Raw genomic sequence first — 102,787 nt, 5'->3', positions numbered from 1 at the left:
CGCCCCCCGCGCCGCCCCCCCCGCCACCCCCCCACATCGACGCCGCAGACCCGCGGGGCCCCCCCCCCCCCCCCCCCCACCCCCCCCCCCCCCCGGGGGGGGGCGGGGGGGGGCGCCCCCCCCCCTCTGTCGTTCTTCTTCGGCGTCTCTCTCGCGCTTTTCAGAGGTACGGGGTTGGCGAAGAGCCCCCGCCGTAGGGACGGCCTCGGTCTGTCCTGACGCCCTCTGCCCCAGTTCCGGCCGGTGCGTTCCCTCACGCAGACCCGCCCCGCGTCCCGAAGTCGCTCCCCTTCGGCCCCGCACACTGAGATAAAACCCCGCCACCCTGAGCCGCCCCCGTGCAGACACTGTGCCCCCGCAGTGAACTCCCGCACCCGCCGCGCCGCCGCGCCTCGCCCCCGCGCCGTCCCGCGCCGTCCCGCCTCGCCCCCGCGCCGCCGCGCCGCGCCCCCGCGCCGCCTCGCCGCCGCGCCGCGCCCCCGCGCCGCCTCGCCGCCGCGCCGCGCCCCCGCGCCTCGCCCCCGCGCCGCCTCGCCCCGCGCCGTCCCGCCGCGCCGCCGCGCCCCCGCGCCGTCCGGTTAACGCCGTCCAGTTAACGGCCGCCCGGCTAAGCGCCCCCACCCGCGCCGCCCTGCCTTACTTCTTCTCGCCGCCCGGCTCGGCGCCCCCACCCGCACTGCCCTCGCCTGACCTCCTCATGCCGCCCGGCCGCCGCCCGGCCCAGCAGCGCCCCGACTCACTCGTACTGCCCGCGCCGTCCGGCTTCGCCCCGCGCTGCGCCGCCCCGCCTCGCGCCGCCCGGTTGGTACCGCCCAACTCACCCGCCTTGCCCCCGTGCTCGCCCGCCGGCCGCCGTCCCGTCTCGCGCGCAGCCCGGTCCCGACACCCGCCCCAACTCGCCCGCCTGCCTGCCGGGTGTCCGCCGCGCCATCCGTCTCGCCCCGCCGCCGCGCCGCCCTCCACCCGCGCCGCCGCTCTCTGTGCCGTCGCGCTGTGCGCCGCGGTCGCCCCACTCCTTCTTCTTGCACCCTCGCTGCGGCGGTGGCCGGCGGCAGTTTCGTGGCCGGCCTCTTCGGGCGGCTCGGTCATGTATGGGCATGCGGGCGGATGAATGAATGAGAGTCGGGGTTGACAGCGGGTCATCTTCGCGGTCCTCCACTTTCCTCCCCGGGAGGGGTTGACAACGTGTTCGACTGGGAGGTTTGGGCGTGTTTGTCATGGTTCTTGACGGGGGTGCGGTGAGGATGTCGGAAACCGGACGGGGTTGATCATGCGGTGGCCCTCCACTCTGCGTGCACGCCTTTGAGCTGGGGTTTCTTGTGCGAACAAGCTTCGCGAGCGCGCTCATTCGGCTTGCGGGTGGAGGGAAGTGGAGTAGAGTGGAGCGCAGTGGCAAGGCCAAAAGGGAGCTGATTCCGGAGGGCCTGCCGGCCCGAGTTGACAGGCGGACCGCGAACCGCCAGGGGCAGGGGGTTGGAGCCGATGTTTCTCGGCACTCACACCCCGCGCCTCGACGACAAGGGGCGGCTGATCCTCCCGGCGAAGTTCCGCGACGAGCTGGCGGGAGGTGTCGTGATCACCAAGGGGCAGGAACGCTGTCTTTACGTGTTCCCGATGCCGGAGTTCCAGCGCATCGCGGGTCAGCTCCGCGAGGCCCCGGTCACGAACAAAGCCGCTCGGGCCTACAGCCGGGTGTTTTTCGCCAGCGCGCACGACGAGGTTCCCGACAAGCAGGGGCGGGTCACGATCCCGGCCCACTTGAGGGAGTACGCGGCACTCGACCGCGAGCTCGTGGTGATCGGGGCGAGCACCCGGGTGGAGATCTGGGACAAGCAGTCGTGGGACGACTACCTCGCGGCGAGCGAAGACGAGTTCGCCGACATCGAGGAGGGGGTGCTGCCCGTCGGACTGTGAGGCGTGGCTTTCGGCTGGGTCGGCGAGACAGAGGCCCGGGCGTCGCTGCCGCCGTACTGCGAGATCTCCAGCCGCTCCCGCACCTGGCGCCTCTTCCCCGGCGCCAGGCGCGTGTCCGGGCTTGGGCGCGCCCGATGGCAACGGGCACGAGCGGATGGGGATCTGGCGGTACGGACAGACGTTCGGGCACCTGCCGCGACACGGCGACATCGCTACGGCGTCGTCTGTGGGTTGGCAAGAGGTCCGGTGAGGATCCGGTGGGGCGTGGGCCAGGGGGGTCACGCGCGGGACCGGAGCCGGCGGCGGGCGGCAAGGCAAATTGCGGGGGTACGCCTCCGCGGGCGACGTAGCGGTGGTCAGTCGGGGTTGCGATGGGGGTCGACATGGGGGAGCTTCGCGGCACGCATGTGCCGGTGCTGCTCGAGCGGTGTCTCGAGCTGCTCGCCCCGGCCCTTCAGGTGCCCGGCGCGGTGCACGTCGACTTCACGCTCGGCCTGGGCGGTCACGCCGAGGCGGTGCTCGAGCGCTACCCGGATGTCGTCCTCGTCGGACTCGACCGGGACACCGAGGCGCTGGCTCACTCGCGGCAGCGGCTGGCCCGCTTCGGCGGCGAGCGGGTGCATCTGGTCCACGCGGTCTACGACGAGTTGCCCCGGGTGCTCGACGAGCTGGACATTCCGCGGATCCACAGCGGACTGTTCGACCTGGGCGTCTCCTCGTTGCAGCTCGACGAGGCCGACCGGGGTTTCGCGTACGCACAGGACGCGCCGCTCGACATGCGCATGGACCAGACCACGGGCATCACGGCCGAACAGGTCGTGAACGAGTACGAGCCCGGCGAGCTGGTGCGGATCCTGCGGACGTACGGCGAGGAGAAGTTCGCCACACGGGTCGTCTCGTCGATCGTCCGCGAACGGCAGAAGGCACGGATCACCTCGACGGCGAAGCTGTCGGAGCTGGTCAAAGAGTCCATCCCCGCCGCAGCCCGGCGAACCGGTGGAAATCCTTCGAAAAGAACGTTTCAAGCGCTACGCATCGAGGTAAATGGCGAACTCGCCACGCTCGAGTCCGCGGTCCCGGCCGCTTTGGACGCGTTGGCCCCGAAAGGGCGCCTTGTGGTGATGAGCTACCAATCTTTGGAGGACCGGATCGTCAAGCGTGCCCTCACCGCGAGGACGCGCAGCACCGGGCCGATCGACCTGCCGGTCGAGCTGCCCGGAACCGGTCCGACACTGCGGCTGCTGACAAAGGGGTCAGAGCCGCCCACCGACGAGGAGGTGGAGGCGAACCCGCGGGCAGCTTCGGTGAAGCTGCGCGCTGTGGAGCGCCTCGACCAGCACGACCAGGCTCCCGGGGCCGCCCGCGAACGGCCTCGACTGTCTACAACGCACGGGGGACGAGGGCGGTTACGCCCGGGGGAACGCGAAGAGGGGGAGGGGAAAGCATGAGCGAGCGCACCCACGCGCCGCGGTCGGGGGGCCGGGCCGCGGATCAGCAGCGCCAGGCCGGTGGCCGGCGTGACCAGGGCACGGGCCGCGATGCGGACACCCGGAGCAGTGCCGGCCGGGGGGCACGGCACTTCACGGACGAGGTCCGTACCAACACCGAGGGCGCCGACACGCGCCGGTCAGGGATCGCCCGCGACGCCCGCGCCGCGAGCACCCGCCGCCGCGACAACGAGGAGGTGCGCGGTGGGGGCCGCGACACCGCCACGCCCCGCGGCCGCGCTCGCGACAGCGAGGAGATCCGCACCCGCCGCGACACCGAGGGCACCCGCACCCGCCGCGACACCGAGGGCATCCGCACCCGCCGCGACAGCGAGGAGATCCGCGCTCGCCGTGACACGGGAGAGCTTCGGGCTCGCCGTGACTCGGAGGGAGCGGCCAAGCGCCGTGACACCGAGGGTGTGCGGGCTCGCCGGGGTGCCGAACCTGAGGGCGTCCGGACCCGCCGGGGTGCCGAGGCCGAAAGCGTTCGGGGTCGCCGGGGTGGCGAGGCCGAAAGCGTTCGGGGTCGCCGGGGTGGCGAGGTCGAGGACGTTCGGGGTCGGCGGGATGTCGAGAGTGAGCGGGTTCGGCGGATCACCGAGGACGTTCGGGCTCGGCGGGACGCGGACCTGGACGACAAGGTCAAGCCGATCGCGGCCAAGCTGGAGAAGGGTTCGGCCAAGCGTGGTGGCAAGGGCGGCGACCGGGGGCTGAACGGGCTGCCGGGTGTCGAGGCTCCTGTCGCCGGTACGGCCGCGCTGCAGCTCGAGGTCGCGCCGGACGGCAGTGGGCGGGCCGAGGCCGGGGCCGGGCCGCGGCTTTCGGTGGCGCCGGCGCCTGTTCGGCGGGGGCCCCGGGCGCCGTTCGCGGCCGGGGTTGTCGGGCTGGTCATTGTCGGGGTGCTCGGGATTCTGCTGATCAACACCAAGACGAACGAGAACTCCTTCAAGATCGCTGATCTGGAGAAGCAGAACACGGCGCTCGACAACCAGCGGCAGGATCTCGACAACCAGCTGATCCAGGTGTCCAGCGTGGGCAACCTGGACGCGGCGGCGCGGCGGCTCGGCCTGGTCAAGGCGGACAACATCGCGGTGCTGCGGCTCCCGGACGGCAAGCAGATCGGTGTTCCGATGCCGGCCGAGGGCAAGAAGTCGGTGACCGAGCAGCCCGCCAAGACCGACACCACCACCGGCGGCAACGCGAACGGCCAGGCCACGAACGGCGGTCAGGCCACGAACGGCGGTCAGGCCACGAACGGCGGTCAGGCCACGAACGGCGGTCAGGCCACGAACGGCGGTCAGGCCACGAACGGCGGCCAGGCTACGAACGGCGGCCAGAACGGGCAGGCCGGCAACGGCCAGGCCTCGGGCAACGGGCAGTAGGCCGTATGTCGCCGCGGGCTGACGACACTCCACCGCGCCGGGGCGCTCAGCCCCGGCGCGGCACGTCTCGTGACCTTCCCGACGAAGGGGAGGACAAGGGCCGCGGCTTCGGCGGCATCGGGGACGCGCGGGCCTACACGCCGCGCGGCCGGACCATGGCCGAGCGGGACCAGCGCACGCGGTCGCCGCGGGCCGGGCGCAACTCGGATCCCTTCCGGCCCGCGCTCCAGGTGCTCGACGGCGGCCGGCCCCGGCGCGGCGGCCGTCCCGAGCCGGACGAGGCGGCGGAGACGGCGGACGCGGACGGCCGTGACATTCCAGAGCAGCCCGCCGGCCGAGGCCGCAAGGGCGCCGCGGACAGCCGCAAAGGCACAGGCAGCCTCAAAGGCACAGGCAACTCCAAAGGCAGCGGTAAAGGCACCGACAGCCCCCAAAGCGCCGATGGCCGGAAGGGTGCTGAAGGCCGCAAGGGCACCACGCGGACCCGCGACGGCCGGGCCGGTGGCAAGGCGGGGCTCCGCGGGCGTACAGCGGCGTTCGACGACGACGAGTTCGCCGAGGACGAGCTGGACAACCGGCGTACCCGGGCCGGCGTCAAGCCGCGCCGCACGGTCGCCGGGGGCGCGCGAACCTCGCGAGGAGCCCGGCCGGGGTCACCCCTGCGGTCGGAGCGGTCGTCATCGCGTACGGGAAAAGAACGCATCGTCAGTGGACCTCGGGTCGACCGCGCCGTCCGCGCGGTCGCGCCCGAGCCGCCCAAGCTGGCCAACAGCACGCGGCGGCTGCGGATCGGCGCCGTCGTGGCGCTCTCGCTCTTCGTGATGATCGGCGTGCGGCTGGTCATCCTCCAGGTCGCCTCGTCACCCTCCGACGCCAAGCGGCTCATCGCACTGCGTGAGGACCGGCTGGCCGAGGTACGCCTCCCGGCGCCCCGGGGCAGCATCATCGACCGGGACGGCACCGTGCTCGCGCACAGCGTCGAGGCCCGGTACATCGGCGCCGACCCGGAGCTCGTCGAAAATCCCGAGAAGACCGCCGCCACCCTGTCCCCACTGATCAGCGTGCCCGTCTCGAAGCTCGTGCCGCTGATGAAGCCGCACACGCGGCCCGGTGGCGGTCAGTCCCGGTTCGAATATCTGGCGCAGGGTGTCGACATCTCCATCGGCGACAAGATCGCCGGCCTGGAGCTGCCGGGCATCGTGGTCAAGGAGGACGAGCGGCGCGACGTGCCGAACGCCGACCTCGCGGCCAACCTGATCGGCTTCACCGGCGCCGACAACTCCGGCCTGGAAGGCCTCGAGGCCCGCTACGACTCGCTGCTGCGCGGCACCGACGGCGAGCGCGTCTTCGAGATCGGCAAGGGCGACCTGAACAAGCCCATCCCGAGCGGCTACGAGAAGTACACGGAGCCGCAGCCGGGCACCTCGCTGCAACTGACGATCGACGACGAGCTTCAGTACGAGGTGCAGCGGATCCTCTGCGAACAGGCCACCAAGTCCAAGGCGTACATGGCCGGGGCCGTGGTCATGGACGTCAAGACGGGCGAGGTGCTGGCCCAGGCCAGCTGCCCCACCTACAACGCGGCCAAGCCGGGCGACTATTCGCCGACCGAGCGCGAGGACGTGCCGAGCAGCATCGTGGCCGACCCGGGATCGGTGCACAAGGCGTTCATCTTCGGCGCGGCGCTGCAGGAGGGTCTGATCACGCCGGACTCGGTGCTGGCGATCGGGCCGGGCCTGGAGCGCGGCGGCTTTCCCTTCAACGACACGCACCGGCAGAAGAAGGGCACCAAGATGACGATGGCGGGGCTGCTCGCCTATTCGTCGAACGTGGGCACGATCCTCATCGCCGACCGGCTCGGCAAGCAGAAGGTCTACGAGTACCAGCAGAAGTTCGGGCTGGGCAAGTCGACCGAGGAGGGCATGCCGGGTGAGGCCGAGGGCAAGCTGCTGACGCCGGACGAGTGGAGCGGCTCGGCCTCGGGCTCGGTGCCGATCGGCATGAGCGTCGACGCCACGCTGGTGCAGATGGCGGCCGGTTACAACGCCATCGCCAACGACGGGACGTACATCCAGCCGCATCTCATCAAATCGATGATCTCGGGCAAGGACGGCAAGGTCACCTCGGCCGCGAAGCCGCAGACGCACAAGGTCCTCGACCCGGAGGTCGCCTCCGAGCTGCGCACCATGATGGAGGCCGTGGTCGACAACGACGGCGCCACCGGCAAGAAGGCGGCGGTCGCCGGATATCGGGTGTCGGGCAAGACCGGCACCGGCAAGCGGCTGATCGACGGTCAGTACACGAGCGCCAACTACGGGTCGTTCATCGGCATGGCCCCGGCCGAGGACCCGAAGTACGTCATCGCGGTCTCGGCCGACGTGCCGGTGGGCACCGGCGGTGACGTGGCGGCGCCGGCTTTCTCGAAGATGATGTCGTTCGCCCTCATGCACAACAAGGTGCCGCCGTCGACCGAGCCGGCGCCGAAACTCAAGATCAAGCCATGAGGCCCTTGTACGGCGGTATGGCGTTTTTCGCCGAGCGGTGGGCACGGGGTAGGGTCTGACGCCGTGCCCGGCATTCCCCGTCCCCTTTCCGTGGCGCCGCACCGGTTGTCGAGCCTGGCCCCGTTGATCGCGGCCACGCTGACCGGCGACGACGCCGAGGTCACCGGGATCACCCACGACAGCCGCGAGGTTCGTCCCGGCGATCTCTACGCGGCCCTGCCCGGCGCGAACCGGCACGGCGCGGAGTTCTCCGCCGCCGTGGCCGCCGCCGGCGCCACCGCCATCCTCACCGATCCCGCCGGCGCCGCCCAGGCCTCGGCCACGGGTCTTCCGCTGCTGGTTCTCGACGATCCGCGGGCGGTGCTCGGCGCGGCCGCCTCGGCGATCTACGGCGACCCCTCGGCCCACCTGACCGTGATCGGGATCACCGGCACCGCCGGCAAGACCTCCACGGCCTATCTGGTCGAGTCCGGCCTGCGGGCCGCCGGCCTGGTCACCGGCATGATCGGCACGGTCGAGACGCGGCTCGGCGACCTGGTCGTGCAGAGCGTGCGGACCACGCCCGAGGCGACCGACGTGCACGCGATCCTCGCCGCCGGCCGGGAGCGCGACGTCACCGCCGTGGTGATGGAGGTGTCCAGCCACGCGCTGGCCGTCGGCCGGGTCAACGGCGTCCGCTACACCGTCGGCGGCTACACCAACTTCGGCCTCGACCACCTCGACTTCCACCGCGACGCCGAGGACTACTTCGCGGCCAAGGCGAAGCTGTTCGACGGCCGCTGCCGCTTCGAGGTCCTCAACTCCGACGACGCGGCGCTGGCGCCTCTGTTCAAGCCGGAGACGATCAGTTATTCGGCCGACGGCGACACCGCCGCCTCGTGGTGGGCCACCGACATCCGGCCCTCGGCGTTCGGCCAGCGCTTCGTGGCCCACGGGCCCGGTGGCGTACGGGTGGAGGCCGGCGTGGCCCTGCCCGGCCGGCACAACGTGGCCAACGCGCTGCTGGCCCTGGCCGCCCTCGTGGCGGCCGGCATCGACCCGGCCGTGGCCGCGCGCGGCATCGCCGCCTGTGCGGGCGTTCCGGGCCGTCTGGAGCAGGTGGACGCCCCGGGCGAGATCCTCGGCGTGGTCGACTACGCGCACAAGCCGGACGCGATCGTGGCCGCCCTGGCCGCGCTGCGGGAGCTGGCCGCCGGGCGCGGCGGCCGGGTGATCTGCCTGATCGGCGCCGGCGGCGACCGCGACCGTGGCAAGCGCCCGCTGATGGGCGCGGCGGCGGCCCGCGGCGGCGACCTGGTGATCATCACCGACGACAACCCCCGGACCGAGGACCCGGCCGCGGTGCGCGCCGCGGTGCGGGCCGGAGCCGAGCAGGCGGGAAGCCCTGCGAAGATCATCGAAGTGGCCGGGCGGCGCGACGCGATCGACGAGGCGGTGCGCCTGGCCGCGCCGGGCGACGTGATCGCGCTGCTGGGCAAGGGACACGAGCGGGGCCAGGAGGTGAACGGCGAGATGCTGCCGTTCGACGACCGGATCGAGCTGGCCGCGGCGCTGACCGCCGCCGCGGGGAGCGGCTCGTGATCCGGATGACGCTGGCGGAGATCGCCGAGCGCACCGGTGGACGCGTGGTCAACGCGCCGCCGGAGCTCGAGGTCACCGGGGGAGTGGAGTACGACTCCCGCAAGGTCGGGCCGGGCGGCCTGTTCGTCGCCTTCGAGGGCGAGAAGGTCGACGGGCACGAGTACGCCGCGGCGACCATCGAGGCCGGGGCGGCGGCCGTGCTCAGCACGCGCGACACGGGCCAGCCGGGCGTGGTGGTGGCCGAGCCGCTGGCCGCGCTGGCCGCTCTCGCCGCGGCCGTCGTGGGCCGGCTCGACAAGCTGACGATCGTCGGGCTCACCGGGTCGTCCGGCAAGACGACGACCAAGGACTACATCGGGCAGCTGCTGTCGCGGCTCGGGCCGACGATCGCGCCGGCCGGGTCGCTCAACAACGAGCTGGGTTTCCCGTACACGGTGCTGCAGGCGACCACCGAGACCCGCTTCCTGGTGCTGGAGATGGGGGCGCGGGGCATCGGGCACATCCGCTATCTGACGGAGATCGCCCGGCCCGCGGTCGGCGTGGTGCTCAACATCGGCGCGGCTCACCTCGGTGAGTTCGGGTCGGTCGAGGGGACCGCCCGGGCGAAGGGTGAGCTGGTCGAGGCGCTTCCGGCCGAGGGTGTGGCGGTTCTGAACGCCGACGATCCGCTGGTGGCCGGCATGGCGCCGCGGACTGCCGCCCCCGTGCTGCTGACCGGCGAGTCGCCGGCTGCGGCGGTCCGGGCCACCGACGTGAGCGTCGATTCGTACGGCCGAGCCTCTTATGTCCTGCATTACGGTGATAAATCGGGCAGGGTGGAGCTCGCCGTTGCTGGGCGGCACCAGGTGGCGAACACGCTGTCGGCGGCGGCCGTGGCGCTCTCGCTCGGCATGGCGCTCGAGGACGTGGCCGAGGCGCTCGGCGAGGTCGGCATCGTCAGCGGCCGCCGGATGGACGTCTTCACGCGCGCCGACGGTGTCACGGTGATCGACGACTCGTACAACGCCAATCCGTCCTCGACCACGGCCGCGCTCCAGGCGCTGGCCGCGATGGGCCAGGGCAGGCGGACCACCGCCGTGCTGGGCTACATGGCCGAGCTCGGCCCGCACAAGCGTTCGGGGCACGAAGAGGTCGGCCGGGTCGCGGCCGAGCTCGGCGTGGACCGGCTGATCGCGGTCGCCGCCGAGGCGGGCCCGATCGTGGACGGCGCGCACGCGGTCGCCGGCTGGACGGGCGAGGCCACCCTCGCCGCCGACCAGGCCGCGGCCATCGAGATCCTGAAGGGAGACCTGCGCGAGGGCGACGTCGTCCTCGTGAAGGGATCCCGGTACCGCACGTGGGACGTGGTGGACTCGCTGCGTCCCGAGGAGGAGACCCGGTGAGGGCAGTAATCGTCGCGGCCGCGGTCGCCTTCATCATCTCGCTGTTCGGCACACCGATCGCCATCCGCGTCTTCACGGCGCTCAAGGCCGGCCAGCCGATCCGCGGCGGCCTCGGGCTCGCCAGCAACGCGGGCAAGAAGGGCACGCCGACCATGGGCGGCGTGGCCTTCATCGTCGCCACGGTCCTGGCCTACGCGGCCGGGCACGTCGCCCTGACCACCCTCCCGGAGCGGCAGATCGCCCAGGAGAGCCCGACCATGACCGCCCTGGTCCTGCTCGGCCTGTTCGTGTTCTGCGGCGTGGTGGGCTTCCTGGACGACTTCCTGAAGGTGCGCCGGCGCAACTCCGACGGCCTGAGCGCCAAGGGCAAGCTGCTCGGCCAGCTGATCGTCGGCACCGCGTTCGCGGTCGTGGCGCTCTACGTGCCCAGCACCAACGGCGAGACGGTGGCCAGCGAGCACATCTCGTTCATCCGGGACATCAGCTGGCTCGACGTGGGCAAGGTCGGCTCCGTGCTGGTCTTCGTCTTCGTCATCATGGCGATGTCCAACGGCGTGAACCTGACCGACGGCCTCGACGGCCTGGCCACCGGCGCGTCGATCCTGGTGCTGGGGGCGTACGCCCTGATCGGCTTCTGGCAGTACCGGCACTGGTGCGGCGACTCGGACTACGCGCGGGTCAACGACTACTGCTACAACGTGCGTGATCCGCTGGAGATCGCGATGATCGCGGCCGCGGCGGCCGCCGCCTGCGTGGGCTTCCTGTGGTGGAACACGTCCCCGGCGCGGATCTTCATGGGCGACGCCGGCGCGCTCGGCCTGGGCGGCCTGATCGGCGGCCTGGCCGTGGCCACCCGGACCACGCTGCTCTCGGTCATCATCGGCGGCCTGTTCGTGATCATCACGATGTCGCTGATCATCCAGATCATCTCGTTCAAGACAACCGGCAAGCGCGTGTTCCGCATGTCCCCGCTGCATCACCACTTCGAGCTGGCGGGCTGGAGCGAGGTCAACATCGTCGTCCGGTTCTGGATCATCGCGGGCATCTGCGTCGCGATCGGCCTGGGCCTGTTCTATTCGGACTTCCTCGCCGTCATGGGCTGAGCCTTCTTCAAATCCAAATCTCTCACGCGACACGCGGGAGCACGTGACGGGCTCTCGCGTGTCGCCACGACGATGATGAGGGAATGGCGGACGACCGTACCCAACAGGCGCCTCGCCCGTCATTGAGCCGGCAGCTGCTGCCCGCCGTGCACGGGCTGCTGGCGCGTCCCCTCTCCTCGTACTACCTGCTGTTGTCGAGCTCGGGCCTGTTGTTGCTGATCGGCCTGACCATGGTCTTCTCGGCCACCAGCGTCGAGGCGTACGCCAAGAACGGCAATGCCTTCAGCGCCATCGCCAACCAGGCGATCTTCGCTCTGCTCGGCCTGTTCGCGTTCTGGGTGTGCCAGCGGCTGCCCGCCGGCACCCTGCGCGACCTCGGCAAGTACGTCCTCGCCGTGGCCATCGCGCTGCTGGCCCTGCTCGACCTGATCAACGCGCTGAAGTCGCTGCACGTCATCGGCCCGAAGCAGGGCATCGGCCCGGTCCGCGCCGATCTGCTCTGGCTCTACTTCGGCCCGATCGGCCTCCAGCCGGCCGAGTTCGCCAAGCTCGGCATGGTGCTGTGGGGCGCCGACGTGATCGCCCGCAAGGGGCCGGCCCTCGGGCACTGGCGCGAGCTGTCCCGCCCGCTGTTCCCGGTCATCGGCCTGCTCTTCGTGCTGGTCGGCTACAACGACCTGGGCACCATGCTGGTGCTGCTGGCGCTGACCGTCGGCCTGCTCTGGGCGGCCGGCGTCCGGCTGCGGATCTTCGCCGCTCTCGGCGTGCTCGGCCTGGCCGGCATCAGCCTGCTCATCGCGGCCGCGTCCGGTGGTGCCGGCTCCGGCGAGAAGGGCGCCGAGAACTACCGGCTGGCCCGGCTCACCAACTTCCTCCAGCCGCTCGACCAGTGCGACCTCGACGGCCCCTGTTACCAGCTCATCCAGGCCCGCTCGGCGATCTTCGAGGGCGGCTGGTTCGGCGTCGGGCTGGGCAAGGGCGCGCTGAAGTGGAACTGGCTGCCCGAGGCGGAGAACGACTTCATCTTCGCCGTCGTGGCCGAGGAGCTCGGTGTGGTCGGCTGCGCGATCATCCTGGCCCTGTTCTCGGTGCTGGCCTACACCGGCTTCCGCATCGCCCGGCGCTCGCAGGACCCGTTCCGCCGGCTGGCTGCCACCGCGATCACCACCTGGCTGGTGGCCCAGGCCGTGATCAACATCGGCGGCGTGACCGGCATGCTGCCCATCACCGGCCTCCCGCTGCCGTTCATCTCCGCTGGTGGCAGCGCCCTGGTCGTGACCATGGCGGCGGTCGGCATCCTCGCCTCGTTCGCCCGCGCCGAGCCGGACGCGTCACGTGCCCTGAACGCCCGTCCGCCCGCTCGGTGGGTACGGCTACTCTGGGCCCCGCTGCCGCCGGTCCCCCCGCAACGGCGGCCCGCTCCGGTCAAGCCGGCCGAGGGTGCGGGGGCTGGAAGGAGACGGTAATGGCCACGCTGCGGTCGGTAGTGCTCGCCGGAGGAGGCACCGGCGGTCACATCTACCCGCTGCTCGCCTTCGCCGACGCCCTGCGACGGCACTTCCCCGACGTGCGGATCACCACGCTGGGCAGCCCCAAGGGCATGGAGAACGACCTGATCCCGCCGGCCGGGTACGACCTGCGGGTCATCCCGGCGTTCCAGCTGCCGCGTTCGGTCAACATGAACCTGCTGCGCACCCCGGACCGCATGTACAAGTCCTCCCAGGCGGCCGGCAAGATCCTCGAAGAGGTGCAGGCCGACGTCGTGGTGGGCTTCGGCGGGTACGTGTCGGTCCCGGCCTACCTGGCGGCCTGGCGCCGTGACGTGCCGATCGTGATCCACGAGGTGAACGTGCCGCCGGGCGTGGCCAACCGGATGGGCATGAAGTTCACCAAGAACATCGCCGTCGGTTTCCCGCAGCAGCCGCAGCTGGCCGAGTCGCTGCGCGACGCGCGCGTGGTCGGCGTCCCGCTGCGCACCGCGATCTCCCACCTCGACCGCGCCGCGCTGCGCCCGCAGGCCCTCTACCAGTTCGGGCTGCGCCCCGACCTGCCCGTGCTGTTCGTCTCGGGCGGCTCGTCGGGCGCCCGCACGATCAACCTGGCCGTGGCCGAGGCGGCCAAGCGGCTCGCCCACGCCGGCATCCAGGTGCTGCACGTGCAGGGCGGCCGCAACGACCCGTTCGACGTGCCGGCCGACCTCCCGGTGCCGTACCGCGTGCTGCCCTACCTGTCGGACATGCAGCTGGGATACGCGGCGGCCGACCTCATGCTCTGCCGCGGCGGCGCGATCACGGTGGCCGAGACCACCGCGCTCGGCGTGCCCGCGGTCTACGTGCCGTACCCGCACAGCAACCAGGAGCAGAAGCGCAACGCGCTGCCCGTCGTCGAGGCCGGCGGCGGCGTCCTGGTGGACAACTCGGAGCTCACTCCCGAGTGGATCGAGCAGAACATCATCCCGCTGGCGCGGGACAGGCAGCGCCTCGCTGCGATGAGCATGGCCGCTTCCCGGTACGGTCGCCGCGACGGTGACGAAGCGCTGCTCGAGTTCGTTCTGGAAGCGGTGGCCAAGGCCCGATGACCTACGTGACAAAGGGAGCAGGACTGTGAACACGGCGGAGCTGAGGCCGGCCGGCGAGTTGACCGCCGAGGACCTCGGCAGTGTGCACCTCATCGGGATCGGCGGGGTCGGCATGGCGGGCCTGGCCCGGTTGCTGCTCACCCGGGGCGTCCCGGTCTCGGGCAGCGAACTGCGCGAGTGGCCGGCGCTGGCCGGGCTGCGGGCGCTGGGCGGCACGGTGCACATGGCGCACGTCGAGTCGAACCTCGACGGTGTCGACACGGTCGTCTACTCCACGGCCATCCCGGCCGACCACCTCGAGCTGGTCGAGGCGCGCCGCCGGGGGCTGCGCGTGCTGCACCGCTCCGAGGCGCTGGCGGCCGCGATGACGAACCGGCAGACGATCGCCGTGGCCGGCACGCACGGCAAGACGACCACCACCTCGATCATGACGGTGATCCTCCAGCACGCCGGGCAGGACCCGTCGTTCGTGATCGGCGGGGAGATCTCCGAGGCCGGCTCGAACGGCCACCACGGCACCGGCCCGCACTTCGTGGCCGAGGCCGACGAGAGCGACAAGTCGTTCCTGATCTACCGCCCGCACGTCGCGATCATCACCAACATCGAGGGCGACCACCTCAACAACTGGGGCGACCTCGAGGGCCTCAAGGCCGGCTTCCTCCAGTTCGCCGAGCTCGCCGACCCCGAGGGCTTCGTGGTCACGTGCGCCGACGACGAGGGCACGCGCGAGCTGATCGCGGCGCTCAAGGCCAAGGGCAAGACCGTTTACACGTACGGCGAGAGCCCGTCGGCCGATCTCCGCATCTCCGACGTCGTCTCCACCGTCAGCGGCGTCCGCTATCAGGCCGAGCTGGACGGCAAGCCGCTCGGCGAGATCAGGCTGGCGCTGCCCGGCAAGCACATGGGCCTCAACAGCGCGGCCGCCGTGCTGACCGCGCTGCGCCTGGGCCTGCCCCTCGACAAGACGGTCGAGGCGCTGGCCTCCTTCCCCGGCGTGCGCCGGCGCTTCGAGCGCAAGGGGATCGCCGCCGGTGTGCGTGTCTACGACGAGTACGCGTACCACCCGACCTCGGTCAAGGCCGCGCTGCGGACGCTGCGCGAGGTGGCCGGCGACGGGCGCCTCCTGGTGGTCTTCCAGCCGTACCGCGTCTATCGCACCCGCGACCTCGAGGCCGAGCTGGCCGAGGGCCTGAGCCTGGCCGACCAGGCGATCGTCATGGAGGTCTTCGGGCCGGGCGAGGTGCGTGGCCCGGGCGAGGGCGGCGTGTCGCTGACCGCCGCCGTCGACCTGCCGGCCGAGGCCAAGGTGTTCGTGCCCGACTGGGAGGACGTGCCGGCCGAGGTGGTCCGGCGCAGCCGCCCGGGCGACGTGGTGGTGACCATGGGCGCGCCGCCGATCTCGCTGATGGGCGACGAGCTGCTGTCGGCGCTGGCCGAGGCCGACCTCCAGCCGGCGCCGTCGCAGTCCACGGGCAACGCGCTGGAAGAGCGGTAGCCCGGCGGTGAGCGGGGGCGGGCGCAGCTGGCGGCTCGTGCGGGCGGACACCGACGCGGTGCCCGCCTCGGCGCGCCGTTTCATGGCCCGCGCCCGCAAGCGCAAGCTGCGCGCCGTCCTGCCGTGGGCGATCGCCGCGGGCGTGCTCGCCCTGGCCGGCATCGTGTCCTGGATCGTCTACGGCACGTCGGTGCTCGGCGTGCGTGACGTGAAGGTGGTCGGCACCCAGTTCCTGACGCCGTTGCAGATCGAGCAGGCGGCCGCGGTGCCGCCGAGCGAGCCGCTGGCCCGGGTCGACCTCGACGCGGTGCGGGCCAAGGTGCGCACACTGCCGGCGGTCGACCGGGTCGTGGTGCGGCGCAGCTGGCCGTCCACGCTGGTGGTCGAGGTGGTGGAGCGTACGCCGGTGGCCGCCGTGCCCGCGTCCGGCCAGTTCTCGCTGATCGACCGCGAGGGCGTGCCCTATCGCACGGTGCAGCAGGCGCCGGCCGGGCTGCCGCTGGTGCGCACGTCGTCGCCGGGCCCGCAGGACGTGAACACGAAGTCGGCGCTGACCGTGCTCGGCGCGCTCAGCGAGGAGCTGCGCGAGCAGCTGGTCGCGGTGGCGGTGCCGAAGCCGGCGCAGATCAAGCTGGAGCTGAAGAAGGACCGCACGGTGGTCTGGGGAGACGACACCCAGAGCGACACCAAGAGCCAGGTCGCCACCGCGCTCCTGAAGCGCAAGGGCAGCGAAATCGACGTCAGCGCTCCGTCAGTCGTGACGATCCGCTAATATCTGTCATAAGCGGACAAAAGACGCGTTTGGGTCGAGGTTACGGGTCCGTCGGATGTTCGCCACGTAAGCGGACGCCGACACGCCGCGCCGGGTCTTTGGTTGACATCGCAATGCCGCATACGTTGCCACCAGAGGCTGAGTGGTTGACATAACCCTAAGCCTCTAGTAGAGGGTGAGGGTTTCCTCGCCCTCCCTTGTACGGCAGCGGATGCCGACGCGTGGTCTGGCCGGACCGCGCCGGGGCCTAACGGCATCCACTAACCCTGGAAGGGAAGGCTGAGAGCCCATGACACCTCCCCACAACTACCTGGCGGTCATCAAGGTCGTCGGTATCGGTGGCGGCGGCGTGAACGCCGTGAACCGCATGATCGAGGTCGGGCTCAAGGGCGTCGAGTTCATCGCGATCAACACCGATGCGCAGGCGCTGCTGATGAGCGACGCCGACGTCAAGCTCGACGTCGGCCGGGAACTCACCCGCGGCCTGGGCGCCGGAGCGCAGCCCGAGGTCGGCAAGAACGCCGCCGAGGACCACCGCGACGAGATCGAAGAGGTGCTCAAGGGCGCCGACATGGTCTTCGTGACGTGTGGCGAGGGCGGCGGCACCGGCACCGGCGGCGCGCCCGTCGTCGCCAACATCGCCCGCAAGCTCGGCGCGCTCACCATCGGCGTGGTCACCCGGCCGTTCTCGTTCGAGGGCAAGCGCCGCCAGGTGCAGGCCGAGGCCGGCATCGACGAGCTGCGCAACCAGTGCGACACGCTCATCGTGATCCCGAACGACCGGCTGCTCGCCCTCGGCGACCGCGGCATCAGCATGATGGACGCGTTCCGCCAGGCCGACCAGGTGCTGCTCTCCGGTGTGCAGGGCATCACCGACCTGATCACCACGCCCGGTCTGATCAACCTGGACTTCGCCGACGTCAAGAGCGTCATGAGCAACGCCGGCAGCGCCCTCATGGGCATCGGCAGCGCCCGCGGCGACAACCGCGCGGTCGAGGCGGCCGAGCGGGCCATCTCCAGCCCGCTGCTGGAGCAGAGCATGGACGGCGCCCGCGGGGTGCTGCTCTCCATCGCCGGCGGTTCCGACCTGGGCCTGTTCGAGATCAACGACGCCGCCCAGCTGGTCACCGACGCGGCCCACCCGGACGCGAACATCATCTTCGGCGCGGTCATCGACGACGCGCTCGGCGACGAGGTGCGGGTCACGGTCATCGCGGCCGGCTTCGACGGGGGCACGCCCTCGTACAAGCCGTCCGAGCCGGCCCGCAAGGTGATCCAGCAGCCGGCCGCCCCGCCGGCCCAGACCCAGGCCCCGGCCGCGCCCGCGGTCACCACGCCGCCGCCGGCCACGACGACCCCGACCCCGCGCCGGGTGCTCTTCGACGACGTCGACGTGCCGGACTTCCTGAAGAACGGCTCCTGACGGCGGTGACGGACCGTCGGGCCGAGCTGTCGGCGGCCCTGGACGAGGTGCGCGGGCGGATCGCCCGCGCCTGCGTGGCGGCCGGTCGGCCGGAGGATGCCGCGCACCTGATCGCGGTGACCAAGACGTACCCGGCGAGCGACGTGGTGTTGCTCGCCGGGCTCGGCGTCACCGACGTGGGGGAGAACCGCGATCAGGAGGCTGCGGCCAAGGCTGTCTCCGTCGCCGAGGCTGGTGCTACGCCGCGGTGGCACTTCATCGGGCAGCTCCAGCGCAACAAGGCGCGCTCCGTGGCGTCCTATGCCGACGTGGTGCAGTCGGTCGACTCCGTACGGCTGGCCTCGGCCCTTGATCGTGCCGCTCTTGACCGGGACGCTCCGCTCGAGGCGCTGGTCCAGGTCAGCATCGACGGTGACCCGTCGCGTGGGGGCGCGGCCGGCGACGACATCTGGCGGGTTTCCGACTCCATCGCCTCGTCCACATCGCTGCGTCTCGGCGGCGTGATGGCGGTGGCGCCGATGGACTGGGATCCCGATCGCGCGTTCGAGCAGCTCAAGTCGATCTCGGACCGTCTGATCGCGTCACACCCCGATTCAAAGATGATCTCCGCGGGTATGAGCGGCGACCTGGAAGCAGCCGTTCGGCACGGCGCGACACACGTCCGGATCGGCACTTCTTTGCTCGGAATGCGAAACCCGCTGCGGTAGCCTTGCGGCGGGCAGCAAACTACATAGGTGTTGTTTAACGCGGCGCCACTCGCGAAGGTGGCCGGCGCGTCCGACGACGCGGCGTCGCCGCAGCGTGCGGTCCCTTTCGGACCCGGGCTGAGGTGCGAGGGGGGACAGCGAAAGCGCAGGGGGTGCGTTTCGCGCAGCGGACGAAGGTGGGGGCACATGGCTGGTCGGGTCGGCGCCGAGCGGGGTCACGCTCGGATGCGGGATGGGGTGAGGGCATGAGCGCCATTCGTAAGGCGGGCGTCTGGCTGGGCCTCGTCGAGGAGGACGAAGACCGCGACTACGGGTACCGCGAGGACTCGTACCACCAGCGCGACCGCCGCTACTCCGGCAGCCGCTACGAGAACGACATCGACGAGGACGACGAGGAGTTCGAGGAGGAGCGCGCGGTGCCGCGGGCTCGCACCGAGCGCCCGGCCCGTCGCCTCTCGCACGCCGACGTCGAGGACGAGCCGGAGGAGCGCAGCGAGCGCGCCAGCGTCCGCTCCATCACCCGATCGGGTTCGCATGCCGGCGACTCGGCGCTGAGCTACTCGACGCGGGAGAACCTCGCGCTCGCCCCGCAGACCGTGCACGCGCCGCAGCCGGCGCCCCGGCCGGCCGAGGAGGAGCAGCGCTACCAGATCACGACCCTGCACCCGACTACGTACCGTGAGGCCCGCACCATCGGAGAGCACTTCCGGGACGGTGTTCCGGTCATCATCAATCTCACTGAGATGGATGAAGGTGACGCCCGCCGGCTGGTCGACTTCGCGGCCGGTCTGGCCTTCGGTCTTCGCGGTACGATCGAGCGCGTGACGAACCGGGTGTTCCTGCTCTCACCGGCGAATGTCCAGGTCACCGCGGAGGACAAGGCCAAGATCGCTGAAGGCGGGTTCTTCAGCCAGGGCTAGAACCCTCGGCGCCCGGCTTAACCCGAATGGGGGAGGACTCGAGCACCGTGCTCTCGGTCGTGTTCCAAATCTTGTATTTGCTCGTATATATCTTCTTTCTCGTCCTGCTTGCCAGGTTCGTGCTGGGTGCGGTACTTCAGTACGGGCGCCGCTGGCAACCCAGTCGTGGGGCGTCGGCGGCACTGGAAACGGTGTGGAGCGTCACTGATCCGCCCCTCAAGGCGTTGAGGCGTGTGATCCCACCGCTGCGCATTGGTAACGTGAGCTTGGACCTGGCTTCCATCGTGCTGCTGGTTATCCTGTTCGTGCTCATGAGGTTCGTGTTGCAGAGACTGATACTGAACTTCAGCTAGACAGCAGCCCCACCGCGGCCGCAACTGACCCGAGGAGTTTCGATGCCGCTGACCCCGGCCGACGTGCACAACGTCGCCTTCAAGAAGCCCCCGATCGGCAAGCGGGGGTACGACGAGGAGGAGGTCGACGCCTTCCTTGACGAGGTCGAGCGCGAGCTCGCCCGTCTGATCGAGGAGAACAACGAGCTGCGCGCCCAGGTGGAGCGCGGCGGTCGGGGTGGCGCGCCAGCCGGTCCTTCCGCCGACCCGCGCCTCGCCGCGGAGCTCAACGACGTCAAGGCTCAGCTCGACCGGGTGCAGCGCGACAAGGCCCAGGCCGAGCAGGCCGCCCGGCAGATGCAGGCCGAGCTCGAGCAGGTCCGCGCCGCGGGCCCGGTCGGCGGTGGCGCCGCGAGCGGCGGCGCCGACGGCGAGCAGCAGGCCCTGCGGGTGCTCATGATGGCCCAGCGCACCGCCGACGACCACGTCGCCGACGCGCGCCGCGAGGCCGACAAGCTCCTCTCCGACGCCCGTTCCAAGGCGGAAGAGGTCACCCGTGAGGCCCGCGCCAAGGCCGACGCCCTCGAGCGTGACGCGCGTCAGCGTCACCAGGAGGCCATGGGCGGTCTCGACGCGAAGCGCACGGCGCTGCAGAAGCACATCGAGGAGCTGAAGCAGTTCGAGCGCGAATACCGCACTCGCCTGAAGGCCTACCTCGAGAGCCAGCTGCGCGACCTCGACGGCCGGGGCCAGGGCCTCGAAGCCGAGATGTCGCGGGCCGACTCCGGGCGCGCCGTCGGTGGCAGCGGCGGTCTCGCCGCGGCCGGCCTCGCCGGTTCGTACGGTGGTGGCCGCGCCAACTCCATCGAGTCCGGGCGCTGAGCCTCCGCCATCCCTCCCCCGCCGGTTTTCTCACGACGAGGATGAGCCATGATCGTTGCTAGTCTTCTGCTCATCCTCGTCGCGGTGGCCCTGCTGGTCATGGGCCTTACCGGCGGCTCGAGCAACCTGCTCATCAGCTCCATCGTGGCCAGCCTGCTGGCCGCGGTCTTCCTCGTGGTCGGCGCCCGTCAGGCGGCTTCGGCCCGGCGAGCGGCCGCACGCACCACGCCGGCCGACGAGGCCCGCCCCACCGACGACTACCAGGTCGACGACTACGCCGTCGGGGACTACCCCGACGAGGCCTTCGTGGCGGAGCCCGAGTTCGCCGCGCAGGCGGCCGGCGACCCGGCCCGGCGCCGTCGCGCCTCCGACGATCCTCCTCCGCCGGCCGACTTCCCCGCAGCCGAATCCGGCGCCAGGGACACAGTCCAGTTCGACGCCGTAGGCGACACCGACCCCCACCTCACCAAGCACCCCTCCGGCGAGGTGCCGCCGGGCGATTTGTCCGCCGATGAGGCTCATGCGGCGGGTTGGCGCGACGCCAGGGAGGCGATGGCCGCCGACCTGAACCGCGACCAGTCCTCCCCGCGCGACTTCACTGATCAGCCCGGCCAGCGCAATGTCACCGACCAGCGCAACGCCGCCGACGAGCGCGACTTCGCCGATCAGCGCGACGTCACCGGCCAGCGCGACTTCGCCGATCAGCCTGGCCAGCGCGATTTTGCCGATCAGTCTGCCTACCGTGAGTCCGCCGATCGCGATGCCTTCCGGGAGTCCGCCGACCGTGATTCCGCCGACCGCGAGTCGGGCGCTCAGTTCGGCGAGCGGGAGTCCGGAGCGCCGTTCCTTCAGCGTGAGTCCGAGGAGCCGTCCGCCCAGCGTGGGTCGTCCGCGCAGAGCGATCCGGCCGCCCGGCGCGATTCCAGCGATCAGGACACCCGCGAGACCGGCCCCGACTACGACCGCGCCTCATCCGCGATCAACGCGGCCCGCAGCGAGAACCCGGGCGCGGACGCCTGGCGCCGAGATCCAGGCGCGGAGCCGGAGGCCAGTGCGGACGACGAGTTCGCCGAGCCCGACGTGGACGACCCGGACGACGAGCCGCTACCCCAGTCGGTCCGCCCCACCGACGCGGTGCGGGTGGCCCGCCTCGACGCCGAGGTGCTGGTGGTCGACGGCCGCCCCCGCTACCACCTGCCCGACTGCCCCCACCTGGTAGGCCGCCTGACCGAGCCCATCCCGGTCGGCGAGGCCGTGGAGCTGGGCTTCAGCCCGTGCGGCCTATGCCGCCCAGTCGACCGCTTGGTGGCGAGCGCCGTCCAGCGCTGAGGGCCGCGCGTCCGCGCCCGCCTCCCCGACGGCTCCGTGCCGTTGCCGCCCGCCTCGCCGACGGCTCCGTGCCGTTGTCGCCTGCCTCGCCGACGGCTCCGTGCCGTTGTCGCCTGCGCTCGTGCACGTCCGCGCCCTTAACGCCGCCTGCCGGTCCACCTAAGGCCGTGATCAAGCGGCGGATGCGCCGACGAGCACAACCCGGCTGCGTCCGGCTTCGCTGCTTACCCGTGCTCGCTGTCTATCCGCGTCAGCCGACTATCTGGGCTCGCCGCCTGCCCCCGCTAGGTCCCGCCTGCCTGCGGCCCGCCGCGCGCCTACCGCCCGCCGCGCGCCTACCGCCTGCCCGCGCCTACCGCCTGCCCGCGCCTACCGCCTGCCCGCGCCTACCGCCTGCCCGCGCCCACCGCCCGCCCGCGCTCGTCGCCTGGTCGCGCTGACCCCGCCTGCCCCCGGCCCGCGCTTGGTCCAGCCTTCCCGCCTGCCCGCGCTGGCCGTCTGCCCGCGCTCGTCACCTGGCCGCGCTTGACCCCGAGTGCCCGCGACCCGCGCTTGGTCCCCGCCGGCCCGCCTGCCCCCGATCGCCGTCTGCCCGCGGTTGGTCCCCGCCTGCCCGCGCGTGCCGCCCGCCGCGCGCTTGGTCCCCGCCGTCCGCGCTGGCCCCGCCCGTGCTTGGGCGCGCCTGGCTCGCTTGGTCCGCTGCCTATCGGTGCCCGCTGTCTGTCCGAGTCCGCCCTTGTCTGCGCCATCCCGCTGCCTGTCCGCCCGTCTCGTTGTCGCCCCGTGTCTGGCCTGGCGGGGTGGCTGGGTGCGGACCGGGCCTGTGTTCCGGGCTGCTTGGTGTAGCCGCATCCGGCTGGCGCGGCTTGCCTACAGGCGGCGACTTGTCTTTTTTGTCGCGTCGCCTCCTCATGGGGTCGCGCCTGAGAACGAACCGCGCCCGCACTCCCGCCGCGGTCGGGGGCCTGTGCGGCCTGGGCCGTCGTCAGTTCGTGAATCTTGGGCGGCGGAAGGCCCGATGTGTGCTGGATGGGTTGTATTGAGGCGCTTTATGGGGGCTTACGATGCCGCTGGTTACGGGGCGGGATGGGGGCTTGGTGGCTCTCGTCGTGCGGGTGGGTGATCGGCACAATGGGGCATGGTCAAGCGCAGCGTGCCTCCTGAAGAGCCGGCCGTGGTTTCTGTGGCGGTTCGGGTCAAGCCGGGGGCGGGGCGGACCAAAGTCGGCGGGTCCTATGACGGGCCGCACGGGGCTGCTCTGATCGTTGCCGTGGGGGCGCCCGCCGTGGATGGCAAGGCGACCGAGGCTGTTCGGCGGGCTCTGGCGGGGGCGCTCGGGGTTCGGGCTTCGGCCGTCGCTCTCAAGGTGGGGCCTACCAGCCGGGACAAGGTCTTTGCCGTTGCCTCGGGTGGCTCGGGGGTTGCTGAGCGTGTCGCCGCGCTGCGTGACGGCCCGCCGGCATGACGGGGAATCTTGATACCTCTCTGCTCATCGGGGCGGCGGTTCTGCTTGTCGCCGTGGGCGCGGTTCGGCTCTCCACCCGGCTCGGGCTGCCCAGTCTTCTCGTCTATCTGGCCCTTGGCATGGTCATCGGGGAGGCGGGGCTCGGCATCCGGTTCGATGACGCCGAGCTGACGCGGACGCTCGGGTTCTGCGCTCTCATCGTGATCATTGCCGAGGGTGGGCTCACCGCCCGGTGGACCACCTTGCGGCCCGTGCTCGGGCTTTCCGCCTCGCTGGCCACGGTCGGGGTGGCCGTGAGCATCGCGGTGGTCGGGCTCGCCGTTCATCTGATCCTTGATCTGCCCTGGCAACTCGCCCTGCTCTATGGGGCCGTGCTGTCGTCGACGGATGCCGCCGCCGTTTTCGCCACCTTGCGGCGGCTGCGGTTGCCGCCCCGGCTCGTGGCGACTCTCGAAGCCGAGTCCGGCATGAACGACGCGCCGGTGGTTCTGCTGGTCGTTCTGCTGAGCGCTACCGAAGTGGGTCAACACCCTTGGTGGTACGAGCTTCTGATCGTCACCTACGAGCTCGCCGCGGGCGCGGCCATCGGGTTCGCGGTCGGCGCCGGGGGGCGCTGGCTGCTCCGGCACGCCGCGCTGCCGTCCGCGGGGCTCTATCCCATCGCCGCCGTGGGGCTCACCGTTCTGGCCTACGCGGCCGGGGCCGTCGCCCACGCGTCCGGGTTCCTCGCCGTCTATGTGGCCGGGGTCGTGCTCGGCAACGGGCGGATCCCGCACCGCCGGGCGATCCTCGGGTTCGCCGACGGGCTGGCCTGGGTCGCTCAGATCGGGCTCTTCGTTCTGCTCGGGCTGCTCTCCTCGCCGTCGCATCTGAGCAGCGCGCTGGTGCCGGCCCTGGTCGTCGGGGTCGCCCTGGTCCTGTTGGCGCGGCCGCTCTCGGTGATCGTCTCGGCCGTGCTGGCCCGGCCCGTGCGGGGGCCGCGCAGGCCCGGCAACCGGGTCGGCTGGCGGGGCACCGCCTTCCTGTCCTGGGCGGGGCTGCGCGGGGCGGTGCCGATCGTGCTGGCCACCATTCCGCTCTCGGCCGGCACGCCGGGCGCCGAGGGGCTGTTCGACGCCGTCTTCGTGCTGGTCATCATCTTCACCCTGCTCCAGGCGACCACCCTGGGGCCGGCGGCCCGCCTGCTCAAGGTCACCGCGCCCGCCGAGGCGGCCGAGGTCCACGTGGAGGCGGCGCCGCTGGAGCGGCTGAACGCCGACCTGCTGCACATGGACGTCACGCCGGGGTCGCGGCTGGCCGGTGTCCACATCGACGAGCTTCGCCTGCCCAAGGGGGCCTCGGTGAGCCTGGTCGTGCGCGACGGCAACGGCTTCGTGCCGGGGCCGGACACCCGCCTGCGTACCGGGGACGCCCTGCTGATCGTGGCCACCGCGGCCGCCCGCGACGTGGCCGAGCGGCGGCTGCGAGCGGTGAGCCGGCGGGGGCGGCTGGCCCGATGGTTCGGTGAGGACGGCCGGGAGGAACAGCACTGACGTGGCAGGACAGCCCGGCGGCGGACCGGGGAGGGTGACCACCGACTGGCCGCCGTCGTGTGGCCCGGTGGGATCGCCCTGCGGTTGGGTACTCCAGGGCGCGTACAAATGCATGAAGGTTGTCGCTTTCAGATACGTTCCGTATCCTTGCGGTCCTCCGAGAGTGCGCGCCTGCTTCGTTCAGCCGCGCTGTTTTCGCGGGTGGGGGAAGATCACAAGGGGTCGGTGGAGGCGCCGATCCCAAGAGACGCTGATCGCCGCGCGGGGCGCGGCCGAGGGAGCGACGATGGCCAAGGCAAGCGACACCAAGGCAGCCGCCGCCAAGCGGACACGCAGCGCCGCCGAGACCGAGAAGATCCGGGTCGCTCTGGTCGAGCGGCGTGACGAGCTCCAGGCCGAGTACTCGCAGTCGATCAGTGAGATCACCGAGTTGGCGCGCGACCGCATGGAGGACTCGGCCGGCGACGACCAGGCCGACGCCGGCACCAAGACCTTCGAGCGTGAGCAGGAGATCACTCTGGCGAACAATCTGCTGGAGCGGATCAATCAGGTGGAACGCGCCATCGACCGCCTCGGCGAGGGGAACTACGGTTGGTGCGAGCGGTGCGGCAACCCCATCCCGGTCGAGCGACTGGCGGCGTTCCCCTCCGCGACTCTCTGTGTTTCTTGCAAGCAGCTGGAGGAACGACGCTGAACGCCGACGAGGCAACGGACGCGACCACCGTGGACGAGCCGGAGCCGGGACCTCGCCCCGGGTTCAGCCGTGCCGCCGTGCTCGTGCTCGCCGCTACCGCCGTGGTGGCCGTGGCCCTCGACCAGTGGGTCAAGTGGCTCTCCACCGAAAACCTGACCGAGGGCGAGCCCGTACGCATCCTCGGCGGCCTGGTCTACCTCTCGCTGCTCCGCAACGGCGGCGCCGCCTTCAGCCTCGGTGAGGGCTACACCTGGGTGTTCCCGCTGATCACCCTCGTGGTGATCGGCTGGATCGCCTACATGGCGTCGAAGCTGCGCTCGGTGGCGTGGGGCATCGCGCTCGGTCTCGTCCTCGGCGGTGCCCTGGGTAACCTGGGAGACCGGCTGTTCCGCGCGCCGTCCTTCCTCCACGGCCACGTGGTCGACATGATCAGCGTCTTCGGGCCGTACGCGGAGTACTTCGCCGTGTTCAACATCGCCGACGCGTGCCTGAGCGTCGGCGTCGTGCTGGCCGTGCTCCTCGAGCTCACCGGCCGGCAGCGGGACGGGCGACGACTCGTACGGAAGAAGGCCGAGAAGCAGTGAGCTCGCAACGATCCCTGCCCGTCCCCGACGGGCTCGACGGCATGCGCCTCGACCAGGCCGTCTCCCGCCTGTTCGGGCTGTCCCGCACGGCCGCGGCGACGCTCGTCGAGGCCGGCGACGCGCTGGTCGACGGATATCCGCGCCCCAAGTCCGACAAGGTCAGCGCGGGCGCCTGGCTCGAGGTGACCCTGCCGTCGCCGGCGGCCGAGCAGCCGCCGGTGGCGCCCCAGCCGGTGCACGGGCTGGCCATCGTCTACAGCGACGACGACATCGTGGTCGTGGACAAGCCGGTCGGCGTGGCCGCGCACCCCAGCCCCGGCTGGACCGGGCCGACCGTGGTCAGCGGCCTGGCCGCCATGGGGCAGAACGTGGCCACCAGCGGCGCCGCCGAGCGCCAGGGCATCGTCCACCGGCTCGACGTCGGCACCACCGGGCTCATGGTCGTGGCCAAGAGCGAGATGGCCTACAGCGTCCTCAAGCGCGCCTTCAAGGAGCGCGAGGTGGACAAGCGCTACCACGCGGTCGTGCAGGGCCACCTCGACCCGCTGCGGGGCACCATCGACGCGCCGATCGACCGGCACCCGACCGCCGACTACAAGTTCGCGGTCATGTCCGACGGCAAGCCCAGCGTGACCCACTACGACACGCTGGAGGCGTTCCGCTCGGCCAGCCTGGTCGACGTGAAGCTGGAGACCGGGCGCACCCACCAGATCCGGGTGCACTTCTCGGCCCTGCGGCACCCGTGCGTGGGCGACACGCAGTACGGCGCCGACCCGACCCTGGCCGCCCGGCTCAAGCTGAACCGGCAGTGGCTGCACGCGCGTGAGCTGGGCTTCCTGCACCCGCGCACCCACGACGAGGTGCGCTTCGTCAGCGACTATCCCGACGACCTGAAGTACGCCCTCGACGTCCTTCAGGACGCGGTCTGAGCCCATGGGACCCGCCCAGCGGGTACGCCTGTTCTCCGCGTCCGACGCCCGTTTCGCCATCGCCTGTGCGGCGGTGACGGCCGGTGTCGTTCTGCTGGGGACGATCTGGGTGGGCCGGCGCGAGGTGGCGCCGGCTCCGGACCCCACCGACGTCGTACGGGTCGGGGTCGTCCCGGGGCAGACCGTTCCGGGCTACCTCGACGCGTCGCGCACCGAGCTGGGCGGGCTCGCCGAGCCGTCGGCGCCGTCCGCCGGCGACATGTGGGCGCTGGTGAGCCTCGGGTCCTATGTGCCGGCCGGGCGCCTGCCCGGCCTTCTGGAGGGCGCGTCGGTGGCGCAGGTGTACGCCCGGGTGCCGCTGCCGGAGCAACACACCCCGGTCGTACGGATCCCCGTCTACCGGCTGCCGGCCGACGTGCTCACCGGCATGCTCGACGCGGCCATCGCCCGGGACACCGAGAAGGCGTCGTACGACCAGCTGGCGTCGAAGCTCGGCGCCTCGGAGGCCCGGGCCCGGGACGCGTACGCGGCGGCGGCCCGCACGGCCGGGATGGAGGCCTCCGCCTATCGGTCGGGCTGCGCCTGCGTCTTCGCGGCGGTGGTCCGCGGCACCCCGGCCGCCCTGCAGGAGGTCGCGGCCCGTGACGGCGTACGGGCGGTCGATCCGGCGCCGGAGGTACGCAGCCTCGACCGCACCGAGTTCCGGCCTCCGCAGCCCGAGCAGACGGGTGTCGTCCCCGCTTCGCCGGCTGTGCCAACCGGGCCCGCGGGCATTGCCTCACAGCCGTCCGCGCCGATAGTGTCGTCGCCCGGGGTCGATGTGACATCCACCTCATCGCGGGACTCCGGGCACCTGAACGACCCTTCCGCCTCGGCATCGGAGGATCTTCCTGCCGTACCCTCTGCGTCAGACGCGACAGCTGCTCACGATGCGACCAGCGCCTCGGCGGCAGCACCCTGAGCCCCGCCCGGACGTTAGGTCTCTAGTCGGTGGCACGGGCAGTGGCCCTATCGCGCTCGGCTCCGTAGCCTGTCAAAGGCGAACGGCCCGGGCGTGGGCATCACCGAGAGCAATGGGCAGGGAGGACTGAGCCGTGGAGGGGACCGAGACCGGCTGGGGCCGGCCTGCGGAACCAGCCCCGCGATGGCGGGCGCTGCTCGACCGCGCCCGGCACGGTACCCGCGGCGCCGACGACCAGGCCGAGGAGCAGGGTCGCGAGGACGGTCAGCAGCAGCCCCAGCAGTACGGGACGCCCCTGCCCACCCGGCGGCCGACCAACCCGCTCGACACCCGGGGCACGTCCTACGGGTCGCGCTACGACCAGCATCCGGCCGAGCCGCAGCCGCCGGCCGAGCCACCGCCGCAGCAGCGGGCGGTGCCGCAGCGGCCGATCAATCCGCTCGACCCGCGGTGGCAGGCCCGGCCACAGCCGGTGACGCCGCCGCCCGCTCCGGCCGCTCCTCCCGCCGCGCCTGAGCCCACAAGCTTCTTCGGGCCGTCGTCGCGGTCGGCTCCGCCGCAGCCGCGCGACTACCCGCAGGCGCGGGCGTCCGCCGCGGCTCCGGTCATGCAGCCGCCGCCACCGGTCGCGCCCGCTCCCGCTTTCGCCCCGCCGCCGGCTGCTCCCGCTCCTACTTATGCGCCGCCGCCGGTCGCTCCCGCTCCCACTTATGCGCCGCCGCCGGCTGCTCCGCCCGCCGCACCGCCGGTGCCGGCACCGGCCCCGCGGGTGGCGCCCTCGCCGACGTCGCCGGCCGGCGCGCGCATCGAGTGGCGGCAGACGCGGGCCGACGACGAGTTCGCCCGGGCCGTGTCGGTCATGCGGCGCAAGCTCGGCAAGCCGCGGGTGCTGGCCTTCGCCAACCCCAAGGGCGGCGTCCACAAGACCACCGCGACCGTGCTCGCGGCCGCGACCATCGGCAGCGTCCGCGGCCGGGGCGTGCTCGCCTGGGACGACAACGAGCTGCGGGGCACGCTCGGCCTGCGGGCCGGGAGCGCGCGGCACGCCCGTACGATCAAGCATCTGCTGGCCGATCTCCTGCAGATCGAGAACCTGCACGGCGACGCGCTGCTCCAGGAGCTCGACGGCTATCTGCGGCACGCCTCCGACGGGTCCTACGACGTGCTGGCCGGCGAGGAGAACCCGCGCTTCGCCCAGCGGCTCGACCAGGGCACCGTGCGCCGGGTGATGGATCTGCTGCGCCGCACCCACGACGTGATCTGCGTCGACACCGGCAACAACGTCGAGAGCGTCAACTGGCAGACCGTGATGCGCCAGGCCGACCAGCTGGTGATCACCACGGTGCCCCGCGAGGACGCGGCCTTCACGGCCGACTGGATGCTCGACGTGCTCGACGAGAGCGGCATGGGCGACCTGGTGTCGAACGCGGTGACGTTGATCTCCTGCCCCTCGCCGGGGCCGCTGCCGTTGCTCAACGACTTCGCCAAACACTTCGCCACGCGCACCCGCGCGGTGGCCGTCGTGCCGTACGACCCGGCCCTGGAAGTGGGCTCCTCGATCGAGTACGCGGACCTCCAGCAGGAGACGCGCGCGGCGTGGCTCAAGGCCGCCTCTGTGATGATCGAGCCATTCGCCGAGTGACACGCGTTTCCCCCTCGTTCTTGTCGTAGCCGCCCGCTAGAGTCGGTCGGTCACTACAACTTCAGGGGGTCCGGGGTGTCTGACTCGTTCGTGCATCTCCACGTGCACACCGAGTATTCGATGCTCGACGGAGCGGCCCGGATCAAGGAAGTCCTGGCCGAGGCCGCGCGCCTCGGCATGCCGGGCGCGGCCATCACCGACCACGGCAACATGCACGGGGCGTACGACTTCTACACCCAGGCCAAGGCCGTCGGCGTGACCCCGGTGATCGGCGTCGAGGCCTATGTGGCGCCCGAGTCCCGCCTGATGAAAAACCGTGTCAAGTGGGGCCGCCCCGAGCAGAAGGGCGACGACGTCTCGGGTAACGGCGCGTACACCCACATGACCATGTGGGCCCGCAACGCCGTCGGGCTGAAGAACCTCTTCCGGCTCAACTCGCGCGGCTCGATGGAGGGCCAGCTCGGCAAGTACCCGCGCATGGACTTCGACATCATCGCCGAGCACGCCGAGGGCATCATGGGCACCACCGGCTGCCCGTCCGGCGCCGTGCAGACCCGGCTGCGGCTCGGCCAGTTCGACGAGGCGCTCAAGTCCGCCGCGATGTACCAGGAAGCCCTGGGCAAGGAGAACTACTTCCTCGAGATCATGGACCACGGCCTCTCCATCGAGAGCCGGGTCCGCGACGGGCTCCTCGAGATCGGCAAGAAGCTCGGCATCCCGCCGCTGGTCACCAACGACTCCCACTACACGCACGAGGCGCAGGCCTCGGCCCACGACGTGCTGCTGTGTGTGCAGACCGGCAGCAACATCGCCGACCCCAACCGGTTCCGCTTCGACGGCGCCGGCTATTTCGTGAAGTCGGCCGACCAGATGCGGGCCGTCGACTCGTCCGAGGCGTGGCTCGAGGGCTGCCGCAACACCCTGCTCGTGGCCGAGCGGGTCGACACCGAGGGCATGTTCACCTTCAAGAACCTGATGCCCCGGTTCCCGATCCCCGACGGCTACACCGAGGAGGAATACTTCCGCCACATGGCGTACGAGGGACTGCGCTCGCGCTTCCCCGACGGCATCCCCGAGACGCACGTCAAGCAGGCGGAGTACGAGCTCGGCGTGATCATCGAGATGGGCTTCCCGGCCTACTTCCTCGTGGTCGCCGACTTCATCCAGTGGTCCAAGCGCAACGGCATCGCGGTCGGGCCGGGCCGTGGCTCCGCGGCGGGCTCGCTCATCGCGTACGCCATGGGCATCACCGACCTCGACCCGCTGCCGCACGGCCTGATCTTCGAGCGGTTCCTCAACCCCGAGCGCATCTCGATGCCCGACGTCGACATCGACTTCGACGAGCGCCGGCGCGGCGAGGTCATCAAATACGTGACCGAGCGCTGGGGCGAGGACAAGGTCGCGCAGATCGCCACCTTCGGCACGATCAAGGCGAAGGCCGCGATCAAGGACTCGGCCCGCGTGCTGGGCTACCCGTTCGCGGTCGGCGACCGGATCACCAAGGCGCTGCCGCCCGACGTCATGGGCAAGGGCATCCCGCTGTCCGGCATCTTCGACAAGGACCACAAGCGTTACGGCGAGGCCGGCGAGGTCCGTACGCTCTACGAGACCGACCCCGACGTCAAAAAGGTGATCGACACCGCGCGCGGCATCGAGGGCCTGATCCGGCAGACCGGCGTGCACGCCGCGGGCGTCATCATGAGCGCCGAGCCGATCATCGACCACATCCCGCTCATGCGGCGCCCGGCCGACGGCGTGATCATCACGCAGTTCGACTATCCGACCTGCGAGACGCTCGGCCTGCTCAAGATGGACTTCCTGGGCCTGCGCAACCTGACGATCATCGACGACGCCAACAAGAACATCGAGCTCAACCACGGCAAGAAGCTCGATCTGCTGGCGCTGCCGCTGGACGATCCGAAGGCGTACGAGCTGCTGGCCCGTGGCGACACGCTGGGCGTGTTCCAGCTCGACGGCGGCCCGATGCGCTCGCTGCTGCGCCTCATGAAACCCGACAACTTCGAGGACATCTCGGCCGTCCTGGCCCTCTACCGGCCCGGCCCGATGGGCGTCGACTCGCACACCAACTACGCGCTGCGCAAGAACAAGCTCCAGGAGATCACCCCGATCCATCCGGAGCTGGAGGAGCCGCTGCGCGAGATCCTCGAGCCCACGTACGGCCTGATCGTCTATCAGGAGCAGGTGCAGCGCGCCGCGCAGATCCTCGCCGGATATTCGCTCGGACAGGCCGACCTGCTCCGCCGGGCCATGGGTAAGAAGAAGAAGGAGATCCTCGACAAGGAGTTCGTGCCGTTCCAGCAGGGCTGCATGGAGCACGGCTACTCCAAGGAGGCCATCCAGGCGGTGTGGGACGTGCTGGTCCCGTTCGCCGGGTACGCCTTCAACAAGGCCCACTCGGCGGCGTACGGCCTGGTCTCCTACTGGACGGCGTACCTCAAGGCGCACTACCCGGCCGAATACATGGCGGGGCTGCTCACCAGCGTCGGCGACGACAAGGACAAGATGGCGATGTACCTGGCCGAGTGCCGGCGCATGGGCATCCAGGTCCTGCCGCCCGACGTCAACGAGTCGGCCGGCCCGTTCACCCCGGTCGGCAAGGACATCCGGTTCGGCCTGGCCGCCGTCCGCAACGTCGGTCACAACGTGGTCGAGGCGATCCGCCGCTGCCGCGACGACAAGGGCAAATACCAGGACTTCTACGACTTCCTGTCCAAGGTCGACGCGATCGCCTGCAACAAGAAGACCATTGAATCTCTGATCAAGGCCGGCGCGTACGACTCGATGGGGCACAGCCGTAAGGGCCTGCTCGCGGTCCACGCCGAGGCGATCGACGCCTACGCCGACGTGAAGCGCAACGAGGCGGCCGGGCAGTTCGATCTCTTCGGCGCCTTCGCCGACACCGCCGAGGGAGGCAGCGCGGCCACCGTGGCCATGCCGCCCATCCTCGACGACGAGTGGGACAAGCGCGACAAGCTGGCGTTCGAGCGCGAGATGCTCGGCCTCTACGTCTCCGACCACCCCCTCGCGGGCCTCGAGCAGCTCCTGCAGAACGCGGCCGACACGACGATCGCGGCGCTCAACGAGGAGGGCTCGGTTCCCGACGGCCAGGTGGTGACGCTGGCCGGCATCCTGACGGGTGTGCAGCGGCGCATCACGAAGCAGGGCCGAGCGTGGGCCTCGGCCACCCTGGAGGACCTGGCCGGCGGGGTCGAGGCGCTGTTCTTCCCGAACACGTACGAGGTGATCGGCCAGTTCATCGCCGAGGACGCGATCGTGGTGGTGAAGGGCCGCGTCGACCGGCGCGACGACACCCCGCGCATCATGGCCATGGACATGTCGCTGCCCGACGTGACCCACAACCCGGACAGCAAGCCGATCACCCTGACGATGCCGATCACCCGCTGCACGCCGCCGCTGGTGTCCGAGCTGAAGGACATCCTGACGAGCCATCCGGGCGACTCGGAGGTGCACGTCCACCTGCAGAACGGCAGCCGAACCACGATCCTGCGCCTGGGCGCGGTCCGGGTCGCGGCGACGCCGGCGTTGCGAGCCGACCTGAAGATGATCCTCGGCCCGTCCGCGGTGGCTTAGGGCCTGCTTTGAGAGGGGGGCCACGCCGCAGCCCGTCTCCCCTCTCAAAGCAGGCCCGAGGGCGAGCGGGACGGCATGGGGAAGAACCTGGCAGGATCGTAGGGTGAACGCGAGTCAGGAACCGGCGCACCACAATCAGCCCGGCCCACCCCCGCCCGACCCGACGGCCGCCCCGGCCGCCGGCGCCCCGGCGGGGTACGAGGCCCCGGCCTGGCCCGGTTCCGGCAGTCCGCAGCCGTGGTCGGGCCCGCCCCCGGAGGCGAGCAGTGGTGAGCCTCAGCCCGGTCCGGCCTCCGCGGCGGGCGGCGGCGCGCCTTGGTCCGGGTCTGCGCCGGAAGCGGGCGGCAGCGCGCCTTGGTCCGGGTCTGCGCCGGAGGCGGGCGCCGCGCAGCCGTGGGCCGGGGAACCGGGTGGTGGGTACGGGCTGGCGCATCCCACGGGGCCTGAGTCGGGCGAGCAGTGGCCGGCGCCGGACATCTCGCGGCGGCCGTGGCGACGTACCCTCGTGGTGTCTTTATCAGTCTTTGTGGTGATTTTTGTGCTCGGCGGGCCGCTGGGGCTGCTGTGGCAGTGGATCGCGCCCTCGGTGCCAGTGATCGACATCGGGCAGGGCGACCTCGGGTTCAACGATCCGTCGCCCGAGGAGTTCATCGCCGCCGACGGCTGGTTCACGCTGCTCGGGCTGGGCTTCGGGCTGATCGTGGCGATCGGGGCGTGGCTTCTGCTGCGCCGTGACCGGGGGCCGTTCCTGCTGTTCAGCATCGTGGCCGGCGCGCTCGGGGCGGGATATCTGGTCGCGCCCTGGCTCGGCGAGATGATCGGCCGGGGCGACTACGAGCGGTGGCGTGAGACGGCCCAGCAGGGATCGACCTACCTGGCGCCGCCCGAGGTCCACTCGCTCGGGCCGATGCTCGTGCCGGCGTTCGCGGCGGCGATCGCCCTCACGCTCATGGCCGGCTGGTCGAACGATCCCGACCTCGACGTTCCCGGGGCCCGGCCCGGCTACGGCCCCAACACTGACGCCCCGCCGTACGCCGATGAGTGGTCCGGCCCGGCGCCGTCCGACCAGACGCCGACCGGCAGCGCCGCGGAACCACCGCGCCACTGACGCCGGTGTCGGTCAGTTCGGGCTGGCGGGGCGGGCCAGGTCGGACAGGGGGACCGGGACTGCTCGGACGCGGGCCAGGAGGCCGGACTCGCGGTTGAGGAGTTTCAGCTCGGTGCGCAGGCGGGCCGCGGTGTCGGGGGCGGCCAGTAGGGACTGGCGCTCCTCGGTGGTCAGCTGGGCCGTGGCGGCGATCAGGTGGGAGAGGACCGTCGGGTCGGCGGGGACCGCGTCCAGGCCCTCGGAGTCGGGGCGCAGCAGTTCCAGGTAGGCGCGGAAGGCGGCCAGGGCCCGCGGGGCCAACAGCTCGGCCGTCTCGTCGGGGGACTCGTCGGGGAGCCACTCGACGTCGGCCGTCAGGTAGGGCTCGTCGCCCTGGATCACGTCTTTGATCAGGAAGCGGCGGCGGCCCACGGTCATGATGTCGTAACGGCCGTCGGAGAGCTCCGTCACCTGGCGCAGTTCGGCCGTGCAACCGACCTGGTAGAGGTCGTCGGCCGCGATCGGGAGCGGGGGTGCGGACGGGCCGTCCGTGGTGACCGTCTCGGCGGGGGCCTCGGCTCCCCGGCGCAAGGTGACCACGCCGAACTCGTGCGGGTCGTCGGACGGGCCGGCCACCAGCTCGCGCACCAGCGCCCGGTAGCGCTCCTCGAAGATGTGCAGGGAGAGCACCAGGCCCGGGAACAGCACCGTGCCCAGCGGGAACACCGGCAGCCGCTTGCTCACCGACTCAGCCTATCGGTAGCCCCTCCATGGTCAAGGATCCCATCTCCTGGGCCCGGCCGCGGCGATGTCGGCCTTCACGGATGGGCAGCCTAAACTTGACGCTGTGCTGAAACGGACCGACCTGCGTGGCTCCCGGCGGGACCCGCGTGGACTGATGCCCCGTGCCCAGCTCGACGTGTCTCAGGCCGTCGAGCGGATCCGCCCGGTCGTCGAGGCGGTCCATCGGCATGGCTTCAGCGCGATCCGGGAAGCCACCGAGAAGTTCGACGGCGTGACGCTCGAGCGGCTCCGTGTCGCCCAGGAGGACATCGCCGCCGCCGAGGCCTCTCTCGAGCCCGCGGTCCGGGCCGCCCTGCTCGAGAGCATCAAGCGGGCCCGCAAGGTGCACGCCGACCAGCGGCGCACCGACGTCACGACCAAGGTCGTCGACGGCGGCACCGTGACCGAGCGCTGGATTCCCGTGCAGCGTGTCGGGCTTTATGTCCCGGGCGGTCTCGCCGTCTACCCGTCCACCGTGGTCATGAACGTGGTGCCGGCTCAGGAGGCCGGGGTCGACGCCCTGGTCGTGGCCAGTCCGCCGCAGAAGGAGAACGGCGGGCTTCCCGACTCGCGGGTGCTCGCCGCCTGTGCGCTGCTCGGGGTCGATGAGGTGTACGCCGTGGGCGGCGCCCAGGCCATCGCCATGCTGGGGTACGGCTCGGACGGTGCCGGCGAGGGCGACCGGTGTGAGCCGGTCGACGTGATCACCGGGCCCGGCAACATCTGGGTGACCGCGGCCAAGCGGCTGCTCCAGGGGACCGTCGGCATCGACGCCGAGGCCGGGCCGACCGAGATCGCCATCCTGGCCGACGAGACGGCCGACCCGCGGCACGTCGCGGCCGACCTGATCAGCCAGGCCGAGCACGATCCGCTGGCCGCCAGCGTGCTCGTCACCGACTCCGAGGCGCTGGTCGAGGCGGTCGAGGCCGAGCTGCTCACCATGGTCGCCGCCACCAAGCACGCGAGCCGGGTGCAGACCTCGCTCACCGGCGACCAGTCCGGTGTCGTGCTCGTCGACGACCTCGAGCAAGGGCTGCGCGTCGTCGACGCGTACGCGGCCGAGCACCTGGAGATCCAGACGCGCGACGCGCGGCAGTGGGCCATGCGGGTCCGCAACGCCGGCGCGATCTTCGTGGGGGCCTGGTCGCCGGTGTCGCTCGGCGACTACGCGGCCGGCTCCAACCACGTGCTGCCGACGGCCGGTTGCGCGCGGCACTCGTCGGGGCTGTCCGTCCAGTCGTTCCTCAAGGGCGTCCACGTGATCGAGTACGACGAGGCCGCCCTGCGCGACGTCGCCGGTCACGTGGTCGCGCTGGCCAACGCCGAGGACCTGCCGGCGCACGGCGAGGCTGTGAAGGCCCGATTCGCATGACCGGCCTCCCGATCCGAGATGACCTCCGCGGCAAGACGCCGTACGGGGCTCCGCAGCTCGACGTCGCCGTGCGGCTGAACACGAACGAGAACTCGTACCCCGTTCCCGACGACGTCGTCGAAGCGATCGGCAAGGCCGTCCAGGCCGAGCTGCGCGACCTCAACCGTTATCCCGACCGGGACGCCGTTGCGCTGCGGGCCGAGCTGGCCACCTACCTCGGTCATGGCCTCACCACGGCCAACGTGTGGGCCGCGAACGGGTCGAACGAGGTCCAGCAGCAGCTGCTGCAGACCTTCGCCGGGCCGGGACGCACCGCCCTGGGCTTCGGACCGTCGTACTCGATGCACCCGCTGCTGGCCCAGGGCACCGGCACCCGCTGGATCGGCGCGCTGCGTGACCCCGACTTCGGCCTGCGGCCCGAGGCGGCCGTGGCCGAGATCGAGAAGCACGACCCGGACGTGGTCTTCGTCTGCTCGCCGAACAATCCGACCGGCACCGCGCTCGACCCGGCCGTGATCGACGCCGTGCTCGGGGCCGCCCGCGGCATGGTGATCGTCGACGAGGCGTACACCGAATTCGCCCGTCCCGGCACGCCGAGCGCGCTGACCCTGCTGCCCGGGCATCCGCGGCTGGTGGTGAGCCGGACCATGAGCAAGGCGTTCGGCTTCGCCGGGGGCCGGCTGGGATATCTGGCCGCCGGCCCCGCCGTGGTCGACGCCGTGCAGTTGGTCCGGCTGCCCTATCACCTGTCCGCCCTCACTCAGGCCGCCGCCCGCGCGGCCGTCGTGCACCGGGACTCGCTGCTGGCCACGGTCGAGGCGATCAAGGAGCAGCGTGACCGTATCGTCACCACGCTCCGCTCGCGTGGCCTGAAGGTGGCCGACAGTGACGCCAACTTCGTGCTGTTCGAAGTGGGCGGAGACCAAAAACTCGCTTGGCAGCGATTGCTCGACCGCGGTGTTCTGGTCCGCGACGTCGGTCTGGCAGGGTGGCTGCGGGTAACCGCGGGCACCGAAAAAGAGACCGACGCATTCCTGGAGGCTGTGCAGTGAGTCGCACCGGGCGCATCGAGCGCGCCACGAACGAGACCAAGGTGCTCGTCGAGATCGATCTCGACGGCACCGGCCAGGGCGACCTGAGCACCGGCGTCGGCTTCTACGACCACATGCTCAACCAGCTGGCCCGGCACGGCGGGTTCGACCTGACGGTGCGTACCGAGGGCGACCTCGAGATCGACTCGCACCACACCATGGAGGACACCGCCATCGCCCTGGGCGAGGCCTTCGCGCAGGCGCTCGGCGACAAACGGGGCATTCGGCGGTACGGCTCGGCGACCATCCCGATGGACGAGGTGCTGGTCCGCGCGGCCGTCGACCTGTCCGGCCGGCCTTACGTGGTGCACGACGAGCCGCTGCTCACCCCGTACATCGGGCCGGTCTACGCGACCAGCATGACGCGGCACATCTTCGAGGCGTTCGGCCACGCGGCCAAGGTCACCCTGCATGTGGACGTCTTGCGGGCCTGCCGCCCCGGCGGTCACCCCGACGCCCACCACGTGGTCGAGGCCCAGTTCAAGGCGTTCTCGCGGGCGCTGCGCGAGGCCGTCGAGATCGACCCGCGCAACGCCGGTCAGCTCCCGTCGACCAAGGGCGTCCTCTGATGGCCATCGCCCTGTTCATCCTGGCCGGCTTCCTGGTCGGCGGCGTCATCCAGCTGATCAAGTCGGGCGCCACCAAGTTCAGCGTCGGCCTGGTCGGCGTGCTGGCCGCGCTGGCCGTCGCCGGTGGCATCGCCTGGCTGCTCCCGGGGGACAACTGATGCCCAACGTGGTGGTGCTCGACTACGGGTCGGGCAACCTGCGCTCGGCCGAGCGGGCGGTCGCCCGCACCGGCGCCGACGTGACGGTGACCAGCGATCTCGCCGCCGCGGCGGAGGCCGACGGCCTCGTGGTGCCGGGCGTCGGGGCGTACGCCGCCTGCATGGCCGGCATCGACGAGATCCAGGCCGGCCCGATGATCGCGGAACGGGTCGCGGCCGGGCGTCCCGTGCTGGGCATCTGCGTGGGCATGCAGATCCTGTTCGACTCGGGCGTGGAGCACGGCGTCGAGACGAAGGGCCTGGGCCTGCTGCCCGGCGTGGTCAACCGGCTCACCGCGCGGCGGATCCCGCACATGGGCTGGAACACGGTCGACGTCGCGGACGGGTCCGTGCTGCTGGACGGCCTCGACGACGATGTGCGGTTCTACTTCGTGCACTCGTACGGCGCCTCGGACCTTGACGTTCTCCGGAAAGCCGGCGCCAAGGTGACCACCGCGAGCCACGACGAGCCGTTCGCGGCGGTCGTCGAGCACGGCGCGCTCAGCGCGGCGCAGTTCCACCCGGAGAAGTCGGCCGACGCCGGCTACGGGCTGCTGCGCAACTGGGTCACCGGTCTCGCGTAGATGTCGAAGGAGAGAGCGCGACGCCGCGCCGAGCGGCTCGCCGTGCTCGAGAAGGAGAAGGCGGCCCGCGCCCGCAAGGTCTCCCGCCGAGTGTGGCGCCGGTCCCTTCTCAACCGGCTCACCCCGCCGCGCGTAGGCAGCTCGGGCACGCTGCATCGCCGCAGCCGTGGTGAGCGTCTCGGCATCATCCTGCTGCCGCTCGTGGCCATCGCCGCGATCTGGCTGTTCGTGCCCGAGACGTCGCTGCGCATCGTGCTCACGCTGCTGATCGTGCTTGCCGCACCGGCCCTGGTGGTCGTCATCCTCGGCCGCAAGGCCGGATAAAGGAGAAAATGCCATGACACTCGCCCTACTGCCCGCCGTCGACGTCGCGGACGGCCAGGCCGTACGTCTCGTCCAGGGCGCCGCCGGCTCCGAGACCTCCTACGGCGACCCGCTCGAGGCCGCGCTGGCCTGGCAGAACGACGGTGCCGAGTGGGTGCACCTGGTCGACCTGGACGCGGCGTTCGGTCGCGGCTCCAACGCGGCCCTGCTGGCCGACGTGGTGGCCCGGCTCGACGTGAAGGTGGAGCTGTCCGGCGGCATCCGCGACGACGAGTCGCTGAGCCGGGCGCTGGCCACGGGCTGCGAGCGGGTCAACATCGGCACCGCCGCCCTGGAGGACCCGGAGTGGTGCGACCGCGTCGTGTCCGAGTACGGCGACCGGGTCGCGATCGGCTTGGACGTGCGCGGGCGCACCCTGTCGGCGCGGGGCTGGACCCGCGACGGCGGCGACCTGTTCGACGTGCTCGGCCGGCTCGACAAGGCGGGCGCGGCGCGGTACGTGGTCACCGACATCACCAAGGACGGCACCATGCGCGGGCCGAACCTGGAGCTGCTGCGCGAGGTGTGCTCGGCCACCGACCGCCCGGTGATCGCCAGCGGCGGGGTGTCCACCCTCGACGACCTGCGCGCGCTCAAGGTCCTGGAGCCGGCCGGGGTGGAGGGTGTGATCGCCGGGAAGGCGCTCTACGCGGGCGCGTTCACGGTGGCCGAGGCCCTGGCGGCGTTGCGCGAGGCCTGATCCCACGCCCGTCGCAGGGCTACCTCCGCCGCCTTGATCGCCGGCCGGGCGGCGGAGGCCTCACGCCACGCGATGACCACGCGGCGGCGTGGTTCCGGCGTCAGCTTCACCACCCGTACACCCTCGGGCAATTGATTTGATCGTGAAAGCCGGGGGATGACCGCCACGCCCAGCCCCGCCGAGATCAGCGTCAGCTGAGTCTCGAACTCGCCGACGTGGAAGTCGGGTTGCACGCCCGGCAGGACCCGCAGCAGCCATTCGTGGCAGATGTCGCCGGCCTTGGCCGCGATCCAGCGTTCGTCGCGCGCCTTGGCCAGGGTGGTCGTCGCCCCGAACCGGTGACCGCTCGGCACGATCAGATCGGCCACGTCCCAGCCCAGCTCCACGTGGGTGATGCCGCTCGGATAACGCAGGGCCACCTCGGGCCAGTCGTCGAGCACGGCCAGGTCGACGTGCCCGCGGTGCAGCATGTCGAGCCCTTCGTGCGGGTTGACCTCGACCAGGCCGGTGGCCAGCTGCGGGTGGTCGGAGGCGAGGCGGTGCAGGGCGTACGGCAGCAGCGCGCGGCACGCGGTGGCGAAGGCGGCCACGGTGAGCCGCCCGATGACCGTGTCACGGTGCGCGGCCAGCGCCGCCTCGGCCTCGTCGACGGTGGCCAGCACCTTCTCGGCGTGCCGGGCCAGCACCTGCCCGGCCTCGGTGAGCCGAAGCCGCCGCCCGTCCTTCTCGACAAGTGTGGCGCCGGTCTCGCGCTCGAGTTTGGCCAGCTGCTGGGAGACCGCGGACGGCGTGCAGTGCAGGGCCTCACCGGCCGCGAGCACGGTCTTGTAGCTGGCCACGGCGTGCAGGGCCCGGAGACGCCCCAGGTCAATCATGTAGCGAGGCTACAGTATCGCTTTCGTTCTTCTCGCTGGTGCTTAACGATTTCGTTGACCAGGCTCGACGTATGAGACCACGCGACATCGGGATCGCGGTCGCCGTCACCGCGGTGTGGGGCTTCAACTTCGTGGTGATCGAGACCGGGCTCGACCATTTCCCGCCGCTGATGTTCAACGCGCTCCGCTTCACCCTGGCCGCGTTCCCGGCGGTGCTGTTCGTGGGCCGTCCGCAGGTGCCGTGGCGCTGGATCATCGCGGTGGGCCTGATCCTGGGCGTCACGAAGTTCTCGCTGCTGTTCGCGGGCATGGCGGCCGGGATGCCGGTCGGCTTGAGCTCGCTGGTGCTGCAGAGCCAGGCCGTCTTCACGCTGGGCTTCGCGGTGTTGCTGCTGCGGGAGCGGCCCCGGCCCGTACAAATAAGCGGTCTGCTCTTGTGTGTGGCCGGCGTGGCCCTGGTCGCCACCCGGATGGGCACGAACCTGGGCGCGTTCCTGCTGATCGTCGGCGCGGGCGCGGCGTGGGGCCTGTCGAACATCGCCACCCGCAAGGCCTCCCCGCCGGACACGCTGCGCTTCATGGTGTGGGTCAGCGCTGTGGCGGCGGGCCCGCTGATCCTGCTCACGCTGGTGTCTTCGGAGGACGTCTCCGCGCTGCGCGCGTTCGACATGGAGGCCTTCTGGGCTCTGGCGTACGTCGCGCTGATCTCGACGCTTGCGGCTTTCGCGGGCTGGGGTTTCCTTCTTCGGGTGTACGGCGCCAGCACGGTCGCGCCGTTCTCCATGCTGGTCCCGTTCTTCGGCATGGCTTCGGCCTGGCTGTTCCTGGACGAGCGCCTTCACGCGATCGACATAGCGGGCGGCACCCTGGTGGTGGGCGGCATCCTGCTGGGCCTGAAGGCGCCCTTGGTTAGGGTGAACGCATGACAGTTGCGGTGCGCGTGATCCCCTGCCTCGACGTGGACGCGGGCCGGGTGGTCAAGGGCGTCAACTTCGTGGACCTGCGCGACGCCGGCGACCCGGTGGAGCTGGCCGCGGCATACGACGAGGCGGGCGCCGACGAGCTGACGTTCCTGGACGTGACGGCATCATCCGCGGGCCGGGGAACAATGCTGGACGTGGTCCGCCGCACGGCGGAGTCCGTCTTCATCCCGTTGACGGTGGGAGGCGGCGTCCGCTCGGTCGACGACGTGGACGTCCTGCTGAGAGCGGGCGCCGACAAGGTGGGCGTGAACACGGCCGCGATCGCCCGCCCCGCCCTGATCAGCGAGATCGCCCACCGCTTCGGCAACCAGGTGCTGGTCCTCTCCCTGGACGTACGCCGGGCCACCGACCAGCCCAGCGGCTGGGAGGTGACCACACACGGCGGCCGCCGAAGCGCAGGCTTGGACGCCATCGAGTGGGCCCGAACGGTGGCATCGTTGGGCGCCGGCGAGATCCTCCTGAACTCGATGGACGCCGACGGCACAAAGGCCGGCTTCGACCTGGAATTGATCGCCGCGGTGCGGGCGGTGGTGGACATCCCGGTGATCGCCAGCGGCGGCGCCGGAAAGGTGTCCCACTTCGCCCCCGCGGTGTCATCGGGCGCCGACGCGGTACTCGCCGCAAGCGTCTTCCACTTCGGCGACCTGACCATCGGCGAGGTAAAGGAAAGCCTACGAGCAGCGGGAAACCCGGTCCGCTAGGCAGTAATCCAGAAGCCCGCAAATCGCTTGGCCAGCCGCGTTTCCCGGAGCCGCTCCGGAAATGGTTTCATCGGCTGTTCCCCGCGGTCGGCATCGGCGGCCGGGTGCGCTCGGGATGTGGCGGAGCTTGCGGCTTTGTTCGCGGGCCGCATGCTTGTGTTCTCGCTCGTGGCTGAGGTGCGGCCTGGTGCGCCAGGCGGTCGCGCTCCTCCCCGCGCAGCCGGAAGAGCTTCCACCCGTGACGCTGTGGCAAGCGCGAACTCAGCGCCCGTCAGCCAGCCGAATGCTGTACTCCCGCACGGCGGTCGCGTAAGTCTGCTCATCCAGTGTCCAGTCCGACTCTCCCGGAGTGGCCGCCCGGTTCAACTGCGCCTGCAACGTCATCACCGCCGACGACAACCCGCTGAACGGCCTCGTCCGCCACAGCTGCTCACCGGCCGGCGCCACCTCGACCAGATCGTCCTCCACCACGATCAACCCGGCCCCGGCCAGCCGGCGTACCGACTCCTGCAAGTCGTCTCGGCTCGGAACGCTGTGGTGCAAGAAGTCGGCCGCCGCCAGCAGATCGGCCAGGCTGGCTCCGGTCACCGGTAGGGCCGCGTGCATCGCCCGGTCGCGCTCGAGGCGCTCGGCGATGACCGCGGACACGAAGATCCAAGCGTCGTTCCACTGCCAGCTGCCCGCCCCCATGCGGCAATGATGCCGCGACACCCGCGCCCCCGGAAGCGGATGTGTCGCGATGATCACAAGACTGTGATGCAACGGGCGGACTGCAAAACCGAATCAGCTGGGCATATCACGCCGTCCAATACGGACACATCACCCCAAGGAGTACGACTGTTGAGTGAGCGTGTATGAACCCGGATGAGTGACGCGATTCAATGGGCGAGCGCGGGCCGCCGGCTGCCGTCGGGGACCGTGCACAGGGGCAGGAACAGTTGCGCCAGAGGGCCGATGGCCAGCGCGTACGCGATTGTTCCGATGCCCACCGTGCCGCCCAGGAAGAAACCGACGATCAAGACCGACAGTTCGATTGACGTACGGACCAGACGGACCGACAGGCGTGGCCACCGGCCCACTACACCCGTCATCAGGCCGTCGCGGGGGCCGGGCCCGAACCGGCTGCCGATGTAGAGGCCGGTGGCCAGGCCGTTCAGCAGGATGCCGCCGACCAGATAGGCGACCCGGGCCGGGATCGTCCCGCCCTCGGGCAGCACCGCCAGGGCGCCGTCGACCGCGAACCCGACCACCACCAGGTTGGCCACCGTGCCGAAGCCGGGGCGCTGCCGCAACGGGATCCACAGCAGCAGCACAGGAACGCCGACCAGGATGACGATCCAGCCGAAGCTGATGCCCGTGGCCTCGGACAGGCCCTGGTGGAAGACGTCCCACGGGTTGAGCCCGAGCGCCGACTCGATCGTGAAGGCCATGCTGACGCCGTACAGGACGAGGCCGGTGAAGAGCTGGACGGTCCGCCGGGTGAGACGACGATCTCGGTTGCCACTTAGTTGCACGAGTGCCAGTCTGAAAGCCAATTGCAGGATGCTGAAGAGCCAATTCGCCGGAGGTGGCCATGACGTCGACGATTCGTGGAGGCCAATTGGGCCGGCTGCTCGGTCAGTGGCATTCCCTGCCGGGCCGTCACCGCAGCCCCGACTATGCCGCTCTGGCCGGTGCCGTGCGTGGCCTGCTGGCCGACGGCCGATTGCCTCTGGGTGTACGGATGCCGGCCGAACGCGAGTTGGCGGAGGCGCTCGCCGTGAGCCGGACGACGGTCTCGGCCGCGTACCGCACGCTCCGCGAGAGCGGCCATCTGACCAGCCGGAGAGGCGCGGGAAGCTGGACCACCCTCCCGAACGGCCATCGTGTGGCCCCGTCGGGCCTGTGGGCCGCCGGCGACGACCAGGACGTGATCGACCTGGGTGTGGCCGCCTCGGCCGCCCCGGCCGAGCTCGTCACGGCCGCGCACGACGCCGCCTCCGACCTGCCGCGCTATCTGGGCAGCGCCGGATATCACCCGACCGGCCTGGGTGAGCTCCGCGAGGCGGTGGCGGCCGGCTACGCCGAGCGGGGCGTGCCGACCTCGGCCGAGCAGATCCTCATCACCGGAGGCACCCAGCAGGCCCTCGACCTGGTGTTGCGCCTGTCGGTGCCGGCCGGTTCACCGGTGCTGGTGGAGGCGCCGACCTATCCGAACGCGCTGGCCGCCCTCTCGGCCCGCCGGGCCCGCCTCAGCACCCACGGCCTGGACACGGCCACCGGCTGGGACGGCGAGATGCTGCTGGGCGCGTTGCGCCAGACCCGGCCCCGCGTCTCGTACGTGATCCCCGAGTTCCACAACCCGACCAGCCACCTGATGACCACCGACCTGCGCGAGCGCCTGGTGGCCACGGCCCACGCGACCGGCACCGAGCTGATCGTCGACGAGTCCTTCGTCGACCTGCCCCTGGACGACCAGGAGATGCCCCCGCCGGTGGCGGTCTTCGACCGGCACAGCCGGGTGGTGTCGATCGGGGGCATGAGCAAGGCGTACTGGGGTGGCCTGCGCATCGGCTGGGTGCGCGCTTCGGCCCCGCTGGTGCAGCGCCTGGCCGCCATCCGCGTCGGCGTCGACATGGCCAGCCCGGTTCTGGAGCAGCTGGTCGCCGTCCGCCTCATGCACCAGGCCACCCAGATCGTGAAGGCCCGCCGCGAGGAACTCCGCATCCAGCGCGACGCCCTGGTCACGGCCCTGCGGACAGCGCTGCCGGAGTGGAGCTTCGTGCTGCCCGCCGGCGGCGTCTCCCTCTGGGCCGAGCTGGACGGCCCGATCTCCAGCGCCCTGGCCCGCGCCGCCGAGGACGTGGGCGTCCGCCTGGCCCCCGGCCCGCGCTTCGGCCTGGACGGCACCCTGGAGCGTTTCCTGCGCCTGCCGTTCACCCTTCCGGCCGAAGACCTGATCGAGGCCGTACGCCGAATCGCCACCGTCCGTCACGACCTCGACCGGGCAACGTCCCCGTCCTGGCGCTCACCGACCGTCATCGCCTGACGAGGCCTCAGACCAGCCAGACGCCGTCCCGCATCAGGGTGCGCCCGGCCAGCTCGTTCACCTCCCGCCAGGCCTGCACACGCTCGGGCCGCAGCACGAGAAAGGCATAGGAGTCACCGGCCGTCCGCGGATCCCAGTCGTTCTGCGCCGCGTAGGCCTCGCCGACCGGCCCCGACTCGCCGACCGGAATCGCTTTCTCCAGAACCGCGTCTATCAGTACGACATCACGGGTTCCCCCGAGGGCGACACGCGCCCGCCCGTGTGCGGCGAGGTTCCGCCCGGTAGGCGAGCCCGTGTCGGTGGCCAGCAGAACCCGCTCCTCGAACCAGGCGACGGTCAGCGGAACCAGATAGGGCTCGTCACCATCGGCCGTAGCCACCCAGGCATCGGCCACCGGCGCGCTCAGTTTCGCCAGCACATCGGCCTTGCGCTCCACCGGCGAACGGGGTTCCTCGGCCATCGCGGTCCTCCTTGACTCGGCTCTACTACTCGGTGGTGCCCTGGAACAGGCCGAACAGGTTGCCGTCGGTGTCGCGGAACGTGGCGGTCAGGCCTCCGCCGCCCACATCCTTGGCCGGCTGCTCCACCGTGGCGCCGGCGGCGGTCAACGACTTGGTGGTCGCCTCGATGTCGGTGACGTGGTAGTACGTGATCGGGCCCGCGGCCACGTCGCCGTGCGGGTTCAGGCCGATCTCGGGGGAGTTCTCCGGGCGGAACCCCACGTAGTAGGGCTCGTCCATGTACGGCGACGTACCCAGCAACGCCGTGTAGAGCGCCTTCGCCGCGGTGAGGTCCTTGACCGGGATGGTGATCGTACGGATGGGCATGGTTCCTCCTCTGTCACAGCGGACCGGGGCGGCCCGTCACAACGTATGACGGGTGCCGAACGAGAGGTGTGACGATGAGCGAACTGGACCTGCTGGCCGAGCGCTTCGAACGGGACCGCGCGCATCTGCGGTCCGTCGCCCAGCGGATGCTCGGTTCGGCCGACGAGGCCGACGACGCCGTTCAGGAGACCTGGGTACGGCTGAGTCGCAGCGACACCAGCGACGTGGGCAACCTGACCGGCTGGCTGACGACCGTCGTCTCGCGGGTCTGCCTCGACATGCTGCGTTCGCGGGCTTCTCGCCGCGAGGACCAGACCGAGGTTCCTTCGACGACGTACGACGACGAGCCCGGCCCCGAACAGCAGGCGCTTCTCGCCGACGCCATCGGGCCGGCGCTGCTTCTCGTTCTGGACACGCTCGGCCCGAGCGAGCGTCTGGCCTTCGTCCTGCACGACATGTTCGCCGTGCCTTTCCCGGAGATCGCCGAGATCGTCGGGTGTACGCCGGCGGCCGCGCGCCAGCTGGCCAGCCGCGCCCGGCGGCGGGTGCGGGGCGAGCCTGTTCCGGACGACGACGGCACCGACCGGCGGCGGGCCGTCGTGAGCGCCTTCCTGACCGCCGCCCGGGCCGGTGACTTCGGCGCCCTGCTCACCCTGCTCGACCCCGATGTGGTTCTGCGGGCCGACCCCGAGGCCGTCAAGATCGGGGCGACGGCCGTGCTCACCGGCGCGGGCGAGGTGGCCGGCCGTTTCCACGGCGGCGCCCAGTCGGCGCGCCTGGCTTTCCTGGACGGCGCGCCGGGCCTGGTCTGGGCGGTCGGCGGTCAGGTCCGGGTGGTCTTCGTCTTCGGCTTCGAGGGCGACCGGGTGAGCCGTATCGACCAGTTGGCCGACCCTGCCGCCATCGAGGCGCTGACCATAGAGATCTTGCCGAACAGTGCGCTGGGTCAGATCTGAGCGAGCGAACCGGCGTACATCTGGTTGATCTGCTCGGAGAAGTTGGTCTCGACCGAGCGGCGCTTGATCTTCATCGAGGGGGTGATCTCGCCCGCCTCGATGCTCAGGTCGCGGGGGAGGATCGCGAACTTCTTGATGGTCTCCCAGCGGTTGAGCTTGCCGTTGAGCTCCTGGATGTAGCCGTCGATCATCTGCTGGGTCTCGGGCGCGCAGCAGATGTCCTGGTAGCTCTTGCCGGCCAGCGGGCCACTGGCGGCCCAGCCCTTGATCGCGTCCTCGTCGAGCGAGATCAGCATGGTGACGAAGTTGCGGGCCTGGCCGATGACGACCGCCTGCGACGTGTACGGGCAGACCGCCTTGAACATGCCCTCGATCGCGGACGGGGCGATGTATTTGCCGCCGGACGTCTTGACCAGGTCTTTCTTGCGGTCGGTGACCCGCAGGAAGCCGTCCGCGTCGAGCTCGCCGATGTCGCCGGTGCGCAGGAAGCCGTCCTCGGTGAACGCCTCGGACGTCTCCTTGGGCAGGTTGTGGTAGCCACGCATGACCGGGGCGCCGCGCAGCAGCACCTCGCCGTCGGTGTCGATGCGGCACTCGAGGTCACCCAGGGGCAGGCCGACCGTGCCGATCTTCAGCTTGTCGAGGCGGTTGACGAAGTTGGCCGCGCTGCTCTCGGTCAGGCCGTAGCCCTCCATGATCGGGAGGTTGGCGGCGGCGAAGAACTCGGCGATGTCGCGGCTGAGCGGGGCCGAGCCGCTGACCAGCACGCGCAGGCGGCCACCGAGCTTGGTCTGCAGCTTGCTGAAGACCAGGCGCTCGGCCACCGCGAACTTGAGCTTGAGACCGCCCGGCAGCGGCTTGCCGGCCTGCTCGAGCGCGACCTTCTGCTTGCCGACCCCGACCGCCCAGTGGAAGATCTTGGCCTTGGCCCCGCCGCCCTCCAGCGCCGTGGTCACCGTCTTGTTGTAGACCTTCTCGAAGATGCGGGGAGCGGCGCACATCAGCGTCGGCTGGACCACCGCGAGCATGTCGACCAGCTTGTCGACGCGGCCGTCGACGTACGTCGGCACGCCCACGTGGATGATGCCGCAGAGCAGCGTCTTGCCGAACGAGTGCGACAGCGGCAGCCAGAGATATTGCAGGTCGGTCGACTCGAACAGGCCGAGGCCCTGCTGGGCGACGCCCTCCCAGGTCCACCCGGCGTGCAGCAGCTGCACACCCTTGGGCCGGCCGGTGGTGCCGGAGGTGTAGATGAGCGTGGCGAGGTGGTCGGGGCCGATGGTGGCCACGATCTCCTCGATCAGCTGGGGGTTGCCGCGCAGGGCGCCGGCGCCGCGCTCCTCGAGCTCGGTCAGCGTCAGCTGGGGCGGGGTCGCGCCGGCGTCGGCCGGGCCGTCGATGATGACGACGTGGGTGACGGCGGTGTCGACGCCGGAGATCTTCAGGGCCTGCTTGGCGTTCTCGGCGATCAGCACCTTGGAGCCGGAGTCGGCGACGATGTAGCTCGCGTCCTCGGGCTCGGTGGTCGGGTAGACCGTGGTGGTCGCCGCGCCCGCGCAGTTGATGCCCAGGTCGGCAAGCACCCACTCGAACCGGGTGCCGGAGAGGATGGCGACCCGGTCCTCGAGACCCACGCCCAGCTCGCGCAGTCCCGCCGCGATCGCCGTAGCCCGCTCGCCGACCTGCGCCCACGTGTGCCAGACCATGCCGCTGTCGTCGGCGTTGGGCACGGCGAAGGCCTGGCCGTTCGGAGTGGCGGCCACCCGCTTGAAGAACATGTCGGGGATCGACCGGTACGGGACCTCGAGAGCCATCGGCGCCGCCTTCAGATGCAGGAACGGGGGGATTTAACGTGTTAGTTACCGCAGAGTATTGGTGACGGGGCGGGAGGGCTAGTGGCACGGCGCCTCACATCGAGTCTATCGACCGGGAGACCTGGTCGTCTCACAGCGTGAAACCGGCGAGTAACTCTAGGAACTGGCCGGCCGGAGGGCGGGCGCGAGCGAGGCGGTGACCGCCGAGACGGCGACGACGGTGGCGAAGGCCAGGATGGCCAGGCGGGGGCCGCCGCAGGTGACGAGCAGGCCGGCCAGCAGGGGCGCGGCCGCGGCGGCGGACATGGCGACCATGAAGATCACGCTGAGGACGCGGCCCTGCAGGGCGTCGGGGGTGATCGCCGCCTGATGGGCGAACAGCGCCGCGTTGCAGGCCGGACCGGCGAAGACGGCCAGGGCGACCGGCGCCGCCGTGGCCACGCCGATGGCCGGGATCGCGCTGACCGTCAGGAACGCGAAGGCGGCCCAGCACAGGGTGCGGATCAGCCGCGCGAACGGCAGCCAGCGGAGCAGGGCCGGAGCGGCCAGCGCGCCGAGCAGGCCGCCGGCGCCGACGATGGTCTCGGTCAGGCCGATCACGCCGGGCGCCGTGCCCTCGTCCTGGAGGGTCACGATGATCGTGAAGATCGTCCCGGTCAGGGCGAAGTTCAGCGGGGCCGCGATGATCAGCACCGAGCGCAGGAACGCGTTGGTGAAGACGAACCGCAGGCCCTCGGTCAGGGCCGCGAGGTGGCTGCCGGGCCGGTGCCGGGTGGTCTGCATGGGCTTGCGGATGAGGGCGACGCCGATCAGCGAGGCCAGGTACGACACGGCGTTGCCGACGAAGGGCAGGGCGTGGGTGATGCCGAAGAGCAGGCCGCCGAGCGGGGGACCGGCGAGCGAGGTGCCGTAGCTGCGGGCCTCGTTGCGGGCGACCGCCGCCGGCAGGTGCGGCACGGGGACCAGGCTGCGCAGGGCGGCGTGCTCGGTGGTGTTGAAGAACGCCCCGCAGACCGCGTCGATCACCGCCACCACGATGATCGTGGCGAGGTTGGCGTGCCCGGCGATGACGGTCACGGCCAGCGCGGCGAAGGCGATCAGCCGGACGATGTCACAGGTCAGCAGGGCCGTGCGGCGGTTGATCTGGTCGGCCAGGACCCCGGCCGGCAGGCGGCAGGCGAGCTTGGTGACCTGGGCCGCGGTGCCGACGGCGCCGGCCTGCACGGCCGAGCCGGTCACCTCGAGCACGAGCAGCGGGACGGCGAGCTGGGCGATCGTCGCCCCCAGGTCGGACAAAGTCTGACTTGTCCACAGGAGATTGAACTCGCGGTTGCGCCAGAGGCTCGGCACTGTCCGCGATTCCATGGTCACCCAACGCAGGATATGTACTGCATTCCATATCTCGCACGAGCCCGGCCCGCGCTGAACCGCGGGCCGGGCGTCGAAGCGGACGAAATGGAAGGGTCAAGGGGCCAGGTAGAGAAGGCGGTTCGGGGAGCTGGTGCCGGGGCTCGTGACCACGCCGGTGGTGGCGCCGTTGACGAGGCTGTCGCGCACCTGGGCCGGGGTGAGGCTCGGGCTGCCGGAGAGGACCCGGGCGGCCGCGCCGGCGACGTGCGGGCTGGCCATCGACGTGCCGCTGATCGTGTTGGTCGCGGTGTTCGACGTGTACCAGTCCGACGTGATCGACGAGCCGGGCGCGAAGATGTCGAGGCAGCTGCCGTAGTTGGAGTAGCTGGCCCGCGCGTCGGTGCTGGTGGTGGCGCCGACCGTGATGGCCGCGGCGACCCGGGCCGGCGACGAGTTGCAGGCGTTGGCGTTGGAGTTGCCGGCGGCCAGGGCGTAGGTGACGCCCGAGGTGATCGACCGGGAGACGGCGCTGTCGAGGGTGCTGCTGACGCCGCCGCCGAGGCTCATGTTGGCCACCGCGGGCTTGACCGCGTTCGTGGTCACCCAGTTGACGCCGGCGATGACGCCGGCCGTGGTGCCGCTGCCGGAGCAGTTGAGCACGCGGACGCCGACCAGGCGGACCTGCTTGGCCACGCCGTAGGTGGTGCCGCCGACCGTGCCCGCCACGTGGGTGCCGTGGCCGTTGCAGTCGACGCCGCCGGAGCCGACCGCGTCGTAGCCGAACGACGCCCGTCCGCCGAAGTCGCTGTGCGTGTACCGGATGCCGGTGTCGATGACGTACGCCGTCACGCCCGACCCGGTCGTCGTGTACGAGTACGTGGTGCTCAGCGGGCGGTTGCGCTGGTCGATGCGGTCGAGGCCCCAGGTCGCGTTGGCCTGCGTGGCCAGCAGCGAGACCGTCTGGTTCTGCTCGACGTACTCGACGTCGGGGCTCGCCGCGAGGCGCTTGGCCTGATAGGCGGTCATGCCGGCCTCGTACGCGTTGATCGTGCCGAAGCTCTGGCGTACCTGGCCGCCGAAGCTCTTGGCCAGCGTCGCCGGCGCCTTCGCACCGGCCTTGAGGACCACGATGTAGCTGCCGGGCACCGCGTTAGCCGTGCCGTCCAGGCGGATCTCGCCGGTGGCGGCGGCCGCGGCCGGGGTGGCCGTCGCGGCCGCGGTGATCGCGGCGAGCACGCCCGCGATCAGGATGCGTCTCTTCGCCATGCGCTGTCCTCTCTCGGCCCCGTGATATTGACGAGCGCCAATAAGTCTATACGGAGGGTTACGGAGAGGCGGCATACCGTATGGGCCATATCGGGGCCCAGAATGTGCGGGTGGATCTGATCATCCCGCCCGGCGGGAACAAGACCGTGGCCGTCTACCGCGCGCTGCGGGAGGCCATTGTGGACGGGAGGTTGCCGCCCGGATCGCGGCTGCCGGCGACCCGGGTCCTGGCCGCCGATCTCGGGATCGCGCGGGGAAGCGTCGCGGGCGCCTATGAGCGCCTCGCCGCCGAGGGCTATCTGGACGCTCGGGTGGGGGCGGGGACTTTCGTCGCTTTCAAACCGATGAACCGGACGCCTCGACGCGAGGGCGGTTCGCTGAAGCCGCGGCGCGGATGGGCGTTCGCGCCACTGCCGACGAGCGGGGGCGCGCCGCCGCCGCGCTACGACTTCCGGGTCGGCATCCCCGACGCCGGGCTCTTCCCGTTCGACGCCTGGCGGCGCCTGCTCGTGGCCGAGACCCGGCTGCGGGCCAACAGCCTGGGCACGTACGCGGAACCGTCCGGCCATCCGGCCCTGCGGGAGGCGATCGCCCGCTATCTCGGCGTGGCCCGGGGCGTGCGGGCGAGCGCGGCCGACATGGTGATCACCAACGGCACCCAGCACGCGCTCGACCTGATCGGCCGGGTGCTGATCACGCCGGGCGACGTGGTCGCGGTCGAGGACCCGGGCTATCCGCCGGCCCGGCGCCTGTTCGCCTCGCTCGGCGCCCGGGTCGCCGCCGTGCCGGTCGACGCCGAGGGCCTGGTCGTCTCGGCGATCCCGTCGTCGTCCACTTTGGTCTACACGACGCCGTCGCATCAGTTCCCGCTCGGCCGGGCGATGAGCGCGGCCCGCCGCCGCGAGCTGCTCGACTGGGCCGGCCGCCGGTCGGTGGCGATCGTCGAGGACGACTACGACAGCGAGTTCCGCTTCCTGTCGCGCCCGCTGGAGCCGCTCTACAGCCTCGACACCGCGGGCCGGGTGCTCTACGCCGGCACCTTCTCCAAAAGCATGCTCCCGTCGCTGCGCACCGGCTTTCTGCTCACCCCGCCCGGCCTGCGCGACGCGCTGGTCGCGGCCCGCCAGATGGGCGACGGGCACGGCCAGCCCGCCGTGCAGGCCGCGCTGGCCCGCTTCATCGACGACGGCCAGCTGGCCCGGCACGTGCGCAAGGCCGGCAAGGCCTACGCCGTGCGGCACCGCCGGCTCGTCGCCGCGCTGATCGCCACCGAAGGGCTCGAGGCGATCCCGTCCGCCGCCGGCCTGCACCTGGCCGCGGTCACCCCCGTCGACTCGACCGCGGTGACCAGGGCGGCGAAGCGGGCCGGGATCGGCCTCGACGACCTGCGCACCTATTACGCCGATCAGTCCACCGGGCAGACCGGCCTGGTGTTCGGGTTCGGCGCGACCGACCCGTCGCTGATCGGCGAGGGCATGGCGCTGCTGGCCGGGATCCTGGACCGCCACGCCTGATAGCCGATCGCGCCCGCCGCGACCACCAGGCTGAGCAGCGCCGGCGGCCCGGTCAGCCCGAGCAGCGCGACCACCGCCACGAACGCCACCGCGGCCACCACCCGCTGCCGCCCGGCCAGCAGCTTGACCGCGGCCGCCGTGCCGATCACGTAGACCAGCGTGAAGCAGCCGGTGACCAGCAGCATCATCGTGTGCAGGTCGATCGGCAGCACCACCGAGACGAGGCTGCCGAGCAGCACGGCGACCAGCGCCTTGCGCGGCGTGCCGAACGGCCGCGCCGGCAGCGCCCCGTCCCGGGCCAGCGCCGCACCGAGCTGTGACGACCCGGCGAAGTAGGCGTTCACCGCGCCGGCCGTCAGCAGCAGGGCCACGACGGCCGTGAGCGCGCGGACCGGGCCACCCACCCCGGCCGCGAGCAGGTCGGCCAGCGGCGCCTGGCTGTCGCCGAGCGCCGGCCCGAGCACCAGCACGCTGGTGACGGCCACGGCCAGGTAGAGCCCGCCGACCACTACGACCGCGATCGCCGTGGCCCGCGGCACGTCGCGCCGCGGATCGCGGTATTGCCCGGACAGCGACGAGACCGCCTCCCAGCCGGCGAAGCCCCAGATGAGCACGGCCACGGCCGTGCCCACGCCGGCCCAGCCGTGCGGGGTGAACGGGGTCAGGTTGCCCCACCGCGCGTGCGGCAGCGCGGTGATCACCGTGAGGAGCAGCAGCACGGCGAGCGTGCCGGTGAGCGCGAGCTGGGCCCGGCCCGAGATCCGCAGCCCGAACCAGTTCATCACCGCGACCGTGCCCACGACGGCCAGGAAGGTGCCGAGCACGGTGGCGCGGCCGCCGCCGATCACGTCGGCCACATAGCCACCCGCGAACGCGGCCGCGGCCGGCGCACCGAGCGGCACCGCGAAGAAGAAACACCAGCCGACGGCCGCCGCCGCCCGTGGCCCGAACGCCAGCCGGACATAGGTGGAGACGCCGCCGGCGTCGGGATGTCGGGCCCCGAGCGCCGCGAAGGTCCAGGCCAGGGGCGCCGAGAGCACGATCAGCGCGACCCAGGCGACCAGCGAGGCGGGACCGGCGACATCGGCGGCCAGGGCGGGCAGGGAGATCACGCCGGTGCCGAGCACGGCGCCGATGCTGAGGGCGGTGCCCTGGGCCACGGAAAGTTTCATGGCGAAACCGTAGGCGGGAATTGGCTCGCCCGCGTAGGCCAATCCGGCCCAGATCGATTGGGCCAATCAGAGGCCCAGGGAAGCCTCCCGCAGGCGTGCCGAGTCGCCGTCGATCGTCACCCGAGCGGCGTCCTTGCGGCCGGTGAGGAAAAGCGCGATCTCGCCGGGATCTCCGGACAAAGTGGCAACAGGATCATCGCCTACGGTGAAGGAGCCGAAGCCGTCGGAGCGGACCTCCGCCGACAGCCGGGCCCGTCGCAGGGCCAGCTTGCCGGTCATCCGGACGGCCTTCCACAACGCCGCCTGTTCCCCCGGGGAAAGGGAGCGCGGCGTCCACGAGGGTTGCGCCCGGCGGGCGTCCTCGTGGTGGATGAAGAACTCGACGGTGTTCGTCACCTCGTCCAGCAACGGGTTGCTGACCGGGCTCCACCAGGGTGGCGTCCGCAGTTCGGAGATCACTTTCTCGTACGGCTGGGAAGCCTTGGCCAGGCGCACGCGTTCACCATGACCGTGCAGGGGCGGCAGGAGGATGCCGGCCGAGGCGTCGGGCCGCCGGTCGCGTACCACGAGATGAGCCGCGAGATCGCGGGTCGTCCATCCGGTGCAGAGCGTGGGCTGGTCCGGCCCGAGCGAAAGCAGCAGGTCGGCGAGGAGTCGGCGTTCGCTCCGGGCATAGGCGGTCACGAACGTGATCGTAGACACATTGTCGTACCTGTGAACGAACGGCGCCCGTTCGGCAGGATGGGGAAGTAAGGCCGGAACCCCCGGCGAACACTTACCAGTCAGGTAGGAAATTGAGCAGCAGGACCAGCCGCGATGTGCTGGGACGGGGACTGCGTGTGCTGGGACAGGCGATTCGTACCGAACCGCGCCTGTTCACCGTCGGGGTCGTCGGCAGCAGCGTCTTCGGCCTTCTGGTCATCGCGAACTCGTACGTGGTGGGCTACGTCATCGGCCATGTCGTCGTGCCCGCCTTCAGCAGCGGAAAGGCCGGCACCGGTGAGCTCGCGCTGATCGCGGCCGTCTTCCTCGGCCTCAGCGGGCTGCGCGTGGCCAGCGTCTTCGGCCGCCGCCTGGGCGCCGGCTTCATGCAGTTCCGGCTCCAGGCCCGCTATCGCCGTGCGGTGACCAGCCGTTATCTCTCCCTGCCGCCCGCGTGGCATCAGCGCCACGCCACCGGCACTCTGCTGTCGAACGCGAACTCCGACGTGGAGGCCGCGTTCGTGCCGATCGCGCCGCTGCCGTTCGCGGTCGGCACGATCGTGATGATCTTCGCGGCGGTGGTCGCCCTCTTCTTCACCGACCCGGTGCTGGCGCTGGTCGGCGTCACGCTCTTCCCGGCCCTGTTCGGCCTCAACTTCGTCTATTCGCGGGCCATGTCGCCGCGGCAGATCCGGGCCCAGCGGATGCGGGCCAAGGTCAGCGCGGTCGCGCACGAGAGCTTCGACGGCGCGCTGGTCGTCAAGACGATGGGCCGCGAGGCCGACGAGTCGCGCCGGTTCGGGGTCTTCGTGACCGAGCTGCGCGACGCGCTGATCTCGGTGGGCCGGCTGCGCGGCCTGTTCGACCCGCTGATGGACGCCCTGCCCAGCCTGGGCACGCTGGCCGTGCTGCTGCTCGGCGCCTGGCGCCTCCAGTCCGGCGCGATCTCGGTGACCGAGCTGGTCACGGTGAGTTTCCTGTTCACGGTGCTGGCCTTCCCGGTGCGCGCGATCGGGTGGGTGGTGGCGGAGCTGCCGCGCAGCGTGGCCGGCTGGGAGAGGGTCCAGGCCGTCCTCTCGGCGACAGGCGATTTGTCGTACGGCGACAAGAGCGCCGACGGCGAAGGAGCCGCCGAGCTGCGCTTCGACAAGGTCGACTTCCGGTACGGAGACGGCCCCCTGGTCCTGCGCGATGTCTCCTTCACCGTGCCCCGGGGGAAGACGGTGGCCCTGGTCGGCGCCACCGGATCGGGCAAGTCGACCATCGCCTCGCTCGCCGTGCGCCTCATGGACCCGGTCGACGGGCGGATCGTCCTCGACGACACGGCGGTGCCGTCCCTGAGCGAGGCCGCACTGGCGCGGGCGTCCGCTTTGGTCCCGCAGATCCCGTTCGTCTTCGACGACACGATCCGCGGCAACGTGACGCTCGACCGTCCGGAAATATCCGACAAGTCGGTGGAATGGGCGCTTGAGCTGGCGCAGGCCGACCGATTCGTCGCCAATCTGCCGGAGGGGCTCGACACCGCGGTCGGCGAGCGCGGCACCTCTCTGTCCGGCGGGCAGCGCCAGCGGATCACCCTCGCCCGCGCGCTCGCGGGCAAGCCTCGAATGCTTGTCCTGGACGACGCCACCAGCGCGGTCGACCCGCGCGTGGAAGCCGACATCCTGGCCGCGCTGCGGGGCAACGACGCCGGCGCGTCCATCCTGGTCGTCGCCTACCGGCGGGCCACCATCGCGCTGGCCGACGAGGTCGTCTACCTGGAGCAGGGCAAGGTCGTGGCCACCGGAACCCACACCGAGCTCCTCGCCAACCACCAGGGCTACGCGGATCTCGTGACCGCGTACGAGAAGGCCGAAAGGGTCGAAGCATGAGCACCGGCACGTTCGCGACGATCAAGCGCGGGCTGGCGCTCTCTCCGGAACTCAGGCCCGGGCTCGGTGGCACCATCGCCCTCGCCCTCGTGCAGATGGGTGGCCGGGTGGCCGTGCCGATCGCCGTCCAGCAAGGCATCGACCACGGCATCCGCGGCGCCGGCGGGCCCGACCTCAACTACGTGGTCGGTGTCGTCGCGGTCACCTTCGTCGCGCTGATGATCTCGACGCTGGCCGGTTATCTGATGACCCGGCGGCTGTTCACGGTCAGCGAGACCGCGCTCGGCGGCCTGCGCTCGCGCACGTTCCGGCACATCCACGACCTGTCGATGCTGCACCAGCAGTCCGAGCGGCGCGGCACGATGGTGTCCCGGGTGACCAGCGACGTCGACCAGATCTCGCAGTTCCTGCAGACCGGCGGCGTGCAGCTGCTGCTCGCCTCGGGCCAGCTGCTGGTCTCGACGATCGTGATGTTCGTCTACTCGTGGCAGCTCACCATCGTCGTGCTGCTCGCCTTCGGCCCCTCGGTCGCGATCATCCGGCTCTTCCAGAAGCGGCTGGCCTCGGTCTACGCCGCGGTGCGCGAGCGCACCGGCGTCATGCTGGGCGCGGTCGCCGAGAGCGTCGTGGGCGCGCTGGTCATCCGGGCGTACGGCGTGGCCGGCCGCACCGAGAAGCGGCTCGACGAGTCGATCAGCAGCCTCCAGAGCGCGCAGCAGAAGGCCCTCAAGACCAGCGTGACCAGCTTCTCCAGCGGCGAGATCGGGGCCGGCCTGGCGCTGGCCGGCGTGGTCGTGGTGGGTGTGCTGATCGGCGAGGACGGTGGCCTGACGGTGGGCCGGCTGACCGCGTTCCTGTTCCTGGTGACGCTGTTCATCCAGCCCGTGCAGATCGCCACCGACATGCTCAACGAGGCGCAGAACGCGGTGGCCGGCTGGCGCCGCGTGCTCGACGTCCTCGACATGAGCCCCGACGTGGCCGACCCCGACGACGTGGGCGTCGCGCTTCCGGTGGGTCCTCTCTCCGTACGCTTCGACGACGTCTCGTTCCGTTACCCGGGCGGGCCGGTCGTGCTGCATGACGTCGACCTGGAGATCCCGGCCCGGACGAAGGTGGCCGTGGTCGGCGAGACCGGCAGCGGCAAGACGACCTTCGCCAAGCTGCTCACCCGTCTGATGGACCCCGCCGAGGGTGAGGTTCTGCTCTCCGGGACGCCGCTGACCTCGGTGCGTTTCTCGTCACTGCGCTCGAGGGTGGTGATGGTGCCGCAGGACGGCTTCCTGTTCGACGCGACGGTGGCCGAGAACATCCGCTTCGCCGAGCCGTCGCTGACCGACGAGCAGCTGGAGGCGGCCTTCGTCGAGCTGGGGCTCAAGGACTGGCTGGACGGGCTGCCGGGTGGGCTCGAGACCCCGGTGGGCGAGCGCGGCGAGGCGCTCAGCGTGGGGGAGCGGCAGCTGGTGGCGCTGGTCCGGGCGTACGTCGCCGATCCTGACCTGCTGGTCCTGGACGAGGCGACCAGTGCGGTCGACCCGGCCACCGAGGTGCGGCTTCAGCACGCTCTCGACACGGTGACCAGGGGGCGGACGACGGTGGCGATCGCACACCGGCTCTCCACGGCCCAGGCCGCGGACGAGGTGATCGTGGTGGACGCGGGCCGCGTCGTCCAACGCGGCCCGCACTCCGAGCTCGTCAACCAGGAGGGTTCGATCTACGCGAAGCTCTACGCCTCCTGGCTGGAGCAGACGCGCTAACTACCGCGCGTAGAACTCGACTACGAGCTGCTCGTCGCACTGCACGCGGATCTCCGAGCGCTGCGGCAGGCTGATCATCGTGGTGCGCAGGTCCTCGAGCACCGTGGAGAGGTACGGCGGGGTCGGGCCGTCGACGTGGGAGCCGGCCGCGGCGATCTGGAACGGCGGCTTCTGCCGGCTGCTCTCGCGCACCTCGACGACCTGGCCCGGCTTGAGCCGGTAGCCGGGGCGGTCGACCTTCTTGCCGTCCACGGTGAAGTGGCCGTGCACGACGAGCTGACGGGCCTGGTAGACCGTGCGGGCCAGGCCCGCGCGGGTCACCACGGCGTCCAGGCGGCGCTCGAGCAGGCTGACCATGGTCTCGCCGGTCTTGCCCTCGGCCCGGTGGGCGTCGTCGTACGCCTTCCGCATCTGGGACTCGCTGATGTTGTACTGGTGCCGCAGGCGCTGCTTCTCGAGCAGACGGACCTGGTAGTCCGAGGCCTTGCGACGGCTACGGCCGTGCACACCCGGCGGGAAGGGCCGCTTCTCGAAGTACTTCACGCACTTCGGCGTCAGAGGGATGCCGAGCGCCCGCGAGAGCTTGGCTTTAGGTCGGGAGTTGTTCATGAAGTCTCCGGAGTCACTTGCGCTTGAGGCCGGTGTTACGGTTAGCCTCACCTTACTAAGGCAAGCCTAACCGGTGCCCGGAGGTCTTCACCATGCAGCCCACTCACGCCGAGATCGCGCGGACGCTCGCCGCCGGCCACCTGCCCGGCGTCGCGCACATCGCGTGCCGCCCGGGTCCCCTGCCCGTGCGGCACGTCACCGACGCGAACGGCCGTGTGCTGCTGCTGTCGCCGCGTGACGGCGCTTTCGCCGCGGCCCTCAAGCCGCAGGACGGCAACGACGACACCGCGATGGTGCTCGACATCTCCGACGTGCCGCCGATGGCCGGCTCGCCCGCCCTGGGCCGGGTGTGGATCTCCGGCTGGGCCACCCTGCTGGAGGGTGACGAGGAGCGGGCCGCGACGCTGGACTACGCGGACATCGACGCCTCGGGCGATCTGCTCGACGTCGGCGACGGCCAGGTCATCCACCGGATGGACGTGGCCGAGGTGCGCTACGAGCGCAACGAGAACCTGGTCGACGTCGACGTCGACGACTGGGCCGAGGCCACGGCCGACCCGCTCTGCCGCATCGAGTTCGACCTGATCGCCGACCTGATCGACCACCACGAGGCCGAGATGAGCGCCTACGTGCGCCGTCAGCTCGGGTCGACGTTCCAGCCCAAGGCCGAGCCCCAGGTCGTACGGATGGACCGGTACGGCTTCATGGTCCGTCTCGACGACAAGCTGGCCCGTCTCGCCTTCCCGCGCCCGGTCACCGACCGCCACGATCTGGCTCACCTGCTGCACCCGGTGCTGTGCCACCGCTGCGGGGACTGAGATCCAGCGGTTCCATGAGGAACCGCTGGACGTTCGGGCCGATCGCCGCGGCCAGCACCGCGGGGTCGGCGCCGGCCAGCGGCTCGATCCGCAGCACGTAACGGGTCACCATGAGCCCGGCGATCTGCGTGGCCACCAGCGCCGAGCGCATCGGCGCCTCGGCCGGGTCGATCACCAGCTCACCGACCGCCCGGCGCAGGATCTGGGTGACCACGAACTCGCGCAGCAGCCGCGCGGTCCACTCGTTGCTCAGCGCCGAGCGGAAGACCGCCAGCGCGGCCGCGCCGGCCGGCGAGTCCCACACGGACAGCGCCATCCGCACCAGCCGCTCGCCGGCCTGCTCCCGCGGCCCGGCCAGCGCCTGCGGGATCAGCTCGCCCGGGTTGATCGGCGCGTTCAGCGCGGCCAGGAAAAGCTTCTCCTTGGTGCCGAAGTAGTGGTGCACCAGGGCCGGGTCGACACCGGCATCGGCCGCGATGGAGCGGATCGACGCCTTGTCGTACCCCTTCTCGGCGAAGGACGACCGGGCGGCCTCCAGAATGGACGCACGGGTGTCCTGATTGCCGGGACGGCGCCCGCTTCGACGTACCAAGAAAGCTCCTAAACAGTCCGCCGTCGCAGGGTCGCGGCGGCCAGGACGAGAGCGACCACGGCCGCCCCCGCGACGATCACCAGATCCCACCACATCTCGCTGGTCGGCTCGGCGAACTGCCCGACCTGGAGAAGGGCGTCGACCGCGTAGGTCAGCGGCAGCGCGTTGCTGATCGCCTCGAGCCAGCCGGCCATCTGCTCCCGCGGCACGAACAGCCCGCACAGCAGGATCTGCGGCACGACGACCACCGGAAGGAACTGTACGGCCTGGAACTCGGTGCGGGCGAAGGCACTGCAGAACAGGCCCAGGGCCACCCCGAGTACGGCGTTGAGCACGGCGACCACGACGACGAGCCCGGCGTTGCCGGTGGTCCGCATGCCGAGCAGCCAGTACGCGGCCCCGGTCGCGACCACCCCTTGCAGGGCGGCGGCGAGGCCGAACGCCAGCCCGTACCCGAAGAGCAGGTCGAGTTTGCCCAGTGGCGTGGTCAGCAGCCGCTCCAGGGTGCCGGTGGTGCGTTCGCGCAGCATCGCGATGCTGGTCACCAGAAACATGATCACGAACGGGAAGATGCCGAGCATGGTCAGCGCGATCCGGTCGAACGTGTCACCGGCGCCGTCGTACATGAAGTAGATCAGGGTCAGCAGCAGCACCGGCACCACGACGAGCAGGGCCACCGTCCGCTTGTCGTGCCGCAGCTGCCGCAGGATCCGCCCGGTCGTCGCCACGAGGATCATGCTGAGCCTCCTTTGGCATGCCCTCCTGGCCCTCCACCCGCTCCGCTCGCTCCGGTGCAGTCGGTCATGCCGGCACCTGCTCCCGGATGAGCCGCAAGAAAGCCTCTTCGAGATCATCGGTGCCCGCCGCGGAACGGATGGCGGCCGGGGTGTCGTCGGCGACGATGCGGCCCTCGCGGATCAGCAGCAACTGGTCGCAGCGCCCGGCCTCGTCCATCACGTGGCTGGAGACCAGCAGCGTGGTGCCGGCGGCGGCGAGCGCGTGGAATTTCGCCCACAGGTCGGCCCGCAGCACCGGGTCGAGCCCGACGGTAGGTTCGTCGAGCACGAGCAGCCGGGGCGTCCCGATCATCGCGCAGGCCAGCGAGGCCCGGCTGCGCTGCCCGCCGGAGAGGTTGCCGACGAGCTGACCGGCCGCGTCCGTCAGCCCGACGTCGTCGATGGCCCGCTCGGCCTCGGCCGCACCGAGCCCGTAGAGGGCGGCGAAGTAGCGCACGTTCTCCCGAACGGTCAGATCGGCGTAGACGCTGGGCGCCTGCGTCACGTAGCCGACCGTGCGCCGCAGCCCCGCACTTCCGGCCGGCTCGCCGAACACCGTCACGGTGCCCGCCTTGACGATCTGCACGCCCACGATCGCCCTGATCAGAGTGGTCTTGCCGCTGCCGCTGGGCCCGAGCAGCCCGGTGACCCGGCCAGTCGGAACAGTGCAGCTCATGTCGTGCAGGACTTCCCGTTTCCCTCGCTCGATGACGAGGTTCCGCACCTCGATCATGCTGGCCTCCGTAGATTTCATCGTCTGATGAGTTCAACGCTAGATGAATTCCACGAGCGGGTAAATGCCAATGTTGGTCGAAGAAGCACGCGGGCCGCATCGCTGAGAGACTCTGGGAGCGACCATGGCGCTGGACAGGCGCGGCGAATGAACAACTTCACGCTGATGCTCATCGGAGCCGCGCTTCTCTACGGGCTCGTCGGAGTCGTGTGGGGACTCAGGGCGCTGGGTCGTCTCATCGCCCGGCTGGCCGGCTCGAGTACCGCACTGCGCGATTGGTCCAGGAACGGCCGTGCTGAGACGACGTTCGGCGACTCGGTTCTCCGGTCGCTTCTGGCCGCTTGGCTCACCGTCCGGGAGTGGCGCACTCGCCGCAAGGGCAGCGCTTTCGCGGAGGCCGCGGGCAAGGTCGGCGTCGTCCTGTCCGTCGCCTTCTCGGTCGCGATCATGATCGCGTTCTACCTTGTGTGGGGTCTTTCCCCCGCCGGTACCGACTTCTATCTGGCCGTCCCGCCCGGACAGCAGCCCTCGGAGTCAGGGGCGCAGCCGATCACCATCGATGTCGACTTCAGTGGAGGGCTGCCGGTATCGGTCATCATTCTGGGCCTGTGCGTGGCGGGGCTGCTGCTGGTGACGGTCAGCCAGATCTTCCACTGGAGGAAAGTGCGACAGCTGGCCGCCACCATCGGCAACGATGACCTGGCCAGGCAGGCCACCGTAGGGCTGCGCAACGCGATCACCTTCCTCCTGGTGGAGGTGATGATCTCGGTGATCGTGCAGTTGTACGTCAAATAGTCGCTGACGCCGTCGGTCAGAGGGCGAGGATGCGGTCCAGGAACTCGCGGTAGCCGCGCATGGCCATGCGCATGCTCTCGGTGTCGGGTGACTTGTTGCCGCGCAGCGGGTCGAGCTCGTCGCGCTCGGCCAGCAGCGCCTCGGTGAGCTCGTTGACCGCGTCCGTCAGCAGGTCGTGGGCCCGGGTCAGGGCGGTCTCGGGGTCGTCGACGAACTCGGCCTTCACCTCGTGCCAGGCGGCGCGGAAGTGGCGGACGGCGTCCTCGTCCCAGAACGCGATGCTGCCCTCGGCCACGTCGCCCGGGCGCAGCGGCGCGTCCTCCTGCTTCTCCTCCTCGGGCTCCTCGGGGGCGGCGCGGCGGCCGCGGCGGGCCGGCTCGGCGTCCTCGAGGCTGGCCGAGCGGCGCGGCAGCGGGGCCGGCTCCTCGTCCTCGACGGTCTTCGCGGTCAGGTCGCCGCTGAACGTCACCGGGGATTTCGAGGGCGGCGCGGCCGGCACCGGAATGCTGGCCGAGGCCGCTCGGGGCGCCGGGACGCCCGAGACCGGGCCGGACTCGGGGTCGGGCAGGGCCGGGGTGTAGGACGGCGGCTCACCGTAGTTGCCACCGAAACCCAGTCCGTTTCCGTTCGGGCCCAATCCGTTTCCGTTCGAGCCCAGCGCCGGTGAGACGGGGGCCGGGGAGACCGGCAGGCCCGAGGTGGGCGCGCCGGAGACCGGAGCGCCCGAGGTCGGCGTGACCGTCGGGTGCTTGGAGGTGGGCACCGACGCCCAGCCGGTCGCCCCCGTGGGGCCGGAGACGGGAGCCGACCCGTTCTCGCGTCCGTTCATGTCATCACGCCCGTTCTCGTCGTTCTCGTCCGCCTGCCCGGGGCCGTCCACAGTAGAGGCATGGCCGTTCGCCTCGCCGTGGCTGTGGCCGTTGAGGCCGGCCGGGCGCGGCTCGAGCGGGCTGCGCCCGCCGAACAGCATCCGCCCGTTGCGGCCGCCGAGACCGAACCCGCCGAACGTGCCGGGGTCGCGGTCCCAGGGGTTGGCCAGAGCGGACTCTACGGCCGGAACGGCGTCGTCCTCGCGCTCGGCCGCCTCGGAGTGATCAGTATCCCGGTCGGGCAGGCCGTGCTGACCACCGACGGGCAGCGGCGGCGTGGCCGGCGGCACCACGGACTCGGGCCGGGCCGACGGGATCGGCCCGCTGCCGGGCGCGGCGGGCGCCGCCAGCGGCGGCTTCGGTCCCTCGGCCGGCTTGTCGCGCTCGTCGCGCTCGGGCGAGGCCGACGCGACCGGCGGGCCGGGCGTCTCCGACTGCCGGCGGGAACCGAGGGGGACCATCTCGGTTTCACTCGAAAGGGTGGCCGGGGACTCGGCCGAATCGGGCGTGGTGGCCTCGTCCTCCCCTTCGCGGTGCACCGGCCAGAAGCGGGCCAGGCCGCGGTTCGACCGAGCGTTGTCGGGGCTGGACGTCGGCTCCATTGCTTTGCGGACTCCCGTCGAACTGTGCGCGCTGCCCTCGGACGCAGGTGGGCAGATGCGCCCTGGCTGGGCGCGGCGCACGACGACGGTACCGTTCCCCGCCGCCGGGCACACCCCCTGTGCCCGGATCGTGGGCCGCGTCGTGCTGCGTAAAAGCCCGTTCGGCCGATGAGGGAGAATCGACCCTGTGGCAGTCACGACCGATCTCGACCCGGCCATCGCGGCCCGGCTCAAGCGCACCCCCGACGGCCTCGTCGCGGCGATCGTGCGCGAGCACGGCAGCGGTGATGTCCTCATGCTCGCGTGGATGGACGACGAGGCGCTGCATCGCACGCTGACCACCGGCCGCGCCACCTACTGGTCGCGCAGCCGAGGGGAATACTGGGTCAAGGGCGCCACCTCCGGCCACCACCAGTTCGTGAAGAGCGTGGCCCTCGACTGCGACGGCGACGCCCTGCTGGTGACCGTCGAGCAGGTCGGCGCCGCCTGCCACACGGGGGAGCGCACCTGCTTCTTCGACGAGCTGCCGGTGTCAGCGTCGTGACCAGCGGAGCGGTCACTCCCAGCGAAGCGGACTTCCTGCGGTCGGAGCAGAGGGTCGTCCCGGTCACCAGACGGCTGCTGGCCGACGGCGAGACCCCGGTCGGCGTCTACACCAAGCTGGCCGGCGGTCCCGGCACCTTCCTGCTGGAGTCGGCCGAGCAGGGCGCCGGCCCGTCCGGCGCGGCCTGGTCGCGATATTCGTTCGTCGGTGTCCGGAGCGCGGCCACGCTGGTCGAGCGCGACGGCGAGGCGCATTGGCTCGGTGCGCCGCCCGCCGGCGTACCCCTCAATGGTGATCCTGTCCTTGCCCTGCGGGAGACGGTCGCGGCGCTGGCCGACGGCCCGGCCCCCGACGACCTGCCGCCGCTGACCGGTGGCATGGTCGGCTATCTCAGCTACGACCTCGTGCGCCGCTTCGAGCGGCTGCCCCGCACGGCGAGCGACGACCTGCCGCTGCCCGAGCTCGGCATGATGCTGGCGACCGACCTGGTCGTGCTCGACCACTACGACGGCTCGGCCATCCTGGTCGCCAACGCGGTGCTGGCCGCGGACGCCTCCGAGGCCGACCGGCGCGCCGCCTATCACCAGGCCGTGGGCCGGCTCGACGCGATGACCACCGCGCTGTCCCGCCCCACCCCGCCGATGATCTCCACGGTGGAGCGCCGCCCGGCCGGTGAGCCGGTCAGCCGCACCGCGCCCGGCGAATATCAGAAGGCGGTCGAGGAGGCCAAGGAGGCGATCCGGGCCGGCGAGTGCTTCCAGATCGTGGTGGCGCAGCGCTTCGAGCGCCCGACCGACGCCAACCCGCTGGACGTCTACCGGGTGCTGCGCGCGACCAACCCGAGCCCGTACATGTACCTGCTCCGCTTCGACGACTTCGACATCGTCGGCTCGTCGCCCGAGGCCCACCTGAAGGTCAGCGCCGACGAGGAGGGCACCCGCCGCGCCCTGCTGCACCCGATCGCCGGCACCCGCTGGCGCGGCGCCACCCCCGAGCAGGACAACGCGCTCGCGGCCGAGCTGCTGGCCGACCCCAAGGAGCGCTCCGAGCACGTCATGCTGGTCGATCTGGGCCGCAACGACCTGGGCCGGGTCTGCAAGCCGGGCACGGTCGAGGTGCCGGAGTTCGCCCGCATCGAGCGCTACAGCCACGTCATGCACATCGTCTCGACGGTCACCGGCGAGCTGCGCGACGAGCAGAGCGCCTTCGACGCCCTGGCCGCGACGTTCCCGGCGGGCACGCTGTCGGGCGCGCCCAAGGTCCGCGCCATGGAGATCATCGAGTCCCTGGAACCGACCCGGCGCGGCCTGTACGGCGGCACGGTCGGCTATTTCGGCTTCGCCGGCGACATGGACATGGCCATCGCGATCCGCACGGCCCTGCTGAAGGACGGCACGGCGTACGTTGGCGCGGGCGCCGGCATCGTGGCCGACTCCGATCCGGCGGCCGAGGAGCAGGAGACCCGCAACAAGGCGGCGGCAGTGCTGGCCGCGATCGCCTCGGCCGAGACCCTGCGCGCGGCACGATGAACCACCGCCGCTCCTACCTGCTGTCCCTGGCCGCCTGCCTGGCCGGCGCCGGAACAGCGGCTTTTGGCGCCACGCGCACGTGGTCGCTCGACGTGGCCCACCGCCCGGGAATGTCCGATGTGCGCACCCCGCAGACCGGCGCCGACCTGGAGCCGTGGCTGATCGGCCTAGCCCTGGTCGCCCTGGCCGGCACGGGCGCGCTGCTGGCCACGCACGGCTGGGTGCGGCGCGCGCTGGGCGTCCTGCTCGCCCTGGCCGGCGTGGGCGTCATCGTGGGCGCGCTGGTGGGCCGCCTCGGCCTCGACGTGGGCGAGGCGGGCACGGGGGCCACGGTGTGGCCCATCGCTTGCGCTCTGGGCGGCGCGATCATCGCGGTCGGCGGCGTCACTGCCGCGCGTCAGGGCCATTTGTGGTCACGCATGTCGGCACGGTACGAACGTAAGCCGGCCCAACCGCACTCCGCCGAACCGGGAAGCTATACGCGGCCAGGCGCGGGGTCCGGGCCGTTGGCGCCCGCCGGGCTGAAGACGCCGGAGGAAACCCCGGTCGACCCCCGCACGGCGTGGGACGCCCTCGACCGGGGCGACGACCCCACTTCCTGATCACCGCAGGATCAACAGGTTGTACCGGTGCCCCTCGGCGTCGACGGTCTCGGCGAAGACGAAGCCGCAACGCTCCAGCACGCGCCGGGACGCGAGGTTGCCGACGTCGGTGGTCCCGTACAGCGGCCGGGTCTTCTCGATCCGAAGGAACAGGCGCAGGGCGCTGGTGCCGATCGACCGGCCCCAGAACTCCTGGCCCAGCCAGTAGCCGACCTCCCGGCGGCCGTCCTGCCGCCACCAGGACAGCACATTGCCCGCGATCTTCTCGCCGGCCAGGACTGTCCGGGCCGTGACGGCGTCGTCGGCGAGGATCCGCTCGGTCCAGTGGGTGAGGAAGGCGTCGTGCTCGTGAGCGGGTGAGTTGGCCCGCCGGACGGCCTCGGGCTCGCGGCGGTGTTCGAAGAACGTCTCGAGGTCAGCTGTGCGCACCGGGCGCAGCGTCACCGGCTCTGCCATGCGCCGATCCTGGCAGGTCCGCCGCCGCGCGGATGACCCGTGCGGGTGATCTTGGCCGGGTGGTGTCCGGGTGTGGTCAGGCCGTCTTGGCGAGGGAGCGCGAGGCGGCGCGGCGGTTCGCGGGACTCGGGGCCGGGACGGAGCGGCGGGCGACCAGGGCGGCCACCTCGCGGCTGAGCTCGGCCCGGGCCTCGTGGCGGGCCCGGTCTTCCAGGGTGGCGGCCCAGGCGTTGTCGCGGGCCGTGCGGACCCTGTCGGGGCCGATCACCACCCGCTGGAGGCCGGCGAAGAGGTCGGCGGCGGCGGAAACCAGAGCGCGGGGGGTGTCGGCGAAGCCGGCATCGGTCCGGGTGGCTGCCACGGGATTACTCCACATCGCTGAAGGGCATCGACAAGAGGCGCGTCGGGGGGCGCCCGAACCAGTTTGCCTCGCCCTCATCATGGTCGGACCGTATTTCCGGAGCGTGACGCTCGCGTCAACGCGCGGTGGGATCCACCGATCAGATGAAGTGCCGCAGCCCAGCGGCCCGCGGCGGGCGTGACCCATGTGACAGAAGTGACACACCGCCGTTGATCAGGCCGCATTATGCCCGAGCCCATCTCGTGAGGCGTGCCATACCCCGGGGGGCCTTGCGCGACCGCGACCTCCTAGCATCGGGCGGAGGACACCCGGAGAGGGGAGTCATTACGTGACATCCGATCAGCAGACGGAAGCGGGCACTGGCGGGCCGCAGAACGTGCTGGAGGAGATCCTCGCAGGAGTGCGCGAGGACGTGGCGGCACGGCAGCAGCAGGTGCCGCTGGAGCAGGTTCGCGAGCTGGCGGCGGCGGCGCCACCGGCGATCGACGCTTACGCGGCGCTGCGTAAGCCGGGGGTGGCGGTGATCGCCGAGGTGAAGCGGTCGTCGCCCTCCAAGGGGGCGCTGGCCGAGATCCCCGACCCCGCCGAGCTGGCGGGGGAGTACGCGGCGGGTGGCGCCCGTGTCATCAGCGTGCTCACCGAGGGCCGGTGGTTCGGCGGTTCGCTCGACGATCTGAAGGCGGTTCGCGCCTCCGTTCAGATCCCGGTGCTCCGCAAGGACTTCGTGATCTCGTCCTATCAGGTGCACGAGGCGCGGGCCCACGGCGCCGACGTGGTGCTGCTCATCGTGGCCGCCCTCGAGCAGAACGTGCTGATGGGCCTGCTCGAGCGCATCGAGTCGCTGGGCATGACCGCGCTCGTCGAGGTGCACAACGAGGAGGAGGCCGACCGGGCTCTCGAGGCGAACGCCAAGGTCATCGGGGTCAACGCCCGTGACCTGCGCACGCTTCAGGTCGACCGGTCCGTCTTCGAGCGCATCGCGCCGGGGCTGCCCAACAATGTCGTCAAGATCGCCGAGTCGGGCGTGCGGGGACCGCACGACCTGATCCGGTACGCCTCGGCCGGCGCCGACGCCGTGCTGGTCGGCGAGGGTCTGGTGACCCAGAAGAGCCCGCGTGACGCGGTGGCCGAGCTGGTGAACGCCGGCAACCACCCCGCGACACCGAGGCCTGTGCGATGACGGCTCCGTCGCTGCCGGACCTGGCCGGGCACTTCGGCCGGTACGGCGGGCGCTTCGTGCCCGAGGCGCTGGTGCGGGCGCTGGACGAGCTCGACGCGGCCTACCGGTCGGCCAAGACCGACCCGGTGTTCCAGGCCGAGTTCGAGAACCTCCTGGTCAACTACGCCGGTGTGCCCTCGCTGCTCTACCGGGCGGAGCGCCTGTCGGCCGCGGTCGGCGCCGAGATCCTGCTCAAGCGGGAGGATCTCAACCACACGGGCGCCCACAAGGTGCGCAACGTGCTGGGTCAGGCGCTGCTGGCCAAGCGGATGGGCAAGCCGCGGGTGATCGCCGAGACCGGCGCCGGCCAGCACGGCGTGGCCAGCGCGACCGCGGCCGCCCTGCTCGACCTCGAGTGCGTCGTCTACATGGGCGAGACCGACACCGAGCGGCAGGCGCTGAACGTGGCCCGCATGCGCATGCTCGGCGCCACCGTCGTCCCGGTGACGAACGGCTCGCGCACCCTCAAGGACGCGCTCAACGAGGCCCTGCGTGACTGGGTGGCCAGCGTCGACTCGACGCACTACCTGCTCGGCACGGCCGCCGGCCCGCATCCGTTCCCCGAGATCGTCCGCGATTTCGTGGGCGGCATCGGTGTCGAGGCCCGGGCCCAGTGCTTCGAGCTGACCGGCCGGCTGCCCGACGCGGTGGCGGCCTGCGTGGGCGGCGGCTCGAACGCGATCGGCATCTTCCACGCCTTCGTGCCGGACGAGTCGGTCGAGCTCTACGGCTTCGAGGCGGGCGGCGACGGCGTCGAGACCGGGCGGCACGCCGCGTCGATCACCGGCGGCTCGTCGGGCGTGCTGCACGGCGCGCGGACGTACGTCCTGCAGGACGAGGACGGCCAGACGGTCGAGTCCCACTCGATCTCGGCCGGGCTCGACTATCCCGGTGTCGGCCCGGAGCACGCCTGGCTGCACGACACCGGCCGGGCCACGTACGAGCCGGTGACCGACGCCGAGGCGATGGCCGCGTTCCAGCTGCTCTGCCGCACCGAGGGCATCATCCCGGCCATCGAGAGCGCGCACGCGCTGGCCGGCGCCGCCCGGATCGCCCCGCGGCTGCGGGCCGAGCTGGGCCGCACGCCGACCATCGTGGTCAACCTGTCCGGCCGCGGCGACAAGGACGTGCACACCGCCGGGGCGTACTTCGGGATTCTCGATCCGGTCGAGACGATCGTTCCGGGAGAACAAGAGTGAGCATCAGCGACGTCTTCGCCAAGGCGAAGGCCGAGAACCGGTCGGTGCTCATCGGCTGCATGCCGGCCGGCTTCCCGACCGTCGAGGACAGCATCGCCTCGATGATCGCGATGCACGAGGCCGGCTGCGACGTCATCGAGGTCGAGCTGCCGTACTCGGACCCGGTGATGGACGGCCCGGTCATCCAGAAGGCGAGCGACATCGCGCTGGCGGCCGGGGTCCGTACCCGCGACACTCTGAAGATCATTGAGGCGGTTTCCCGTACGGGAGCTCCGGTCGTCCTCATGACCTATTGGAACCCCATCGAGAAGTACGGGGTCAACGCCTTCGCCCGTGACCTGGCCTCGGCCGGCGCCACCGGCATGATCACGCCGGACCTGATCCCGGACGAGGCGGCCGAGTGGATCGCGGCCTCCGACGAGCACCGCATCGACCGCACCTTCCTGGTCTCGCCGTCGTCGACCGACGAGCGGATCGCGATGACCGTCGGGCAGTGCCGCGGCTTCGTCTACGCCACCGCGCTGATGGGCGTCACCGGCGCCCGCACCTCGGTGTCGTCGCAGGCCCCGGAGCTGGTCGACCGGGTGCGGCACGCCGACCCGCACATGCCGGTCGGTGTCGGCCTGGGCGTCGGCAACGGGGCCCAGGCGGCCGAGGTCGCCGGCTTCGCCGACGGCGTGATCGTGGGCAGCGCGCTGATCCGCAGTGTGCTCGAGGCGCCCGATCGCGCTACCGGTCTGTCCCGGCTGCGTACGCTCAGTGCCGAACTTGCCGAGGGCGTGCGGAACCCGCGAAACTAGACCCGCCCTGATCACCCGCCTCGCCGCCTTCGACGGTAGCGTGTGCAACCGTGATTACCGCCGCGATCCCGAGTCCGACGACGTCGGTCTGGCATGTGCTGGGCCTGCCCGTGCGGGCGTACGCGCTCTGCATCGTGCTGGGCATCGTCGCCGCCCTCTACATCCTGGAATACCGGATGCGCAGCCGCGGCGTGGCCCGCTGGGCCTCGCTCGACATCGCGGTGTGGGCGGTGCCGTTCGGCATCGTCGGCGCCCGCATATATCACCTGATCACGTCGCCGCAGGACTACTTCGGCGCCGGTGGTGACCCGATCCGCGCCTTCTACATCTGGGAGGGCGGTCTCGGCATCTGGGGCGCGGTGATCGGCGGCGCCCTGGGCGCGTACATCGGCTGCCGTCAGCTCGGCCTGCCGTTCGCCCTGGTCGCCGACTCGCTCGCGGTCGGCCTGCCGGTGGCGCAGGGCATCGGCCGGCTCGGCAACTGGTTCAACAACGAGCTGTACGGCAAGGTCACCACGCTGCCGTGGGGTCTCGAGGTCCACGACATGGACCGGTCCAATCCGGGCCATGCCACGGTGATCGACGGGCAGGCGGTCACGCTGCCTGATCTCTACCATCCGACGTTCCTCTACGAACTGATCTGGGATCTGGGCGTCGCGCTGCTGGTCTGGCTGGCCGACCGCAAGTTCAAGTTCGGCCGGGGCCGCGCCTTCGCGCTGTACGTGATGGCGTACACGGCCGGCCGGGCCTGGATCGAGATGCTGCGGGTCGACGAGGCCAACCACTTCTTCGGCGTACGCCTGAACGTCTTCACCGCCATCGTCCTGTTCCTGCTGGCGCTGATCTACTTCCTCGTGGTCCGTGGCCCGCGGGCCTACGTGGTGCCGGACGACGCCCCCGAGACGCTGCCCGAGCCGGCCGCCGGGAGCGACGTCAGCCAGGTCGACGTGACCGGCGACGGCGAGCAGCCGGCCCGCGCGCCCAAGGGCTACCAGGTCGTCAGCCATCATCGCTTCGAGGAATACCGCAAAACCGGGATCCTGCCTCCGGAGACGCCGCAGGACATGGCCGAGGAGATCGCGGCCGGCGGGCATCCGCTCGAGCCGGCCGATCCGGCCGGCCCCGCGGGTGTCGGTGAGGCCGTCCTGGCCACCGGGGCCGCGGCCGGCACGGGTCCCGACGGCGCCTCCGGCGGCGACGTCGACGCCGAGACGCCGCGCAAAAACGACGAACGCTGACCGGACGTGGTCGGGCGGGGCACGGCCGTCGTGGTGGGCGCCGGGATGGCCGGTCTGGCCGCGGCCGGCGCCCTGTCCCGCACCGGCTGGCGGGTGACGCTGCTGGAGCGGGACGAGCGGGTCGCCGCCCCGCCGACGGCCCTGGTGCTGTGGCCGAACGGCCGCCGCGCCCTGGAGGCCCTCGACCCGGCCGGAGGCTGGTCGTCGATCGCGTCCCCGCTGCCCGACGGCGGCGTCCGCCGCCCCGACGGCCAGTGGCTGGTCACGCCGCGCGGGCGGACCGGGTCCGGCCCGGCGCCGGCCGCGGTGCGCCTCGAGGACCTGTACGACGTGCTGATCGCCGGCCTCGGCGACTACGTGCAGATGCGGACCGGCTTCGCGGTGACCACCGTCTCTACGGGCCCCGGCCTGCGCCCTTCGGTGAGTGACGGCCGCACGACGATCGAGGCCGACCTGGTGGTGGCGGCCGACGGCATCGACAGCCGCGTGCGCCGGGCCCTCGCGCCCGAGTCGGCGGCGGTCGGTTCCGGTTTCGCCGACTGGCAGGCCGTGGTCCCGGCCTTCCGGCTGCCGTCGGAGCACACGACCGGCGGCGAGACCCTGGGCGCCGGCTACCGCTTCATCTCGATGCCGCTCGGCGCCGGCAAGGGCGTCTACTGGGTGGCCACCGCGGCCGGAGCGCCCCGCCCCGAGTCGCCCGCCACCCAGCTCGCCCTGCTGCGCCGCTGGTTCGCCGGCTGGCCCGAGCCGGTCGGCGAGCTCCTGGCCGCCACCCTGCCGGAAGACCTGGTGCCCCACGAGGTGCGCGAGCTGAGGCCGCTGCCCCGCACGTACGGCTTCCCGTCCGGCCCCGGCGGCGTCGTGCTGCTCGGCGACGCCGCCCACGCTATGCCCCACCATCTGGGCCAGGGCGCCTGCCTGGCCTTCGAGGACGCGGCCACGCTGGCCGCCCTGGTCTCGGACGCCCCGCCCGGCCCCGACCTGGTGGCCGCGATCGAGATGTACAGCCGCCTGCGCCGTCCCCGCACCACCAGCGTCGTCCGGCAGACCCGCCGCATGTCGGCCGTGGTCCAGGCCCGGGGCCGCCTGGCCCTGCGCGCCCGGGACGCCGCCCTCAACCACATGCGGCCCCGGATGATGGCCCCCAGCCCGGACTGGTCGCCCCCGAACTGAGCAGCCCGCACCGCCGGCGCCGGCATCCGGCCCTGCGGCGCCGCGCCGTTCTATGGCTGGCTCGAGGCGGTGCTGAGCACCACCACGGCTGTCTCGCGGCCACGGCGGGCGGCGTAGGCGTCCAGGTCGCCGTAGCCGCTGTAGTCGTGCAGGGCCTTCCACAGCCGTTCCCTCTCGGCACCGGTGGCCTCGTGAGCTGTGACCTCGCGTGAGCCGCCGACCAGGTCGACGGTCGCCCCGGGGCGGGCGCGCAGGTTGTGCCACCAGGCCGGGTCGGCCGCGTCCCAGCCGTTCATGGCCAGGGTGACCAGGCGGTCGCCGTCCTCGATGTAGCCGAGCAGGACGGCGCGGGGCCGGCCGGAGCGGCGGCCGACCGTGTGCAGCCGCAGGATGCCGAACTTGCCGCCCGGAGCCGGTGTGGACATGCCGACGCGGTCGGCGGTGACCCTCAGCAGGGCTTTGTGCGCCACCCAGGCGCCGCGGACGAACCATCTCGGAGGGGGCATGGCCGAACTCCTCTTCTACGGTGTAGGTCTACGCCGTAGGGTAAGCCCTACGGCGTAGGAGAACAAGTAGGATTCGGCTCGTGCCAAGACGTGCAGGAACCTCGACCCGCTCCACGGCCCGGCTGTCGAAGGAGGGGATCGTCGCGGCCGCCGTCGAACTGGCCGACCGGGACGGGCTCGACGGGCTGAGCATGCGGCGGCTCGCCCAGCACCTCGGCGTCGACGCGATGTCGATCTATTACCACCTGCGCGACAAGGACACGCTGCTCGCCGCCATGGCCGACGCGGTGGTCGCATCGATCGCCATTTCCGAGGCCGGCGGTCCCTGGACCGATCGGTTGCGGGCGCTGATCATGCAGGCGCGGGGCACGATGCTGAAACACCCCTGGGCCGTACGGATCATCGAGAGCCGGGCCGAGCCGACACCGGCCGTCCTGCTGCACATCGAGCGCGTCCTGGCGATCATGCGGGGCGGCGGCTGCTCCGTCGACCTGGGCCATCACGCGATCCACCTGCTCGGCAGCCGCATCCTCGGCTTCAGCCAGGACCTGTTCGACGACAACCCCGACCCGTCCGCGCCCCCGCCGCCCGCGGAATGGGCCGAGACCCTGCCACACGTCGCCGAGCTGGCCGCCGCGGCCACCCACGACGGCCGGCTCAGCGGCTGCGACGACGAGTTCGAGTTCGCCTTCGCCCTCGACCTGCTCCTCGACGGCCTGGAGCGCCGCCGCTCAGCCGACGTCGGTGGTGACGGCTAGCTCCCGGCCCGCCTCGACGTCCGCGGTGAGGGCGGCGATGCGAGCCTGGGCCAGGCCGTACGAGTCCGAGCCCAGCAGCTGGTGCAGCGGCGTGTCCTTCCCACCGGCGATCGTGATGATCGCGGCGGCGGCCTTCGCCGGGTCGCCGAGCTGGGTGCCGGGCATCGCCAGGTGTGCGGCCGTCATGTCGCGGACCGCCTGGTAACCGTCCAGCGTGCTTCCGGGAAGGCCGATCGACTGCGTACGGAGGAAATCGGTCCTCATATATCCCGGCTCGACCAGCGTGACCCGGACACCCAGCCCGGCCACCTCGGCCGCCAGCGACTCGGTGAGGCCCTCCAGGGCGTACTTGCCGGCGCAGTAGAGGCCCCAGCCGGGGAAGGCCGTCAGGCCGAGGATCGACGAGACGTTGACGATGTGGCCGGCGCGGCGGGCCCGGAACGACGGCAGGACGGCCCGCAGAACATTCCACACGCCGAAGACCTGCACGTCGAACATCCGCCGGGCCTCGGCGTCGCTGACCTCCTCGACGGCGGCCAGGAACCCGTAGCCGGCGTTGTTGACGACGACGTCGACGTCCCCGGCCGCTTCGACGGCCCGCCGGACCTGCTGCTCGTCCGCGAGGTCGACGGCCAGGGCCTGGAGCCGGCTCGTGCCGGTTCCGCCGAGCGCCGCGAGGAGCCGCTCGGGGGAGCGGGTGGTCGCCGTGACCGTGTCACCGCGTTCCAGGAGCTGCCGGACCAGCTCGAGGCCCAGCCCACGGGAGGCGCCGGTGATGAACCAGGTGTTTGTCATGTCCTCCAGGCTGGCCGCGGCGCCGGCCCGCGGACAGGCTCGGGCGGGCCCAGCCGTACCGGGGAACGCCATGCCCACCCAGCCCCTGTCGGCGGCGTCCGTGCGCGCGGATCATGGAGGGCGTGGCAGCTCTGGGCGAGTTCCTCCGCAAGTGCCGTACCGGCATGACCCCGGCCGCGGCCGGCATCGCCGGTGCCGCGTCCGGCCGCCGGGTCCGCGGCCTGCGCCGCGAGGAGGTGGCCCAGCTCGCCGGGGTCAGCGTCGACTACTACACGCGCCTAGAGCAGGGCCGGCACACCAGCCCGTCCGACTCCGTGATCGACGCGCTGAGCCGGGTCTTCCAGCTCGACGCGGCCGCCCGGGCCCACCTGGCCGACCTGGCCCGCCCGCCCCGGCGCGGGGCCGAGCCGCTCCCGCCGCAGCGGGTCCGCCCGGCCATGCGGCAGCTGATCGCCTCGATGACCGACCACCCGGCGCTCATCCTGGGCCGCCGCACCGACGTCCTGGCCTCCAACGCCCTGGCCGACGCCCTGCTCACCGACTGGACGAGGCTGCCGCCCGCCCACCGCAACTACACCCGCTGGGTCGTCCTCGACCCGGCGGCCCGCGAGGTCTTCGTGGACTGGCCGGCCGTGGCCGCCGACGTGGTGGGCACCCTGCGCTTCTCCGCGGGCCGGTTCCCCGACGACCCCGGCCTGGCCGAGCTGGTCGGAGAGCTGACCATCAAGAGCGCCGATTTCCGTACGTGGTGGAACGCCCACCAGGTGCACGAGCGGACGCACGGCACCAAACACATGACCCACCCGGCGGTAGGCCCGATCACCCTGCGCTACGAGGCCCTGTCCCTGCCCGGCGACCCCGACCAGACCCTGTTCCTCTACACCACCGACCCCGGCTCCGCCTCGGCCGACAACCTCCGCCTGCTGTCCCTGATGACAGCGGGCTGACGCGGTCCGCCGATAGGGTCGGCGGATGACTGTCAGGCTGAGCGTCGACGTTCCGGACGACGTCGGAGCGTTCCTCCGGACCCGACACGATGCGTCCGCGGTCGTCACGGAAGCGGTCCGGAGAGTCATGCGCGAGGGCCGTCGCGCCCGGCAGCGGGAGGCGGCGCGGGTCATGGCCGCATATAGGCGGAGCCGGAGTGAGGCCGATCGGGCGGCTGAGCGTGAGCTGGCCGAGGGGAGCAACGACGTCGCGGTGCGCGGTGCCGAGTGGTAGGGCGTGCCGAGACGGCCGTGGGCGGCGGTCTGAGGGTGAGTGGGCAGGCGGCCGGCCTGCCGGTGTCGCGGGACAGCCCGGAAGCGGCGACGGGAGGCCGGGACGGCAGCGGCCGGTCCCTGCGGCGGGGGCTCTTCGCCGATCCGTACCTCTAGGTCATTGAACTCCGAAGACCCTATGGCCGACGGCGATGGACTCGCCGGAGATGGTGGCGGCCCAGCTCGAGCAGAGGAACGTGACCAGCGCGGCGACCTGCTCGGGGGTGGACTCGCCGCCGGTGGCCGGTGCTGTCGTCGGTGAAGGCTCGGCGGTGACGATGCCGGGGTTGACGACGTTGATCGTGACGCCGGTGCCCGCATAAGCGTCGGCCAGGGCCTTCGACGCCGTGATGACCGCCTGGTTGCGGACGGCGCCGGTGACCGACTTGGTGAGGTGGGCGTTCTGGCCGCTGATGTTGACGACGCGGCCGAAGCCCCGCTCCCGCATGCGGGGGAGAACCTCGTCCATGACGCGCAGGTAGCCGCCGGCCTTCGCGTCCAGGGCGGAGAGGATCTGTGACGGCTCGCGGTCGCGGGACGGGTCCATGGTGTGCGCGGGCGGCGCGGCCGCGTTGATGAGGATGTCGACGGTGCCGAGGCGTTCGACGGCGGCCCGCACCGACGCCGGGTCGGCCGTGTCCAGGGTGAGGCAGGCGACCTCGTCGTCGAGGCTGTGCGCGGCGTCGGCCAGGCGGGCGTCGTCGCGGGCGGCCAGCACCACACGGACGTCCTCGGCCAGCAGCGCCGCGGCCACCGCGCGGCCCAGCAGGCCGCTGCCGCCGACGATCAGCGCGGTGCGGCCGGCGATTCCGAGCTCCATGCGCGTTCCCTTCTTGGAGCGGCTCTGCCTAGAGCGGCGCGGCCGCGGGTTCGGCGATGCAGGCGGTGCCTATGCGGCGGAACCCCACCTTTGTATAGAGGCGCGCCACGTCGTCGTCGCCCGCGGAAAGGAATACCAGGTCGACTCCGGCGTGCAGCGCGCGGCGGGCCAGTGACGCGGTGAGCTGCGACGCGTAGCCGCGCCCGCGAGCTGAGGGGAGGGTCGCGACCCCGGCGATCTCGGCCACGTCACCGGAACGCATGAGGGTGCCGGTGGCCAGGATTCCCTCGTTCGGGGACTCGACGACGGCCATGTAGTAGTCGCCGGAGGTGACCTGCTCACGGTCGAGGTCGATCTGGGCCTGGCTCACGCCGGTGCCGGGGGCGCCGGCGAACGCGTGCTGCGCCACCGCGCGGGCGGCGAACACCTCGGCGTCGAACGTGTCCGCGGCCGGGTCGAGGAAGCGGATGGCGCCGCCGGCCACCGGCAGGTCGGGCACGAGCGCGGCCGCCTCGAGCACCAGCAGCGGGGCCAGCAGCACTCCCAGCCCGGCCGAGCGGGCTACGGCCAGCAGGTCGGGAGTGGTCTCGTGGACCCACTCGAAGGCCTCGGGCAGACCCAGATCACGTTGCCGCTGACGGACGGCAGTAATATCAGCGGCGGAAGGGGTGTCCGCTCCGATGACGGGCCGGGCATAGTAGGGCCAGCCCTCGCCCTCGCGGACGAACAGCACAAGTCCGCCGAAATCCTCGGCACGTGCGTAGGGTCGGGGAAGGGCGTCGTAAAACCGCTCGAGCCTGACGAAGACGTCGGTATCCTGTAGCGCCACCGCGCGAGACTACCCAATGTGCATAGAGGTTCGGCTACCCGATTGTGCCGAGAAGGTGGATTCGCCCCACACCAAGTGTGATCCATCTGAACTGGCGGAGATCCGCCCCCCTTCGCGTAGACTCTAGAGACTTTGCAGGGCCGACGTCGTCCCGACCTTGATTCGTAACACCAGTGACGACAGGAGGCCCGGTGGCATTTCCGCACCCCCAGGGGCTTTATGACCCCTCCACCGAACGCGACGCGTGCGGTGTGGCCTTCGTTGCCGACCTCTACGGCCGGCGCTCCCACGACGTGGTCGCCAAGGGCCTTTCCGCGCTGATCCGCCTCGACCACCGGGGGGCGCGAGGAGCGGAGTACAACACCGGCGACGGCGCCGGCATCATGATCCAGGTCCCGGACGAGTTCTACCGCGCGGTCGCCGGCTTCGAGCTGCCGCCGGCCGGGCAGTACGTGACCGGCCTGGTCTTCCTGCCCAACGACGCCGCCGAGCGGTCCCGCGCGATCAAGATCGTCGAAAAGTACGCCCTGGTCGAAGGCGGCGAGATCCTCGGCTGGCGCGACCTGCCGGTGCGCCCGGACGGGCTCGGCCAGACCGCCGAGGACGCCCGGCCCACCATCCGGCAGGTGTTCCTCGCGGCCCACCGGCTCTCCGACGACGTCCGGCTGAGCGGCATCGAGCTCGACCGGGTCGCGTTCACCATCCGCAAGCAGGCCGAGCGGGAGACCTCGCAGCGCGGCGTCGGCGCCTACTTCCCGTCGCTGTCCTCGCGGACCATCACCTACAAGGGCATGCTCACCCCCGACCAGCTGCCGGAGTTCTTCCCGGACCTGCTCGACGACCGGGTGTCCAGCGCGATCGCCCTGGTGCACAGCCGCTTCGCCACCAACACGTTCCCGGCGTGGCCGCTGGCCCACCCGTACCGCTTCATCGCCCACAACGGCGAGATCAACACGATCCGCGGCAACAAGAACTGGATGGCCGCCCGCGAGGCGCTGCTGCAGTCGAAGACCCTGCCCGGCAGCATCAAGCGGCTGTTCCCGATCAACACGCCGGAGGCGTCCGACTCGGCCAGCTTCGACGAGGTGCTGGAGCTGCTGCACCTGTCCGGCCGCAGCCTGCCCCACGCGATGCTGATGATGATCCCCGAGGCGTGGGAGAACGACCCGGGGATGGAGCCGAAGCGGCGCGCGTTCTACCGCTTCCACGCCAGCCTCATGGAGCCGTGGGACGGCCCGGCCAGCGTCGCCTTCACCGACGGCACGATGATCGGCGCCGTGCTCGACCGCAACGGCCTGCGCCCCGGCCGCTGGTGGCACACCTCCGACGGCCTGGTCGTGCTCGGCTCCGAGGCCGGCGTGCTCGACCTCGACCCGGCCACGGTGGTGGCCAAGGGCCGCCTCCAGCCGGGCAAGATGTTCCTGGTCGACACCGAGGCCGGCCGCATCGTGCACGACGACGAGATCAAGGCCGGGCTGGCCGCGGCCGAGCCGTACGAGGAGTGGCTGCACGCCGGCCTCATCCAGCTCGACGACCTGCCGCCGCGTGAGCACGTCATCTACACCCACGACTCGGTGACCCGCCGCCAGCAGGTGTTCGGTTACTCCGAGGAGGAGCTGAAGATCCTCATCGGGCCGATGGCCCGCACCGGCGCCGAGCCGCTGGGCTCGATGGGCACCGACACGCCGATCTCGCCGCTGTCGTCCCGCCCGCGGCTGCTGTTCGACTACTTCCACCAGCTGTTCGCCCAGGTCACCAACCCGCCGCTGGACGCCATCCGCGAGGAGCTGGTCACCAGCCTGGCCACCACGATCGGGCCCGAGGCCAACCTGCTCGACCCGGGACCGGCGTCCTGCCGCCAGATCGTGCTGCCCCACCCGATCATCGACAACGACGAGCTGGCCAAGCTGCTCTCGATCGACGAGGACGGCGACCTGCCGGGCTTCAAGGCGGTCCGGGTCTCCGGTCTCTATCCGCTGCGCGACGGCGCGGCCGGCATCAAGGCCCGGCTCACCCAGATCTGCCGGCACGTCTCGGAGGCCATCGAGGACGGCGTACGGATCCTGGTGCTCTCCGACCGCGACTCGAACGCGGACCTGGCGCCGATCCCGTCGCTGCTGCTCACCGCGGCGGTCCACCAGCACCTGGTGCGGGAGCAGACCCGCACCCAGGTCGCGCTGGTCGTCGAGTCCGGCGACTGCCGCGAGGTGCACCACGCGGCGGTGCTGATCGGCTACGGCGCGGCCGCGGTCAACCCGTACCTGGCCTTCGAGTCGGTCGACGACCTGATCGCGACCGGCCCGCTGGCCGGCCTGGACCCGAAGCTGGCGATCCGCAACTACGTCAAGGCGCTCGGCAAGGGCGTCCTGAAGATCATGTCGAAGATGGGCATCTCGACGGTGTCCTCGTACTGCGGCGCGCAGGTGTTCGAGGCCGTGGGCCTGGACAACAAGCTGCTCCAGCGCTACTTCGTCGGCACCAACGGGCGGATCGGCGGCGCCACCCTGGCCGACATCCACGCCGAGGTCAAGGCGCGCCACGAGAAGGCGTACCCCTCGAACCCGGCCGAGCGCACCCACCGGCGTCTCGAGGTCGGCGGCGAATATCAGTGGCGCCGCGAGGGCGAGATCCACCTGTTCAACCCCGAGACCGTGTTCCTGCTGCAGCACGCGACGCGGTCGAAGCAGTACGACGTCTTCAAGAAATACACGTCGAAGGTGGACGGCCTGGCCGCCGAGGCCGGGTCGCTGCGCGGCCTGTTCACCTTCAAGGACCGGACGCCGGTTCCGCTGGAGGAGGTCGAGCCGGCGTCGGAGATCGTCAAGCGCTTCGCCACCGGCGCGATGTCGTACGGCTCGATCTCCGCCGAGTCGCACGAAACCCTCGCGATCGCCATGAACCGGCTCGGGGGCAAGTCGAACACCGGTGAGGGCGGCGAGGACGTCGACCGCCTCTACGACCCGGCCCGCCGCTCCGCGGTCAAGCAGATCGCCTCCGGCCGCTTCGGCGTGACCAGCGAATATCTGGTCAACGCGGACGACCTGCAGATCAAGATGGCGCAGGGCGCGAAGCCCGGCGAGGGTGGCCAGCTGCCTGGCAACAAGGTGTGGCCGTGGGTCGCCAAGACCCGGCACGCCACCCCGGGCGTCGGCCTGATCTCCCCGCCGCCGCACCACGACATCTACTCGATCGAGGACCTGGCCCAGCTCGTCCACGACCTGAAGAACGTCAACCCGATGTCGCGGGTGCACGTGAAGCTGGTCAGCGAGATCGGCGTGGGCACGGTCGCGGCCGGCGTGGCCAAGCTCAAGGCCGACGTCATCCTGATCTCCGGCCACGACGGCGGCACCGGCGCGTCGCCGCTGAACTCGCTCAAGCACGCCGGCTCCCCGTGGGAGCTGGGCCTGGCCGAGGCGCAGCAGACCCTGCTGCTCAACAAGCTGCGCGACCGGGTCACCGTGCAGGTCGACGGCCAGCTCAAGACCGGCCGCGACGTGATCGTGGCGGCCCTGCTGGGCGCCGAGGAGTTCGGCTTCGCCACCGCGCCGCTGATCGTCAGCGGCTGCATCATGATGCGCGTCTGCCACCTCGACACCTGCCCGGTCGGCATCGCCACCCAGAACCCGGTGCTGCGCGAGCGCTACACCGGCCGCCCCGAGTTCGTCGAGAACTTCTTCCTCTTCCTGGCCGAGGAGGTCCGCGGCTACCTGGCCGAGCTGGGCTTCCGCAGCATCGACGAGGCCATCGGCCACGCCGAGGTCCTCGACGTGCTGCCCGCGGTGAACCACTGGAAGGCCAAGGGCCTCGACCTGTCGCCGGTGCTGTTCGTGCCGGAGCTGCCCGAGGGCGCGTCCCGCCGCGGCATCGTCGCGCAGGACCACGGCCTGGACAAGGCGCTGGACAACAAGCTGATCGAGCTGGCCCAGCCGGCCCTGATCGACGGCAACCAGGTGCGGGCCGAGGTCGGCGTGCGCAACGACCACCGCAGCGTCGGCGCGATGCTCGGCGGCGAGGTGACCCGCCGGTACGGCGGCGCCGGGCTGCCCGAGAACACCATCGAGTTCACCCTGCGCGGCACCGGCGGGCAGTCGTTCGGCGCCTTCCTGCCCCGTGGCGTCACGCTGCGGCTGATCGGCGACACCAACGACTACGTGGCCAAGGGCCTGTCCGGCGGCCGGGTCATCGTCCGGCCGGCCGAGGACGCCCCGTTCGTGGCCGAGGAGCACATCATCGCCGGCAACACCATCCTGTACGGGGCGACGGCGGGCGAGGTGTTCCTGCGCGGCCGGGCCGGCGAGCGGTTCGCCGTGCGCAACTCGGGCGGCCAGGCCGTCGTCGAGGGCGTCGGCGACCATGGCTGCGAATACATGACGGGCGGCGCCGTGGTGGTGCTCGGCCCGACCGGGCGCAACTTCGCGGCCGGCATGAGCGGCGGCAAGGCGTTCGTGCTCGACCTGGCCCCGTCCAAGGTCAACCCGGAGCTGGTCGACCTGGCCCCGCTGACCGCCGACGAGGAGCAGACCCTGCGCGGGCTCGTCGAGAAGCATCGGGCCGAGACCGGCTCGGCGGTGGCCGACCGGCTGCTCGCCGACTGGGCCACAGCGGTGTCGCGCTTCACCGCCGTGGTGCCGCGCGACTACAAGCGCGTGATGGAGCTGATCAGGACCGCCGAAGCCGCCGGTCGTAACGTCGACGAGGTGGTCATGGGGGTCAAGGGTGCCTGATCCGAACGGTTTCCTGCGCTACGAGCGGCAGCTGCCCAAGCGCCGCCCGGTGCCGGTGCGCATCCAGGACTGGCGCGAGGTCTATCCGCCGGCCGGCGAGGAGCTCATCCGCGACCAGGCCACCCGCTGCATGGACTGCGGCATCCCGTTCTGCCACGACGGCTGCCCGCTGGGCAACCGGATCCCGGACTGGAACGACCTGGTCCGCACGGGTGCGTGGGAGGCGGCGGCGGAGGCCCTGCACGCCACGAACAACTTCCCGGAGTTCACCGGCCGGCTCTGCCCCGCGCCCTGCGAGGCGGCCTGCGTGCTCGGCATCGCCGACGACCCGGTGACCATCAAGCAGGTCGAGGTGGAGATCGCCAACCACGCCTTCGACCTCGGCTACGTACGCCCGCAGCCGGCGCCCCAGGCGTCCGGCAAGAAGGTCGCGATCGTCGGCTCGGGCCCGGCCGGACTGGCCGCGGCCCAGCAGCTGGCCCGGGCCGGGCACGCGGTGACGGTCTACGAGCGCGACGACAAGATCGGCGGCCTGCTCCGCTACGGCATCCCCGATTTCAAGATCGAGAAGAGCGTGGTCGACGCCCGCCTGGCCCAGATGGAGGCCGAGGGCGTCGTCTTCGAGACCGGCGTCGAGGTGGGCGTCGACATCACCGCCGACGACCTGCGCGAGCGTTTCGACGCGGTGCTGCTGGCGGCGGGCGCCCTGGCCGGCCGCGACGCGGCCGACACCCCGGGCCGGTCGCTGAACGGCGTGCACCTGGCCATGGAGCACCTCGTCCCGGCCAACCGGGTCGTGGCGGGCCTGCAGGACACCACGCCGATCGACGCCGCGGGCAAGCACGTGGTCATCATCGGCGGCGGCGACACCGGCGCCGACTGCCTGGGCGTGGCCCACCGGCAGGGCGCGGCCAACGTGGTCCAGCTCGACCAGTATCCGCTGCCGCCCGAGGCCCGCGCCGGCGAGCTGCACCCGTGGCCGACGTGGCCGGTCATCCTGCGCAACTACCCGGCCCACGAGGAGGGCGGCGAGCGCGTCTTCGGCGTCGCGGTCCAGGAGTTCGTCGGCAACGAGGAAGGCAACCTGACCGCCATCCGCGTGGCCGAGGTGGTCGTCGAGCGCGTCAACGGTGTCCGCACGGTCACCACGACGCCCGGCTCCGAGCGTGACCTCCAGGCCGACCTGGTCCTGCTGGCCATCGGCTTCGAGGGCACCGAGGAGCAGCCGCTGCTCTCGCAGTTCGGCATCACCCGCAACCGCCGGGGCGTGCTCGACGCCGACAGTTCCTGGCAGACGGAGGCCCCGGGCGTCTTCGTGGCGGGCGACATGCACCGCGGCGCCTCACTGATCGTGTGGGCGATCGCCGAGGGCCGCTCGGCCGCCGCGGCGATCCACAGCTACCTGGGCGCGTCCGGCGAGCTGCCCTCGCCGGTCCGCGCCGACGCGCAGCCGCTCAGCGTCTGAGTCGCTCTTTCACGAATCGGCCCGTCTGTTCGTCAGGCGGGCCGATTCGCTTTGTACGCGGCCAGGGTGTCCCGGCTCGCCGTGGTGAGCCCGTCCGGCAGCGTGGCCAGCCGGAACCAGCCGATCTCCGTGCACTTCTCCGGCTCTTTGATCTCGGGAACGCCGCCCTTGTGCAGCGCGACGAAGCTCGGCGACACCCAGTGCTGCCCCTCCTCGGGCAGCAGATGGTCGGAGACACCGAGCAGGCCCACGACCTCCACGGTCATCCCGTACTCCTCCTGGAACTCCCGGACGACAGCGTCGGCCAGCCGCTCCCCGAAGTCGACCATCCCGCCGGGGAACTCCCACAGACCGGCCTCGTTGCGCGCTTGCGGCCCACGTTTGGCGAGGAAGACGCGGCCTTCGGCGTCGAAGACCATCGCGCCCACCCCGACCCCGATGAAGTCGTGGCCCGGCCTCATGCCATCGCCGGCAGCAGAACGAGGGCGGCGCCCAACCACATGAAACCCACAGACCCGACGATGAACAGCACGATGTACGTCTCGTACCAGCGCCAGAAGTTCCTCGGATCCGGCGCTTTGCGATAGCCGGGCCGCACCGCCTCCTCGGTCAGCTCGCACTCCTCACGCCGGTAGTCGAGCCAGGTCAGCACCCCGACCACGATCAGCAGAATCGTGAAGGCCGCGATCACCGTGACCAGCAGCAGGATCGCCACGATCCCGATCTGCGCGATCTCCCGCTCGATCTTCCAGTCGTCATAGCGTACGAAAAGGGTGAGAGCGGCCCCTACGAGAACCGTGGCCAGCGTCTGATAAATGGCCAGGAACCGATAGACGTTCTCGTTGACGGTGTGCAACTGCTGAAGGAGATATTTGTAGCGCTCGACCTCGAAAGCCTGCGCCCGATCCACACCTGGCTGCGTCACAGCGACCACCACCAACCATTCTTGTCCTGCCGTAGATAGGACCCGGGCGGCGGCGCCGGCACCCGCCCGCTCCGCGCCGCCCGATCGACCGCGGAATTGAGCTCGGCCACGTCCTCCAGATGTGTGGCCAACCGGAACACACGCTGGAAAAGAGCGGGAAGATGCTCGGCCAGGGCGTCGGCGTTCGTCATCATCCAGATGGTCAGCGGGTGCCGCGCGTTCATCATCCGGTTGGCCCGCGCCACCCGTCCGGATCCCGAGAAGGGCACCGCGAACATCGGGGCGAAAGCGTCGGCTCCGGGCAGGTGCTGCGGAGGCGACGCGGATCTGACCGCCAACATCGCGATGTCCTTGTCGGGCTCGCATTCGACGTCGACGCCGAAATGCAGAACGGCCGAGGCGATGACGTCGTCGAAAGGGAATCTCCGCCCGTCGGTCACCCTTCGCGGGTCCGGCGGGCGGAGGATGAAGCCGGGATCCTTGCCCTCGCGGAAATCAGCCAGAAGGTCGTCGGCGCTGCGGCCGCGGAACTCGGGGAGCCTCTCCGACCTCCAGGATCCGTCGCGCAGAAGCCGGTCGGCCCGCAGCGCGCCCGCCGTGTAGGGCTCACCGGGCGCCGGCCCCGACAGCTCGGCACAACCGGTGCGGACGGCGACCTTCGCCAGGCCGGGATGGCCGGCGATCGCCTTGCGCAGCGCCCGGCGGGTGGCCAGCTGAACGGCGGAGTGGACCGCGAACGGGATCGCGCGGACCGTCGATCGTGACACGGTCAGGTCCGGCCTCAGCTCGCCCGAGAGATCGAGATATCCGTACAGCATGATCGATATCTCGCCTCCCTCCAGCAGGTCGTCGTGGTCGGAGAGGGCGGGAAGGGTGATGCCGTTGTACCCCCAGGTCGAGCTCCGCTCGGCCGCGCCCGCCGCGCTCGCGCCGCCGGGCAGCCCCGACAGGGCGAGGACGGTCTTCCGCCGCTGGTGGCCCTTCGTGTAGTGCCTCAGCTCCACATGGCTCGCGGACCTGTCCCTGTCCTCGAAGCGGTGCGGGCGCCCGATCGAGGAGAACCGGTCGGTCCCCTGGGCGTCCGCTTCCAGAAGCGCGTAGAGAAGCAACTGGCCGTTGAGCTCGTCGCATCCTCCGTCCCGGGTGAGGTCCAGCGGGATGGCCGCCAGCTGCAGCCCTTCGCCGAGGTCGGCGATCTCGGGCCGGGCGAGCATCGGCTCCGTGATCAGCCGCTCGGTCGGCCCGTTGGCCGGGCGGCCGTTGACCGTCACCGGGACGGGCGGCGCGAACAGATACGCCGGCAGCCGGGCCAGCAACCCGTCGAGCCGCAGGCCGGTCTGGTCCGGGTCGATGCGCACCGCGATGCTCGTGCCGGGGTTACGGGGAAAGGCCGGCTCCGGCTCGCCTGGCCCGGGCATCGGGCGGCCCGTCATGCCCTGCTCCTGCATCACGAAATAGTCGTCATGCCGGTTGATCGACAGGCGTACCGCCTTGCCGCCGCGGACCGAACGGGAGGCGACCTCGACGCGGTCACCGGCCATGAAGCAGGACAGGACACCGATGCCGAACCGGCTGATCACGCCGAACGGGCTGTCGGCCCGCCCGCTGCGTGTCATCGCCGCCTGGAACTCGGTCGACCGGTAGAAGGAACGGCCGACGCGCAGGAAGTAGCCGCGCAGCGCGGCCTCGTCCATGCCGATGCCGTCGTCGTCGACGCGCAGCCAGAGATAGCCGCTGTCGTCCTCCCAGCACGAGACCCGCACGCCGTCCGACTCGTGGCCGAACAGGTGGTCCCGGGCCCGGATCGCGTCCAGCGCGTTCTGCAGGAGCTCGCGGACGAAGGCGCACGGGTCGTCGTAGAGCTGGTCGCCGGTGAACAGCTCGAGGACCGCCGTCCGGTCGAGCTCGAAGCGGAACTCACCGTACTTGTAGCCGTCGCTGCGGATCCCGATCGTGTCGATCTCGGCCGGCAGGGGGATGCCGCGCCAGCGCTCGTCGCAGAAGTCGGCCACGCCGCGGCACTGGAGCAGCTCGTCCTCGATGACCTTCAGGAAGGCTCGCAGGCGATGCTCGTCGCCCGGATCGGTGGACTCGGCGCTGAACTGCAGCGTGTAGTTCGGCCGGGGCGCCGGTGGGAACTCGAAGCCGCGGGCGGCCAGGTGTTTGTGCCACTCCCGGTCGCTGGTGGTGCGGGTGGCCAGGGCGAGGTGCTCGTAGATCACCCGCGGTGCGCGGGTGTCGTCCAGGTCGAGGATGTCGGCCAGGCGCAGCATGATCGCGCAGAAGCGCAGGTCGGCCTGGTAGAGGAAGTCGGTGCGGAAGCGAGGCTCGTGCAGGGCCGCCGCCGGCTCGTTGTGGCTGCGGCACACCAGTTCCAGCTGGTCGATGATCGACTTGCCGTCCCACTGGAGCAGCTTGCTTTCGCAGCGGTCGAGATGGACGCGGACCCGGTCGGCGTGCCGCGAACGGCAGTACTGCTCGATCACGGCCGGGGGCGGCTTGCCGCCGTGGTGCTGGGCCGACACGTACGCCTCGTCATGACTGTCGAGGAAAGCCCGGAACTCGTCCTCGCCGGGGATCGCGGCGATCTCGGCCGGGCTGTAGGCCATGCCCGCGTCGTGGAAATACGCGGCCAGGATCAGCAGCGCCGCCTCCAGGCCGCTCATCCTCTCGATGCGGGGCGCGGCCAGCCGGCCCATCAGGCGGATCACGTTCTCGGAGTGCTGCTCGTCGTGCATCGTGTAGGTCGGAAAGCTCTCCCGAACGAGCTTGAGCAAGCTACGGGCGTACGACACCAAGTCCTTGACGTTGGCTCTGTCGCGGTCCGAAGCCTTTGCCCGCAGCACATCGCCCAGCGGACCCCAGTCGCCCACGTGGCTCCCTTCGGGTAGGAACACGGCAATACGGACTGTAGTGGTCGCATCGCCGGAGGACGATGGCCGAACGGTCTACGGCGTACACGTGAGCGGGCCGGAGCCGGGCCGATAAGCTGAAGCCGCGGTCGTCGAAGCCCGCGCAGGTGGCGCAGCGCGCCCGAGAGACCCTTGGGGACCCTCGCCGCCCGACATACGTAGTTCATCCCGGCGACGGGGGTCGGCCGCCAGGCCGATGAGGAAGAGAGACTAGCCTGATGGCCGTGACACGCCGCGTAAAAATCGTCTGCACCATGGGGCCCGCGACCGCTTCCCCCGAGCGCATGCTCGGCCTCGTCGAAGCCGGCATGGACGTGGCCCGCATGAACTTCAGCCACGGCAGCCACGAGGATCACCAGAAGGTGTACGACCTCGTGCGCAGCACCGCCGAGCACACCGGCCGGGCCGTGGCGGTCCTCGCCGACCTGCAGGGCCCGAAGATCCGGCTCGGCAAGTTCGCCGACGGCCCGCACGTCTGGAACACCGGTGACCTCGTCACCATCACCAGCGACGACATCCTCGGCACGGCCGAGCGGGTCTCCTGCACCTACAAGAAGCTCCCGCAGGAGGTGAAGAGCGGCGACCGTCTGCTGATCGACGACGGCAAGGTCGCCATCCAGGTCACCGCCGTCGAGGGCAACGACATCCGCTGCCTGGTCGTCGAGGGCGGCCCGGTCAGCAACAACAAGGGCGTCTCGCTGCCCAACGTCGCCGTCAGCGTCCCGGCGCTCAGCGACAAGGACGCCGAGGACCTGCGCTTCGCCCTCGGGCTCGGCTGCGACATGGTCGCGCTCTCGTTCGTGCGCTCGCCCGACGACATCAAGCTCGTCCACGAGATCATGGCCGAGGAGGGCCGGACCGTCCCGGTCATCGCCAAGGTCGAGAAGCCCGAGGCGGTCGAGCACCTCGAGGCCATCGTGCTCGCCTTCGACGGCGTCATGGTCGCCCGCGGCGACCTCGGCGTCGAGCTCCCGCTCGACCAGGTGCCGCTGGTGCAGAAGCGCGCCGTGCAGCTCTGCCGCGAGAACGCGAAGCCGGTCATCGTGGCCACCCAGATGCTCGACTCGATGATCGAGAACTCGCGCCCGACCCGCGCCGAGGCCTCCGACGTCGCCAACGCCGTGCTCGACGGCACCGACGCGGTCATGCTCTCCGGCGAGACCTCGGTCGGCAAGTACCCGGTGCTCACCGTCAGCACCATGGCCAAGATCGTCAGCACGACCGAGGGCGGCTCCATCCCGGTGCCGCGGCTCCAGCACGACCCGCGCACCCACGGCGGCGCGCTGACCGTGGCCGCCTCCCAGATCGCGCGGAACATCGGCGCCAAGGCCCTGGTCGCGTTCTCCCAGACCGGCGACACGGTGCGGCGCCTCTCGCGCCTGCACTGCGAGCTTCCCCTGTACGCCTTCACGCCGGTCCCCGAGGTCCGCAACCAGCTCGCCGTGGCCTGGGGCGTCGAGACGTTCCTGACCGACTTCGTCCAGCACACCGACGACATGTTCCGTCAGGTCGACGCGAAGATGCTCGGCCTCGGCCTGGCCAAGCCCGGCGACTACGTGGTCGTCGTGGCCGGCTCCCCGCCGAACGCGCCCGGCTCCACCAACACGCTGCGCGTGCACCGGCTGGGCGACCTCGTCGACCCCGCCTCGCTGTGACCGAACCGCTCAGCGGACAGGCCGCCGTCGACCAGCTGCTCGAGATCCTCGACCTCGAGCAGCTGGACGACGCGACCTTCCAGGGCTCCAGCCCGCAGACCGGGGCCCAGCGGGTCTTCGGCGGCCAGGTCGCGGGCCAGGCCCTGGTCGCCGCCGGGCGGACGGTCGATCCCTCCCGGACGGTCCACTCCCTGCACGGCTACTTCGTGCGGCCGGGCGACCCCACGGAGCCGATCCGGTTCACGGTCGAGACGATCCGCGACGGCCGGTCCTTCTCGGTGCGCCGCTCGACGGCACAGCAGCACGGCAAGACGATCTTCTTCATGTCGGCCTCCTTCCAGGTCCGCGAGGAAGGACTCGACCACCACACGCCGCCCCCGGACGGCGTGCCCGGCCCGGACGACGTGCAGACGATGGCCGACTGGGTCCGCAGATACCCGTCACGCCGGGGAGCGTTCGCGGCCGCGCCGCAATCGGTCGACGTGCGCTACGTCAACACCCCCGGCTGGGTGCCGCCGGGCGACCGGGTGGCCAGCGAACAGCAGCGCGTCTGGATGCGCATCGACGGCAAACTGCCCGACGACCCGCTGATCCACGCGTGCGCGCTGACATACGCGTCGGACATGTCGCTGCTGGATTCGGTGCTGTCGGTGCACGGCGAGGTGTGGGGACCGGGCGGCGTCATCGGGGCCAGCCTCGACCACGCGCTCTGGTTCCACCGCCCCTTCCGGGCCGACGAATGGTTCCTGTACGACTGCACGAGCCCTTCGGCCAGCGGCAGCCGGGGCCTGGCCAGCGGCCGCATGTTCACCCGCGACGGCCGGCACATCGCCAGCGCCGTCCAGGAGGGCCTGCTCCGCCGTATCGGCGAACGCGCGTAGCGGGGTCGCCTTTTCGCTGCGGGCCGCCTGTCGTGGCGTACCTCCGAAGCGGTTTTATGCGGACGCCCCGCCCGGCTGAGATCCCGGCCCGGCGACTGGCCGACTGACGGATCCCGGCCCGGCGGGGCGGGGGAGACTGGTCCCTAGCGGCGCCGCTCGCCCTCCGCCATGCTCTCCGCGGTGTCCGGAACAGCCGGAATGTCCTTGTCGGGCGGCAGCCGGTGCGCGGCCGCGGCCGTACCCGTCACACCCGCCTCGGCGATCTTCGCGTCCAGATCGCGCGTCGTGTTCACGACCTCCTCGTGGAAGGTCCGCGCGTCGGCGTCCACCGCCCGATGCCGCGCCCGCGGCTTCTCCGGCGCCTCCTCGAAATCGGTCAGACCCGCCGAATAACCGGCCACGCCCTCCTCGCGTTCGGGAGACAGGTTCAGGACGTCCGGGCGTACGGCGGAAACCTCCCGCAAGCGCAACGAGGTCACCAGATCGGCGATCGCGCGCAACAACGCCAGTCCACCCAGCGTGACGAGCACCGGATCGGCCGCCCGTGACAGCGGGCTCGACGCGAAGAACCCCAGCCCGGCCTGCGCCACACCCAGGGACAACATCAGGCCCCAGGTACGGTCCGCGCCCCTGTTCATCGTCGCCACCGCCACGTCGACCGCGCCCCGCACCATCAGGAACCACCCGACCAGCGAGGCCGGCGTCGTGTAGGTCGCGTCCCGATCCAGCAGAACGATCACACCGGTGGCCGTGAACAGCGCCGCCATCGACGCGTTCAACCACCACGTCCGCGTGCCCGCCAAAGCCCGCACGGCCTCACACAACGCCCCGAAGAAGATGACCGGCCCGGCCACGCTCACCACGTCCGCCGGCTCCAGGCGCATCACGCTCCACCCGATCGCCAGCCACGCCACCCCGGCGAACATCAGAAAACCCCACATGCTGTTCCGCATGACCGTCAGGGGCGAGGAACCGGACCACAACATGAGGCCTCCAGCCGAACGTGTCCGAACCATGACAACATCCGCCGACCCACCCCACCTGCGGTTCAGCCGGATTCACAGCCCCTCCCCAGAGGCCGGTTTCTCCGCGTGCCCGTCCTGGGTATCAACGGCACGCCCCCACCACCCGGAGACCCCGTGCCCGACGACCCCCTGGCCGACGCCCTGCGCGCCGCCCGCGACGGTGACCGCCGCGGCTTCGCCACCCTGTGGCGCGGCCTGCACCCCGGCGTGCTGCGCTACCTGCGGGTCATCGCCGGCGAGCACGCCGAGGACGCCGCCAGCGAAACCTGGCTCCAGGTCATCCGCGACCTCCACCGGTTCGACGGCGAGTTGCCCGCCTTCCGCGGCTGGCTCTTCCGGATCGCCCGCAACCGAGGCCTCGACACCATGCGCCGCCGCCCCACCCCGCCCCTCCCTGCTGCCGCCTCGGCCTCCGACGCGGCCACCCTCACCCTCGAGAACGACGGCACCGCCTGGGCCATCGCGCTGATCGCCGAACTGCCCATCGACCAGGCCGAAGCCGTGATGCTCCGCGTCGTCATCGGCCTCGACGTCGCCACCACGGCCGACATTCTGGGCAAAAGACCGGGTGCCGTACGCATCGCCGCCATGCGCGGACTCAAGCGCCTCGCCACCCATCCTCAGGTCCGCGACCGCAGCCACCCCAGCCGGCAGGGGGTGTAACAAAATGCGGCACCTGCGCGCTCTCCTTCATGCGATGCGCAAGCGGAGAAGCTCCGAAACCGACCTCGCCGCCGGAGACCCCGGTCTGCGCCGCCTGATCGAGGCGGCCCGTGCCCCGGCCACCGCCTCCGAACTCAGCGGCGAGAAGCACCTGGTCGACGCCTTCACCGCGGAACGCAAACGTGCTGCCCGCGCCGCACGCCGCCGACGACCGGCGAGGATCCGGGCCGTGCTCGTGCCCGCCACGGCCGGTCTGGCTCTCCTGCTCCTCACCGGAACGGCCGTGGCCGCCCGCACCGGCAACCTCCCCCAGGAAGCCCAGCAGCACGCGCACCGCCTGTTCTCGGCGCTGGGCGTACCTGCGCCGAGAACAGGCACCCCGTCCCCACGGGTCACCCCGTCCGAGTCCGGGCCGGCCCCCAGCCGGCCCGGCCCGGGCCCTTCGGTCGACGTGGCCGCCTTCACCCGCTGCGAGGCGTGGCGCGGCGCGGCCCCGCTGACCACCCACGACCGCCGCCGCCTGATCGCCGAAGCCGGCAGCGAGCGGGCGATAGACAACTACTGCCGAAAGGTAAGACAGTCAGCGTCACCCGCGCCGCCGTCAGGACCGCCGACACCGCCGGCCCCCTCGGGGAACCCGAGCGCGCACCCCACCCCACCGTCGGCGGACCTTCCCGGCCGCTCGGCTTCCCCTAGCGGCGGCCCACCGTACAATTCCACTGAACACCCGGAAAACCGGCGAACCGGTTCCCCGCCCAGCGGAGTGACGCCGCCGCCGGCCAAGACGCCGAAAGCAGACAAGAAAGCACCACCGTCAGCAACGGCGCCTCGCTGATGCCTAACCCAGAGTCACCGGTTGTCATCACGCTGCGCTCGACGAGTCGTCCGCCGCTCACGGAGTGCAACAGGCGATGGGTCACGACTTCGGCCCGACGAACTCATCCAGCCTGGCCACTGCTTCCCGGCGCGCCACCGACAGCATGTTGCGCCGGCACATCCGCCAGCTGATGCCGAGGCGGTCGAGCGACTGCTGGCACAGCCGCATGATGTCGCCGGATTCGTGTAGACCTTCTCACCGCGTCGCATTGGCGACCCGGCAGCCATCGGAGTGGAACAGCCCGCGCAGAAACGATCCGCCGTACGTCTCGACCAGCGGCTCCTGCCACGGCGCGAGAACGACCGGCCGCTCGTGCTTGTGCCCCCGGCCCATGTTGCGGAAGAAAACAGGGCCAATGCCGGGAAGAGCTCTCGACCACGACACAACCGCCCCGGCGCAGGTGGCACACCTTGCGGGCGAGAACACGCAGCATCGCCTCGCCGCACTCGCTCACGAGCCCGGGCCAGCTCGCCGTGCAGTAGACGCGGAGCACCGGCACCTTGGCCGAAGTGACGAGATGGCCGTCCCCCAGATAAAGACCGAGCAGATAGGCGTACGACACCCCGTCCTCCAACGCACGCGGTGGATCGGCACAGCGCGCACAGCGCGGCCTGTTCGCCTCCCGTTCCGCGCGCGCCCGAGGCCGGTCCCCGTAGAACCAATGACCCACCGTCCGCCGGGGCAACCCGAGATCACGGCAGATGTCGCCGAAGGGCACGCCCTCAGCCCTGAGCTTGATCGCCCGCTCACGAAGGTGAGGTGGATGCACAGCCACACACTCCCGTCACCACTTCGGCCCGATGAACTCGTCCAGCCGGGCCACCGCCTCGCGGCGCGCCACGGAAAGAGTGTTGTGCCGTGACATCCGCCAGCTGATGTCGAGCTGGTCGAGGCTTTGCCGGCAGAGCCGCATGATGTCGCGGGACTCGTTGACGAACTGGTAGCGCGGATAGGCATATTTCTTGCCTTTTCGTTCGATGGTGTTGATGAAGCGGCTGCCGTCGGAATGGAAGAGACCCCGCAGAAACCTCTCCGGCCGACTGTCGACCACTTCCTGCTGCCAATCGGCCAATGCGATCTCGCGAAGATGTTTCATGCCGGGGCCGTGCTGAGGAAAGAGGCAGGGCCAATGGGTCCAATGTGCCCGGACGCTCATGCATCCCACCCGCTCCTGATATCCCACGGTCTTGGCGCCGCACGCCTCCATGGCGTGGGACACCTCGTGGATGAGGCCCGGGTAGCGCAGATCGCAGGTGATCGTCAGGAGGGGGACCCGTTGAGTCATCAGCAGGTGACCGTCGCCGAGATATTGGCCGAGAAGGTAGGCGTAGGCCGGCGGGTCGTCGATCTTGCGAATGGGCCGGTCGCAGCGTGGGCACCGATTGTCGATCTTTATTGCTCGCCGACCGCGGCCGTAGAGCCAGCAGGCGACGGTATTCCTCGACAGCCCGAGCCGCCGATATATCTCGGAGAATGGCACGCCGTCGGCGTGCAATCGAAGGGCTTCCTCGCGCAGATGGGAGGGGTGCATCCCCGAATCATCGAGGAAGGGTGTGACAGTTTTTGTGCCCCCGGTGGGATTCGAACCCACACTGTATGGTGTTTGAGACCATCTTCTCTGCCGGTTGGAATACAGGGGCCGGCTGGCCCATCCGCCGGAGATCCTCCCGCCAAGATGAGTCACGGACAGCCTACCCACTACGCTTAGGGCGGCGACACCCGCATACCGGGGTGTCGTGTCTTCAGGATCGTTGGGGGTAGGAGTTCCGTGGCCGACTCGCAGGCTGGTGCCGAGCGCAAGCGGGTGTTGATCGCCGAGGACGAGGCCCTCATCCGGCTCGATCTCGCCGAGATGCTCGTGGAGGAGGGCTACGACGTCGTCGGCGAGGCCGGGGACGGGGAGACCGCCGTGCGCCTGGCCGAGGAGCTTCGGCCTGATCTCGTCATTCTTGACATCAAGATGCCGATCATGGATGGGCTGGCCGCGGCCGAGCGGATCGCCGGTGGGCGTATCGCCCCGGTTGTCATCCTGACGGCGTTCAGCCAGCGTGATCTTGTGGAGCGGGCCCGGGCCGCGGGCGCCATGGCGTACCTGGTCAAGCCTTTCCAGAAGTCCGACCTCGTGCCGGCGATCGAGATCGCCCTGTCGCGGTACTCGGAGATCGCCGCCCTGGAGTCCGAGGTGGCGGGGCTGACCGATCGTCTGGAGACGCGCAAGTCGGTGGAGCGCGCCAAGGGCGAGCTGATGACCAAGTACCAGATGACCGAGCCGCAGGCGTTCAAGTGGATTCAGCGGACGGCGATGGACCACCGGATGACGATGCGTGAGGTGGCCGACCGGATCCTGGCGGAGGGTCAGGATGCCGGTGGCGCCGAGGCCACACAAAGTTGATCTTGCGGGTAGTGCGGTTGTAACACCTCCTCCGACTGAGGCGTCACGAGACGTAACGGTTCGATGAAAGCCCGATCGAAGTCTTTTGGCAGCCCGGGAACCTGGGATAACGTCCCGGCCCATAACGGGGCACGGCGTGGTTGCGTCGGTACGCAAGTGCCAATCGGCCGCCAGTGGCTCGGTGGGTTCGGTATGGAGGAGGGTTCCAACCTTGAGGCAGTCTCTCGCACGAGCCATCGGCGGCGTGGCTATGGTCGGCCTTCTTTTGGGCGCGGCGGCATGTGCCAGCGATGACGATGGAGGCGACTCGACGGACGCGGCTGCCTGTGGCAGCAAGATCGCGTTCTTCGGCGCGCTGACCGGCGGTAACGCGCAGCTCGGTATCAACATCCGCGACGGCGCGAAGCTCGCCGTCGACCAATACAACAAGGCCAACGCCGACTGCAAGGTCGAGCTGGTCGAGAAGGACTCGGCCGGCGACCCGGCTCAGGCGTCCGGTCTGGCGACCTCGGTCGTCCAGGACGCCAAGATCCTTGGCGTGGTCGGCCCGGCGTTCTCGGGTGAGTCCAAGGTGGCCAACCCGATCATGAGCAAGGAAGGCGTCGTGATCATCACGCCGTCGGCGACCAACCCGGCGCTGGCGGACCAGGGTGACAAGACGTTCCACCGCGCTCTGGGCAACGACGCTTCGCAGGGTCCTGGCCTGGCGCTGTACATGAAGGACGTCATGAAGGTCCAGAAGACCTTCGTGGTGGACGACGCGTCGGAGTACGGCAAGGGCCTCGCCGACCAGGTGAAGAAGACGCTGGGCTCGGTCGTGAACGGCAACGCCGTGGTCAAGGAGCAGCAGACCGACTTCGGCGCGCTGGTCACCCAGATCAACAGCTCGGGCGCCGACTCGATCTTCTGGGGCGGTTACTACCGTGAGGCCGCGCCGTTCCTGAAGCAGTACCGCGACGCGGGCGGCAAGGCCAAGTTCGTCGCCGGCGACGGTGTGAAGGACCAGGCGTTCGTCGACGGCGCCGGTGCGGCCAACGCCGAGGGCGCGATCCTGACCTGCCCGTGTGTTCCGCCGGAGAAGGCGGGCGGCACGTTCGCGGCCGACTACAAGGCCGCTGTCGGCCGTGAGGCCGGCACGTACAGCGCGGAGGCCTTCGACGCCGCCAACATCCTGCTGGCGGGTATCAAGGCGGGCAACTCGACCCGGGAGAAGCTGGAGACCTTCGTCGACGGCTACACCGGCCAGGGCGTGACCACCAGCTTCAAGTTCCAGGAGAACGGCGAGATCGACCCGTCCGCGGTGGCGATCTGGGCGTACAAGGTTGAGGGCGGCAAGATCGTGGCCGACCAGGAGGCGCCGAAGAGCTGACCCTTGGCGGGTCTTCTCTGACGGTTTGTTTGAGCTGCGAAACGTGCGGTCGGGAGCTCTGGCTCTCGGCCGCACGTCCTGTATGACTTTCCCTCGCTGGAGTCGCGTTGAACTTTGAATTCCTGGGCGACAACTTCATGTCGCTCACCGTGACGGGACTGACGCAGGGCGCCATCTATGCCCTGGTTGCTCTCGGTTACACGTTGGTCTACGGCGTACTGCGCCTGATCAACTTCGCTCACTCCGAAGTCTTCATGATCGGCACGTTCGTTACCACGATCGTCTGGGCCGGCCTGGGCTTCGGTGTGGGGGCGTCGGCTCCGGGCACCTTCGGGGTGCTGGGCTTGATCGCGCTGGCGGTCGTGGCGGCCGGCGCGGCGTCGGGCGGCACCGCCCTGATCGTGGAACGGGTGGCGTACCGGCCGCTGCGCAAGCGCAACGCGCCGAGCCTGATCTTCCTGATCAGCGCGATCGGCGCCTCGGTGGCCCTGTTCGAGCTGGTGGGTGCGATCACGGACCGGCAGCCGCGGGGCATGCCGAGTCTCGTGCAGCCGAAGGTGCAGTTCACGCTCTTCGGCGCGGATGTCACCAACCTGCAGATCGGCATCATCCTGAGCGCGCTCGCGATGCTCGCGGGCCTGGACATCTTCATCAACCGCACGCGGCTCGGCCGTGGTGTGCGGGCGGTGGCGCAGAACCCGGACGTGGCCGCCCTGATGGGCGTCAACAAGGACCGCGTCATCATGCTGATCTTCATCCTGGGCGGCATGATGGCCGGCGCGGCGTCGGTGCTCTACGACGTCAAGGTCGGCATCACGACGTACTCGGTGGGCTTCCTGATCGGTATCAAGGCGTTCACCGCGGCGGTGCTGGGCGGTATCGGCAACCTGCGCGGCGCCCTGCTGGGCGGCCTGCTGCTGGGCGTGGTGGAGAACTACGGCGCCGGTGTGTTCGGCAACGAGTGGATGGACGTCGTCGCCTTCGTGATGCTCGTGGTCGTGTTGCTGTTCCGCCCGACGGGCCTGTTGGGTGAGTCTCTGGGGAGGGCCCGGGCATGATGGCAGTTCTCGATTCCGCGCGGAAGGCCGACGAGAGCCGGGTCCGCGCGGTCACCGGTCTGCGGGACCGGTGGTCGAATCTTCCGTACGGCTGGCGCATCTCGGTCCTCTTCGCCTTCATCATTTTCCTGTACGCCCTGCCGGGCCTCGAGATTCCCCTGATCAGCACCCCGGACACCGACTTCACGTCGGTGCTGTTCCTCTGCGCGGTGTACGTCCTGGTCGCGGTCGGCCTGAACGTCGTGATCGGACTCGCCGGCCTGCTCGACCTGGGGTACATCGGCTTCTACGCGGTCGGCGCCTACACGGTGGCCATCCTCGGCTCGCCGAACTCGCCGGTCGTGGTGCAGTTCCCGTGGGTGGTGTGCGTTCCGATCGCGATCGCGGTGACCATGGTGTCCGGCGTGATCCTGGGCTGGCCGACGCTGCGCCTGCGGGGCGACTACCTCGCCATCGTGACGCTCGGCTTCGGTGAGATCATCCGGGTGTTCGCGCTGAACTCCGACATCACCAACGGCAACCGGGGCATCACCGGTGTGCCGGTGCCGTCGGAGGGTTCGTGGCCGGAGTGGATGGACTGGTTCCCGGGCATCACCGCGGGCCGGCCGATCTTCAGCGTCTCCAACGTGATCGGCTTCTACTGGCTGGCGCTGACCCTGGTCTTCATCTGCATGCTGGGCGTGCGGCGCCTGGAGCGCAGCCGGGTCGGCCGGTCGTGGCTGGCGATCCGTGAGGACGAGGACGCGGCCGAGGTCATGGGCGTGCCGACGTTCAAGTACAAGCTGTGGGCGTTCGCCATCGGCGCGGCGCTGGGTGGTCTGTCGGGTGCGCTGTTCTTCAGCAAGCAGACGTTCATCAACGCGCAGGGCTTCGACCTGTTCACGTCGATCCTGTGGGTGGCCGCGGTGGTCATCGGCGGCGCCGGCAACCAGTTGGGTGTGGCGCTGGGCGCGATCCTGCTGGCGTATCTGCCGGAGCGGTTCCGTGAGTTCGCCGACTACCGTCTGCTGATCTTCGGTGTCGCCCTGATCGTCATGACGATCTTCCGGCCGCAGGGTCTGCTGCCGAGCCGGCGTCGCAAGGTCGAGCTGGAGGACCGGGCTAAGGAAGGTGCCGTCGGTGAGTGAGCGAAACAATCTGCTCGAGGTCGACAACGTCACGATCCGCTTCGGCGGCGTGACGGCCCTGGACGGGGTGGACTTCTCCGTCAAGGAGGGCGAGATCCTCGGCCTGATCGGCCCGAACGGCGCCGGCAAGACGACCTGCTTCAACGCGGTCACCGGCGTGGTCAAGCCGACCAGCGGCCAGATCCGGTTCCGCGGCAAGGCCCTGGTGGGCCAGCAGCGGCACAAGATCACCCGGCTCGGCATCGCCCGGACGTTCCAGAACATCCGGTTGTTCCCGGAGATGACGGCTCTGGAGAACGTGCAGGTCGGCGCGGACGCCCGGCACAAGACCAGTGTGGTCGGCGCGCTGTTCCGCACCTGGCGGGTGCGGGTCAAGGAGCACGAGCTGGTCGACGTCGACGCCAAGAGCGGCTTCGGCCGGCTGGTGCAGCAGACCCGGCGTACCGGGCAAAGGATCTTCGGTTTGTCCCGGCACACCCTCGAGGAGCGTGCGGCCAAGGACAAGGCGACCGAGCTGCTGAAGCTGGTCGGCATCGAGCACCGGGCCGGTGAGCTGGCCCGCAGCCTGGCCTACGGCGAGCAGCGCCGGCTGGAGATCGCGCGGGCGCTGGCCACCGAGCCGGGCCTGCTCTGCCTGGACGAGCCGGCGGCCGGCTTCAACCCGGCCGAGAAGGAGTCGCTGCTCGAGCTGATCCGCAAGATCCGCGACACCGGGGTCACGGTGCTGCTCATCGAGCACGACATGCGCCTGGTCATGGGCGTCACCGACCGGATCGTCGTGCTGGAGTTCGGCAAGAAGATCGCCGAGGGGACGCCGGCCGAGGTGCGGGAGAACCCGGCGGTCATCGCCGCCTACCTGGGAGTGCCGACCGATGCTGCTTGAGATGGACAACGTGACGGTGTCGTACGGGCGCATCCAGGCCCTGCACGGCATCAGCCTGACCGTCGGCGAGGGTGAGATCGTCGCGCTGATCGGCGCGAACGGCGCCGGCAAGTCGACCACGATGCGCGCCATCTCGGGTCTGCGGCCGGTCGGCCAGGGCAAGATCCACTTTGACGGGCAGGACATCACCAAGCTGCGGGCCGACCTGCGGGTCGTCCGCGGGGTGTCGCAGTCGCCGGAGGGCCGGGGCATCTTCCCGGGCATGACCGTCCGGGAGAACCTGGAGATGGGCGCGTACACGCGCCGGGTCCGCTCCGAGGTCGACGAGGACCTCCAGCGGGCGTTCGACCTGTTCCCGCGCCTGAAGGAGCGGGAGAAGCAGGCCGGTGGCACGCTGTCCGGCGGTGAGCAGCAGATGCTCGCCGTGGGGCGCGCGCTGATGAGCCGGCCGAAACTGCTGCTGCTCGACGAGCCCTCGATGGGCCTGGCGCCGATGCTGATCCAGCAGATCTTCGACATCATCGTGGAGATCAACCAGCAGGGCACGACCGTGCTGCTGGTGGAGCAGAACGCGCAGCAGGCCCTGTCGCGTGCGCACCGCGCGTACGTCTTGGAGACCGGGCGGATCGTCAAGGAGGGCACCGGAAACGACCTCCTGACCGACCCCGCGGTCAAGGACGCCTACCTCGGCGTCGCGTAACACCCCTTTGGACGACTAGGAGTCATCATGTTCCGCACCCCCTCAGGCCGCCGGGCGATCCTCGGCCTGGCCGCCGCGGCGGCGCTGACGTTGTCGATGGGCGCCTGCGGCTCGGAGTCCAGTGACTCCGGCTCGAGCGGCGCCCCCGCGCCCACCGCCTCCGCCGACACCTCGCTGGCCGACAAGGTCCCGGCCGACATCAAGAGCGCCGGCAAGCTGGTCATCGGCACCGACTCGTCGTACGCGCCGAACGAATATCTCGACAGCGACGGCAAGACGGTCATCGGTTTCGACGTCGACCTGTTCAACGCGGTCGCGCAGAAGCTGGGCCTGACCACCGAGTGGCAGTCGGCCACCTTCGACAGCATCATCCCGGGCGTGAGCAGCGACAAGTACGCCGTCGGCGTATCGTCGTTCACGATCAACGCTGACCGGCTCAAGGAGGTCAACATGATCTCCTACTTCTCGGCCGGCACCCAGTGGGCGGCCAAGAAGGGCGCCTCGATCAACCCGGACGACGTGTGCGGCAAGAAGATCGCCGTGCAGACCGCGACCGTGCAGGTCGACGACCTGAACGCGCGCTCGAAGAAGTGCACCGACGCCGGCAAGGCGAAGATCACGATCGACCAGTACCAGAAGCAGTCGGACGCGACGAACGCCGTCAACACCGGCAAGGACGAGGCCATGCTGGCCGACTCCCCGATCGTGGCGTACGCGGTGAAGCAGACCAACGGCACGCTCGAGCTGGTCGGCGACATCTACGACTCGGCGCCGTACGGCTACGTGGTCGCCAAGGACCAGACCGAGTTCGCCGGCGTGATCGGCGACGCGGTCAAGGCGCTGATCGCCGACGGCACGTACAAGCAGATCCTCGACAAGTGGGGCGTCACCGCGGGCGCGGTCACCACTGCCGAAGTGAACCCGTCGGTCTGATCCGCCACACATGAGCGACCAGACAACCACCGAGCGGGCACGGCCTGAACCGATCAAGGCCGTGCCCGTCCGGCACCCCGGGCGCTGGGTGACGATCGCGGTCCTCGCGGTGCTCGCCGCGATGTTCGTGCACCTGCTGGTGACGAACGACAACTTCCGTTGGTCGTTCATCTTCTCGTCCTATGAGGACGGCAAGCGCGGGGTCATGTTCACCGGGCCGGTCCTCGAGGGCCTGCGCGGCACCCTGCTGCTGACCGTCACGTCGATGGCGATCGGCATCGGTCTCGGCGTCGTCCTCGCCGTCATGCGGCTGTCGCCGAACAGGATCCTGTCGTCGGTGGCGTTCGTGTACACCTGGTTCTTCCGGGCCGTGCCGCGCCTGATCCTGGCGATCCTGTTCGGCAACCTGAACATCCTGTGGAGCCGGGTCGGCTTCGGGCTGCCGTTCGACAAGCAGATCGGCGACCTGTTCGGCATCGACAACTTCAACGGGCAGTTCTACAGCATCCGGGCGGCCGACCTGCTGGCCGGATTCGTGGCCGGCATG

93 protein-coding genes, 1 tRNA gene and 2 pseudogenes (1 of these 96 cut by a window edge) are annotated in these 102,787 nt (G+C 70.9%); 67 read left to right on the top strand and 29 right to left on the bottom strand.

All coding sequences use genetic code 11. The features are described 5' to 3' along the window. Positions 1-1,482 precede the first annotated feature (1,482 nt). From mraZ to ACFY36_RS39200, 26 genes and pseudogenes are all read left to right on the top strand, one after another. Positions 1,483-1,914, top strand: a complete 432-nt coding sequence (gene mraZ / locus ACFY36_RS39325) for a division/cell wall cluster transcriptional repressor MraZ (RefSeq protein WP_097322560.1) — start codon at positions 1,483-1,485, stop codon at positions 1,912-1,914. A 371-nt stretch (positions 1,915-2,285) separates the two neighbouring features. After that, positions 2,286-3,362, top strand: a complete 1,077-nt coding sequence (gene rsmH, locus ACFY36_RS39320; RefSeq protein ID WP_499750965.1) for a 16S rRNA (cytosine(1402)-N(4))-methyltransferase RsmH — start codon at positions 2,286-2,288, stop codon at positions 3,360-3,362. Continuing rightward, positions 3,359-4,783, top strand: coding sequence for a cell division protein FtsL (ftsL, locus tag ACFY36_RS39315; protein ID WP_499750964.1), 1,425 nt, complete (start codon positions 3,359-3,361; stop codon positions 4,781-4,783). The genes rsmH and ftsL overlap by 4 nt, the downstream gene beginning before the upstream one ends. A gap of 5 nt (positions 4,784-4,788) precedes the next feature. Next, on the top strand, positions 4,789-7,287 hold the full coding sequence (locus tag ACFY36_RS39310; protein WP_499750963.1) for a peptidoglycan D,D-transpeptidase FtsI family protein: 2,499 nt from the start codon (positions 4,789-4,791) through the stop codon (positions 7,285-7,287). A gap of 63 nt (positions 7,288-7,350) precedes the next feature. Beyond that, entirely contained in the window at positions 7,351-8,868 is a 1,518-nt protein-coding gene (locus tag ACFY36_RS39305) for a UDP-N-acetylmuramoyl-L-alanyl-D-glutamate--2,6-diaminopimelate ligase (protein WP_499750962.1), read from the top strand. Beyond that, positions 8,865-10,250, top strand: coding sequence for a UDP-N-acetylmuramoyl-tripeptide--D-alanyl-D-alanine ligase (locus ACFY36_RS39300; RefSeq protein ID WP_499750961.1), 1,386 nt, complete (start codon positions 8,865-8,867; stop codon positions 10,248-10,250). Before ACFY36_RS39305 ends, ACFY36_RS39300 begins: the two co-directional genes overlap by 4 nt. Next, complete coding sequence (gene mraY / locus ACFY36_RS39295; protein WP_499750960.1) at positions 10,247-11,353, top strand: phospho-N-acetylmuramoyl-pentapeptide-transferase; 1,107 nt, start codon at positions 10,247-10,249, stop codon at positions 11,351-11,353. Before ACFY36_RS39300 ends, mraY begins: the two co-directional genes overlap by 4 nt. Positions 11,354-11,436: 83 nt before the next feature. Then, positions 11,437-12,819, top strand: coding sequence for an FtsW/RodA/SpoVE family cell cycle protein (locus ACFY36_RS39290; RefSeq protein WP_499750959.1), 1,383 nt, complete (start codon positions 11,437-11,439; stop codon positions 12,817-12,819). Beyond that, a complete protein-coding gene (gene murG, locus ACFY36_RS39285) occupies positions 12,819-13,931 on the top strand; it encodes an undecaprenyldiphospho-muramoylpentapeptide beta-N-acetylglucosaminyltransferase (RefSeq protein ID WP_499750958.1) in 1,113 nt (370 codons plus the stop codon). The genes ACFY36_RS39290 and murG overlap by 1 nt, the downstream gene beginning before the upstream one ends. Before the next feature lie 25 nt (positions 13,932-13,956). Then, positions 13,957-15,426, top strand: coding sequence for a UDP-N-acetylmuramate--L-alanine ligase (murC, locus tag ACFY36_RS39280; RefSeq protein ID WP_499750957.1), 1,470 nt, complete (start codon positions 13,957-13,959; stop codon positions 15,424-15,426). 7 nt (positions 15,427-15,433) lie between these two features. Beyond that, positions 15,434-16,198 carry a cell division protein FtsQ/DivIB gene (locus ACFY36_RS39275; RefSeq protein ID WP_499750956.1) on the top strand — a complete coding sequence of 255 codons (765 nt, stop codon included), beginning with the start codon at positions 15,434-15,436 and terminating at the stop codon, positions 16,196-16,198. 289 nt (positions 16,199-16,487) lie between these two features. After that, positions 16,488-17,621: a cell division protein FtsZ gene (ftsZ, locus tag ACFY36_RS39270; RefSeq protein ID WP_499750955.1), complete on the top strand. Its 1,134-nt coding sequence runs from the start codon at positions 16,488-16,490 to the stop codon at positions 17,619-17,621. After that, on the top strand, positions 17,618-18,328 hold the full coding sequence (locus tag ACFY36_RS39265; RefSeq protein ID WP_499750984.1) for a YggS family pyridoxal phosphate-dependent enzyme: 711 nt from the start codon (positions 17,618-17,620) through the stop codon (positions 18,326-18,328). The genes ftsZ and ACFY36_RS39265 overlap by 4 nt, the downstream gene beginning before the upstream one ends. Positions 18,329-18,573: 245 nt before the next feature. Then, positions 18,574-19,248, top strand: a complete 675-nt coding sequence (locus ACFY36_RS39260; protein WP_499750954.1) for a cell division protein SepF — start codon at positions 18,574-18,576, stop codon at positions 19,246-19,248. Between the two features lie 47 nt (positions 19,249-19,295). Next, positions 19,296-19,601, top strand: coding sequence for a YggT family protein (locus tag ACFY36_RS39255; RefSeq protein WP_097322621.1), 306 nt, complete (start codon positions 19,296-19,298; stop codon positions 19,599-19,601). A gap of 42 nt (positions 19,602-19,643) precedes the next feature. Next, positions 19,644-20,462 (top strand): DivIVA domain-containing protein, encoded by an 819-nt coding sequence (locus tag ACFY36_RS39250; RefSeq protein WP_097322546.1) that lies wholly within the window; start codon positions 19,644-19,646, stop codon positions 20,460-20,462. 48 nt (positions 20,463-20,510) lie between these two features. Further along, a pseudogene (locus tag ACFY36_RS39245) lies at positions 20,511-20,693 on the top strand (hypothetical protein); the annotation flags it as partial. 2,236 nt (positions 20,694-22,929) lie between these two features. Next, the gene (locus tag ACFY36_RS39240) at positions 22,930-23,256 is read left to right on the top strand and encodes a DUF167 domain-containing protein (RefSeq protein ID WP_499750953.1); all 327 of its coding nucleotides are present in this window, start codon (positions 22,930-22,932) and stop codon (positions 23,254-23,256) included. Then, positions 23,253-24,788 (top strand): potassium/proton antiporter, encoded by a 1,536-nt coding sequence (locus tag ACFY36_RS39235; RefSeq protein ID WP_499750952.1) that lies wholly within the window; start codon positions 23,253-23,255, stop codon positions 24,786-24,788. The genes ACFY36_RS39240 and ACFY36_RS39235 overlap by 4 nt, the downstream gene beginning before the upstream one ends. Positions 24,789-25,074: 286 nt before the next feature. Next, a complete protein-coding gene (locus ACFY36_RS39230; protein ID WP_498695919.1) occupies positions 25,075-25,482 on the top strand; it encodes a TraR/DksA family transcriptional regulator in 408 nt (135 codons plus the stop codon). A 29-nt stretch (positions 25,483-25,511) separates the two neighbouring features. Then, entirely contained in the window at positions 25,512-26,066 is a 555-nt protein-coding gene (gene lspA / locus ACFY36_RS39225; protein ID WP_499750983.1) for a signal peptidase II, read from the top strand. 41 nt (positions 26,067-26,107) lie between these two features. Continuing rightward, a complete protein-coding gene (locus ACFY36_RS39220; protein WP_499750982.1) occupies positions 26,108-26,995 on the top strand; it encodes an RluA family pseudouridine synthase in 888 nt (295 codons plus the stop codon). Positions 26,996-26,999: 4 nt separating this feature from the next. Continuing rightward, a complete protein-coding gene (locus ACFY36_RS39215; RefSeq protein ID WP_499750951.1) occupies positions 27,000-27,956 on the top strand; it encodes a hypothetical protein in 957 nt (318 codons plus the stop codon). A gap of 133 nt (positions 27,957-28,089) precedes the next feature. Continuing rightward, the gene (locus ACFY36_RS39210; RefSeq protein WP_499750950.1) at positions 28,090-29,598 is read left to right on the top strand and encodes a MinD/ParA family ATP-binding protein; all 1,509 of its coding nucleotides are present in this window, start codon (positions 28,090-28,092) and stop codon (positions 29,596-29,598) included. A 75-nt stretch (positions 29,599-29,673) separates the two neighbouring features. Next, the gene (dnaE, locus tag ACFY36_RS39205; RefSeq protein ID WP_499750949.1) at positions 29,674-33,210 is read left to right on the top strand and encodes a DNA polymerase III subunit alpha; all 3,537 of its coding nucleotides are present in this window, start codon (positions 29,674-29,676) and stop codon (positions 33,208-33,210) included. A 529-nt stretch (positions 33,211-33,739) separates the two neighbouring features. After that, positions 33,740-34,318, top strand: coding sequence for a hypothetical protein (locus tag ACFY36_RS39200; protein WP_499750948.1), 579 nt, complete (start codon positions 33,740-33,742; stop codon positions 34,316-34,318). A 12-nt stretch (positions 34,319-34,330) separates the two neighbouring features. On the opposite strand, the gene ACFY36_RS39195 is transcribed toward ACFY36_RS39200, so the two are convergent. Then, positions 34,331-35,041 carry an LON peptidase substrate-binding domain-containing protein gene (locus ACFY36_RS39195; RefSeq protein ID WP_499750947.1) on the bottom strand — a complete coding sequence of 237 codons (711 nt, stop codon included), beginning with the start codon at positions 35,039-35,041 and terminating at the stop codon, positions 34,331-34,333. 103 nt (positions 35,042-35,144) lie between these two features. Here ACFY36_RS39195 and hisD point away from each other — a divergent pair, with 103 nt between their 5' ends. Genes hisD through priA form a run of 7 tightly spaced genes read left to right on the top strand, consistent with a single transcriptional unit; the run spans position 35,145 to position 39,956 of the window. Continuing rightward, positions 35,145-36,452: a histidinol dehydrogenase gene (hisD, locus tag ACFY36_RS39190; RefSeq protein WP_499750946.1), complete on the top strand. Its 1,308-nt coding sequence runs from the start codon at positions 35,145-35,147 to the stop codon at positions 36,450-36,452. After that, positions 36,449-37,504 carry a histidinol-phosphate transaminase gene (locus tag ACFY36_RS39185; protein ID WP_499750945.1) on the top strand — a complete coding sequence of 352 codons (1,056 nt, stop codon included), beginning with the start codon at positions 36,449-36,451 and terminating at the stop codon, positions 37,502-37,504. The genes hisD and ACFY36_RS39185 overlap by 4 nt, the downstream gene beginning before the upstream one ends. After that, a complete protein-coding gene (hisB, locus tag ACFY36_RS39180; RefSeq protein WP_498658132.1) occupies positions 37,501-38,112 on the top strand; it encodes an imidazoleglycerol-phosphate dehydratase in 612 nt (203 codons plus the stop codon). The genes ACFY36_RS39185 and hisB overlap by 4 nt, the downstream gene beginning before the upstream one ends. Next, positions 38,112-38,270 (top strand): CG2302 family histidine operon protein, encoded by a 159-nt coding sequence (locus ACFY36_RS39175; protein ID WP_179855327.1) that lies wholly within the window; start codon positions 38,112-38,114, stop codon positions 38,268-38,270. Before hisB ends, ACFY36_RS39175 begins: the two co-directional genes overlap by 1 nt. After that, positions 38,270-38,893, top strand: coding sequence for an imidazole glycerol phosphate synthase subunit HisH (gene hisH / locus ACFY36_RS39170; RefSeq protein ID WP_499750944.1), 624 nt, complete (start codon positions 38,270-38,272; stop codon positions 38,891-38,893). The genes ACFY36_RS39175 and hisH overlap by 1 nt, the downstream gene beginning before the upstream one ends. Next, on the top strand, positions 38,894-39,217 hold the full coding sequence (locus tag ACFY36_RS39165; protein ID WP_499750943.1) for a hypothetical protein: 324 nt from the start codon (positions 38,894-38,896) through the stop codon (positions 39,215-39,217). A 13-nt stretch (positions 39,218-39,230) separates the two neighbouring features. Further along, entirely contained in the window at positions 39,231-39,956 is a 726-nt protein-coding gene (gene priA / locus ACFY36_RS39160; protein ID WP_499750942.1) for a bifunctional 1-(5-phosphoribosyl)-5-((5-phosphoribosylamino)methylideneamino)imidazole-4-carboxamide isomerase/phosphoribosylanthranilate isomerase PriA, read from the top strand. Here the strand turns inward: priA and ACFY36_RS39155 are convergent. Next, on the bottom strand, positions 39,902-40,831 hold the full coding sequence (locus ACFY36_RS39155; RefSeq protein ID WP_499750941.1) for a LysR family transcriptional regulator: 930 nt from the start codon (positions 40,829-40,831) through the stop codon (positions 39,902-39,904). The genes priA and ACFY36_RS39155 overlap by 55 nt on opposite strands. Before the next feature lie 71 nt (positions 40,832-40,902). Here ACFY36_RS39155 and ACFY36_RS39150 point away from each other — a divergent pair, with 71 nt between their 5' ends. Beyond that, complete coding sequence (locus ACFY36_RS39150) at positions 40,903-41,757, top strand: EamA family transporter (RefSeq protein ID WP_499750940.1); 855 nt, start codon at positions 40,903-40,905, stop codon at positions 41,755-41,757. Further along, positions 41,754-42,515, top strand: coding sequence for an imidazole glycerol phosphate synthase subunit HisF (gene hisF / locus ACFY36_RS39145; RefSeq protein ID WP_499750939.1), 762 nt, complete (start codon positions 41,754-41,756; stop codon positions 42,513-42,515). The genes ACFY36_RS39150 and hisF overlap by 4 nt, the downstream gene beginning before the upstream one ends. A gap of 261 nt (positions 42,516-42,776) precedes the next feature. On the opposite strand, the gene ACFY36_RS39140 is transcribed toward hisF, so the two are convergent. Continuing rightward, positions 42,777-43,205, bottom strand: a complete 429-nt coding sequence (locus ACFY36_RS39140) for a hypothetical protein (protein WP_498695938.1) — start codon at positions 43,203-43,205, stop codon at positions 42,777-42,779. 188 nt (positions 43,206-43,393) lie between these two features. Then, positions 43,394-44,029, bottom strand: a complete 636-nt coding sequence (gene yczE, locus ACFY36_RS39135; RefSeq protein WP_499750981.1) for a membrane protein YczE — start codon at positions 44,027-44,029, stop codon at positions 43,394-43,396. 59 nt (positions 44,030-44,088) lie between these two features. On the opposite strand from yczE, the gene yczR reads away from it, so the two are divergent. Further along, complete coding sequence (gene yczR, locus ACFY36_RS39130; protein ID WP_499750938.1) at positions 44,089-45,543, top strand: MocR-like transcription factor YczR; 1,455 nt, start codon at positions 44,089-44,091, stop codon at positions 45,541-45,543. Between the two features lie 7 nt (positions 45,544-45,550). Here the strand turns inward: yczR and ACFY36_RS39125 are convergent, their stop codons facing one another. Both ACFY36_RS39125 and ACFY36_RS39120 read right to left on the bottom strand, forming a co-directional pair. Beyond that, positions 45,551-46,003 (bottom strand): pyridoxamine 5'-phosphate oxidase family protein, encoded by a 453-nt coding sequence (locus ACFY36_RS39125; RefSeq protein WP_499750937.1) that lies wholly within the window; start codon positions 46,001-46,003, stop codon positions 45,551-45,553. Between the two features lie 25 nt (positions 46,004-46,028). Further along, positions 46,029-46,370 carry a VOC family protein gene (locus ACFY36_RS39120; protein ID WP_499750936.1) on the bottom strand — a complete coding sequence of 114 codons (342 nt, stop codon included), beginning with the start codon at positions 46,368-46,370 and terminating at the stop codon, positions 46,029-46,031. Positions 46,371-46,444: 74 nt separating this feature from the next. Between ACFY36_RS39120 and ACFY36_RS39115 the strand changes: the two genes are divergently transcribed. Next, positions 46,445-47,326, top strand: coding sequence for a sigma-70 family RNA polymerase sigma factor (locus tag ACFY36_RS39115; protein WP_499750935.1), 882 nt, complete (start codon positions 46,445-46,447; stop codon positions 47,324-47,326). On the opposite strand, the gene ACFY36_RS39110 is transcribed toward ACFY36_RS39115, so the two are convergent. The 3 genes and pseudogenes from ACFY36_RS39110 to ACFY36_RS39100 form a co-directional block, all read right to left on the bottom strand. Beyond that, positions 47,317-49,140: an AMP-dependent synthetase/ligase gene (locus tag ACFY36_RS39110; protein ID WP_499750934.1), complete on the bottom strand. Its 1,824-nt coding sequence runs from the start codon at positions 49,138-49,140 to the stop codon at positions 47,317-47,319. The genes ACFY36_RS39115 and ACFY36_RS39110 overlap by 10 nt on opposite strands. Before the next feature lie 156 nt (positions 49,141-49,296). Beyond that, complete coding sequence (locus tag ACFY36_RS39105; RefSeq protein ID WP_499750980.1) at positions 49,297-50,505, bottom strand: MFS transporter; 1,209 nt, start codon at positions 50,503-50,505, stop codon at positions 49,297-49,299. A gap of 108 nt (positions 50,506-50,613) precedes the next feature. Then, positions 50,614-51,756: pseudogene (locus tag ACFY36_RS39100) on the bottom strand (S8 family peptidase); the annotation flags it as partial. Between the two features lie 110 nt (positions 51,757-51,866). Here ACFY36_RS39100 and pdxR point away from each other — a divergent pair. Further along, entirely contained in the window at positions 51,867-53,270 is a 1,404-nt protein-coding gene (gene pdxR / locus ACFY36_RS39095) for a MocR-like pyridoxine biosynthesis transcription factor PdxR (protein WP_499750933.1), read from the top strand. On the opposite strand, the gene ACFY36_RS39090 is transcribed toward pdxR, so the two are convergent. Together ACFY36_RS39090 and ACFY36_RS39085 are read right to left on the bottom strand one after the other, a co-directional pair. After that, positions 53,162-54,442 (bottom strand): APC family permease, encoded by a 1,281-nt coding sequence (locus ACFY36_RS39090; RefSeq protein WP_499750932.1) that lies wholly within the window; start codon positions 54,440-54,442, stop codon positions 53,162-53,164. The genes pdxR and ACFY36_RS39090 overlap by 109 nt on opposite strands. A 66-nt stretch (positions 54,443-54,508) precedes the next feature. Then, positions 54,509-55,126 (bottom strand): TIGR03085 family metal-binding protein, encoded by a 618-nt coding sequence (locus ACFY36_RS39085; RefSeq protein WP_499750931.1) that lies wholly within the window; start codon positions 55,124-55,126, stop codon positions 54,509-54,511. Between the two features lie 110 nt (positions 55,127-55,236). On the opposite strand from ACFY36_RS39085, the gene ACFY36_RS39080 reads away from it, so the two are divergent. Continuing rightward, positions 55,237-57,015 carry an ABC transporter ATP-binding protein gene (locus ACFY36_RS39080; protein ID WP_499750930.1) on the top strand — a complete coding sequence of 593 codons (1,779 nt, stop codon included), beginning with the start codon at positions 55,237-55,239 and terminating at the stop codon, positions 57,013-57,015. Beyond that, positions 57,012-58,769, top strand: coding sequence for an ABC transporter ATP-binding protein (locus ACFY36_RS39075; RefSeq protein WP_499750929.1), 1,758 nt, complete (start codon positions 57,012-57,014; stop codon positions 58,767-58,769). The genes ACFY36_RS39080 and ACFY36_RS39075 overlap by 4 nt, the downstream gene beginning before the upstream one ends. Here the strand turns inward: ACFY36_RS39075 and rpsD are convergent, their stop codons facing one another. Continuing rightward, positions 58,770-59,378 (bottom strand): 30S ribosomal protein S4, encoded by a 609-nt coding sequence (gene rpsD, locus ACFY36_RS39070; RefSeq protein ID WP_499750928.1) that lies wholly within the window; start codon positions 59,376-59,378, stop codon positions 58,770-58,772. 92 nt (positions 59,379-59,470) lie between these two features. On the opposite strand from rpsD, the gene ACFY36_RS39065 reads away from it, so the two are divergent. After that, positions 59,471-60,196 (top strand): DUF2470 domain-containing protein, encoded by a 726-nt coding sequence (locus ACFY36_RS39065; protein WP_499750927.1) that lies wholly within the window; start codon positions 59,471-59,473, stop codon positions 60,194-60,196. On the opposite strand, the gene ACFY36_RS39060 is transcribed toward ACFY36_RS39065, so the two are convergent. From ACFY36_RS39060 to ACFY36_RS39050, 3 genes are all read right to left on the bottom strand, one after another. Beyond that, on the bottom strand, positions 60,132-60,788 hold the full coding sequence (locus ACFY36_RS39060; RefSeq protein ID WP_499750926.1) for a TetR/AcrR family transcriptional regulator: 657 nt from the start codon (positions 60,786-60,788) through the stop codon (positions 60,132-60,134). The genes ACFY36_RS39065 and ACFY36_RS39060 overlap by 65 nt on opposite strands. 8 nt (positions 60,789-60,796) lie before the next feature. After that, entirely contained in the window at positions 60,797-61,525 is a 729-nt protein-coding gene (locus tag ACFY36_RS39055; RefSeq protein WP_499750925.1) for an ABC transporter permease, read from the bottom strand. A 64-nt stretch (positions 61,526-61,589) separates the two neighbouring features. Next, entirely contained in the window at positions 61,590-62,297 is a 708-nt protein-coding gene (locus ACFY36_RS39050; protein WP_499750924.1) for an ABC transporter ATP-binding protein, read from the bottom strand. 27 nt (positions 62,298-62,324) lie between these two features. Here ACFY36_RS39050 and ACFY36_RS39045 point away from each other — a divergent pair, with 27 nt between their 5' ends. Beyond that, complete coding sequence (locus ACFY36_RS39045; protein WP_499750923.1) at positions 62,325-63,092, top strand: hypothetical protein; 768 nt, start codon at positions 62,325-62,327, stop codon at positions 63,090-63,092. A 16-nt stretch (positions 63,093-63,108) separates the two neighbouring features. Here ACFY36_RS39045 and ACFY36_RS39040 read toward each other — a convergent pair whose 3' ends face one another. Continuing rightward, entirely contained in the window at positions 63,109-64,563 is a 1,455-nt protein-coding gene (locus ACFY36_RS39040; RefSeq protein ID WP_499750922.1) for a protein-tyrosine phosphatase family protein, read from the bottom strand. 187 nt (positions 64,564-64,750) lie between these two features. Here ACFY36_RS39040 and hisI point away from each other — a divergent pair, with 187 nt between their 5' ends. From hisI to ACFY36_RS39025, 3 genes are read left to right on the top strand one after another with little or no spacing between them, the layout of a single operon-like run. Continuing rightward, positions 64,751-65,107, top strand: coding sequence for a phosphoribosyl-AMP cyclohydrolase (gene hisI, locus ACFY36_RS39035; protein ID WP_499750921.1), 357 nt, complete (start codon positions 64,751-64,753; stop codon positions 65,105-65,107). Further along, on the top strand, positions 65,104-66,636 hold the full coding sequence (locus ACFY36_RS39030) for an anthranilate synthase component I (RefSeq protein ID WP_499750920.1): 1,533 nt from the start codon (positions 65,104-65,106) through the stop codon (positions 66,634-66,636). The genes hisI and ACFY36_RS39030 overlap by 4 nt, the downstream gene beginning before the upstream one ends. Continuing rightward, the gene (locus ACFY36_RS39025; protein WP_499750919.1) at positions 66,633-67,238 is read left to right on the top strand and encodes a Trp biosynthesis-associated membrane protein; all 606 of its coding nucleotides are present in this window, start codon (positions 66,633-66,635) and stop codon (positions 67,236-67,238) included. The genes ACFY36_RS39030 and ACFY36_RS39025 overlap by 4 nt, the downstream gene beginning before the upstream one ends. On the opposite strand, the gene ACFY36_RS39020 is transcribed toward ACFY36_RS39025, so the two are convergent. After that, positions 67,239-67,694, bottom strand: coding sequence for a GNAT family N-acetyltransferase (locus ACFY36_RS39020; RefSeq protein WP_499750918.1), 456 nt, complete (start codon positions 67,692-67,694; stop codon positions 67,239-67,241). It lies immediately after the preceding gene. Between the two features lie 76 nt (positions 67,695-67,770). Beyond that, positions 67,771-68,055 carry a hypothetical protein gene (locus ACFY36_RS39015; RefSeq protein WP_499750917.1) on the bottom strand — a complete coding sequence of 95 codons (285 nt, stop codon included), beginning with the start codon at positions 68,053-68,055 and terminating at the stop codon, positions 67,771-67,773. 376 nt (positions 68,056-68,431) lie between these two features. Between ACFY36_RS39015 and trpC the strand changes: the two genes are divergently transcribed. The 5 genes from trpC to ACFY36_RS38990 are packed head-to-tail and all read left to right on the top strand — an operon-like array spanning position 68,432 to position 73,684. Continuing rightward, positions 68,432-69,235 (top strand): indole-3-glycerol phosphate synthase TrpC, encoded by an 804-nt coding sequence (trpC, locus tag ACFY36_RS39010; protein ID WP_499750979.1) that lies wholly within the window; start codon positions 68,432-68,434, stop codon positions 69,233-69,235. After that, positions 69,232-70,473 (top strand): tryptophan synthase subunit beta, encoded by a 1,242-nt coding sequence (gene trpB / locus ACFY36_RS39005; RefSeq protein ID WP_499750916.1) that lies wholly within the window; start codon positions 69,232-69,234, stop codon positions 70,471-70,473. Before trpC ends, trpB begins: the two co-directional genes overlap by 4 nt. Next, entirely contained in the window at positions 70,470-71,273 is an 804-nt protein-coding gene (gene trpA, locus ACFY36_RS39000; RefSeq protein WP_499750915.1) for a tryptophan synthase subunit alpha, read from the top strand. Before trpB ends, trpA begins: the two co-directional genes overlap by 4 nt. Before the next feature lie 50 nt (positions 71,274-71,323). After that, the gene (gene lgt / locus ACFY36_RS38995) at positions 71,324-72,511 is read left to right on the top strand and encodes a prolipoprotein diacylglyceryl transferase (protein WP_499750914.1); all 1,188 of its coding nucleotides are present in this window, start codon (positions 71,324-71,326) and stop codon (positions 72,509-72,511) included. Positions 72,512-72,556: 45 nt separating this feature from the next. Continuing rightward, positions 72,557-73,684 carry an FAD-dependent oxidoreductase gene (locus tag ACFY36_RS38990; protein WP_499750978.1) on the top strand — a complete coding sequence of 376 codons (1,128 nt, stop codon included), beginning with the start codon at positions 72,557-72,559 and terminating at the stop codon, positions 73,682-73,684. Positions 73,685-73,734: 50 nt separating this feature from the next. On the opposite strand, the gene ACFY36_RS38985 is transcribed toward ACFY36_RS38990, so the two are convergent. Then, the gene (locus tag ACFY36_RS38985; protein WP_499750913.1) at positions 73,735-74,190 is read right to left on the bottom strand and encodes a nitroreductase/quinone reductase family protein; all 456 of its coding nucleotides are present in this window, start codon (positions 74,188-74,190) and stop codon (positions 73,735-73,737) included. Positions 74,191-74,270: 80 nt separating this feature from the next. Between ACFY36_RS38985 and ACFY36_RS38980 the strand changes: the two genes are divergently transcribed. Further along, positions 74,271-74,948, top strand: coding sequence for a TetR/AcrR family transcriptional regulator C-terminal domain-containing protein (locus tag ACFY36_RS38980; RefSeq protein WP_499750912.1), 678 nt, complete (start codon positions 74,271-74,273; stop codon positions 74,946-74,948). On the opposite strand, the gene ACFY36_RS38975 is transcribed toward ACFY36_RS38980, so the two are convergent. Continuing rightward, positions 74,922-75,743 carry an SDR family NAD(P)-dependent oxidoreductase gene (locus tag ACFY36_RS38975; protein WP_499750911.1) on the bottom strand — a complete coding sequence of 274 codons (822 nt, stop codon included), beginning with the start codon at positions 75,741-75,743 and terminating at the stop codon, positions 74,922-74,924. The genes ACFY36_RS38980 and ACFY36_RS38975 overlap by 27 nt on opposite strands. Positions 75,744-75,856: 113 nt before the next feature. Between ACFY36_RS38975 and ACFY36_RS38970 the strand changes: the two genes are divergently transcribed. Further along, positions 75,857-76,690, top strand: coding sequence for a helix-turn-helix transcriptional regulator (locus tag ACFY36_RS38970; RefSeq protein WP_499750910.1), 834 nt, complete (start codon positions 75,857-75,859; stop codon positions 76,688-76,690). A 25-nt stretch (positions 76,691-76,715) separates the two neighbouring features. Continuing rightward, positions 76,716-76,964 carry a hypothetical protein gene (locus ACFY36_RS38965; protein ID WP_499750909.1) on the top strand — a complete coding sequence of 83 codons (249 nt, stop codon included), beginning with the start codon at positions 76,716-76,718 and terminating at the stop codon, positions 76,962-76,964. A gap of 156 nt (positions 76,965-77,120) precedes the next feature. Here the strand turns inward: ACFY36_RS38965 and ACFY36_RS38960 are convergent, their stop codons facing one another. Both ACFY36_RS38960 and ACFY36_RS38955 read right to left on the bottom strand, forming a co-directional pair. Further along, on the bottom strand, positions 77,121-77,822 hold the full coding sequence (locus ACFY36_RS38960) for an SDR family NAD(P)-dependent oxidoreductase (protein WP_499750908.1): 702 nt from the start codon (positions 77,820-77,822) through the stop codon (positions 77,121-77,123). Between the two features lie 28 nt (positions 77,823-77,850). After that, complete coding sequence (locus ACFY36_RS38955) at positions 77,851-78,651, bottom strand: GNAT family N-acetyltransferase (protein WP_499750907.1); 801 nt, start codon at positions 78,649-78,651, stop codon at positions 77,851-77,853. A gap of 191 nt (positions 78,652-78,842) precedes the next feature. On the opposite strand from ACFY36_RS38955, the gene gltB reads away from it, so the two are divergent. Both gltB and ACFY36_RS38945 read left to right on the top strand, forming a co-directional pair. Further along, positions 78,843-83,375 (top strand): glutamate synthase large subunit, encoded by a 4,533-nt coding sequence (gene gltB / locus ACFY36_RS38950; RefSeq protein WP_499750906.1) that lies wholly within the window; start codon positions 78,843-78,845, stop codon positions 83,373-83,375. Continuing rightward, positions 83,368-84,840 (top strand): glutamate synthase subunit beta, encoded by a 1,473-nt coding sequence (locus tag ACFY36_RS38945; protein WP_499750905.1) that lies wholly within the window; start codon positions 83,368-83,370, stop codon positions 84,838-84,840. Before gltB ends, ACFY36_RS38945 begins: the two co-directional genes overlap by 8 nt. Before the next feature lie 32 nt (positions 84,841-84,872). On the opposite strand, the gene ACFY36_RS38940 is transcribed toward ACFY36_RS38945, so the two are convergent. From ACFY36_RS38940 to ACFY36_RS38930, 3 genes are read right to left on the bottom strand one after another with little or no spacing between them, the layout of a single operon-like run. Next, positions 84,873-85,301 (bottom strand): NUDIX domain-containing protein, encoded by a 429-nt coding sequence (locus ACFY36_RS38940; RefSeq protein ID WP_499750904.1) that lies wholly within the window; start codon positions 85,299-85,301, stop codon positions 84,873-84,875. After that, on the bottom strand, positions 85,298-85,765 hold the full coding sequence (locus tag ACFY36_RS38935; RefSeq protein ID WP_499750903.1) for a hypothetical protein: 468 nt from the start codon (positions 85,763-85,765) through the stop codon (positions 85,298-85,300). The genes ACFY36_RS38940 and ACFY36_RS38935 overlap by 4 nt, the downstream gene beginning before the upstream one ends. Continuing rightward, entirely contained in the window at positions 85,762-88,638 is a 2,877-nt protein-coding gene (locus ACFY36_RS38930) for an HD domain-containing protein (RefSeq protein ID WP_499750902.1), read from the bottom strand. Before ACFY36_RS38930 ends, ACFY36_RS38935 begins: the two co-directional genes overlap by 4 nt. A gap of 257 nt (positions 88,639-88,895) precedes the next feature. On the opposite strand from ACFY36_RS38930, the gene pyk reads away from it, so the two are divergent. Further along, a complete protein-coding gene (gene pyk / locus ACFY36_RS38925) occupies positions 88,896-90,332 on the top strand; it encodes a pyruvate kinase (RefSeq protein WP_499750901.1) in 1,437 nt (478 codons plus the stop codon). Then, positions 90,329-91,213: an acyl-CoA thioesterase gene (locus ACFY36_RS38920; RefSeq protein ID WP_499750900.1), complete on the top strand. Its 885-nt coding sequence runs from the start codon at positions 90,329-90,331 to the stop codon at positions 91,211-91,213. Before pyk ends, ACFY36_RS38920 begins: the two co-directional genes overlap by 4 nt. A gap of 143 nt (positions 91,214-91,356) precedes the next feature. Here the strand turns inward: ACFY36_RS38920 and ACFY36_RS38915 are convergent, their stop codons facing one another. Beyond that, positions 91,357-92,166 (bottom strand): hypothetical protein, encoded by an 810-nt coding sequence (locus ACFY36_RS38915; RefSeq protein ID WP_499750899.1) that lies wholly within the window; start codon positions 92,164-92,166, stop codon positions 91,357-91,359. Between the two features lie 186 nt (positions 92,167-92,352). Between ACFY36_RS38915 and ACFY36_RS38910 the strand changes: the two genes are divergently transcribed. After that, a complete protein-coding gene (locus ACFY36_RS38910) occupies positions 92,353-92,901 on the top strand; it encodes an RNA polymerase sigma factor (RefSeq protein WP_499750898.1) in 549 nt (182 codons plus the stop codon). A 34-nt stretch (positions 92,902-92,935) separates the two neighbouring features. Next, on the top strand, positions 92,936-93,736 hold the full coding sequence (locus ACFY36_RS38905) for a hypothetical protein (protein WP_499750897.1): 801 nt from the start codon (positions 92,936-92,938) through the stop codon (positions 93,734-93,736). A gap of 237 nt (positions 93,737-93,973) precedes the next feature. Here the strand turns inward: ACFY36_RS38905 and ACFY36_RS38900 are convergent, their stop codons facing one another. The 3 genes from ACFY36_RS38900 to ACFY36_RS38890 all read right to left on the bottom strand — a co-directional run bounded on the left by ACFY36_RS38900 (position 93,974) and on the right by ACFY36_RS38890 (position 95,418). Continuing rightward, positions 93,974-94,111 carry a hypothetical protein gene (locus ACFY36_RS38900; protein ID WP_499750896.1) on the bottom strand — a complete coding sequence of 46 codons (138 nt, stop codon included), beginning with the start codon at positions 94,109-94,111 and terminating at the stop codon, positions 93,974-93,976. 451 nt (positions 94,112-94,562) lie between these two features. Beyond that, positions 94,563-95,309, bottom strand: a complete 747-nt coding sequence (locus ACFY36_RS38895) for a helix-turn-helix domain-containing protein (protein ID WP_499750895.1) — start codon at positions 95,307-95,309, stop codon at positions 94,563-94,565. A 35-nt stretch (positions 95,310-95,344) separates the two neighbouring features. Then, a tRNA-Leu gene (locus tag ACFY36_RS38890) sits at positions 95,345-95,418 on the bottom strand. A gap of 128 nt (positions 95,419-95,546) precedes the next feature. Between ACFY36_RS38890 and ACFY36_RS38885 the strand changes: the two genes are divergently transcribed. From ACFY36_RS38885 to ACFY36_RS38850, 8 genes are all read left to right on the top strand, one after another. Further along, a complete protein-coding gene (locus tag ACFY36_RS38885) occupies positions 95,547-96,170 on the top strand; it encodes an ANTAR domain-containing response regulator (RefSeq protein WP_499750894.1) in 624 nt (207 codons plus the stop codon). A gap of 211 nt (positions 96,171-96,381) precedes the next feature. Next, on the top strand, positions 96,382-97,539 hold the full coding sequence (locus tag ACFY36_RS38880; protein ID WP_499750893.1) for a branched-chain amino acid ABC transporter substrate-binding protein: 1,158 nt from the start codon (positions 96,382-96,384) through the stop codon (positions 97,537-97,539). Positions 97,540-97,646: 107 nt separating this feature from the next. Continuing rightward, positions 97,647-98,597: a branched-chain amino acid ABC transporter permease gene (locus ACFY36_RS38875; RefSeq protein WP_498695984.1), complete on the top strand. Its 951-nt coding sequence runs from the start codon at positions 97,647-97,649 to the stop codon at positions 98,595-98,597. After that, positions 98,597-99,724, top strand: coding sequence for a branched-chain amino acid ABC transporter permease (locus ACFY36_RS38870; protein ID WP_499750977.1), 1,128 nt, complete (start codon positions 98,597-98,599; stop codon positions 99,722-99,724). The genes ACFY36_RS38875 and ACFY36_RS38870 overlap by 1 nt, the downstream gene beginning before the upstream one ends. Then, positions 99,717-100,607, top strand: coding sequence for an ABC transporter ATP-binding protein (locus ACFY36_RS38865; protein ID WP_499750892.1), 891 nt, complete (start codon positions 99,717-99,719; stop codon positions 100,605-100,607). Before ACFY36_RS38870 ends, ACFY36_RS38865 begins: the two co-directional genes overlap by 8 nt. Beyond that, entirely contained in the window at positions 100,597-101,307 is a 711-nt protein-coding gene (locus ACFY36_RS38860; protein WP_499750891.1) for an ABC transporter ATP-binding protein, read from the top strand. Before ACFY36_RS38865 ends, ACFY36_RS38860 begins: the two co-directional genes overlap by 11 nt. A gap of 27 nt (positions 101,308-101,334) precedes the next feature. Continuing rightward, complete coding sequence (locus tag ACFY36_RS38855; RefSeq protein ID WP_499750890.1) at positions 101,335-102,240, top strand: ABC transporter substrate-binding protein; 906 nt, start codon at positions 101,335-101,337, stop codon at positions 102,238-102,240. 10 nt (positions 102,241-102,250) lie between these two features. Then, positions 102,251-102,787: the 5' portion of an amino acid ABC transporter permease gene (locus ACFY36_RS38850; RefSeq protein WP_499750889.1), read on the top strand. Its footprint extends 468 nt past the window's final position; 537 of the gene's 1,005 nt are visible here — the first part of the coding sequence; the start codon lies at positions 102,251-102,253; its stop codon lies beyond the right edge, outside the window.

Origin of the sequence: Actinoplanes sp. NPDC000266 (assembly GCF_042899005.1) — a bacterium.
In the GTDB taxonomy this organism is placed as follows: Bacteria; Actinomycetota; Actinomycetes; order Mycobacteriales; family Micromonosporaceae; genus Actinoplanes.
Note: the sequence above shows the minus strand (reverse complement) of the source record. Positions and strands in the feature narration are given on the sequence as shown.

Bases quoted from the DNA above. Each gene is read 5' to 3' on its own strand.
- trpB (WP_499750916.1), top strand. From the start codon at position 69,232: ATGACGGCTCCGTCGCTGCCGGACCTGGCCGGGCACTTCGGCCGGTAC.
- ACFY36_RS38855 (WP_499750890.1), top strand. From the start codon at position 101,335: ATGTTCCGCACCCCCTCAGGCCGCCGGGCGATCCTCGGCCTGGCCGCC.
- ACFY36_RS38895 (WP_499750895.1), bottom strand. From the start codon at position 95,309: ATGCACCCCTCCCATCTGCGCGAGGAAGCCCTTCGATTGCACGCCGAC.
- ACFY36_RS39020 (WP_499750918.1), bottom strand. From the start codon at position 67,694: ATGGCAGAGCCGGTGACGCTGCGCCCGGTGCGCACAGCTGACCTCGAG.
- ACFY36_RS39115 (WP_499750935.1), top strand. From the start codon at position 46,445: ATGAGCGAACTGGACCTGCTGGCCGAGCGCTTCGAACGGGACCGCGCG.
- ACFY36_RS39185 (WP_499750945.1), top strand. From the start codon at position 36,449: ATGACCGGCCTCCCGATCCGAGATGACCTCCGCGGCAAGACGCCGTAC.
- ACFY36_RS39090 (WP_499750932.1), bottom strand. From the start codon at position 54,442: ATGAAACTTTCCGTGGCCCAGGGCACCGCCCTCAGCATCGGCGCCGTG.
- ACFY36_RS39175 (WP_179855327.1), top strand. From the start codon at position 38,112: ATGGCCATCGCCCTGTTCATCCTGGCCGGCTTCCTGGTCGGCGGCGTC.
- ACFY36_RS39105 (WP_499750980.1), bottom strand. From the start codon at position 50,505: ATGGAATCGCGGACAGTGCCGAGCCTCTGGCGCAACCGCGAGTTCAAT.
- pyk (WP_499750901.1), top strand. From the start codon at position 88,896: ATGGCCGTGACACGCCGCGTAAAAATCGTCTGCACCATGGGGCCCGCG.
- ACFY36_RS39065 (WP_499750927.1), top strand. From the start codon at position 59,471: ATGCAGCCCACTCACGCCGAGATCGCGCGGACGCTCGCCGCCGGCCAC.
- ACFY36_RS39110 (WP_499750934.1), bottom strand. From the start codon at position 49,140: ATGGCTCTCGAGGTCCCGTACCGGTCGATCCCCGACATGTTCTTCAAG.
- ACFY36_RS38975 (WP_499750911.1), bottom strand. From the start codon at position 75,743: ATGACAAACACCTGGTTCATCACCGGCGCCTCCCGTGGGCTGGGCCTC.
- ACFY36_RS39155 (WP_499750941.1), bottom strand. From the start codon at position 40,831: ATGATTGACCTGGGGCGTCTCCGGGCCCTGCACGCCGTGGCCAGCTAC.
- ACFY36_RS39075 (WP_499750929.1), top strand. From the start codon at position 57,012: ATGAGCACCGGCACGTTCGCGACGATCAAGCGCGGGCTGGCGCTCTCT.
- ACFY36_RS39220 (WP_499750982.1), top strand. From the start codon at position 26,108: ATGCGCCTCGACCAGGCCGTCTCCCGCCTGTTCGGGCTGTCCCGCACG.
- ACFY36_RS39045 (WP_499750923.1), top strand. From the start codon at position 62,325: ATGAGTTCAACGCTAGATGAATTCCACGAGCGGGTAAATGCCAATGTT.
- ACFY36_RS39040 (WP_499750922.1), bottom strand. From the start codon at position 64,563: ATGGAGCCGACGTCCAGCCCCGACAACGCTCGGTCGAACCGCGGCCTG.
- ACFY36_RS38915 (WP_499750899.1), bottom strand. From the start codon at position 92,166: ATGCGGAACAGCATGTGGGGTTTTCTGATGTTCGCCGGGGTGGCGTGG.
- ACFY36_RS38965 (WP_499750909.1), top strand. From the start codon at position 76,716: ATGACTGTCAGGCTGAGCGTCGACGTTCCGGACGACGTCGGAGCGTTC.
- yczR (WP_499750938.1), top strand. From the start codon at position 44,089: ATGACGTCGACGATTCGTGGAGGCCAATTGGGCCGGCTGCTCGGTCAG.
- ACFY36_RS39310 (WP_499750963.1), top strand. From the start codon at position 4,789: ATGTCGCCGCGGGCTGACGACACTCCACCGCGCCGGGGCGCTCAGCCC.
- ACFY36_RS38970 (WP_499750910.1), top strand. From the start codon at position 75,857: ATGGAGGGCGTGGCAGCTCTGGGCGAGTTCCTCCGCAAGTGCCGTACC.
- ACFY36_RS39120 (WP_499750936.1), bottom strand. From the start codon at position 46,370: ATGCCCATCCGTACGATCACCATCCCGGTCAAGGACCTCACCGCGGCG.
- ACFY36_RS39240 (WP_499750953.1), top strand. From the start codon at position 22,930: ATGGTCAAGCGCAGCGTGCCTCCTGAAGAGCCGGCCGTGGTTTCTGTG.
- ACFY36_RS38905 (WP_499750897.1), top strand. From the start codon at position 92,936: ATGCGCAAGCGGAGAAGCTCCGAAACCGACCTCGCCGCCGGAGACCCC.
- ACFY36_RS38860 (WP_499750891.1), top strand. From the start codon at position 100,597: ATGCTGCTTGAGATGGACAACGTGACGGTGTCGTACGGGCGCATCCAG.
- ACFY36_RS39055 (WP_499750925.1), bottom strand. From the start codon at position 61,525: ATGATCCTCGTGGCGACGACCGGGCGGATCCTGCGGCAGCTGCGGCAC.
- mraZ (WP_097322560.1), top strand. From the start codon at position 1,483: ATGTTTCTCGGCACTCACACCCCGCGCCTCGACGACAAGGGGCGGCTG.
- ACFY36_RS39235 (WP_499750952.1), top strand. From the start codon at position 23,253: ATGACGGGGAATCTTGATACCTCTCTGCTCATCGGGGCGGCGGTTCTG.
- ACFY36_RS39150 (WP_499750940.1), top strand. From the start codon at position 40,903: ATGAGACCACGCGACATCGGGATCGCGGTCGCCGTCACCGCGGTGTGG.
- ACFY36_RS38870 (WP_499750977.1), top strand. From the start codon at position 98,597: ATGGCAGTTCTCGATTCCGCGCGGAAGGCCGACGAGAGCCGGGTCCGC.
- ACFY36_RS39025 (WP_499750919.1), top strand. From the start codon at position 66,633: ATGAACCACCGCCGCTCCTACCTGCTGTCCCTGGCCGCCTGCCTGGCC.
- priA (WP_499750942.1), top strand. From the start codon at position 39,231: ATGACACTCGCCCTACTGCCCGCCGTCGACGTCGCGGACGGCCAGGCC.
- ACFY36_RS39290 (WP_499750959.1), top strand. From the start codon at position 11,437: ATGGCGGACGACCGTACCCAACAGGCGCCTCGCCCGTCATTGAGCCGG.
- ACFY36_RS39250 (WP_097322546.1), top strand. From the start codon at position 19,644: ATGCCGCTGACCCCGGCCGACGTGCACAACGTCGCCTTCAAGAAGCCC.
- ACFY36_RS39050 (WP_499750924.1), bottom strand. From the start codon at position 62,297: ATGATCGAGGTGCGGAACCTCGTCATCGAGCGAGGGAAACGGGAAGTC.
- hisH (WP_499750944.1), top strand. From the start codon at position 38,270: ATGCCCAACGTGGTGGTGCTCGACTACGGGTCGGGCAACCTGCGCTCG.
- ACFY36_RS38960 (WP_499750908.1), bottom strand. From the start codon at position 77,822: ATGGAGCTCGGAATCGCCGGCCGCACCGCGCTGATCGTCGGCGGCAGC.
- rpsD (WP_499750928.1), bottom strand. From the start codon at position 59,378: ATGAACAACTCCCGACCTAAAGCCAAGCTCTCGCGGGCGCTCGGCATC.
- hisF (WP_499750939.1), top strand. From the start codon at position 41,754: ATGACAGTTGCGGTGCGCGTGATCCCCTGCCTCGACGTGGACGCGGGC.
- ACFY36_RS39260 (WP_499750954.1), top strand. From the start codon at position 18,574: ATGAGCGCCATTCGTAAGGCGGGCGTCTGGCTGGGCCTCGTCGAGGAG.
- ACFY36_RS39140 (WP_498695938.1), bottom strand. From the start codon at position 43,205: ATGGGGGCGGGCAGCTGGCAGTGGAACGACGCTTGGATCTTCGTGTCC.
- ftsL (WP_499750964.1), top strand. From the start codon at position 3,359: ATGAGCGAGCGCACCCACGCGCCGCGGTCGGGGGGCCGGGCCGCGGAT.
- murG (WP_499750958.1), top strand. From the start codon at position 12,819: ATGGCCACGCTGCGGTCGGTAGTGCTCGCCGGAGGAGGCACCGGCGGT.
- ACFY36_RS39230 (WP_498695919.1), top strand. From the start codon at position 25,075: ATGGCCAAGGCAAGCGACACCAAGGCAGCCGCCGCCAAGCGGACACGC.
- ACFY36_RS39165 (WP_499750943.1), top strand. From the start codon at position 38,894: ATGTCGAAGGAGAGAGCGCGACGCCGCGCCGAGCGGCTCGCCGTGCTC.
- ACFY36_RS39125 (WP_499750937.1), bottom strand. From the start codon at position 46,003: ATGGCCGAGGAACCCCGTTCGCCGGTGGAGCGCAAGGCCGATGTGCTG.
- ACFY36_RS38900 (WP_499750896.1), bottom strand. From the start codon at position 94,111: ATGGGCCGGGGGCACAAGCACGAGCGGCCGGTCGTTCTCGCGCCGTGG.
- ACFY36_RS38990 (WP_499750978.1), top strand. From the start codon at position 72,557: ATGGCCGGTCTGGCCGCGGCCGGCGCCCTGTCCCGCACCGGCTGGCGG.
- rsmH (WP_499750965.1), top strand. From the start codon at position 2,286: ATGGGGGTCGACATGGGGGAGCTTCGCGGCACGCATGTGCCGGTGCTG.
- ACFY36_RS38985 (WP_499750913.1), bottom strand. From the start codon at position 74,190: ATGCCCCCTCCGAGATGGTTCGTCCGCGGCGCCTGGGTGGCGCACAAA.
- ACFY36_RS39215 (WP_499750951.1), top strand. From the start codon at position 27,000: ATGGGACCCGCCCAGCGGGTACGCCTGTTCTCCGCGTCCGACGCCCGT.
- ACFY36_RS38940 (WP_499750904.1), bottom strand. From the start codon at position 85,301: ATGAGGCCGGGCCACGACTTCATCGGGGTCGGGGTGGGCGCGATGGTC.
- ftsZ (WP_499750955.1), top strand. From the start codon at position 16,488: ATGACACCTCCCCACAACTACCTGGCGGTCATCAAGGTCGTCGGTATC.